At 68.6% G+C, this 113,283-nt stretch carries 107 protein-coding genes, 4 tRNA genes, 1 pseudogene and 1 riboswitch; of the genes and pseudogenes, 34 read left to right on the forward strand and 78 right to left on the reverse strand.

The window, feature by feature from the left end:
• Positions 1-325: 325 nt before the first annotated feature.
• The 37 genes from rpsQ to glp form a co-directional block, all read right to left on the reverse strand.
• Entirely contained in the window at positions 326-613 is a 288-nt protein-coding gene (gene rpsQ, locus RF646_RS01335; protein ID WP_035959699.1) for a 30S ribosomal protein S17, read from the reverse strand.
• Complete coding sequence (gene rpmC, locus RF646_RS01340; protein WP_085106410.1) at positions 610-906, reverse strand: 50S ribosomal protein L29; 297 nt, start codon at positions 904-906, stop codon at positions 610-612. The genes rpsQ and rpmC overlap by 4 nt, the downstream gene beginning before the upstream one ends.
• Before the next feature lie 3 nt (positions 907-909).
• Positions 910-1,326, reverse strand: coding sequence for a 50S ribosomal protein L16 (gene rplP, locus RF646_RS01345; protein WP_085106409.1), 417 nt, complete (start codon positions 1,324-1,326; stop codon positions 910-912).
• Positions 1,326-2,159: a 30S ribosomal protein S3 gene (gene rpsC, locus RF646_RS01350; RefSeq protein ID WP_085106408.1), complete on the reverse strand. Its 834-nt coding sequence runs from the start codon at positions 2,157-2,159 to the stop codon at positions 1,326-1,328. The genes rplP and rpsC overlap by 1 nt, the downstream gene beginning before the upstream one ends.
• The gene (gene rplV / locus RF646_RS01355) at positions 2,160-2,525 is read right to left on the reverse strand and encodes a 50S ribosomal protein L22 (RefSeq protein ID WP_368835007.1); all 366 of its coding nucleotides are present in this window, start codon (positions 2,523-2,525) and stop codon (positions 2,160-2,162) included. It abuts the gene before it with no gap.
• A 53-nt stretch (positions 2,526-2,578) separates the two neighbouring features.
• Positions 2,579-2,860: a 30S ribosomal protein S19 gene (rpsS, locus tag RF646_RS01360; protein WP_035959716.1), complete on the reverse strand. Its 282-nt coding sequence runs from the start codon at positions 2,858-2,860 to the stop codon at positions 2,579-2,581.
• 12 nt (positions 2,861-2,872) lie between these two features.
• Positions 2,873-3,712, reverse strand: a complete 840-nt coding sequence (gene rplB / locus RF646_RS01365; protein ID WP_035959718.1) for a 50S ribosomal protein L2 — start codon at positions 3,710-3,712, stop codon at positions 2,873-2,875.
• 31 nt (positions 3,713-3,743) lie between these two features.
• Positions 3,744-4,049 (reverse strand): 50S ribosomal protein L23, encoded by a 306-nt coding sequence (gene rplW, locus RF646_RS01370; protein WP_035959727.1) that lies wholly within the window; start codon positions 4,047-4,049, stop codon positions 3,744-3,746.
• Entirely contained in the window at positions 4,046-4,669 is a 624-nt protein-coding gene (gene rplD / locus RF646_RS01375) for a 50S ribosomal protein L4 (protein WP_368835008.1), read from the reverse strand. Before rplD ends, rplW begins: the two co-directional genes overlap by 4 nt.
• 5 nt (positions 4,670-4,674) lie before the next feature.
• On the reverse strand, positions 4,675-5,331 hold the full coding sequence (rplC, locus tag RF646_RS01380; RefSeq protein ID WP_035959743.1) for a 50S ribosomal protein L3: 657 nt from the start codon (positions 5,329-5,331) through the stop codon (positions 4,675-4,677).
• Positions 5,332-5,347: 16 nt separating this feature from the next.
• A complete protein-coding gene (gene rpsJ / locus RF646_RS01385) occupies positions 5,348-5,656 on the reverse strand; it encodes a 30S ribosomal protein S10 (protein ID WP_003803825.1) in 309 nt (102 codons plus the stop codon).
• A 514-nt stretch (positions 5,657-6,170) separates the two neighbouring features.
• On the reverse strand, positions 6,171-7,361 hold the full coding sequence (gene tuf / locus RF646_RS01390) for an elongation factor Tu (RefSeq protein ID WP_064845211.1): 1,191 nt from the start codon (positions 7,359-7,361) through the stop codon (positions 6,171-6,173).
• Between the two features lie 160 nt (positions 7,362-7,521).
• Positions 7,522-9,636: an elongation factor G gene (gene fusA, locus RF646_RS01395; protein WP_270256455.1), complete on the reverse strand. Its 2,115-nt coding sequence runs from the start codon at positions 9,634-9,636 to the stop codon at positions 7,522-7,524.
• 79 nt (positions 9,637-9,715) lie between these two features.
• Positions 9,716-10,186 carry a 30S ribosomal protein S7 gene (gene rpsG, locus RF646_RS01400; RefSeq protein ID WP_064845213.1) on the reverse strand — a complete coding sequence of 157 codons (471 nt, stop codon included), beginning with the start codon at positions 10,184-10,186 and terminating at the stop codon, positions 9,716-9,718.
• Entirely contained in the window at positions 10,186-10,560 is a 375-nt protein-coding gene (gene rpsL / locus RF646_RS01405; protein WP_012397684.1) for a 30S ribosomal protein S12, read from the reverse strand. The genes rpsG and rpsL overlap by 1 nt, the downstream gene beginning before the upstream one ends.
• A 230-nt stretch (positions 10,561-10,790) precedes the next feature.
• Entirely contained in the window at positions 10,791-11,609 is an 819-nt protein-coding gene (locus RF646_RS01410; RefSeq protein ID WP_270258612.1) for an IclR family transcriptional regulator C-terminal domain-containing protein, read from the reverse strand.
• Between the two features lie 107 nt (positions 11,610-11,716).
• The gene (locus tag RF646_RS01415; RefSeq protein WP_085106405.1) at positions 11,717-12,376 is read right to left on the reverse strand and encodes a 3-oxoacid CoA-transferase subunit B; all 660 of its coding nucleotides are present in this window, start codon (positions 12,374-12,376) and stop codon (positions 11,717-11,719) included.
• Positions 12,373-13,071: a 3-oxoacid CoA-transferase subunit A gene (locus RF646_RS01420; RefSeq protein ID WP_368835009.1), complete on the reverse strand. Its 699-nt coding sequence runs from the start codon at positions 13,069-13,071 to the stop codon at positions 12,373-12,375. The genes RF646_RS01415 and RF646_RS01420 overlap by 4 nt, the downstream gene beginning before the upstream one ends.
• Positions 13,072-13,103: 32 nt before the next feature.
• Complete coding sequence (locus tag RF646_RS01425) at positions 13,104-14,315, reverse strand: acetyl-CoA C-acyltransferase (protein ID WP_368835010.1); 1,212 nt, start codon at positions 14,313-14,315, stop codon at positions 13,104-13,106.
• A 141-nt stretch (positions 14,316-14,456) separates the two neighbouring features.
• Complete coding sequence (locus tag RF646_RS01430) at positions 14,457-14,855, reverse strand: carboxymuconolactone decarboxylase family protein (RefSeq protein WP_064845218.1); 399 nt, start codon at positions 14,853-14,855, stop codon at positions 14,457-14,459.
• Between the two features lie 146 nt (positions 14,856-15,001).
• A complete protein-coding gene (locus RF646_RS01435; RefSeq protein ID WP_368835011.1) occupies positions 15,002-15,790 on the reverse strand; it encodes an alpha/beta fold hydrolase in 789 nt (262 codons plus the stop codon).
• Entirely contained in the window at positions 15,787-17,229 is a 1,443-nt protein-coding gene (locus RF646_RS01440) for a lyase family protein (protein ID WP_368835012.1), read from the reverse strand. The genes RF646_RS01435 and RF646_RS01440 overlap by 4 nt, the downstream gene beginning before the upstream one ends.
• Positions 17,229-17,801 carry a protocatechuate 3,4-dioxygenase subunit alpha gene (gene pcaG, locus RF646_RS01445; RefSeq protein ID WP_368835013.1) on the reverse strand — a complete coding sequence of 191 codons (573 nt, stop codon included), beginning with the start codon at positions 17,799-17,801 and terminating at the stop codon, positions 17,229-17,231. Before pcaG ends, RF646_RS01440 begins: the two co-directional genes overlap by 1 nt.
• A complete protein-coding gene (gene pcaH, locus RF646_RS01450; protein ID WP_085106480.1) occupies positions 17,794-18,606 on the reverse strand; it encodes a protocatechuate 3,4-dioxygenase subunit beta in 813 nt (270 codons plus the stop codon). The genes pcaG and pcaH overlap by 8 nt, the downstream gene beginning before the upstream one ends.
• Before the next feature lie 45 nt (positions 18,607-18,651).
• The gene (locus tag RF646_RS01455; protein WP_368835014.1) at positions 18,652-19,851 is read right to left on the reverse strand and encodes a 4-hydroxybenzoate 3-monooxygenase; all 1,200 of its coding nucleotides are present in this window, start codon (positions 19,849-19,851) and stop codon (positions 18,652-18,654) included.
• 188 nt (positions 19,852-20,039) lie between these two features.
• Positions 20,040-20,816: an IclR family transcriptional regulator gene (locus tag RF646_RS01460; RefSeq protein ID WP_368835015.1), complete on the reverse strand. Its 777-nt coding sequence runs from the start codon at positions 20,814-20,816 to the stop codon at positions 20,040-20,042.
• 268 nt (positions 20,817-21,084) lie between these two features.
• Complete coding sequence (locus RF646_RS01465; protein WP_064845224.1) at positions 21,085-24,975, reverse strand: DNA-directed RNA polymerase subunit beta'; 3,891 nt, start codon at positions 24,973-24,975, stop codon at positions 21,085-21,087.
• Between the two features lie 65 nt (positions 24,976-25,040).
• On the reverse strand, positions 25,041-28,550 hold the full coding sequence (gene rpoB, locus RF646_RS01470; RefSeq protein ID WP_131332461.1) for a DNA-directed RNA polymerase subunit beta: 3,510 nt from the start codon (positions 28,548-28,550) through the stop codon (positions 25,041-25,043).
• A gap of 239 nt (positions 28,551-28,789) precedes the next feature.
• Positions 28,790-29,533 (reverse strand): MBL fold metallo-hydrolase, encoded by a 744-nt coding sequence (locus tag RF646_RS01475; RefSeq protein WP_035959847.1) that lies wholly within the window; start codon positions 29,531-29,533, stop codon positions 28,790-28,792.
• Between the two features lie 134 nt (positions 29,534-29,667).
• Complete coding sequence (gene gcvT / locus RF646_RS01480; protein ID WP_368835016.1) at positions 29,668-30,813, reverse strand: glycine cleavage system aminomethyltransferase GcvT; 1,146 nt, start codon at positions 30,811-30,813, stop codon at positions 29,668-29,670.
• Entirely contained in the window at positions 30,810-33,713 is a 2,904-nt protein-coding gene (gene gcvP, locus RF646_RS01485) for an aminomethyl-transferring glycine dehydrogenase (protein ID WP_368835017.1), read from the reverse strand. Before gcvP ends, gcvT begins: the two co-directional genes overlap by 4 nt.
• Before the next feature lie 161 nt (positions 33,714-33,874).
• Positions 33,875-33,993: riboswitch (glycine riboswitch) on the reverse strand.
• Positions 33,994-34,151: 158 nt separating this feature from the next.
• Entirely contained in the window at positions 34,152-34,538 is a 387-nt protein-coding gene (rplL, locus tag RF646_RS01490) for a 50S ribosomal protein L7/L12 (RefSeq protein WP_131332458.1), read from the reverse strand.
• A gap of 122 nt (positions 34,539-34,660) precedes the next feature.
• Positions 34,661-35,194, reverse strand: a complete 534-nt coding sequence (gene rplJ / locus RF646_RS01495; RefSeq protein ID WP_035959878.1) for a 50S ribosomal protein L10 — start codon at positions 35,192-35,194, stop codon at positions 34,661-34,663.
• A 304-nt stretch (positions 35,195-35,498) separates the two neighbouring features.
• A complete protein-coding gene (fdhD, locus tag RF646_RS01500; protein ID WP_368835018.1) occupies positions 35,499-36,335 on the reverse strand; it encodes a formate dehydrogenase accessory sulfurtransferase FdhD in 837 nt (278 codons plus the stop codon).
• A gap of 1 nt (position 36,336) precedes the next feature.
• A complete protein-coding gene (locus RF646_RS01505) occupies positions 36,337-37,512 on the reverse strand; it encodes a molybdenum cofactor biosynthesis protein MoaE (RefSeq protein WP_368835019.1) in 1,176 nt (391 codons plus the stop codon).
• Positions 37,509-38,006 carry a cyclic pyranopterin monophosphate synthase MoaC gene (moaC, locus tag RF646_RS01510; protein ID WP_085106393.1) on the reverse strand — a complete coding sequence of 166 codons (498 nt, stop codon included), beginning with the start codon at positions 38,004-38,006 and terminating at the stop codon, positions 37,509-37,511. Before moaC ends, RF646_RS01505 begins: the two co-directional genes overlap by 4 nt.
• On the reverse strand, positions 38,003-39,352 hold the full coding sequence (gene glp / locus RF646_RS01515; protein ID WP_368835020.1) for a gephyrin-like molybdotransferase Glp: 1,350 nt from the start codon (positions 39,350-39,352) through the stop codon (positions 38,003-38,005). Before glp ends, moaC begins: the two co-directional genes overlap by 4 nt.
• Before the next feature lie 66 nt (positions 39,353-39,418).
• Between glp and moaA the strand changes: the two genes are divergently transcribed.
• The 3 genes from moaA to RF646_RS01530 are packed head-to-tail and all read left to right on the forward strand — an operon-like array spanning position 39,419 to position 42,072.
• Positions 39,419-40,495, forward strand: a complete 1,077-nt coding sequence (gene moaA / locus RF646_RS01520; RefSeq protein WP_167318177.1) for a GTP 3',8-cyclase MoaA — start codon at positions 39,419-39,421, stop codon at positions 40,493-40,495.
• A gap of 4 nt (positions 40,496-40,499) precedes the next feature.
• On the forward strand, positions 40,500-40,763 hold the full coding sequence (locus RF646_RS01525; protein ID WP_064845233.1) for a MoaD/ThiS family protein: 264 nt from the start codon (positions 40,500-40,502) through the stop codon (positions 40,761-40,763).
• 4 nt (positions 40,764-40,767) lie between these two features.
• Positions 40,768-42,072, forward strand: a complete 1,305-nt coding sequence (locus RF646_RS01530; RefSeq protein ID WP_167318176.1) for a molybdopterin molybdotransferase MoeA — start codon at positions 40,768-40,770, stop codon at positions 42,070-42,072.
• A gap of 16 nt (positions 42,073-42,088) precedes the next feature.
• On the opposite strand, the gene RF646_RS01535 is transcribed toward RF646_RS01530, so the two are convergent.
• From RF646_RS01535 to RF646_RS01560, 6 genes are all read right to left on the reverse strand, one after another.
• Positions 42,089-43,255, reverse strand: coding sequence for a GNAT family N-acetyltransferase (locus RF646_RS01535; RefSeq protein ID WP_144998298.1), 1,167 nt, complete (start codon positions 43,253-43,255; stop codon positions 42,089-42,091).
• Between the two features lie 196 nt (positions 43,256-43,451).
• Positions 43,452-44,162, reverse strand: coding sequence for a 50S ribosomal protein L1 (rplA, locus tag RF646_RS01540; protein ID WP_167318174.1), 711 nt, complete (start codon positions 44,160-44,162; stop codon positions 43,452-43,454).
• A gap of 86 nt (positions 44,163-44,248) precedes the next feature.
• On the reverse strand, positions 44,249-44,677 hold the full coding sequence (gene rplK / locus RF646_RS01545; protein ID WP_035959909.1) for a 50S ribosomal protein L11: 429 nt from the start codon (positions 44,675-44,677) through the stop codon (positions 44,249-44,251).
• A 136-nt stretch (positions 44,678-44,813) separates the two neighbouring features.
• The gene (gene nusG / locus RF646_RS01550) at positions 44,814-45,686 is read right to left on the reverse strand and encodes a transcription termination/antitermination protein NusG (protein WP_368835021.1); all 873 of its coding nucleotides are present in this window, start codon (positions 45,684-45,686) and stop codon (positions 44,814-44,816) included.
• 45 nt (positions 45,687-45,731) lie between these two features.
• Positions 45,732-45,998 carry a preprotein translocase subunit SecE gene (secE, locus tag RF646_RS01555; RefSeq protein ID WP_064845237.1) on the reverse strand — a complete coding sequence of 89 codons (267 nt, stop codon included), beginning with the start codon at positions 45,996-45,998 and terminating at the stop codon, positions 45,732-45,734.
• Positions 45,999-46,061: 63 nt separating this feature from the next.
• A tRNA-Trp gene (locus RF646_RS01560) sits at positions 46,062-46,134 on the reverse strand.
• Between the two features lie 323 nt (positions 46,135-46,457).
• On the opposite strand from RF646_RS01560, the gene RF646_RS01565 reads away from it, so the two are divergent.
• On the forward strand, positions 46,458-47,669 hold the full coding sequence (locus RF646_RS01565) for a pyridoxal phosphate-dependent aminotransferase (protein ID WP_368835022.1): 1,212 nt from the start codon (positions 46,458-46,460) through the stop codon (positions 47,667-47,669).
• On the forward strand, positions 47,666-48,034 hold the full coding sequence (locus RF646_RS01570) for a hypothetical protein (protein WP_368835023.1): 369 nt from the start codon (positions 47,666-47,668) through the stop codon (positions 48,032-48,034). The genes RF646_RS01565 and RF646_RS01570 overlap by 4 nt, the downstream gene beginning before the upstream one ends.
• Positions 48,035-48,128: 94 nt before the next feature.
• Here RF646_RS01570 and RF646_RS01575 read toward each other — a convergent pair whose 3' ends face one another.
• From RF646_RS01575 to ppk2, 3 genes are all read right to left on the reverse strand, one after another.
• Positions 48,129-48,956, reverse strand: a complete 828-nt coding sequence (locus RF646_RS01575) for a PepSY domain-containing protein (RefSeq protein WP_368835024.1) — start codon at positions 48,954-48,956, stop codon at positions 48,129-48,131.
• Positions 48,957-48,983: 27 nt separating this feature from the next.
• Complete coding sequence (locus RF646_RS01580; protein WP_368835025.1) at positions 48,984-49,328, reverse strand: hypothetical protein; 345 nt, start codon at positions 49,326-49,328, stop codon at positions 48,984-48,986.
• A 155-nt stretch (positions 49,329-49,483) separates the two neighbouring features.
• Positions 49,484-50,395, reverse strand: coding sequence for a polyphosphate kinase 2 (gene ppk2, locus RF646_RS01585; RefSeq protein WP_172644385.1), 912 nt, complete (start codon positions 50,393-50,395; stop codon positions 49,484-49,486).
• A 204-nt stretch (positions 50,396-50,599) separates the two neighbouring features.
• On the opposite strand from ppk2, the gene RF646_RS01590 reads away from it, so the two are divergent.
• A complete protein-coding gene (locus RF646_RS01590; protein ID WP_085108437.1) occupies positions 50,600-51,631 on the forward strand; it encodes a 6-phosphofructokinase in 1,032 nt (343 codons plus the stop codon).
• Positions 51,632-51,703: 72 nt separating this feature from the next.
• Here the strand turns inward: RF646_RS01590 and RF646_RS01595 are convergent, their stop codons facing one another.
• From RF646_RS01595 to RF646_RS01605, 3 genes are all read right to left on the reverse strand, one after another.
• On the reverse strand, positions 51,704-52,927 hold the full coding sequence (locus RF646_RS01595) for a folate-binding protein YgfZ (RefSeq protein WP_368835026.1): 1,224 nt from the start codon (positions 52,925-52,927) through the stop codon (positions 51,704-51,706).
• Positions 52,924-53,532 (reverse strand): FABP family protein, encoded by a 609-nt coding sequence (locus RF646_RS01600; RefSeq protein WP_035959982.1) that lies wholly within the window; start codon positions 53,530-53,532, stop codon positions 52,924-52,926. Before RF646_RS01600 ends, RF646_RS01595 begins: the two co-directional genes overlap by 4 nt.
• A gap of 115 nt (positions 53,533-53,647) precedes the next feature.
• Positions 53,648-54,256 (reverse strand): hypothetical protein, encoded by a 609-nt coding sequence (locus tag RF646_RS01605; RefSeq protein WP_270258562.1) that lies wholly within the window; start codon positions 54,254-54,256, stop codon positions 53,648-53,650.
• A 181-nt stretch (positions 54,257-54,437) separates the two neighbouring features.
• On the opposite strand from RF646_RS01605, the gene RF646_RS01610 reads away from it, so the two are divergent.
• The 7 genes from RF646_RS01610 (at position 54,438) to asd (ending at position 60,338) form a co-directional block, all read left to right on the forward strand.
• The gene (locus RF646_RS01610) at positions 54,438-55,127 is read left to right on the forward strand and encodes a response regulator transcription factor (protein WP_035960005.1); all 690 of its coding nucleotides are present in this window, start codon (positions 54,438-54,440) and stop codon (positions 55,125-55,127) included.
• Between the two features lie 32 nt (positions 55,128-55,159).
• Complete coding sequence (gene mshD / locus RF646_RS01615) at positions 55,160-56,071, forward strand: mycothiol synthase (RefSeq protein ID WP_085108431.1); 912 nt, start codon at positions 55,160-55,162, stop codon at positions 56,069-56,071.
• A gap of 75 nt (positions 56,072-56,146) precedes the next feature.
• Positions 56,147-57,097: an NUDIX hydrolase gene (locus RF646_RS01620; protein WP_064845244.1), complete on the forward strand. Its 951-nt coding sequence runs from the start codon at positions 56,147-56,149 to the stop codon at positions 57,095-57,097.
• Positions 57,098-57,234: 137 nt separating this feature from the next.
• Positions 57,235-58,053 carry a thymidylate synthase gene (locus RF646_RS01625; protein WP_098055932.1) on the forward strand — a complete coding sequence of 273 codons (819 nt, stop codon included), beginning with the start codon at positions 57,235-57,237 and terminating at the stop codon, positions 58,051-58,053.
• On the forward strand, positions 58,050-58,796 hold the full coding sequence (locus tag RF646_RS01630; protein ID WP_368835027.1) for a dihydrofolate reductase: 747 nt from the start codon (positions 58,050-58,052) through the stop codon (positions 58,794-58,796). The genes RF646_RS01625 and RF646_RS01630 overlap by 4 nt, the downstream gene beginning before the upstream one ends.
• Positions 58,797-58,829: 33 nt before the next feature.
• Positions 58,830-59,174, forward strand: coding sequence for a GNAT family N-acetyltransferase (locus RF646_RS01635; RefSeq protein ID WP_082943131.1), 345 nt, complete (start codon positions 58,830-58,832; stop codon positions 59,172-59,174).
• A 27-nt stretch (positions 59,175-59,201) separates the two neighbouring features.
• The gene (gene asd, locus RF646_RS01640; RefSeq protein WP_368835028.1) at positions 59,202-60,338 is read left to right on the forward strand and encodes an aspartate-semialdehyde dehydrogenase; all 1,137 of its coding nucleotides are present in this window, start codon (positions 59,202-59,204) and stop codon (positions 60,336-60,338) included.
• 67 nt (positions 60,339-60,405) lie between these two features.
• Here the strand turns inward: asd and RF646_RS01645 are convergent, their stop codons facing one another.
• The 6 genes from RF646_RS01645 to RF646_RS01670 form a co-directional block, all read right to left on the reverse strand.
• Positions 60,406-60,813, reverse strand: a complete 408-nt coding sequence (locus RF646_RS01645) for a PGPGW domain-containing protein (protein WP_368835029.1) — start codon at positions 60,811-60,813, stop codon at positions 60,406-60,408.
• Positions 60,814-60,991: 178 nt separating this feature from the next.
• On the reverse strand, positions 60,992-62,125 hold the full coding sequence (locus tag RF646_RS01650) for a UDP-N-acetylmuramate dehydrogenase (RefSeq protein ID WP_368835030.1): 1,134 nt from the start codon (positions 62,123-62,125) through the stop codon (positions 60,992-60,994).
• Positions 62,126-62,136: 11 nt separating this feature from the next.
• On the reverse strand, positions 62,137-62,619 hold the full coding sequence (locus tag RF646_RS01655; protein WP_098055971.1) for a MaoC family dehydratase: 483 nt from the start codon (positions 62,617-62,619) through the stop codon (positions 62,137-62,139).
• Complete coding sequence (locus tag RF646_RS01660) at positions 62,616-63,065, reverse strand: MaoC family dehydratase N-terminal domain-containing protein (protein ID WP_368835031.1); 450 nt, start codon at positions 63,063-63,065, stop codon at positions 62,616-62,618. The genes RF646_RS01655 and RF646_RS01660 overlap by 4 nt, the downstream gene beginning before the upstream one ends.
• A 422-nt stretch (positions 63,066-63,487) precedes the next feature.
• Positions 63,488-63,561 (reverse strand) — tRNA-Met (locus tag RF646_RS01665).
• 53 nt (positions 63,562-63,614) lie between these two features.
• Positions 63,615-63,686 (reverse strand) — tRNA-Thr (locus RF646_RS01670).
• An 85-nt stretch (positions 63,687-63,771) separates the two neighbouring features.
• On the opposite strand from RF646_RS01670, the gene RF646_RS01675 reads away from it, so the two are divergent.
• The 3 genes from RF646_RS01675 to RF646_RS01685 all read left to right on the forward strand — a co-directional run bounded on the left by RF646_RS01675 (position 63,772) and on the right by RF646_RS01685 (position 65,123).
• Complete coding sequence (locus tag RF646_RS01675) at positions 63,772-64,047, forward strand: hypothetical protein (RefSeq protein WP_368835032.1); 276 nt, start codon at positions 63,772-63,774, stop codon at positions 64,045-64,047.
• A 35-nt stretch (positions 64,048-64,082) separates the two neighbouring features.
• Positions 64,083-64,328, forward strand: a complete 246-nt coding sequence (locus RF646_RS01680) for a hypothetical protein (protein WP_368835033.1) — start codon at positions 64,083-64,085, stop codon at positions 64,326-64,328.
• Positions 64,329-64,481: 153 nt separating this feature from the next.
• Positions 64,482-65,123, forward strand: a complete 642-nt coding sequence (locus RF646_RS01685) for a hypothetical protein (RefSeq protein ID WP_368835034.1) — start codon at positions 64,482-64,484, stop codon at positions 65,121-65,123.
• A 241-nt stretch (positions 65,124-65,364) separates the two neighbouring features.
• On the opposite strand, the gene RF646_RS01690 is transcribed toward RF646_RS01685, so the two are convergent.
• Positions 65,365-67,299 carry a DEAD/DEAH box helicase gene (locus RF646_RS01690; protein WP_240505763.1) on the reverse strand — a complete coding sequence of 645 codons (1,935 nt, stop codon included), beginning with the start codon at positions 67,297-67,299 and terminating at the stop codon, positions 65,365-65,367.
• A 471-nt stretch (positions 67,300-67,770) separates the two neighbouring features.
• The gene (locus tag RF646_RS01695) at positions 67,771-69,513 is read right to left on the reverse strand and encodes a DUF2079 domain-containing protein (RefSeq protein WP_368835035.1); all 1,743 of its coding nucleotides are present in this window, start codon (positions 69,511-69,513) and stop codon (positions 67,771-67,773) included.
• A gap of 103 nt (positions 69,514-69,616) precedes the next feature.
• Here RF646_RS01695 and RF646_RS01700 point away from each other — a divergent pair, with 103 nt between their 5' ends.
• Positions 69,617-70,615, forward strand: coding sequence for a DNA-3-methyladenine glycosylase (locus RF646_RS01700; protein ID WP_144931511.1), 999 nt, complete (start codon positions 69,617-69,619; stop codon positions 70,613-70,615).
• 192 nt (positions 70,616-70,807) lie between these two features.
• A complete protein-coding gene (locus RF646_RS01705; protein ID WP_098055985.1) occupies positions 70,808-71,521 on the forward strand; it encodes a VIT family protein in 714 nt (237 codons plus the stop codon).
• 217 nt (positions 71,522-71,738) lie between these two features.
• Here RF646_RS01705 and RF646_RS01710 read toward each other — a convergent pair whose 3' ends face one another.
• On the reverse strand, positions 71,739-72,137 hold the full coding sequence (locus RF646_RS01710; RefSeq protein WP_064846723.1) for a co-chaperone YbbN: 399 nt from the start codon (positions 72,135-72,137) through the stop codon (positions 71,739-71,741).
• A 115-nt stretch (positions 72,138-72,252) separates the two neighbouring features.
• Here RF646_RS01710 and RF646_RS01715 point away from each other — a divergent pair, with 115 nt between their 5' ends.
• On the forward strand, positions 72,253-73,293 hold the full coding sequence (locus RF646_RS01715; protein ID WP_368835036.1) for an LLM class flavin-dependent oxidoreductase: 1,041 nt from the start codon (positions 72,253-72,255) through the stop codon (positions 73,291-73,293).
• A 298-nt stretch (positions 73,294-73,591) separates the two neighbouring features.
• On the opposite strand, the gene RF646_RS01720 is transcribed toward RF646_RS01715, so the two are convergent.
• Positions 73,592-73,673: transfer RNA gene (locus RF646_RS01720), tRNA-Tyr, on the reverse strand.
• Between the two features lie 268 nt (positions 73,674-73,941).
• On the opposite strand from RF646_RS01720, the gene RF646_RS01725 reads away from it, so the two are divergent.
• Positions 73,942-74,433: a YajQ family cyclic di-GMP-binding protein gene (locus RF646_RS01725; protein ID WP_035960096.1), complete on the forward strand. Its 492-nt coding sequence runs from the start codon at positions 73,942-73,944 to the stop codon at positions 74,431-74,433.
• Positions 74,434-74,665: 232 nt separating this feature from the next.
• On the opposite strand, the gene htpX is transcribed toward RF646_RS01725, so the two are convergent.
• Positions 74,666-75,565 (reverse strand): zinc metalloprotease HtpX, encoded by a 900-nt coding sequence (gene htpX / locus RF646_RS01730; RefSeq protein ID WP_368835037.1) that lies wholly within the window; start codon positions 75,563-75,565, stop codon positions 74,666-74,668.
• Complete coding sequence (locus tag RF646_RS01735; RefSeq protein ID WP_368835038.1) at positions 75,566-77,497, reverse strand: sigma-70 family RNA polymerase sigma factor; 1,932 nt, start codon at positions 77,495-77,497, stop codon at positions 75,566-75,568. It lies immediately after the preceding gene.
• Between the two features lie 610 nt (positions 77,498-78,107).
• Here RF646_RS01735 and RF646_RS01740 point away from each other — a divergent pair.
• Entirely contained in the window at positions 78,108-78,584 is a 477-nt protein-coding gene (locus RF646_RS01740; RefSeq protein WP_085108389.1) for a Fur family transcriptional regulator, read from the forward strand.
• 123 nt (positions 78,585-78,707) lie between these two features.
• Here RF646_RS01740 and RF646_RS01745 read toward each other — a convergent pair whose 3' ends face one another.
• On the reverse strand, positions 78,708-80,072 hold the full coding sequence (locus RF646_RS01745) for an SseB family protein (protein ID WP_167318157.1): 1,365 nt from the start codon (positions 80,070-80,072) through the stop codon (positions 78,708-78,710).
• 267 nt (positions 80,073-80,339) lie between these two features.
• Between RF646_RS01745 and RF646_RS01750 the strand changes: the two genes are divergently transcribed.
• Positions 80,340-81,773, forward strand: coding sequence for a DUF6882 domain-containing protein (locus RF646_RS01750; RefSeq protein WP_206398561.1), 1,434 nt, complete (start codon positions 80,340-80,342; stop codon positions 81,771-81,773).
• Between the two features lie 41 nt (positions 81,774-81,814).
• A complete protein-coding gene (gene rarD, locus RF646_RS01755; RefSeq protein WP_270257199.1) occupies positions 81,815-82,753 on the forward strand; it encodes an EamA family transporter RarD in 939 nt (312 codons plus the stop codon).
• 180 nt (positions 82,754-82,933) lie between these two features.
• On the opposite strand, the gene RF646_RS01760 is transcribed toward rarD, so the two are convergent.
• The 4 genes from RF646_RS01760 to RF646_RS01775 form a co-directional block, all read right to left on the reverse strand.
• Positions 82,934-83,152, reverse strand: coding sequence for a methionine/alanine import family NSS transporter small subunit (locus tag RF646_RS01760; RefSeq protein WP_270450114.1), 219 nt, complete (start codon positions 83,150-83,152; stop codon positions 82,934-82,936).
• A complete protein-coding gene (locus RF646_RS01765; protein ID WP_368835039.1) occupies positions 83,149-84,930 on the reverse strand; it encodes a sodium-dependent transporter in 1,782 nt (593 codons plus the stop codon). The genes RF646_RS01760 and RF646_RS01765 overlap by 4 nt, the downstream gene beginning before the upstream one ends.
• A gap of 95 nt (positions 84,931-85,025) precedes the next feature.
• A complete protein-coding gene (locus RF646_RS01770) occupies positions 85,026-85,988 on the reverse strand; it encodes a polyprenyl synthetase family protein (RefSeq protein WP_085108442.1) in 963 nt (320 codons plus the stop codon).
• A gap of 109 nt (positions 85,989-86,097) precedes the next feature.
• On the reverse strand, positions 86,098-87,369 hold the full coding sequence (locus RF646_RS01775; protein ID WP_368835040.1) for a geranylgeranyl reductase family protein: 1,272 nt from the start codon (positions 87,367-87,369) through the stop codon (positions 86,098-86,100).
• A gap of 274 nt (positions 87,370-87,643) precedes the next feature.
• Here RF646_RS01775 and RF646_RS01780 point away from each other — a divergent pair, with 274 nt between their 5' ends.
• The 4 genes from RF646_RS01780 to RF646_RS01795 all read left to right on the forward strand — a co-directional run bounded on the left by RF646_RS01780 (position 87,644) and on the right by RF646_RS01795 (position 91,787).
• A complete protein-coding gene (locus RF646_RS01780) occupies positions 87,644-89,068 on the forward strand; it encodes an isochorismate synthase MenF (protein WP_368835041.1) in 1,425 nt (474 codons plus the stop codon).
• Between the two features lie 84 nt (positions 89,069-89,152).
• Positions 89,153-89,920, forward strand: coding sequence for an ABC transporter substrate-binding protein (locus RF646_RS01785; protein ID WP_064846690.1), 768 nt, complete (start codon positions 89,153-89,155; stop codon positions 89,918-89,920).
• Positions 89,921-90,011: 91 nt separating this feature from the next.
• Positions 90,012-90,806, forward strand: coding sequence for an amino acid ABC transporter permease (locus RF646_RS01790; RefSeq protein WP_064846689.1), 795 nt, complete (start codon positions 90,012-90,014; stop codon positions 90,804-90,806).
• A 234-nt stretch (positions 90,807-91,040) separates the two neighbouring features.
• A complete protein-coding gene (locus RF646_RS01795; RefSeq protein ID WP_368835175.1) occupies positions 91,041-91,787 on the forward strand; it encodes an amino acid ABC transporter ATP-binding protein in 747 nt (248 codons plus the stop codon).
• A 171-nt stretch (positions 91,788-91,958) separates the two neighbouring features.
• Here RF646_RS01795 and RF646_RS01800 read toward each other — a convergent pair whose 3' ends face one another.
• From RF646_RS01800 to RF646_RS01840, 9 genes are all read right to left on the reverse strand, one after another.
• Positions 91,959-92,189, reverse strand: coding sequence for a hypothetical protein (locus RF646_RS01800; RefSeq protein WP_368835176.1), 231 nt, complete (start codon positions 92,187-92,189; stop codon positions 91,959-91,961).
• The gene (locus RF646_RS01805) at positions 92,078-92,473 is read right to left on the reverse strand and encodes a hypothetical protein (protein WP_368835185.1); all 396 of its coding nucleotides are present in this window, start codon (positions 92,471-92,473) and stop codon (positions 92,078-92,080) included. The genes RF646_RS01800 and RF646_RS01805 overlap by 112 nt, the downstream gene beginning before the upstream one ends.
• A gap of 266 nt (positions 92,474-92,739) precedes the next feature.
• Entirely contained in the window at positions 92,740-93,486 is a 747-nt protein-coding gene (locus tag RF646_RS01810) for an SDR family oxidoreductase (protein WP_368835042.1), read from the reverse strand.
• Between the two features lie 111 nt (positions 93,487-93,597).
• Complete coding sequence (gene menD / locus RF646_RS01815; protein WP_368835043.1) at positions 93,598-95,541, reverse strand: 2-succinyl-5-enolpyruvyl-6-hydroxy-3-cyclohexene-1-carboxylic-acid synthase; 1,944 nt, start codon at positions 95,539-95,541, stop codon at positions 93,598-93,600.
• 101 nt (positions 95,542-95,642) lie between these two features.
• Positions 95,643-96,983: a sulfate adenylyltransferase subunit 1 gene (locus RF646_RS01820; RefSeq protein WP_368835044.1), complete on the reverse strand. Its 1,341-nt coding sequence runs from the start codon at positions 96,981-96,983 to the stop codon at positions 95,643-95,645.
• 2 nt (positions 96,984-96,985) lie between these two features.
• Positions 96,986-97,903, reverse strand: a complete 918-nt coding sequence (gene cysD / locus RF646_RS01825; RefSeq protein WP_368835045.1) for a sulfate adenylyltransferase subunit CysD — start codon at positions 97,901-97,903, stop codon at positions 96,986-96,988.
• The gene (locus tag RF646_RS01830) at positions 97,900-98,709 is read right to left on the reverse strand and encodes a phosphoadenylyl-sulfate reductase (RefSeq protein ID WP_241180598.1); all 810 of its coding nucleotides are present in this window, start codon (positions 98,707-98,709) and stop codon (positions 97,900-97,902) included. The genes cysD and RF646_RS01830 overlap by 4 nt, the downstream gene beginning before the upstream one ends.
• Complete coding sequence (locus tag RF646_RS01835) at positions 98,706-100,418, reverse strand: nitrite/sulfite reductase (protein WP_368835046.1); 1,713 nt, start codon at positions 100,416-100,418, stop codon at positions 98,706-98,708. The genes RF646_RS01830 and RF646_RS01835 overlap by 4 nt, the downstream gene beginning before the upstream one ends.
• A gap of 240 nt (positions 100,419-100,658) precedes the next feature.
• Complete coding sequence (locus RF646_RS01840) at positions 100,659-102,884, reverse strand: PhoX family phosphatase (RefSeq protein WP_368835047.1); 2,226 nt, start codon at positions 102,882-102,884, stop codon at positions 100,659-100,661.
• Between the two features lie 380 nt (positions 102,885-103,264).
• Here RF646_RS01840 and RF646_RS01845 point away from each other — a divergent pair.
• From RF646_RS01845 to RF646_RS01855, 3 genes and pseudogenes are all read left to right on the forward strand, one after another.
• Positions 103,265-103,560: pseudogene (locus tag RF646_RS01845) on the forward strand (IS3 family transposase); the annotation flags it as partial.
• Positions 103,561-103,603: 43 nt separating this feature from the next.
• Complete coding sequence (locus RF646_RS01850) at positions 103,604-104,149, forward strand: flavin reductase family protein (protein WP_368835048.1); 546 nt, start codon at positions 103,604-103,606, stop codon at positions 104,147-104,149.
• A gap of 10 nt (positions 104,150-104,159) precedes the next feature.
• Positions 104,160-105,509, forward strand: a complete 1,350-nt coding sequence (locus RF646_RS01855) for an MFS transporter (protein WP_368835049.1) — start codon at positions 104,160-104,162, stop codon at positions 105,507-105,509.
• A 60-nt stretch (positions 105,510-105,569) separates the two neighbouring features.
• Here RF646_RS01855 and RF646_RS01860 read toward each other — a convergent pair whose 3' ends face one another.
• Positions 105,570-106,583 carry an o-succinylbenzoate synthase gene (locus RF646_RS01860; protein WP_186317192.1) on the reverse strand — a complete coding sequence of 338 codons (1,014 nt, stop codon included), beginning with the start codon at positions 106,581-106,583 and terminating at the stop codon, positions 105,570-105,572.
• A gap of 351 nt (positions 106,584-106,934) precedes the next feature.
• On the opposite strand from RF646_RS01860, the gene RF646_RS01865 reads away from it, so the two are divergent.
• Genes RF646_RS01865 through RF646_RS01880 form a run of 4 tightly spaced genes read left to right on the forward strand, consistent with a single transcriptional unit; the run spans position 106,935 to position 110,769 of the window.
• Positions 106,935-107,195 (forward strand): hypothetical protein, encoded by a 261-nt coding sequence (locus RF646_RS01865; RefSeq protein WP_143467430.1) that lies wholly within the window; start codon positions 106,935-106,937, stop codon positions 107,193-107,195.
• 3 nt (positions 107,196-107,198) lie between these two features.
• The gene (locus RF646_RS01870) at positions 107,199-108,539 is read left to right on the forward strand and encodes a glycosyltransferase family 2 protein (RefSeq protein ID WP_368835050.1); all 1,341 of its coding nucleotides are present in this window, start codon (positions 107,199-107,201) and stop codon (positions 108,537-108,539) included.
• Positions 108,536-109,186, forward strand: coding sequence for a family 16 glycoside hydrolase (locus RF646_RS01875; protein ID WP_064846679.1), 651 nt, complete (start codon positions 108,536-108,538; stop codon positions 109,184-109,186). The genes RF646_RS01870 and RF646_RS01875 overlap by 4 nt, the downstream gene beginning before the upstream one ends.
• A 50-nt stretch (positions 109,187-109,236) precedes the next feature.
• Positions 109,237-110,769, forward strand: a complete 1,533-nt coding sequence (locus RF646_RS01880) for a DUF2334 domain-containing protein (RefSeq protein ID WP_368835051.1) — start codon at positions 109,237-109,239, stop codon at positions 110,767-110,769.
• Positions 110,770-110,966: 197 nt separating this feature from the next.
• Here RF646_RS01880 and RF646_RS01885 read toward each other — a convergent pair whose 3' ends face one another.
• On the reverse strand, positions 110,967-112,493 hold the full coding sequence (locus RF646_RS01885) for a catalase (RefSeq protein WP_368835052.1): 1,527 nt from the start codon (positions 112,491-112,493) through the stop codon (positions 110,967-110,969).
• Between the two features lie 72 nt (positions 112,494-112,565).
• Entirely contained in the window at positions 112,566-113,069 is a 504-nt protein-coding gene (locus RF646_RS01890) for a Fur family transcriptional regulator (protein ID WP_368835053.1), read from the reverse strand.
• Positions 113,070-113,283 lie beyond the last annotated feature (214 nt).

The following is a 113,283-nucleotide window of genomic DNA, read 5'->3' on the forward strand; positions in this document are numbered from 1 at the left end:
GTTGTCGCAGCAACCGCGGCGTGCAATGCGCGGAGCCGCCCACGGACGCACCGTGGGGCTTGCCGCCGTCCCGGTACGGTGCGCACAGCGCACGTGGGGCGGACGTGGATTCTGACTCAGCAGGGTCGAAGTCAGAGTGGGCACACGTGTGTCGACACGCGTACCGGCCTACTCTACCGCGCCCCGGCGGGGAACGCCAATCGATGGACAGGCCGGCGGCCGGGGCGCGGGTGGACGCGGGAACGGCGCCGGGCAGCGCCGTCGTGCACGCGCAAGGGCCCCCGACCGCAACCGGTCGGGGGCCCTTGACGCTGTCGAGGAGGACTTACTTGGCCTTCTCGATGATCTCCACGATCCGCCAGTTCTTGGTGGCGGACAGCGGACGGGTCTCGGCGATGCGCACGAGGTCCCCGACGCCGCAGGTGTTCTGCTCGTCGTGGGCCTTCACACGCTTGGACTTGCGCAGCACCTTGCCGTACAGGGCGTGCTTGACGCGGTCCTCGACCTGGACGACCACGGTCTTGTCCATCTTGTCGGAGACCACGTAGCCCTGGCGGGTCTTGCGGTCACCGCGCTCGGCCGCGGCCGATTCGTTGTTAACCTGCTCGCTCACTTGGCATCATCCTCAGACTTGGCAGCCTTCTTCGAGGCCTTCTTCTCGGTCTTCTCAGCAGCCGGCGCCACGTCCTCGCGGATCCCGAGCTCGCGCTCACGCAGCACGGTGTAGATCCGGGCGATGTCGCGCTTGACGGACTTGAGACGGCCGTTGCTCTCGAGCTGACCGGTCGCGGCCTGGAAGCGCAGGTTGAACAGCTCTTCCTTGGACGTGCGCAGCTGGTCGGTGAGGGCACCGGTGTCGAGAGCCGCGAGGTTCTCCATGTTCAGATCCTTGGATCCAATAGCCATTGATCATTCACCGCCTTCGCGACGCACGATGCGTGCCTTCATCGGGAGCTTGTGGATTGCCAGGCGCAGGGCCTCACGGGCCACTTCCTCGCTCACGCCCGAGATCTCGAACATGACGCGTCCGGGCTTGACGTTGGCGATCCACCACTCGGGGGAACCCTTACCGGAACCCATGCGGGTCTCGGCGGGCTTCTTGGTCAGGGGACGGTCCGGGTAGATGTTGATCCAGACCTTGCCGCCACGCTTGATGTGACGGGTCATGGCAATACGCGCGGCCTCGATCTGACGGTTCGTGACGTACGCCGGGCTCATCGCCTGGATGCCCCACTCGCCGAACGTGACCTGGGTTCCGCCCTTGGCCTGACCCCGACGACGCGGGTGGTGCTGCTTACGGAACTTCACACGACGTGGGATGAGCATTACTTACCACCCTCTGCGTTGGTCGCCTCCGCAGCGGTGTTCTGCTGCGGGGCTGCGGCGGAGTCGCGCTCACGGCGCCCGCCACGGTCGTTACGGTCATTCGGGCGACGACGACGCTCGCCCCCGCCGCCACCGCGACGGTCGTTGCGACCCCGCGAGGAGGGAGCAGCGGCCTGCTGGGCAGCGAGTTCCTTGTCGGTCAGGTCGCCCTTGTAGATCCAGACCTTCACGCCGATGCGGCCGAAGGTGGTCTTGGCCTCGAAGAAGCCGTAGTCGATGTTCGCGCGCAGGGTGTGCAGGGGCACACGGCCTTCGCGGTAGAACTCCGAACGGGACATCTCCGCACCACCGAGGCGGCCGGCGCACTGGATCCGGATGCCCTTGGCACCGGCGCGCTGCGCGGACTGGATGGCCTTCTTCATGGCGCGACGGAACGCGACACGGGAGGCCAGCTGCTCGGCGACACCCTGAGCGACGAGCTGGGCATCGGTCTCCGGGTTCTTGACCTCGAGGATGTTGAGCTGGATCTGCTTGCCGGTGAGCTTCTCGAGCTCACCGCGGATCCGGTCCGCCTCGGCGCCGCGGCGGCCGATCACGATGCCCGGGCGCGCCGTGTGGATGTCCACGCGGACGCGGTCACGGGTGCGCTCGATCTCGACCTTGGCGATGCCGGCGCGCTCCATGCCCGTGGACATGAGCTCGCGGATCTTCACGTCCTCGCGGATGTAGTCCTTGTAGCGCTGACCCGGCTGGTTCGAGTCCGCGTACCAGTGCGAGACGTGGTCGGTGGTGATACCCAGACGGAATCCGTTGGGGTTGATTTTCTGTCCCACTTAGCGGACCTCCTCCTTCTCCGGGGTCGCCACGACCACGGTCACGTGGCTCGTGCGCTTGTTGATGCGGAACGCACGGCCCTGGGCACGCGGCTGGAACCGCTTCATGGTGGGTCCCTCGTCCACGAAGGCCGCGGAGACCACGAGGTCTTCCGGCTTGAACGCGAGACCCTCGCGGTCGGCCTTCTGCCGGGCGTTGGCCACGGCGGATTCGAGAACCTTGAACACCGGCTGTGAAGCTGCCTGCGGGGCAAACTTCAGAATCGCCAACGCCTCATTCGCCTGCTGGCCACGAATCAGGTTGACGACGCGCCGGGCCTTCATAGGCGTCACGCGGATGTAGCGCGCAGATGCCTTGGCTTCCATTGCTTTCCTTCTCTCGTCTTGTCGAAGAAGTGCAACGTGCTCACCCCGAGGGGTCAGCGACGCTTGCCCTTCTTGTCGTCCTTCACATGGCCGCGGAACGTGCGGGTGGGGGCGAATTCGCCGAGCTTGTGCCCGACCATCGACTCAGTGATGAACACCGGGACATGCTTGCGTCCATCGTGCACGGCAATCGTGTGTCCGAGCATGTCGGGCACGATCATCGAGCGGCGGGACCACGTCTTGATGACGTTCTTGGTGCCCTTCTCGTTCTCCTTGGCGACCTTCACGAAGAGGTGCTGATCAACGAAAGGGCCCTTCTTGAGGCTGCGTGGCATTAGTCAGGCTCCTTAGCGCTTGTTCTTGCCGGTACGACGACGACGCACGATGAGCTTGTCGCTTTCCTTGTTGGGGCGACGGGTGCGTCCCTCGGGCTTACCGTTGGGGTTGACCGGGTGACGACCACCGGAGGTCTTGCCCTCGCCACCACCGTGCGGGTGGTCCACGGGGTTCATGACCACACCGCGGACGGTCGGGCGGATGCCCTTCCAGCGGTTACGTCCGGCCTTGCCCCAGTTGATGTTGGACTGCTCGGCGTTGCCGACCTCGCCCACGGTCGCGCGGCAGCGCACGTCCACGTTGCGGATTTCACCGGAGGGCAGGCGCAGCTGACCGTACTTGCCCTCACGGGCGACCAGCTGCACGGATGCGCCGGCCGAACGGGCGAGCTTGGCTCCCCCACCCGGACGCAGCTCCACCGCGTGCAGCACGGTACCCACGGGGATGTTGCGCAGCGGCAGGTTGTTGCCCGGCTTGATGTCGGCGTTGGGGCCAGACTCCACGACGTCGCCCTGACGCAGGCGGTTCGGCGCGATGATGTAGCGCTTGGTGCCGTCCACGTAGTGCAGCAGCGCGATCCGAGCCGTACGGTTCGGGTCGTACTCGATGTGGGCGACCTTTGCGTCCACGCCGTCCTTGTCGTGACGACGGAAGTCAATCACGCGGTACTGGCGCTTGTGCCCGCCACCCTTGTGACGGGTGGTGATGCGGCCGGTGTTGTTACGACCGCCCTTCTTGGGCAGCGGACGCACCAGGGACTTCTCGGGCGTGGTGCGCGTGATTTCTACGAAGTCCGCAACCGACGAGCCACGACGGCCCGGGGTTGTCGGCTTGTGCTTACGGATAGCCATGTTTTGAGTTCCTCGTTAAAGTGGTCTCCGCTCAAGAGAGCGGACCGCCGAAGATGTCGATGGAGCCTTCCCGGAGGGACACGATGGCACGCTTGGTGGCCTTACGCTGTCCCCAGCCGAAGCGCGTGCGCTTACGCTTACCGGGACGGTTGAGGGTGTTCACGGACGCGACCTTGACACCGAAGATGTGCTCGATCGCGTACTTGATCTCGGTCTTGTTGGCGGAGGGGGCCACCTGGAAGGTGTACTTGCCCTCGTCGATCAGACCGTAGGACTTCTCGGAGACCACGGGACGGATGATGACGTCGCGCGGGTCCTTGTTGTAGATAACGCTCACTTGGCGTCCTCCTGCTTGCTACCGGACGCGGCTGCGACGAACGAGTCGTAAGCGGCCTTGGTGAAGACCACGTCGTCCGAGACGAGCACGTCGTACGTGTTGAGCTGATCGGCGTACACGGCGTGCACGTTGACCAGGTTGCGCACGGACAGCGCGGCGTTGTCCTCGCCACGGTTCAGCACCACGAGCAGGTTCTTGCGCTCGGTGAGCGAACGCAGCGCCTCCTTGGCGGCCTTCGTGGACGGCTGCTCGCCGCTCACCAGGTCCGCGACCACGTGGATGCGGCCGTTACGGGCCCTGTCCGAGAGGGCACCGCGCAGGGCGGCAACCTTCATCTTCTTGGGCGTGCGCTGGGAGTAGTCACGCGGCGTGGGGCCGTGCACCACGCCACCGCCGGTCATGTGCGGGGCACGGATGGAGCCCTGACGAGCCCGGCCGGTGCCCTTCTGCTTGAACGGCTTGCGACCGGCGCCGGAGACCTCCGCGCGGGTCTTGGTCTTGTGCGTGCCCTGACGGGCGGCGGCCAGCTGTGCGACGACGACCTGGTGCAGCAGCGCCACGTTGGTCTGGGCGTCGAAGATCTCAGCGGGCAGCTCGACGTTGACGGTTTCAGTTGCCATGAGTATCAGGCTCCCTTCACGGTGGAACGGACGAGGACGACCGATCCCTTGGGGCCCGGCAGGGCGCCCTTGATGAGCAGCAGGGAGTTCTCGGCGTCGACAGCGTGCACGGTCAGGTTCATGGTCGTGTGACGGGCGTTGCCCATCCGGCCGGCCATGCGCATGCCCTTGAACACGCGAGCGGGGTACGATGCGCCGCCGATGGAACCCGGCTTGCGGTGGTTCTTGTGTGCACCGTGGGAGGCGCCCACACCGGCGAAGCCGTGGCGCTTCATGACACCCGCGGTGCCCTTGCCCTTGGTGGTGCCGACGACGTCGACCTTGGCACCGGCCTCGAAGAGCTCGACGGACAGTTCCTGTCCCAGCTCGTACTCAGCGGCGTCGGAAGTACGAAGTTCGACGACATGACGACGGGGCGTCACGCCTGCAGCGGCGAAGTGGCCGGCCAGTGGCTTGGTCACCTTGCGGGGATCGATCGCACCGAAGCCGATCTGCACGGCGTTGTAGCCGTCCTTGTCCTCGTTGCGCAGCTGCGTCACGACGTTGGAGTCGGCCTTGACCACGGTCACCGGCACGAACTTCCCGTTCTCGTCCCAGACCTGGGTCATGCCGAGCTTCGTGCCCAGCAGGCCCTTCACCTGGCGTTCGAAAGTGGTAGTCATTGGGGTGCGATCCTTTTTACAGCTTGATTTCGATGTTCACGTCAGCGGGCAGGTCGAGACGCATGAGCGAGTCGACGGCCTTGGGCGTGGGGTCGATGATGTCGATCAGCCGCTTGTGGGTGCGCATCTCGAAATGCTCACGGCTGTCCTTGTACTTGTGCGGCGAGCGGATCACGCAGTACACATTCTTCTCGGTGGGCAGCGGGACGGGTCCCACCACCGTGGCGCCTGCGCGCGTCACCGTCTCAACGATCTTCCGGGCCGAGACGTCGATGACCTCGTGGTCATAGGACTTCAGCCGGATGCGGATTTTTTGTCCCGCCATGGCGTCGTGACTCTCTTTCTTCAAGTACTTCCCTGTATGGAGTCCGCGGACTCCTTGTGCTCGGCGATCGTGCTCGCCACCCCGCACAGACTGAATCCGGAAACTTCCGGGTTCCTCACCCTGTCGGGGCCCCGGCACCCGAACTCGGGCGTGTCGCGCGAGGAGCGCGCCGCCCGGTCCACACAATGATGCGGTGCCGGTTGAAAAATGGTTGTCCGCGGTGATATCCGCGTGGAAGTTCGCTGCATTGCGTTTGCTTCGGTTGCGCGACTGCTCCGCACCCGGTTCTCGCAATGGACTCCACGCGCTCGACCGGCGCACGGAATCCCGCGTCGCTGAGCGAACAACAGCGACCATTCTGCCAGAGATCCGGGGGAGCGCGCAAACCGGCCACGCCCCTACTCCCCCGGGCCGGCGGGCACGCCGCCGCCCGGACATGCGAGAACCCCGCGGTCCTGAACGGACCACGGGGTTCTCGAAGGTTCGACTCAGCGCCTCACCGGATCAACGGGTCTTACTTGTTGATCTTGGTCACACGACCGGAGCCCACGGTGCGGCCACCCTCACGGATGGCGAAGCCGAGGCCTTCCTCCATGGCGATCGGCTGGATCAGCTCGACCGTCATCTCGGTGTTGTCACCGGGCATGACCATCTCGGTGCCCTCGGGCAGGGTGATCACGCCGGTGACGTCCGTGGTGCGGAAGTAGAACTGCGGGCGGTAGTTCGAGTAGAACGGGTTGTGACGCCCGCCCTCTTCCTTGGACAGGATGTAGACGTTGGCCTCGAAGTCGGTGTGCGGGGTGATGGAACCCGGCTTGCACACGACCTGGCCACGCTCGACGTCGTCGCGCTTGAGACCGCGCAGCAGCAGACCGCAGTTCTCGCCGGCCATGGCCTCGTCCATCTGCTTGTGGAACATCTCGATACCGGTCACCGTGGTCTTCTGCACGGGGCGGATGCCCACGATCTCGACCTCGGAGTTGATCGGCAGGGTACCGCGCTCGGCGCGGCCGGTCACCACGGTGCCGCGACCGGTGATCGTGAAGACGTCCTCGATGGGCATCAGGAAGGGCTTGTCGGTGTCACGCACGGGGTCCGGGACGTTCTCGTCCACGGCCTCCATGAGGTCCTCGACGGACTTGACCCACTCGGCGTCGCCCTCGAGGGCCTTCAGGGCGGAGACGCGCACCACGGGGGCGTTGTCGCCGTCGAAGCCCTGGTCGGACAGCAGCTCGCGGACCTCCATCTCGACGAGGTCGAGCAGCTCTTCGTCGTCGACCATGTCGGACTTGTTCAGCGCCACCAGCAGGTAGGGCACGCCCACCTGGCGGGCGAGCAGGACGTGCTCGCGGGTCTGGGCCATGGGGCCGTCGGTCGCGGCGACCACGAGGATCGCGCCGTCCATCTGAGCAGCACCGGTGATCATGTTCTTCACGTAGTCGGCGTGACCGGGGGCGTCCACGTGGGCGTAGTGACGCTTGTCGGTCTGGTACTCGATGTGAGAGATGTTGATCGTGATGCCGCGCTGCTTCTCCTCCGGGGCGGAGTCGATCGCACCGAAGTCACGCTGCTCGTTGACGTCCGGGTACTTGTCGGCCAGTACCTTGGAGATCGCAGCGGTGAGCGTGGTCTTGCCGTGGTCAACGTGGCCGATGGTGCCAATGTTGAGGTGCGGCTTGGTGCGCTCGAACTTGGCCTTCGCCATGATGTGTTCCTCCTAGAACATTGAGGTGAGACTTGCTCGACTGCTCCGGACCACGGAGCGTGGGACCACAGCGCTTCAGACGCTGCGCGTGTCGAAACCTGTGCAAGTCTACTTCTGGATTACGAATTTACTGAAATCACGGGGCGTGGGCCCCGCCGGCTCACTCGCCGCGGTTCTTCTGGATGATCTCCTCAGCCACAGCCTTGGGGACCTCCGAGTAGCTGTCGAACTCCATCGAGTACACCGCGCGACCCTGGGTCTTGGACCGCAGGTCACCGATGTAGCCGAACATCTCCGACAAGGGCACCAGGGCCTTCACGAGCTTGACACCCGCGACGTCCTCCATGGACTGGATCTGGCCACGGCGGGAGTTCAGGTCACCGATGACGTCACCCATGTACTCTTCCGGGGTACGCACCTCCACGGCCATGAGCGGCTCGAGAAGGACCGGGTTGGCACGCCGGGCACCTTCTTTGAACACCATCGAGCCGGCGATCTTGAACGCCATTTCCGAGGAGTCCACGTCGTGGTAGGCACCGTCGATCAGGGTGGCCTTGACGCCCACCACCGGGTAGCCCGCGAGGATGCCCAACTGCATGGCGTCCTGGATACCGTGGTCCACCGAGGGGATGTACTCGCGCGGCACGCGACCACCGGTCACGGCATTGTCGAACTCGTACAGCTCCTCCGCGTCCAGCGGCAGCGGCTCGAAGGAAACCTGCACCTTGGCGAACTGGCCGGAACCACCGGTCTGCTTCTTGTGGGTGTAGTCGACCTTGTCCACGGCCTTCTTGATGGTCTCGCGGTAGGCCACCTGCGGCTTGCCCACGTTGGCCTCGACCTTGAACTCGCGCTTCATGCGGTCCACCAGGATGTCCAGGTGCAGCTCGCCCATGCCGCCGATCTCGGTCTGGCCGGTCTCGTCGTTGAGGGACACCGTGAAGGTGGGATCCTCCGCGGAGAGCTTCTGGATGGCGGTGGACAGCTTCTCCTGGTCACCCTTGGTCTTGGGCTCGATGGCCACGAAGATCACAGGCTGGGGGAAGCTCATGGACTCCAGCACGATCTGGTTGTTCGGGTCCGAGAGGGTGTCACCGGTGGTGGTGTCCTTCAGACCGATCGCGGCGTAGATGTGACCGGCGGAGATCTCGTCCACCGGGTTTTCCTTGTTGGAGTGCATCTGGAAGAGCTTGCCGATGCGCTCGCGCTTGCCCTTGGTGGAGTTCATGACCTGCTCGCCGGCCTTCGCCTTGCCGGAGTACACGCGGATATACGTGAGCTGGCCGTAGAACGGGTGCGAGGCGACCTTGAACGCCAGCGCCGCGAAGGGGCCGTTGGCGTCCGCGGTGCGGGTCATGACCTCTTCCTCGTCGTTGATGGCGTGGCCCTGCACGTCCTCCACATCGAGCGGGGAGGGCAGGTAGTCCACCACGGCATCGAGCATGGGCTGAACGCCGCGGTTCTTGAACGCCGAGCCACACAGCACGGGGTAGGCCTGGGAGGTGATCGTCAGCTTGCGGATGCCGGCCTTGATCTCGTCCTCGGTGAGCTCCTCGCCGCCGAGGTATTTCTCCATGAGTTCGTCGTCCGCCTCCGCGACGGCCTCGACGAGCTGGTTGCGGTAGTCATCCGCGCGGTCCTTCAGGTCCTCGGGGATCTCGCGCGTCTCGTACTTGGCGCCCAGGGAGACGTCACCCTTGGAGTCACCCTCCCACACGAGAGCCTTCATGGTCACCAGGTCGATGACGCCCACGAAGTCGTTCTCGGCACCGATCGGCAGCTGCAGCACGAGCGGGGTCGCGCCCAGGCGGGACTTGATGGTGTCCACGGTGAAGTAGAAGTCGGCGCCCAGCTTGTCCATCTTGTTGACGAAGCAGATGCGGGGCACTTCGTACTTATCGGCCTGGCGCCACACGGTCTCGGACTGGGGCTCCACGCCCTCCTTGCCGTCGAAGACGGCCACGGCGCCGTCGAGCACGCGCAGGGAGCGCTCGACCTCGACCGTGAAGTCCACGTGACCCGGGGTGTCGATGATGTTGATCTGGTAGTCGTGCCAGTAGCACGAGGTCGCGGCGGACGTGATGGTGATGCCGCGTTCCTGCTCCTGAGCCATCCAGTCCATCGTGGATGCACCGTCGTGCGTTTCGCCGAGCTTGTGGTTGATGCCCGTGTAGAACAGGATTCGTTCGGTGGTCGTGGTCTTACCGGCATCGATGTGAGCCATGATGCCGATATTGCGGACCTTCTTGAGGTCGGTAAGCACGTCGAGTGCCACGATGGTTCCCTTCGTAAAAGGTAGTGCCGGGCCCTGGTGTCGGCCCCGCGCAGGGCGGGGCCGACAGGACTACCGAATTTTACCAGCGGTAGTGGGCGAAGGCCTTGTTGGATTCGGCCATCTTGTGGGTGTCCTCGCGGCGCTTCACAGCGGCACCGAGGCCGTTGGAGGCGTCGAGGATCTCGTTCTGCAGACGCTCGGTCATGGTGTTCTCACGACGCGCCTTGGAGTAGCCCACGAGCCAGCGCAGGGACAGCGCCTGGGCGCGGCCTGCCTTGACCTCGACCGGCACCTGGTAGGTGGCGCCACCAACACGACGGGAGCGGACCTCGAGGGCCGGCTTGACGTTGTCGAGGGCCTTCTTCAGGGTGGCCACGGGATCGGAGTTGGTCTTGTTGCGCACACCCTCGAGGGCACCGTAGACGATGCGCTCGGCGGTGGACTTCTTGCCGTCCTGCAGGACCTTGTTGATCAGCTGCGTGACCACGGGCGAGCCGTAGACGGGATCGACGACGAGGGGGCGCTTGGGAGCGGGACCTTTACGAGGCATTACTTCTTCTCCTTCTTCGCGCCGTAGCGGGAGCGAGCCTGCTGACGGCCCTTGACACCCTGGGTGTCGAGCGCGCCGCGCACGATCTTGTAACGGACACCCGGCAGGTCCTTCACACGACCACCGCGCACGAGCACGATGGAGTGTTCCTGAAGGTTGTGACCCTCACCCGGGATGTAGGCGGTGACTTCCACGCCGCCGTTGAGCTTCACACGGGCCACCTTGCGCAGCGCCGAGTTCGGCTTCTTGGGGGTCGTGGTGAACACGCGGGTGCAGACGCCGCGCTTCATGGGGTTGCCCTTGAGCGCGGGGGCCTTGGTCTTCACGACCTTGGAGTGCCGGCCCTTGCGGACCAGTTGCTGGATAGTTGGCACAGTGCCTCCTGTTGGAACGGGACCGGCGGTGGCCGCCCCCCGTTGATGGCGGAATATTGATCCCGGGCCCGCCGGGACGGATCAGCAGTAGTGACTGCGACGAAACCGTGTCCGAGCATGACGAAAGATGGCATCTAGGTACAAGGTGCGTACCACAGGACGGTGTCCGATTTGCCATCTGAGGATTGCCCGGAATGGAGCAATTCTTCCTCAGCATAGCAGCTCGCGCCTCAGGAGGAAAAATCGCTTTTGCCGGAGGTCACGACGTCTGCCGACAGGGCGGCGGCGCACCGTTGCAGTGCGGGGACCACGCGGCGGTCCGGGTGTTCCACGTCCCCGGATCCGAGGCCCACGCGCATGGACACGTTGATCGCGGCCACCACCGCTCCCGTGCCGTCCGTCACCGGCACGGCCACGGAGCGCAGCCCGAGTTCGAGTTCCTGGTCCACCACGGCGTGGCCGGCACGACGCACGGCGGCGATCTGCGCCCGCAGCTGCGTGTGGTCCGTGAGTGTCAGCGGGGTCAGGCTGCGTGGTTGCGCCCGCTCGAGCAGTTCCGCGAGCTCCTCGGGGGGCAGTGCCGCGAGCAGGACCCGGCCCATGGAGGTTGCGTACGCCGGGAACCTCGTGCCGAGCGAGATGCTCACGCTCATGATCCGCTGGGTGGCCACGCGCGCGACGTAGACGATCTCCGCGCCGTCGAGCACGGACATGGATGTGGATTCCCCGAGCTCCTCCGACAACGAGCGCAGGTGGGGCTGGGCCAGTTGCGGCAGCGACAGCGCGGAGAGATAGGAGTAGCCCAGGCTCAGTACCTTGGGCGTGAGTTCGAAGCGCCGCCCGTCCGAGCGCACGTAACCCAGGGACTCGAGCGTGAGCAGGAACCGACGGGCGGTCGCGCGGGTCAGCTGGGTCTGCCGGGCCACCTCGGACAGGCTCATGGCGGGGCGTTCGGCGTCGAACGCCCCGATCACGGCGAGCCCGCGCGCGAGCGACTGCACGAAACCGTCCCCGGGGGCGGAGTCGTTGCTACCGGTCGTGGTGACCACCCTCTCTCCCCCACGACGCCGCGTGGGTCACTGATCGACACGGCGATGGCACCGCGAACGGTCCGCGCGACACCATCGGCACACTACCCGGCAGACTACCGCGCGGGTCACTGGGCGGGGGTCAGCTCCACCTCCACCTGCTGGGCGAGTTCGTCGAAGCCGACACCGAAGGTCTCGCGCACCGTGACCTTGCCGTCCTCGAGGAGGAACACGCCGAGGTCCGTGTAGATCCGGGACACGCAGCCCACGCCCGTGAGCGGCATGGTGCACTCCTTCACGAGCTTCGACTGACCCTTCTTGGTCTTCAGGGTCATCATCACGAAGGTCTGCTTGGCGCCGGTGGCGAGGTCCATGGCACCGCCCACGGCGGGGATCGCGTCCGGCTTACCGGTGTGCCAGTTGGCGAGGTTGCCTTGCTGGTCCACCTGGAACGCACCCAGCACGCAGCAGTCCAGGTGACCGCCGCGCATCATGGCGAACGAGTCTGCGTGGTGGAAGTACGAGCAGCCCTCGGTCTCGACCACGGGGATCTTGCCGGCGTTGATCAGGTCCGGGTCCACCTCGTCCCCGTGGGCCTCCGCACCCATCCCGAGCATCCCGTTCTCGGTGTGCAGGGTGACGTCGTCCTCGGCGCTGAGGTAGTTGGAGACCAGGGTGGGCTGGCCGATGCCCAGGTTCACGTACGCCCCGGCGGGGATGTCCCGCGCCACGACCTCCGCGAGTTCCTCCGGGCTCAACGGGTGATCACTGTTCTGCGGAACGCTCATGCCGCACCTTCCTCTCGCGGGTCCTGCTGCTGGGGCCGGTTGATCTGCACCACGGTGTCCACGTAGATCCCCGGGGTCACCACGACCTCGGGATCGATCTGCCCGCGCTCCACGATGTCGCTGACCTGCACGATGGAGTGCGTGGCCGCCGCAGCCATGATGGGGCCGAAGTTGCGCGCCGTCTTGCGGTACACGAGGTTGCCGGCCTTGTCCGCCCGATACGCCTTGGTCAGGGAGAAGTCCGCGTGGATGGGGTACTCGAGCACCTGGTGCTTGCCGTCCAGCTCGCGCACCTCCTTGCCCTCGGCCAGGGGCGTGCCGTAACCGGTGGGCGTGAAGAACGCCCCGATCCCGGCACCGGCGGCGCGGATCCGCTCGGCGAGATTGCCCTGCGGGACGACCTCGAGCTCGATCTCATCGGCGCGGTACTTCTCATCGAAGTGCCACGAGTCCGACTGGCGCGGGAACGAGCAGATGATCTTCTGCACGCGGCCCAGCTGGATCAGCTTGGCGAGACCCACGTCCCCGTTGCCGGCGTTGTTGTTCACGACCGTGAGGTCCTTGGCGCCGTGTTCGATCAGGGCGTCGATGAGTTCCACGGGCTGACCGGCCACACCGAAGCCGCCGATCATCACGCACGCACCGTCGTGGATGAGCTCCACGGCCGCCGCGGCGCTGTCTGCAATGTTGAGCATGGTGTGCCTTTCTCGAAAAGGTTGGAGGGGTCTCAGCCCTGGGCGTTTTCGTTCTCGAGCACCACCGCGAGGCCCTGCCCCACGCCGATGCACAGGCTGGCCACACCCCAGCGCTGCCCGCTCGCCTGCAACCGGCGGGCCAGGGTCCCCAACACGCGGGTCCCGGAGGCGCCGAGCGGGTGGCCGATCGCGATGGCCCCGCCCCACTGGTTGACGATGCTCTGGTCCACACCCCACTGGCGCAGGCACGCGAGCGACTGCACGGCGAAGGCCTCGTTGAGTTCCACGGCGGCGACGTCGTCCCACGTGATCCCCGCGCGGCGCACGGCGATGTTGGCCGCCTCCACGGGCGCCTCACCGAAGAACTGTGGTTCGTTGGCGGCGGCACCGCGGCCGGCGATACGGGCGATGGGCTCTCGACCGAGCAGCTGCGCACCGCGCTCGCTGCCGAGCCACACGGCGGACGCGCCGTCGTTCATGGGAGAGGAGTTACCGGCGGTGACGGTCGCGTTGTCACCGCTGCGGAACACGGTGCGCAGACCGGCGAGCGTCTCCGGGGTGGAGTCCCCGCGCACGGTTTCGTCCCGGGTGAGCTCCACGCCCTTCTTGGTGTTGGGTGCCACGCTGACCGTGATGTCGTCGTACTTGCCCTCGTCCCACGCCTTGGCCGCGAGCTGGTGGGAGGTGGCCGCGAACGCGTCCTGGTCCTCGCGCGAGATGCCGTGCTTCTCGCGCAACTGCTCGGTGGCCTCACCGAGGGACACCGTCCACTCGCTCGGCATGTCCGGGTTCACGAGGCGCCAGCCCAGGGTCGTGTTGGCGAGCTCGAGGTTCTGCATGGGGTAGGGCCGCTCGGTCTTGGGCAGCACCCACGGCGCGCGGGACATGGACTCGACGCCGCCCACGAGCAGCAAGTCCCCTTCCCCCACCTCGATCTGACGGGAGCCCATCATCGCGGCGTCCAGGGACGAACCGCACAACCGGTTGATCGTGGAGCCGGGAACGGACACGGGCAGACCCGCGAGCAGCGTGGCCATGCGCGCCACGTTGCGGTTCTCCTCACCGGCGCCGTTGGCGTTGCCTAAGTAGACCTCGTCGATCGTGGCGGGGTCCAGCTCGGGTGCGCGCTCCACGAGCGTGCGCACCACGAGGGCCGCGAGGTCGTCGGGACGGTGGCTCGCGAGCGCGCCACCCACCTTCCCGAACGGGGTACGGATGGCGTCGTAGACGTATGCGTGGTTCATGGGGATCCTCACCGTGGTAACTCACCCGGCCGCGGCCGGGGCGGCGCCGGGCTCGGGTGTCCGGTCACCGCGTTGCATGTGTTCAGTCTAGAGCGCAGTGATCGCCATGTGAACACTTGTTCGCATGACGAACAATTCCGGTCAGCCCGAGTACTCCGACAGCGCCTTCTGCGCGTGCTTGAACGCGTTATTGGCGGACGGGACGGAGAGGTAGATCGCGGACTGCAGCAGGATCTCCTTGATCTCGTCCGTGCTCAGCCCGTTGCGCAACGCCGCCTTGACGTGCATCTCGAACTCCTCCCAGTGACCGGCGGCGATCAGCGCGGTCAACACGCACGCGCTGCGCATCCGGCGGTCCAGGCCGGGCCGGGTCCAGATCTCACCCCACGCGTAGCGCGAGATGAAGTCCTGGAAGTCCTCCGTGAACTCGGTCTTGCCGGACTCCGCGCGGTCCACGTGGGCGTCCGAGAGCACCTCCCGGCGCACGGTCATCCCGTCCTGCAGGGCCTGTGCTTCGGTGCGTTGCGAGCGTGGGTTCATGTCTGTTCCTCGTTCCTGGTCTCGTGCTGGTTCGTGTCGTCGTTCCCGAGGTCGTGGCCCGTCATGCCGCGTCCCGTGAATCCGTGTCTCGTGCGCTTGCGGCTCCCCGCGGGTGCCGCGGATCGATCGAGCGCGCGTGGACCGCGTCAGCGCGCGGCCGCCACGAGCTCCGCGATCGTGTGGGCCACGAGCTCGGGTGCGGCCACAGGTACGAGGTGGGCGGCGTCGTCGACGACCTCACAGCGCGCGTGCAGCGCGTCCGCGAGACCCTGGGCGACGTCGGGCCCCACCATGGCGTCCTGCGCACCGGCCACGACTGCGGTGGGGACGGACGCGGGGCGCGTGCGCTCCCGCAGGTCGAAACCACCCAGCGCACGGCAGGCCGCGGCGTAACTGAACCGGTCCGTCCCCTGCAGGTCGTGCAGCAGCGGGGTCCCGCGTTCCGAGTGCTCGGCCAGGAAATCGGGGGCGAACCACGCCTTGGCACACCCGATCACCTGGGTGGGTGTGCCGGCACTCGCAACGAGCTCGGCGCGCTCGTGCCACATCCGCGGGTCCGGGAAGTAGTTGCTCGTGGCGATCAACGCCGCGGACGCCACCCGCTCAGGATCCTGGGCGAGCAATTGCTGCACCGCCGCTCCCCCGATCGAGGTCCCCGCCATGTGCCACGACCGCGCACCGGTGTGCTCGGTGACGGCGTCCGCCACGGCGCGGGCGAGTTCTCCGAGCGTGAATTCCTGCACGGGATCGCTGACCCCGTGGCCCGGAAGGTCCCAGCCGATCACGTGGAACCGCTCGGCCAGCAGCGGGGCCACGGCCGCGTAGAGATGGGTGACCGAGGTGCCCAGTGCGGGGCCGAGCACCACGAGGGGCGCACCCTCCGCGAGGTCCTGCGGTCGGGTGAATTCCACGAGTCCCGGTGCGGGAACCGTCATGCCGTCGTCCTTTCCTCGTGCCGGGCCACGGCCCGGTCACACAGTTCGCCCGACGCGCCCAGGTAACCGCGCGGGTCCAGCAGGCTCCGGACCCAGCGGGTCACGGACTGCGGATCCCCGACGGACATTCCCCCGGGCAGAGTCGGATCCTCTTCCGCCGCGATCTCCCGCGCCAGGGCGCTCGCGAGCGCGTCCGCGTCCCACGGCTCAGCGCGCACCGCGGCCTGCACGCGCTGCTTCGCGTTCTTGCCCTCGCGCTCGCTCAGCACCGGCGCGAGTGCCGCGCTCAGCCGTTCCGCCATCACGCCCGTTCCGGCGCGCTCGAGGTTCTGCGCCATGCGCTCGGTGTCCACCGTGAGCCCCCCGGCCAGCTCGGCAGCGTGCGACGACGCCGCGGTCGCCAGTACCGCGAGCTCGCGCAACGCGGCCCATTCGGCATGCCAGCCGCCGTCCGGGCGTTCGTCGTCCGCGGCGCTCGCACCCGCGAACACCTGGGACAGCAGCCCCGGGGCCGCGATGCCCGTGCGCTTGAGCAGCACGCTCAGCACGGGGTTCTGCTTCTGCGGCATGGCCGAGGAAACACCTCGCCCCTCCGCGGTGGGTTCGCGCAGCTCCCCCACCTCCGGCCGGGACATCATGAGGACGTCGTTGGCCATGCGGGCCAGTGCGGCGGTGGTCTGCGCGTAGCCGCTCGCGACCCGCAGCACCGGCACGCGGTCGGTGTGCCACACACCGTTCGGCAGCTCCAGGCCGAGCTCGTCCGCCCAGTGGCCCAGCAAATCGGTGACCCGCCCGAAGGTCTGCTCCGACGTTCCGCCGTCGGAGCAGCGGGCCATCGTGGCGGCCAGGCTCCCGGACGCCCCGCCGTACGACACGGGAAGCCGTGCGGCGAGTACGGCGTCCACGGCGTCGTCGACCGCTGCGAGCCACGAGGCGGCCTTGAGACCGAAAGAAATGGGGAGTGCGTGCTGGGTGAGGGTCCGTCCGACCATCACGGTGTCGCGGTGCTCAGCCACGATGCGAGCGAGAGCGTCCCCCGTGCGAGCGAGGTGCGCGAGGATGCTCGAGCGGACGTCACGCATCACCAGCGCGAGGGCCGTGTCCATGACGTCCTGGCTGGTCAACGAGGCGTGCACCGCACTAATCGGCGCGCCGTTCTCCTCGGTGACCGCTGCACGGTAGGCCGCGAGCAGGGGGATCACGGGATTGCCTCCGCCCTCGGACGCGACCGCGAGGTCGTTCAGGGCCGCTTCGTCGAGCGCCACGCTTTCAGCTGCGGCGTGGGCCGCCCGAGCGGCGCCGGGCACAACGAGCCCGGACCGCGACTGGGCCGCGACCCACGCGTCCTCCACACGGAGGATCGCGCGGGCCACGGCACGGTCGTCGGCGAGCTCTGCGGCTCGGTGGCTCCCCGGAGTGAGAAGACCGGTGAAGATCATCAGATCCCCGGGTAGGCCAGGAACACGGTCTCGCGTTCCCCCTGCAGGTGCACGTCGAAGTGCAACGAGCCGTCCGACTGACGCTCTGCGATCATCGTGGCGCGTTCGGCCTCGGACAGCGAGGACAGCAGCGGATCGTTGGTCAGTGCGTCCGTATCCTCGGGGAGGTACACGCGGGTGAACAGTCGGTTCAGCAGACCGCGCGCGAACACCGTGAGGCAGATGAACGGGGCCTTGCCGTCCTCGGTGGGGCCGGGGTTGACCGTGGTGAAGTCGTAGTGCCCCACGTTGTCCACCGCCACGCGGCCGAAACCGGTGAAGGTGTAGCCGTCCCGCTTGAGCGAACCGGGCTCCTGCGAGACCTGGCCGTTCTCGTCCGCCTGCCAGATCTCGAGCATGGAGTCCGGAACCGGCGTGCCGTGGCCGTCATACACCGTGCCGTGCAGGCGCACGGCGTTCGGGTGCGAACGGTCCACGAGGAACTCCCCGCCCTCGTAGGGCAGCGCGTAGCCGTAGAAGGGTCCGATGGTCTGGCCCGGGGTGGGCACCAGGCGCTCAGTGTTCTCAGACATTGCTGTCGTCCTCCGTCCAGGTTCGGTTCGAACCGCTCAGTACGATGTCCCAGCGGTAGCCGAGCAGCCATTCGTGCTCGGAGATGTCGTGGTCGTAGTCCGCCACGAGACGCTCGCGCGCCTTGGGGTCCACGATCGACTGGTAGATGGGGTCCAACGCGAACAGCGGGTCACCCGGGAAGTACATCTGGGTGATCATGCGCTGCGTGAAGTCCGTGCCGAACAGCGAGAAGTGCACGTGCGCGGGGCGCCACGCGTTGAGGTGGTTCTTCCACGGGTACGGGCCCGGCTTGATGGTGATGAACGAGTAGGAACCGTCGTCACCCGTCAGACAGCGGCCCACGCCCGTGAAGTTCGGGTCGATCGGGGCCGGGTGCTGATCGCGCTTGTGGATGTAGCGACCGGCGGCGTTGGCCTGCCAGATCTCCACGAGCTGGTTGCGCACGGGGCGGCCGTCGCCGTCCAGGATGCGCCCGGAGATCCGGATCCGCTCACCGATGGGCTCGCCGCCGTCCTGGATTGTCAGATCCGACTCCAGCGCGTGCACGTCCCGCTGGCCGAAGGCCGGCGCGTAGAGCTCGATGGTCTCCGGGTCCGCGTGACGGGGGTCCTTGGTGGGGTGACGCAGGATCGAGCTGCGGTACGGGGCGTAGTCCAGACGAGGCTGGGTCTCCTCCGTGCCAGCCTTCTCGTACTGCTTGCTGATGGCGGCCATCTCGTCGTTGAGTTGGTTCTGGGTGTCGGCGGCGTCGTCCGCGCCCTTGACGTACGGCGGGTCGAAGGTGTCGTCGTTCTCGGTGGTCATGATCATCTCCTTGGGTGAGTGGATCGGAGTCTGGGTCCGGTGTGCTCAGGTGCGGTCCTGCCAGCCGGTGTATGACTCGGCGAAGTAGCCCGAGCCGTACGTGGAGTTCGTGACGGTCTCGAACTCGCCCCGGCGGCGCTTCATGTTGAAGGGGTTCTCCCCCGGCTGGACGTGCATCAGGTTGGTGACCCAGTACGAGAAGTTCTGGGCCTTCCAGATCCGGTCCAGGGCCTTGGCGGAGTACCCGGCCAACCCGCGCTCGTCACCGGAACCGAAGAACTCAATGATCGCCGGCGCGAGCACCCGCACGTCGCAGAACGCGAGGTTCAGACCCTTGGCGCCCGTGGGCGGCACGGTGTGCCCGGCGTCCCCCACCAGGAACATGTTCCCGTAGCGCAGGGGCTCGCACACGTACGAGCGGAACGGCAGCACGGTTTTGTCGAAGATGGACCCGCGCTGCAGCTGCAACCCGTCCGGGCCGTCGATGCGCCGCTGCAACTCGGTCCAGATCCGCTCGTCGTCCCAGTCGTCCACGTTCTCGTTGGGGTCGCACTGGAAGTACATGCGCTGCACGGTGTCGCTGCGCTGCGAGATCAACGCGAAACCGTACTGCGAGTTCGCGTAGATCAGCTCGGGTGCCGACGGCGGCGCTTCGCACAGGATCCCGAACCACGCGAACGGGTACTCGATGAAATTGTCCGTGCGCACGTCCTGCGGGATCTGACGCTTGCAGATGCCCTTGGAACCGTCCGCGCCCACGAGCAGGCGGCTGCGGATCTCGAGCTTCTCGCCCTCCTTGGTGGTGCACAGCACCGTGGGCTGCTCCGTGGTCAGGTCCCGGACCTCGGTGTCCGTGACTTCCCAGCGCACGTCACCGCCGTCGCGCTCGCGCGCCGCCGCAAGATCCGCGAATACCTCGTTCTGGGGGTACAGCCACACGGACTGACCCACGAGCTTTTGGAAGTCGATGCGACGGCTCTCGCCCTCGAAGCGCAGCACGGTGCCCTCGTGCTCGTGGCCGTGCGACAGCACGCGCCCGTCCACGCCGGTCTCGGCGAGCATCTGCACGGTCCCCGCTTCGAGGATGCCCGCACGGTGGGTATTGGCGATCTCGTCGTGGCTGCGTTTCTCCACGACCACGTTGTCGATCCCGGCCCGGTACAACAGGTGGGAGAGCATCAGTCCGGCGGGCCCCGCCCCCACGATGGCCACCTGGGTGTCGATGATCGTTCGCTCCTCGAGCATGTGTCCTCCTTGCGCACGTCGTGGGTCACATTATGTTGGAGCCATATGGCGCGTATCTCATTGATTCCGTTCAATGGGACGGGGGCCGCGTCTGTGACGCGGGGTACGACATCGCTGCGGCCGGTACGCGGCTCCCCGTTGCGCCTTGGGCGGAGGTGTTTTCCGCGAAGATCACCCACACGGGGTTGTCAGAATGCCCCCAGGGCGCGGGAGATCCCGTGGCCAGCAACCCGTAACGTTTGCACGATGGCCGAGACATCTGGATCCCGCATGTCGCTCAGGGGCAGCACCGCTCCGAGGGCCGCTGCGCGGTGCCCCGGGGGGACCTTGAGCGGGACCGCCACTCCCCCACTGCCCTCGTCGATGCGTTCGCGCTGGATCGCATAACCGCGCTGCGCGAAGACCCCCAGGTCCGCCGCGAAGCGTTCCCTGCCCACGAGGGCACCGCCCGGTTCGTCCGCGACCGCCCGCGCCGCGGCGGCGTCATGGTACTGCGCGATGAACTCGTCCGAACAGTGGCACAACAGGGCGAGACCCGTGGCCGAGCGGTGCAGTGGAAGGCGTCCGGCGACGATCGAGCGCAGTGGGACCGCCGAGTCATTCGCGGCGATCCGCTCGGCGAACAGGACGTCGTGGCCCTCGATCACCCCCACGTGCACGTGTTGGCGCAACACCGCGTGCACGTCCGACATGAACGGGATCGCGACCGCCGCGAGGTTCTCGGCGGATGCCGCGCGGGACGCGAGCTCCCACAACCGGGTCCCCACCCGGTAGGTCTGCGCGGAACCGGACTCGAGCCACCTCGCGCGCTTCATGTCCCCCAGGATCCGGTGCACCGTGGAGGATGGCAACCCGGTGGCCGCGCAGATCTCGCGGAAGGTCAGCTCGGGACGCGCGGGGCCGAACGCGTTCAGGACGCGATCGAACCGGGTGATCAGTGATTCACCGGACGCCGAGTTGGCCATGCTTCGCCTCCGTTCATGGCTCCCGCGAAAGCCGAACCGCGGGATCCTTGCCCGCTCCAGCCTACGACCCCGCGGCCGTGCCTCTCCCGGCACGAGGCCGCGGCGAGGGTGGCCGCGACCGGGACGAACGCGTTCGGGTCGGTCGCAACCGGGGCGCGGTGGCCGGGTACCGCGCCGTCGTCCGGAACGGGTCCGGGTACGCGAGAGCCCGGGTGGCCCTCCCCGAAGGGAAGCCCACCCGGGCTCTCAGATCACACGCCTACTCGGCTCAGTGACCGCCGAAATCGTAGTCGTCCAGGGGGATCGCATGGAACTCGGAACCGAGCCCCCCGGCGTTCTCCTCGGCGTAGCTGAAATCGGTGAACGCGGAGGGATCCGTGAACATGGAGGCCTTGGCCTCCTCGGTGGGCTCCACGTCCACGCTGTTGTACCGCTCCAGACCGGTACCGGCGGGGATGAGCTTACCGATGATCACGTTCTCCTTCAGACCCAGAAGCGGATCCGACTTGCCCTCCATGGCGGCCTGCGTGAGCACACGGGTGGTCTCCTGGAAGGACGCGGCGGACAGCCACGAGTCCGTGGCCAGGGAGGCCTTGGTGATGCCCATGAGCTCCGGACGCCCGGCCGCGGGACGCTTGCCCTCCGCCACCGCGGCGCGGTTGGCCTCGAGGAAGCGCACGTTGTCCACCAGCTCACCCGGCAGCAACGAGGTGTCGCCGGACTCGATGATGGTCACGCGCCGCAGCATCTGGCGCACGATGACCTCCACGTGCTTGTCGTGGATGCCCACGCCCTGGGAGCGGTACACGCCCTGGACCTCATCCACGAGGTGCTTCTGCGCCTCACGAGGACCGCGGATACGCAGTACCTCCTTGGGGTCCACGGCACCGGTCACGAGCTGCTGACCGACCTCCACGTGATCGCCGTCCGCGACGAGCAGCTTGGCGCGGCGCAGCACCGGGTAGGCGAACTCCTCGTCACCGTTGTCCGGGACCACCACGATCTTCAGCGACTTGTCCGTGTCCTCGATGCGGATCCGGCCGGCCACCTCGGAGATGGGGGCCACGCCCTTGGGCGTGCGGGCCTCGAACAGCTCCTGGATACGGGGCAGACCCTGCGTGATGTCACCGTCCGAGGACGCCACACCACCGGTGTGGAACGTACGCATGGTCAGCTGGGTACCGGGCTCACCGATGGACTGGGCGGCCACGATGCCCACGGCCTCGCCGATGTCCACCAACTGGTTGGTGGCCAGCGAACGGCCGTAGCACGCGGCGCACACGCCCACGGCGGACTCGCACGTGAGGACCGAGCGCACGCGCACCTGGTCCACACCGGCGTTGTAGAGCTTGTTGATCATGGCGTCGGACATGTCCGCGCCCGCCTCGGCAAGCACTTCGCCGTTCTCGTCCGCCACGGCGCTGGCCAGCACGCGGCCGTGCACCGTGTTCTCGATGTCCTCGTGCAGCGTGCGCACACCGGTGTCGGTGATGTCCGCGAGCGGCAGGGTCAACCCGCGCACCGTCTGGCAATCGGACTCTCGCACGATCACGTCCTGCGAGACGTCCACCAGACGACGGGTCAGGTAACCCGAGTTGGCGGTACGCAGAGCGGTGTCCGCGAGGCCCTTACGCGCACCGTGGGTCGCGATGAAGTACTCCAACACGGACAGGCCCTCACGGTAGGAGGACTTGATCGGTCGGGGCATGATCTCGCCCTTGGGGTTCGCCACCAGACCACGGATACCCGCGATCTGACGCACCTGCATCCAGTTACCACGTGCACCGGAGGAGACCATCCGGTTGATCGTATTCCCGGCGGTCAGGTTGTTGCGCATGGCCTCGGCGACCTCGTCGGTGGCCTTGGACCAGATGTCGATGAGCTCGGAGCGGCGCTCGTCGTCGTCGATCAGACCCTTGTCGTACTGGCCCTGGATCCGCGCGGCCTGCGCCTCGTAGCCCTCCATGATGGCGGGCTTCTCCGGCGGGGTGGCGATGTCCGAGATGGCCACGGTGACACCCGAGCGGGAGGCCCAGTGGAAGCCGGCGTCCTTGAGGTTGTCCAAGGTCTTGGCCACCTGGGTCATGGGGTAACGCTCTGCGAGGTCGTTCACGAGCGCGGACAGGTGCTTCTTGTCCGCGACGTTCTCGTCCCACGGGTAGTCGGCAGGCAGCGTCTCGTTGAACAGCACGCGACCGAGCGTGGTCTCCACGACGGCGGGCTGACCTTGCTCCCAGCCCTCGGGCGCTTCCCACCCGGCGTACGGCACGAAGTCCTCGAGCTCGATCTTGCAGCGCGAGTTCAGGTGGAGCTCACCGGAGTCCGCGGCCATGATGGCCTCGGCCACGGAGGAGTAGCTGTTGCCCTCCCCGGCCCAACCCTCACGCACGGTGGTGAGGTGGTACAGGCCGATGATCATGTCCTGCGAGGGCAGGGCGATCGGCTTGCCGTCCGAGGGCTTGAGGATGTTGTTCGAGGACAGCATCAGCACACGCGCCTCGGCCTGCGCCTCCGGAGACAGCGGCAGGTGCACGGCCATCTGGTCACCGTCGAAGTCGGCGTTGAACGCGCCGCACACGAGCGGGTGCAGCTGGATGGCCTTGCCCTCCACGAGCTGCGGCTCGAACGCCTGGATGCCCAGACGGTGCAGGGTCGGTGCGCGGTTGAGCAGCACGGGGTGCTCCGTGATGACCTCTTCCAGCACGTCCCACACCTGCGGGCGGTAGCGCTCCACCATCCGCTTGGCGGACTTGATGTTCTGCGCGTGGTTGAGGTCCACGAGGCGCTTCATCACGAAGGGCTTGAACAGCTCCAACGCCATCTGCTTGGGCAGACCGCACTGGTGCAGCTTCAGCTGCGGGCCCACCACGATCACGGAACGACCGGAGTAGTCCACGCGCTTGCCCAGCAGGTTCTGACGGAAGCGGCCCTGCTTGCCCTTGAGCATGTCGGACAGCGACTTCAACGCACGGTTGCCGGGGCCCGTGACCGGGCGACCGCGGCGGCCGTTGTCGAACAGCGAGTCCACGGCCTCCTGGAGCATGCGCTTCTCGTTGTTCACGATGATCTCGGGCGCACCGAGGTCCAGCAGCCGCTTGAGTCGGTTGTTGCGGTTGATCACACGACGGTAGAGGTCGTTGAGATCGGACGTCGCGAACCGGCCACCGTCCAGCTGCACCATGGGGCGCAGTTCCGGCGGGATCACCGGGACGGCGTCCAGCACCATGCCGAGCGGCGAGTTGTCCGTGGTCAGGAACGCGTTGACCACCTTGAGGCGCTTGAGGGCGCGGGTCTTGCGCTGACCCTTGCCCGTGGCGATGGTCTCGCGCAGGGCCTCGGCCTCCGCGGCGAGATCGAAGGTCTCGAGGCGCTTCTTGATGGACTCGGCGCCCATGGAACCCTCGAAGTACATGCCGTAGCGGTCCACCATCTGGCGGTACAGGGCCTCGTCACCCTCGAGGTCGTTGACCTTGAGGTTCTTGAAACGGTCCCAGACCTTCTCGAGGTAGTCGATCTCACGATCGGCGCGCTTGCGCACGTTCGCCATCTGACGGTCCGCGGAGTCACGCAGCTTGCGCTTTTCGGCGGCCTTGCCGCCCTCCTCCTCGACGCGCGCGAGATCGTTCTCGAGGTCACGGGCGATCGCGTTGATGTCCGCGTCCCGGGTGTCCTCGAGCTGCTTCTTCTCACGGTCGATCGCGGCCTGCAGGTTGGGCAGGTCGTCGTGACGTGCCTGCTCGTCCACGGACGTGATCATGTACGCCGCGAAGTAGATGACCTTCTCGAGGTCCTTCGGGGCGAGGTCCAGCAGGTATCCCAAGCGCGAGGGCACGCCCTTGAAGTACCAGATGTGGGTCACGGGAGCGGCGAGCTCGATGTGACCCATCCGCTCACGACGCACCTTGGCGCGCGTGACCTCCACGCCGCAGCGCTCGCAGATGATGCCCTTGTAGCGCACACGCTTGTACTTACCGCAGTAGCACTCCCAGTCCCGGGTGGGGCCGAAGATCTTCTCGCAGAACAAGCCGTCCTTCTCAGGCTTGAGCGTGCGGTAGTTGATGGTCTCGGGCTTCTTGACCTCGCCGTAGGACCAGCCGCGGATCTGATCCGCGGTCGCGAGGCCGATACGCATGAGGCCCAGTGAAGAATCGTTGGACATAAGGTCCTGTCCCTCTTTCTAAAATCCTGAAGTGTGTTCGGGCTGATCGATGAACGAAAGGGGTCTCAGACCTCTTCGACCGAGCTGGGCTCGGAGTGGGAGAGGTCGATACCGAGTTCGTCCGCAGCCCGGAAGCTGTCGTCCTCGGAATCACGCATTTCCACCGCGTTACCGTCCGCGGAGAGGACCTCCACGTTCAGGCACAGGGACTGCATTTCCTTGATGAGCACCTTGAAGGATTCGGGCACACCCGGTTCAGGGATGTTCTCGCCCTTGACGATCGCCTCGTACACCTTGACGCGGCCGTGGACGTCGTCCGACTTGACGGTGAGCAGTTCCTGCAGGGTGTAGGCCGCGCCGTACGCCTCGAGCGCCCACACCTCCATCTCACCGAAACGCTGACCGCCGAACTGCGCCTTACCGCCCAGCGGCTGCTGGGTGATCATGGAGTACGGGCCGGTGGAGCGCGCGTGGATCTTGTCGTCCACCAGGTGGTGGAGCTTCAAGATGTACTGGTAGCCCACAGACACGGGGTCCGGGAACGGCTGACCGGAACGGCCGTCGTAGAGCTTGGCCTTGCCGGAACGCCCGATCAAGCGGTCACCGTCCCGCGTGGGGTTGGTGTGGTCCAGCAGGTCGAAGATCTCGTCCTCGCGAGCGCCGTCGAACACCGGGGTGGCCACGTTAGTGGGACCGGTGGACTTCGGGAAGTTGCTCAAACCGTGCAGCCACTCGGGGTCGCCCTCGATGTTCCAGCCCTGCTTGGCGAGCCAGCCGGTGTGGACCTCGAGCACCTGGCCCAGGTTCATACGACCGGGCACGCCCAGCGGGTTCAGGATCACGTCCACGGGGGTGCCGTCCTCCATGAACGGCATGTCCTCGATGGGCAGGATCTTGGAGATGACGCCCTTGTTGCCGTGACGACCGGCGAGCTTGTCGCCGTCCGTGATCTTACGCTTCTGCGCCACGTACACGCGCACGACCTGGTTGACGCCGGCCGGGAGGTCGTCGTCCTCGTCGTCGCGGTCGAACACGCGCACACCGATCACGGTGCCGGACTCGCCGTGGGGAACCTTGAGGGAGGTGTCACGGACCTCGCGGGACTTCTCACCGAAGATCGCGCGCAGCAGCCGCTCCTCCGGGGTCAGTTCGGTCTCGCCCTTGGGCGTGACCTTACCCACGAGGATGTCACCGGCCTGGACCTCGGCACCGATGTGGATGATGCCGCGCTCGTCCAGGGCGGAGAGCACCTCTTCCGACACGTTGGGGATGTCACGGGTGATCTCCTCGGCACCGAGCTTGGTGTCGCGGGCGTCGATCTCGTGCTCCTCGATGTGGATGGACGTCAGGACGTCCTCGGAGACCATGCGCTGGGACAGGATGATGGCGTCCTCGTAGTTGAGGCCTTCCCAGGACATGTACGCGATCAGCAGGTTCTTGCCCAGTGCGAGTTCACCGTGGTCGGTGGAGGGTCCGTCCGCGATCACGGTGCGGGGCTCCACGCGGTCGCCCTCGGAGACGATCACGCGCTGGTTGTACGTGTTGCCCGGGTTCGAGCGCACGAACTTGTTGATCGGGTAGAGCTTGGTGGTGCCGTCGTCGTTCAGGACGGTCACGAGGTCCGCGGAGACTTCCTCGACCACGCCGGACTTGGTGGCCAGCACCGAGTCGCCGGCGTCCAGGGCCGCGTAGCGCTCCATACCTGTGCCCACGAGCGGCGCCTCGGACGTGAGCAGCGGCACGGCCTGACGCTGCATGTTGGCGCCCATGAGCGCGCGGTTGGCGTCGTCGTGCTCGAGGTACGGGATCAGGGCGGTGGCCACCGACACCATCTGGCGCGGGGACACGTCCATGAACTCGATGTCCGTGGGGGCCACGAGCACCGCTTCACCCGAGCCGTCGGAGGCACGCGCGAGGACGGCATCCTCGGCGAAGCGACCGTCGTCGGTCAACGGGGCGTTGGCCTGCGCAATGGTGAGCCCGCGCTCGTCGTCCGCGGTGAGGTAGACGACGTCGTTGGTTACGGTGCCGTCCACGACGCGGCGGTAGGGCGTCTCGATGAAACCGAACGGGTTGATCCGCGCGTAGGTCGCGAGCGAACCGATCAGACCGATGTTCGAGCCTTCCGGCGTCTCGATCGGGCACATGCGGCCGTAGTGCGAGGGGTGCACGTCACGGACCTCCATGCCCGCGCGATCGCGGGAAAGGCCACCCGGACCCAGCGCGGATAGACGACGCTTGTGCGTGAGGCCCGCGAGCGGGTTGTTCTGGTCCATGAACTGCGACAGCTGGGAGGTCCCGAAGAACTCCTTGATCGCGGCCACGACCGGGCGGATGTTGATCAGGGTCTGCGGCGTGATCGCCTCGACGTCCTGGGTGGTCATCCGCTCGCGCACCACGCGCTCCATGCGGGACAGACCCGTGCGGATCTGGTTCTCGATCAGCTCGCCCACCGCGCGGATGCGACGGTTGCCGAAGTGGTCGATGTCGTCCACGTCCACGTGGATCTCACGGGCCTCGCCGTCACGCGTACCGGGCATGGTGGAGCCGCCGTCGTGCAGGGTCACGAGGTAGCGGATCATGGCGACGATGTCGTCGAGGGACAGCACCGAGGCGTCCGAGTCCGTGAACGGCTTGTCCAGACCGAGCTTGCGGTTGAGCTTGTAGCGGCCCACCTTGGCGAGGTCGTAGCGCTTGGGGTTGAAGTACATGTTGTCCAGCAGGGACTGGGCGGCGTCCACCGTGGGCGGCTCCCCCGGGCGCAACTTGCGGTAGATGTCCAGCAGCGCCTCCTCGCGGGTCTCCGTGGTGTCCTTCTCCAGCGTCGCGCGGATGGAGTCGAACTCGCCGAACTCCTCAAGGATCTTCGACTCGGTCCAGCCCAGCGCCTTGAGCAGCACGGTCACGGACTGCTTGCGCTTGCGGTCCAGGCGCACACCCACCTGATCGCGCTTGTCGATCTCGAGCTCGAACCACGCACCGCGGGACGGGATGATCTTGGCGGAGTAGATGTCCTTGTCGGACGTGCGGTCCTGGCCCTTCTCGAAGTAGGCACCCGGGGAACGCACGAGCTGGGAGACGACGACGCGCTCGGAGCCGTTGATCACGAACGTGCCCTTGTCGGTCATCAGGGGGAAGTCGCCCATGAACACGGTCTGCTGCTTGATCTCGCCCGTGTTGTTGTTCATGAACTCGGCCTTGACGTACAGCGGGGCCGAGAAGGTCGCGTCGCGGTCCTTGCACTCGACCATTGTGTACTTGGGGTCGTAGAACTCCGGCTCGGAGAAGGACAGGGACATGGTGCCCTGGAAGTCCTCGATCGGGGAGATCTCCTCGAAGATGTCGGACAGACCGGAGGTCGTAGGAACGCTGGTGTCACCCGTCTCCTGGGCTTCGACCACGCGTGCCTGCCAGCGCTCGTTGCCGACCAGCCGATCGAAGCTGTCGGTCTGCAGAGCAAGCAGGTTGGGGACGTCCAGCGGTTCGTGGATCTTCGCGAAGGAAACGCGGCGAGGAGTGTTATCACTCGTGGGGTGGTTGGCGGAGACGTTCGTATCGGTGCTCGAGGCGACCAAGATGTGATCCTTCCACAGACATGCAGTGAATACGCGAGGTTCCCGGGGAGAGAAAAAGGGGCCGGTTTTCGATGCTCGTCGACAACGGCCCCTGCGGCGCCCACCGCTATATGAAGGCACGCATGCATAAGGGACAACGCAAAGTACTAGCTTAGGCGAACTGCGCCCGTTTGTCCACACCGGTGCTGGACGAAATCCCGTCCGGGCCGTAAGATGCCCGCCCCTCGGGCGGCGCCCCCTCAGGCGACCCCGTTCTCCCGGGCCAGTTCGACGGCGCGTCCCACTCCTTCACGCCACGGGTCGCCGTGTCCGGGCAGCACCAGGGTGGCTCCCGTGACCTCGAGTGCGGCGAGGGATTCCACGGCCATCGCGCTGTCCGCGGTGGCGGCGCGAGCCACGATGCGGGGGCCCGTGAGACCCGAGTAGGGGTCCAGGGTCACGAGCGCGTCCCCCGATATCACGGCGTCCGCTGTGGGGACGTACAGCGCGCAGTGCCCGTACGTGTGGCCCGCAGTGAACACGACCCGCGGGCGGCCCGGGACGGGGACGGTCTCCCCCGCGGTCAGCTCGCGGGTCACGGTCACGCCCCGCACCATCGCGGCGCCACCGGCGATCATGGACGCGAGGATCGGCACGGCGCGCGGGTGACGCAGCGGGTAGACGGCCGTGGGGTTCTCGTGCGCGTAGCTGTAAGGGTGTGCCGCGAGGTGCTTGTCCCGCTGGTGGGCGTAAACGGGAATCCCGAGCCGGTCCACGAGTTTCGCGGCGACCCCCACGTGGTCGAAGTGCGCATGGGTCAACACGAGCGCTTTGATGTCCTCCGGGGCGTGGCCGAGTTCACGCACGGCCCACCCGAGTTCGTTCCACACCCTGGGCAGACCGGCGTCCACGACCGTGAGGCCGTCCGAGTCCTCCAGGACATAGCAGTTCACGTTGTGGTTCTGGATCATATGGATCCCGGGGGCGACGTCGCGCAGGAACACGGCGTTCTCCTTGTCCGTCCCGCCCCGATCACACGGGGCGGGACCCTCACCGGCCCGCGCGGTCCTCGGAACGTGCACGGCGGAGCGGGCCTGCCTAGAGACTACTCCGGGCGGCTCGCTCCCCACACCACCCTTCAGGACCGCTTGTAGAAGGGCAGCGCGGTGCGCGTGACCTCCACGGCGCGCCCGCGTGCGTCCTGGACGCTCACCTCACCGGCGTCGATCTCGTCGACGGCGTCCGTGGCCACGAGCGCCATGGCCACCGGCTTGCCCAGCGTGGGCGAGGGCAGCCCGCTCGTCACCTCACCCACGGTGCGCTCCCCCACATGCACGGTGTAGCCCGCGCGCACGGGTTTGCGACCCAGGCCCTCCAGACCGATTAGGGTGCGTTCGGGCGTGCCTTCCAGCATCGCCGCGAGCACGTCCCCGCCGACCGTGGTGGTGCCGGCCTCCGCCTTCTTGCGCAGGGCGATCTCCACGAGCTTGCCGAGTCCCGCTTCGACCGGGGTGATCTCCGTGGACAGTTCGTGACCGTACAGCGGCATCCCGGCCTCGAGCCGCAGGGAGTCGCGCGCCGCGAGACCCGCCGCTCCCACGGGGGCCTCCTCCGTGCCGAGCTCGGCCGCGGTCGCCAGGAGCGCGTCCCACAGCACGGGCGCGTCCTGGTTGTCGCAGTACAGTTCGAAACCGTCCTCGCCCGTGTACCCGGTGCGGGCCACGAGCACGGCCACGTCCGCGCAGCGTGCGCGCACGCACGCGTAGTACTTCAGCGCGGCGACGTCCTCGGCCGGTTCCAAGCGCGTGGCCTCGAGCACCTCGAGGGCGCGCGGACCCTGGACGGCGATCAGCGACGTCGCCGGACCGTTGTCCGTGACGCGCACGTCGAAGCCCTGGGCGCGCTCCTGGAGCGCACGCACGACCGTCTCCTGGTTGCCCGCGTTCGGCACCACGAGGTACTCGTCCTCGTCCGTACGGTAGGTAATGAGGTCGTCCAGGATCCTGCCCTGTTCGTCCACGATGATCGAGTACTTGGCGCGGCCCACCGTGAGCCCGGAGAGCACACCCACGAGGGCGTAGTCCAGGAACGCGCCGGCCTGCGGACCCGAGACCGAGACCTCCCCCATGTGGGACAGGTCGAAGATCCCGGCGCCGCGGCGCACCGCGTGGTGCTCGGCGGTGTCGCTCGCGTAGCGCACGGGCATGGTCCAGCCACCGAAGTCGGTGAACCGCGCCCCCAACCGCTCGTGGGCCTCGTACAGTGCGGTGTGCTGCTCGCTCATCGAGTCTCCTCCTGTGCTACTGCTGCGGTGTTGTACGCGGCGTCGAACGCCTCGATGGGCGGGCACTCGCACACGAGGTTGCGGTCCCCCGCGGCGTTGTCGATCCGGCCCACGGGGGGCCAGTACTTGACCCGGCGCAGGGACGCGACCGGGTAGGCGGCCTGCGAGCGCGGGTAGGCGCGCTGCCACTCGTCCGCGGTGAGCACTTGGGCGGTGTGCGGGGCGTTGCGGATCACGGAGTCCTCGAGGGACACGGTGCCGTCCGCGATCTCCTGCATCTCCGCGTGGATCGTGCGCATCGCGGCGATGAACCGGTCCTGCTCCTCGAGGCCCTCGGACTCGGTGGGCTCGACCATCAGGGTCCCGGCGACCGGGAACGCGAGCGTGGGCGCGTGGAATCCGAAGTCCACGAGGCGCTTGCACACGTCCTCGGCCGTGACGCCGGAGGCCTTGGTCATGGGGCGCAGGTCCAGGATGCACTCGTGGGCCACGAGCCCGCCGTCCCCGGTGTACAGCGTGGGGAACACGTCCGCGAGCGCGCGGGAGATGTAGTTGGCCCCGAGCACCGCGGTGCGCGTGGACTCGGTCAGCCCCTGCGCGCCCGTCATGGCGATGTACATCCACGTGATGGGCAGAACCCCCGCGGAACCGTAGGGAGCCTGCGCCACGGGGAAGCCCGCGCCGTGCTCGTCCAGGTCCGCGTCCGCCGGGTTGCCCGGCAGGTACGGCACGAGGTGTTCAGCCACGGCCACGGGACCCACACCGGGCCCGCCGCCGCCGTGCGGGATGCAGAAGGTCTTGTGCAGGTTCAGGTGGGAGACGTCCCCGCCGAAGCGGCCGGGCCGTGCCAGCCCCATGAGCGCGTTGAGGTTCGCGCCGTCCACGTAGACCTGACCACCGGCGTCGTGTACCGCGGCGCACACCTCGGTGATGTCCGTGTCGTAGACGCCGTGGGTCGAGGGGTAGGTGACCATGATGCCCGCGAGCTCGTCCCCCACCGCCTCGATCTTGGCCGCGAGGTCCGCCTGATCGATCGTGCCGTCCGCGGCGGTCGCCACGACCACGACCTTGAGGTCCGCGAGCACGGCCGACGCCGCGTTGGTCCCGTGCGCGGAGGACGGGATGAGGATCGTCTTGCGCTGGCCCTCGCCGCGGGCCAGCTGGTACCGCCGGATGGCCAGCAGACCCGCGAGTTCACCCTGCGAACCGGCGTTGGGCTGCACGGACACCGCCGCGTAGCCGGTGATCTCCGCGAGCCATGTCTGCAACTGCTCGATCAGTTCGGTCCAGCCCTGGGTCTGATCCGCAGGGGCCAACGGGTGGATACTCGCGAACTCGGGCCACGAGATGGGTTCCATCTCCGCCGCCGCGTTGAGCTTCATGGTGCACGAGCCCAGCGGGATCATGGTGCGGTCCAGCGCCAGGTCCTTGTCGGAGAGTTCGCGCAGCCACCGCATGAGCGAGGTCTCGGAGCGGTGCGTGTGGAAGACCGGGTGGGTCATGTACTCGTCCGTGCGCAGCCACTCGTCCGGCAGTGCGTCCACGCTCGCGGCTTCCCCGGAGTCCGAGGTGCGCGCGCCGCACGCCTCGGACACCGCGGTGAGCACGTCCTGGACGTCCCGCTGCGTATGGGGTTCACCGAAGCTCACGCCCACCGTGTCCTGGTCGATGCGGCGGAGGTTGATCCCGCGGTCCGCGGCCGCGGCCACGATGCCGTCCGCCCGGCCCGGCGCGGAGAAGGTCACGGTGTCGAAGAACCGCTCGTGGGCGACGTCGATCCCGCGCTCCCGCAACCCGGCGGCGAGCTCCGTGGCGAGACCGTGCAGCCGCTCGGCGAGGGCACGCAGTGCGACGGGACCGTGGTGCACCGCGTAGGCCGCGGCCACGATCGCGAGCAGGGCCTGTGCCGTGCAGATGTTGGAGGTCGCCTTCTCGCGTCGGATGTGCTGCTCACGTGTCTGCAGCGCGAGCCGGTACGCGGGTGCGCCCGAGGAGTCGGTGGACACCCCCACGATGCGCCCCGGCAGGGAGCGTTCGGTACCCTTGCGGGTCGCCATGAACGCGGCGTGCGGGCCCCCGAAGAACAGGGGCACCCCGAAGCGCTGGGCCGAACCGACCGCGATGTCCGCGCCCAGCTCACCCGGGCTGCGCAGCATGGTCAAGGCGAGCAGGTCGGTGCTCACGGTCACGAGCGCGCCCGCCTCGTGCGCGGCGTCGATCACCGCGGTGGGATCCGTGACGTCCCCGTCCGCACCGATCTGCGCGACGACGACGCCGAAGACGTCACCCTCCGAGACCGCCCGCGCGGCGGCGTCGGGATCACCGAGGTCCGCCGTGACAAGCTCGATACCCGCGGCACGGGTGCGGCCCGTGAGCACGGCGAGGGTCTGGGGCAGGCTGCGGCTGTCCACGAGCACGCGCAGGCTCTTGGATCGGCGGTTGGCGCGGCGCATCATGAGCACGGCCTCCGCCACGGCGGAGGACTCGTCCAGCAGGGACGCGTTGGCCACCTCGAGGCCGGTGAGGTCGATCACCGCGTTCTGGAACGTGAGCAGCAGCTCGAGCCGGCCTTGGGAGATCTCGGGCTGGTACGGCGTGTAGGACGTGTAGAACCCGGGGTTCTCCAGGATGTTGCGACGGACCGCTGCGGGCGTCACGGTGTCGTGGTAGCCCTGCCCGATCATCTGGCGCATCACGGTGTTGCGCGCGGCGATCGAGCGCAGGGCTGCGAGGGCCTCGGGCTCGTCGAGGGGTTCCGGCAGGTCCAGGGCGTCCCGGACACGGATGCTCTCGGGGACGGCGCGGTCGATCAGTTCGTCGAGACCGGCCACCCCCACGGTGCGGAGCATGACGGCCATGTCATCGGCGTCGGGGCCGATGTGGCGTGACAGGAAGGACATACGAGGGTCTCCTGGGCTGCTTGTGGGCGCGCGAGGGCCCGGTGAGTCCTCCCCGCTCTGTATCGCAACCTGAGAGATTTCGCCGGCGGGCGCAGCAGCTCGCGCCCGTCGACCTGCCCCGTCGGTGCTCTCCCCGTGACGGGGTGAGCTCTTCAGAGTGGCCTGGTGCGGCGGTACGGGTGCCTGAGAGATTCCCGGGGAGGGTTTGCTCCTTCGGCGATGGCGCGCTGCCCGCGGTACCGGCTCACGAGGATCCGCCATGCTCTCCCGCCGTACGGTGACGGCCAGATGGTCACACACAGCTTCGCACATCACACCGCGGCGGGGAATGCGCGAAACCCCGCACCGATGATCGGTGCGGGGTTTCGCGGTGATGTCGTGCCGAACGGACCCGGGGGTCACGTCACGGGACACGGCGGGCGCACGAGGCGCCGTGGATCACTTGACGGTGACGGTGGCGCCGGCGCCCTCGAGGGCTTCCTTCGCCTTGTCAGCGGCTTCCTTGGTCGCGCCTTCGAGGACGGCCTTGGGAGCGCTGTCCACGAGGTCCTTGGCTTCCTTCAGGCCCAGGGAGGTCAGGCCGCGAACTTCCTTGATGACCTGGATCTTCTTGTCACCGGCGGATTCGAGGATGACGTCGAACTCGGTCTTCTCCTCCTCGGCCGCACCGGCGTCGCCGCCGGCGGGAGCGGCACCGGCCACGGCCACGGGGGCGGCAGCGGTGACGTCGAAGGTCTCCTCGAACGCCTTCACGAACTCGGACAGCTCGATGAGGGACAGTTCCTTGAAGGCCTCGATGAGTTCTTCGGTGGTCAGCTTAGCCATGGTATTGGCTCCTTACTTGTACGTGGTGCCGGTGCTGGTGGCGCCGGCGAGGTGTGCGTGGGAAGAACACGGGTGTTTCCCGGGCACTCGCCCGGGACCCCGCAACCGGGTCCCCGAAGGGATCAGGCGGCGTTCTCGCCCTGTTCGTCCAGCTTGGCGCGCAGGGCCTCGGCGGTGCGCACGGTCTTGGACAGCGGGGCCTGGAACAGCGCAGCAGCCTTGGACATCGACGCCTTGGCGGCGCCGGCGACCTTAGCCAGCAGAACCTCGCGGGACTCGAGGTCCGCGAGCTTCTTGATCTCGGACTCGTCCATCGCGACGCCATCCAGGTAACCGCCCTTGACGACCAGCTGGGGGTTGTCCTTGGCGAAGTCACGCAGACTCTTGGCGGCCTCGACGGCGTCACCGGAGACGAACGCGATGGCCGAGGGGCCCGTGAGCTTGCCCTCGAACGCGTCGATACCGGACTCGCGAGCCGCGATGGCGGTGAGCGTGTTCTTCACCACGGCGTATTCGGCGTTCTCACCGAGGGAACGGCGCAGCGTCTTCAGCTGAGCCACGGTGAGACCGCGGTACTCCGTCAGGACGGCAGCGTGCGAGTTGGAGAAGAATTCCTTCAACTCCGCAACCGCGGCAGCCTTTTCAGGATTCGCCATGGTGCTCCTTCCTTACATGTGGGTGCCGGCCCGCGTCCCGTACGAGGACACGAAAAAAGCCCCGCGCAGATGCCCGGGGCTCGAGACCACGTCCTGATCACACGCATGAAGATGCGGTTTTGAGGAGCGGAATTCGTGCTGGTTCACCTGCGCTGGACGGTTCACGTTTCCGGGAACCTCTTAGATCGCGCGTACCGGGGCACGCGTGATGACCGGCGGTCTTTGGTACATCGATCGTACCCCAGGGCGCGGTGCCCACCAAATCAGCGGGGCGCGGGTGCCCATCAAATCGTCAGGGCCCGGTTCACTCCCCCGTGATGCGCTCCGGGTGGGTGTAGACGTTGCACCGACCCTTGCGGTTGAACCCCACGACCGTGACCCCGCGCTCCCGCCCGTGGGTCACGGCGAGTGCGGAGGGTGCGCTGACCGCGGAGAGCACGGGGATCCCGGCCATGGCGGCCTTGCTCACAAGCTCGAACGACGCCCGAGCGGAGACCTGCAGGACCGCTTCGTGCAGCGGCAGCAGTCCTCGCTGCACCGCCCACCCGATGACCTTGTCCACGGCGTTGTGCCGGCCCACGTCCTCCCGGGCCACGAGGGGTTCGTCCCGGCCCACGGGGAACAGCGCCGCCGCGTGCACCCCGCCCGTGGCGGAGAAGACCCGCTGGTGCTCCCGCAACTCATCCGGCAGGGACACGAGCCGCGCCGCGGTGACGAGTGGACGCGGGTGCGCCACGGGGTACGCGGAGGACTTGACCACCCCGTCCAACGACGGCGTGCCGCACACCCCGCACGACGAGGATGTGAACACCTGGCGCTGGGCGTCCGCGCGCGGCCCCGGGGCCGCCGGTGCGAGCCGGACGTCCACCACGTTGTACGTGCGGTGCCCGTCCTGGTCCACGCCCGAGCGGTAGTCCATCTTCACGATGTGCGAGACCTCCGTGATCACGGCCTCGCTCAGCAGCAGCCCCGTCACGAGTTCGAAGTCGTCCCCGGGCGTGCGCATGGTCACGGTGAACTGTTGCCCGTTCAGCCGGATCTCCAGGGGTTCCTCCCCCGCGAGCCGGTCCGGACCCGCGCGCACTTCTCCGTGGGCGTCGAACGTGCGCACGCGAGCGGGGACGATGATCCGAGCGGCCATCTCAGGCGTCCAGCCCCACCCAGTTGTGCTGCCCGTCCTCGAAGCTCTGCCGCTTCCAGATGGGCACGCGTTCCTTGATGAGGTCCACGAGCTGCGCGCACGCTTCGAACGCCTCGCGACGGTGTCCCGCGGCCACGGCCACCTCGAGCGCGCTGTCCCCCACGGCGAGCGCGCCGATCCGGTGCGCGGCCCACAAGCGCACGTCCGGGTGGGCGCTCGCGATCTCACCGACCACGTCCCGCATGACCTCGCCCGCGCTGGGGTGGGCGCTGTACTCAAGCGCCGTGACACCGTCCTTGCCGCCGTCGTGGTCGCGGATCACGCCGCTGAACCCGACGACCGCCCCGCACCGCGGATGCTGGACCGCACGCTGCGCCTCGGCCGCATCCAGGGGGTCGGTCGTGACGAGCGCCAGCAGCACCTCGCCCGCCGAGGGCTCGGCGCCCGGCGCGGCGTCGTCGTCGGACGACGACGACGCTGCGGGCACCTGCGCGCCGACCGTGCCCGCGGCGGGGGCGGCGTCATGGCCGGGCACGTCCGTGCGCTCGGCGTGGCCCGGGGAGTCCGGGACCGCCGCGGGGACGACCTCCCCCTGCGCGGAGCGCGTCACGGAGCGGTCCTCCCCGTGACCGTGCACGTCCTCGAGCTGTGCGCTGATGTGGTCCAGCAGGGGGTCCAGCACGGTCATCCCGTCCTTGATGCCCCCGCGCGAGCCCGGGAGGTTCACCATGAAGGTCTGGCCGGTGTGCCCCGCGACCCCGCGGCTCATCACGGCCGTGGGGGTCTTCTGCAGCCCCGCGCTCCACAGCGCGTGCATGATCCCCGGCGACTCGCGCTCCAGCACCCGGGCCGTGGACTCGGGCGTGACGTCGTCCGAGTTCAGTCCGGTGCCCCCGGTCGTGATCACGAACCGCGGGGCGGCAGGCCCGGACGCCGATGTGAGGTCGCGCAGCAGCTCGAGGACCTCGGGACCGTCCGGGATCACGCGCAGCGTCACGTCCAGGCCGCGGCCCCGCAACCAGTCCCGCAGTAGCGGCCCACAACGGTCCTCCGCCGCGCCCGACGCCGCCGAGCTGGACACCACGACCACCACGGCGCTGCGCCCCTCCAGGTGGGTGTCGCCCACCTCGTGTCGACGGAAGGGACGGCCGTGGGCCGGTTCCGCGTGCTCACTCATCGGGCGCTCCAATCGCCGCTCTTGCCGCCGGACTTGGCGAGCACGCGGGTGTCGGTGATCGTGGCGGCCTTGTCCACGGCCTTGATCATGTCGTACAGGGTCAGCGCGGCTACGCTCGCCGCCGTGAGGGCCTCCATCTCCACGCCGGTCACACCGCGGGTGCGCACGGTCGTCTCGATCACCACACGGTCCTCGCGCGGGGTGAGGTCCACGGTCACCTTGCTCAGGGGTAGCGGGTGGCACAGGGGCACGAGGTCCGGGGTGCGCTTGGCGGCCATGATCCCGGCCACGCGCGCCACGGCGAGCGCGTCCCCCTTGGGCAGCCCCCCCGAGGCCAGCAGGTCGATCACATCCGGGCGGGTCATGAGCACGGCCTGGGCGGTGGCCTCGCGCGAGGTCACCGCCTTCTCGCTCACGTCCACCATGTGCGCCGTGCCGTCCTCCCGCACGTGTGTCAGGTGCTGTTGTCCGGGCTCCGGCTCTCGTTCGCTCACGCTGGCTCTCCTGTTCGTTCCGTTCCGTCTGCTGCGCCCGCGGGCACCGGGTCGTCGTCCGCGGGCAGCACGCCGCCGTCCACCGGCAGTACCGCCACGGTCGTCCCGGCAGCGAGTTCGTGCTCCCCGGGCGGGATGCGCACCAGGACGTCCGCATGGGCGGCGGCGCTCAGCAGGTGCGACGACGCTCCCCCCACGAGACGCACGCGCGGGACCGTTCCGTCCCCCGGGTGTTCCATACTCCCGCGGCGCAGCTGGGTCCTGGTGTCCAGCGGTCGAACCGCCTCGCCCAATTCGGCCGTGAACCACCGCGGCGACGGGCAACACCCCCACGCGGCCGCGAGCGCGGGACGCACGAAGACCTCGCACGAGACCCACGTGCTCACGGGATTACCGGGCAGGCAGATCACGGGCACGCCACGGAACGTGCCGTGTCCCTGGGGGCCTCCCGGTTGCATGGCCACGTGGTCGAACCACGTGTCCCGGCCCTCCCGCTCGAGGCCCTGGCGCACGACCTCGAACGCGCCCGCGCTGATCCCGCCGCTCGTGATCACGAGGTGGGGTCGTGCCTCGGTGACAACGTGATCCAGGGCTCGCACGAAGGCGTCCGGGTCGTCGTCCACACGGACCCGGGTCACCGATTCGGCGCCCGCCTCGGACAACCACGCGGCCAGTAAGGGGCCGTTGGCGTCGTGGTACATCCCGGGGCGCAGCGCGTGCCCGTCGGGCGCGATCTCGTCCCCTCCGCTCACCACGACCACACGCGGTCCGGTGCGCACGGACATCTCGGTTCCCGGGCCCAGTCCGAGCGCGGCGCACGCACCGAGCGCCGCAGCCCCCAGCCGCGTTCCGGCGGGCAGCGCCACGGCGCCGCGGGCGACGTCGCTCCCGGCCGCTCGCACGAAGGTGCCCTCGGTGACGGACCGGGCGACGTCGGGGCTGATCGTCACGGCCGGGACGTCGAAGCGCGGGGGACGCACCCGTTCCACGGGGATCACCGCGTCCGCGCCCTCGGGGAGCACGGCCCCGGTCATCACGGCGGTCACAGTACCGGGTGTGTGCCGCGCCGGTTCGGCACCCGCGGGCCGCACGTCCGCGACGGGCAGTTCGATCCCTTCAGCATCCCCTGGCTGGGGCGGGACGGAGGGGGTCAGATCGGCCACGCGCACCGCGAACCCGTCCATCTGCGAGTTCGCCAACGGTGGCAGGTCCGCCTTCGCCACGAGGTCCCGAGCGAGCACGCGTCCCGCGGCGCGCGCGAGGGGCAGGAGTGCGGCGTCGTCGTGGGACGCCGAGTTGAGCAACTCGACCAGCGTGCGCTGGTGCGTTTCGATACAGCGGGACATGGCTCCAGGGTAGCCACCCCGACGGGGGTTCCGCCCGTGCTGGGGGCAGCACCTACACTGGACGGTATGTCCGTTTTCCTTGGTAATCCCCATGTCCTCCCCGTTCGCGGGGTGCCCACGCAGGGGCCGTTGACGGACCGCTTCGGACGTACCGCCACGGACCTGCGCATCTCCCTCACGGACAAGTGCAACCTCCGGTGCACGTACTGCATGCCCGCGGAGGGCATGCAGTGGCTGCCGCGTGAATCATTGCTGACGGTCCCGGAGATCGTGCGCTTGGCCGCCATCGCCGTCTCGGACTTCGGGGTGCGGGAGATCCGACTCACGGGCGGGGAACCGCTCATCCGCCCCGATCTCGAGGAACTCGTGGCCGCCCTGACCGAGCGCATGCCGGGGATCCCCGTGTCCATGACGAGCAACGGCATCGGACTCGCCGGGCGTGCCCAGGCCCTCGCGGACGGCGGGATGACCCGCGTGAATATCTCCCTGGACACCCTATGCGCGGACACCTACGAGAAGCTCGCCCGCCGCGGGCGGCTCACCCAAACGCTCGAGGGCGTGGCTGCCGCCCAGGACGCGGGCATGAGCCCGGTCAAGCTCAATGCCGTCCTGATGCGCGGGGTCAACGACCACGAGGCGCCCGCGCTGCTGCGCTGGGCCCTGGACCATGACTGCGCCCTGCGCTTCATCGAACAGATGCCCCTGGACGCGGACCACGGCTGGACCCGGAAGAACATGGTCACGGCCACCGAGATCCGCGAGTCCCTGTCCCGGGACTTCGACATCACCCCGGACACCGCACCCCGAGCGGGCGCCCCCGCGGAGAAGTACCTCGTGCGGGAACGCGGTCAGGACACCGTGCTGGGGACCGTGGGGATCATCGCGTCCGTCACGGAACCGTTCTGCGAGGACTGCACGCGCACTCGGATCACCGCGGACGGCCACGTGCGCTCGTGTCTGTTCTCCCACCACGAGACGGATCTGATGCACCTGTTGCGCTCGAACGCGACCGACCGGGACATCGCCCAACGCTGGCGCGATGCCATGTGGGTCAAGCCGCGCGCCCACGGGATGGACCACGCGGGCCTCGACTCCGGGGACTACGTCCAGCCCGACCGCAGCATGAGCGCGATCGGGGGCTGAGACCGTGCTCGTGCGTTATTTCGCGGCGGCCGCTGCCGCGGCCGGGACAGAGGAAGAGCACGTGGAGACCACCACGGCGCTGACCCGCTCCGAGCTGCAGCAACTGTTGGTCACCCTGCACCCCGTGGCCCCACCGGGCGAACGCACGTTGGCCCAGGTGTTGCCGCAATGCTCGTGGCTCGTGGACGGTGTGGCCGCCCGGGACCAGGAGTCCCCGCTGGCCCCGGCCGCCACGGTGGACGTCCTCCCGCCCTTCGCGGGGGGTTGATCGGATGCCTGGTCCTACCCCACCCGCGTGGAGCAGCGGTCTCGAACCCCTGCACCACGCGGCGCGTGACGCCGCCCGGACCCTCGCACACCGGGCCGGTTCGGCGCTCGCGGACTCCCGGCCCGGCGGCGCGATCGAGATCGTCCCCCTGGACCGGGCGGCGGGTCGCACCGCGGCCCACGACGTCCGCGCGGCATGTTCCGTCCCGCACTACGCCTCGAGCGCGATGGACGGGTACGCGGTCCACGGACCGGGACCGTGGCGCGTCGTCGCCCCGGGCTCCCGTGCGGGGGCATCCGACGGACGGCGACTGGATGATCACCTGGCCGACGGCGCTGCGCCGTCCGCGCCGCTGCCAAGTGCCGCGTCCGCGGTCACGCTTGCGCCCGGCACGGCCGTCCCCGTGGTCACGGGCGGCGTGATCCCGGACAGCACCACCACGGTCATCCGCGAGGAATTCGCAACCCGCCGCGGCGAGCTCCTTGAGCTGTCCCCCGACAGCCCGCGCACGGAACTCGCGGGCAGGCACATTCGCCCGGCCGGAACGGAATGCGCCGAGGGCGAGACCGTGGTGCGGGCGGGCGCCGTGCTCTCCCCCGCGCACGCGGCGTTCCTGGCCGTGGCCGGACGGGACGACGTGCCCGTGTGTACCGTCCCGCGCGTGGCCTTGCTGCTCACGGGTTCCGAGGTGCGCACCAGCGGGCTCCCGGCTCCCGGGTACGTGCGCGATGCGTTCAGCATGTCCCTGCCGCCCATGGTGAAGGCCTTCGGCGGGCGCACGGTCACGGTGCGCCGCGGTCCCGACGACGCCGCGGCGCTGCGTTCCCTGCTCCGCGAACTGAGTACCGAGCACGACCTCGTGGTCACCACGGGTGGCACGTCCCGCTCGCGCGCGGACTTCGTGCGCCCCCTGGTGCAGGACGAGTGCCATGTGCTCGTGGACCAGCTGGACCTCATGCCCGGTCACCCCACATTGTTCGCAGCCGCGCGGGACACTGCCGTGCTCGCGCTGCCCGGCAATCCCCTGGGTGCCATGGTGGCGTTCCTGCTGCTGGGTGGGGCGTTCCTGGCCGGCCACTTGGGCCGCGATGCCCAGCCTTTCGCCCCCGCGATTGCCGGGGAGGATCTGGCCGACGCCCGCTCCGAACGATTGCTACCGGCCCGGCGGCACGAGGACGGCTGGGTGCCGTGCCGCGCGGTGGGCTCCAACATGGTGCGCGGACTCGCCGCGGCGCAAGGGCTGCTGTCCGTGCCCCGGGATGGGCTGGCCCGCGGACAGGAGACCGTGGTGCTGCCCCTGCCGTGGTGAGTGACCGGCCCGGTGGTCAGTGGATGCTGAAGTCCTGCTCCCAGATCGCGGACTGACCGGCGTCCCGGAAGCCTAGCTGGGCGTTGACCCAGTTCATTCGGTCGTTGCCGCTGTGGGTCCACGAGTACACGGTCCGGACCTCGGGGGCCACGTTCGCGAGCTGCTCGAGGTTGGCGAGCTTGAGCCGCATCCCCAACCGGTGCCCGCGGTGGGTGCGCACCACGAGGGTCTCGTCCTGCAGGGCCAGGGCCGGGCGGTGCTGCGCGAGGATCAGTTCGGTCATCCCCACGAGCTCGCTCGTGCGCACGTCCTGGATCACGGCCATCAGGGACCGGTCGCCGTCCTCCTGACGCAGCTGTTCCGTGCGGCGCACCCGCGCGCCGTCCCACGGGTCCGGGTCCGCCACGATCGGTCGCACGAACGAGTCCGTGGGGATCTTGGCGTGCAGCTGCGCGAGCGGGGCCAGGAGCTCGTCCGGGGCCTCCCCCACCCACGTGTGCAGGCGGTAGTGGTCCGCGAAGGGCACGGCCTCGAGGGATTCGTGGATGCGCGCGGTGCGCTGTTCGTCCAGCGGCACGGGCAGGAGCGCGAAACTGCTGACCGTGCGCAGGGTGTACCCGGCGTGCTGGGCGAAGCGGGTCTGGCGGTGGCTCGCGGGCAGGCGCCCGGAACCATCGGCGGCGTCGAGCCATGGGACGGGAGCCACGGGGCTCGCACCGCCGTCGGCCGTGCCGTCCGCGCTGCCGTCCCCGGGGCCGGAGGGATCGCGCGCCTCGGACGCGGGGTGCTCGGTCACGAGGCGGATGAACCGGCGGGACTCACCCCGCGCAAGTTGCTCCGCAGCACTCAGAAGAGCGCGCCCGATCCCCTCGGAGGTCTCGTCCGGGGCCACATCCACCGCGATCTGCGCCATGTCGGTGTCCGTGATCAGGGGCATCCGCACCTCGGCGCGCCCCACGAGGCGGTCGTCGAGGTACGCGCACAGGATGTTCACGCGCTCGTAGGGGTCGTGCAGGTCCCGGAAGATGTCGTGGGCGCCGTTGCTGAGCTGACCGGTGCCCCACACGTGTCGCCGGGAGGACTGCACGAGCGCGGCCACGCGCCCCAGGACCCGCTGCGCCTCGTCATCGAAGGTGTCGGGGATGCACAACAACTCGATGCGTACCGGTGACGGCTCCGTCACAGTGCTCTCCTTCCGCGCCGCCCGGCCGGGACGGCACCCGGGCGACGGGCCCCGTCCACGGAACCCGGCCTCAAGTACATCAAGAATTCGTAACGGTGTTTCCATCGTCCCACGAAAGAAGGGTCCGGCCGGTGACGGCACGGACCCTTCCCTCGACGGTAGGGAATGCGAGCGTTCCCTCGTTACGTACCCGCGATCACGCCTGGGTGGTGACCTCGGTGGCGCTCGGGTCCACAGGGATGCCCGGGCCGAACGTGGTGGCCACGGTGGCCTTGGTGATGTAACGGCCCTTGGACGCAGCCGGCTTCAGACGAAGCACCTCTTCCAGCGCGGCACCGTAGTTCTCGGCGAGCTTCTGGGCGTCGAAGGACGCCTTGCCGATGATGAAGTGCAGGTTGGAGTGCTTATCCACGCGGAAGTCGATCTTACCGCCCTTGATGTCGGACACGGCCTTGGCCACGTCCATCGTCACGGTGCCGGTCTTGGGGTTCGGCATGAGGTTACGGGGACCCAGGATCTTGCCCAGGCGGCCCACCTTGCCCATCATGTCCGGGGTGGCCACGGCGGCGTCGAAGTCGGTCCAACCGCCCTGGACCTTGGCGATCAGGTCGTCGGAACCCACGAAGTCCGCCCCGGCGGCCTCGGCCGCGGCAGCCTTGTCACCGGTTGCGAACACGACCACGCGAGCGGTCTTGCCCGTGCCGTTGGGCAGGTTCACGGTGCCGCGGACCATCTGGTCCGCCTTGCGGGGATCCACACCGAGGCGCATGGACACCTCGACGGTGGAATCGGACTTGCTGTTCTCGGCCAGTTCCTTGGCCAGGGCGACCGCCTCGGCGGGAGCGTAGAACTTGCCCGCCTCGATCTTCTCGGCAGCTGCCCGGTATGCCTTGCTGCGCTTTGCCATCTGCTTGTTCTCCTTGTGCAGTTGTGGTCAGCGGGCCGCGCTCGGCCCTGCCACGATGGTTGTCTTCGGTACGAGCTCGGAAGAGCTCAGTTGACCTCGATGCCCATGGAACGGGCGGTGCCGGCGATGATCTTCGCGGCGGCCTCGACGTCGTTGGCGTTGAGGTCTTCCTTCTTGGTCTCGGCGATCTCACGGACCTGGTCCATGGTGATCTTCCCGACCTTATTGGTGTGGGGGACACCGGAGCCCTTGGCGACGCCGGCGGCCTTCTTGATCAGCTGCGCGGCCGGCGGGGTCTTGGTTACGAACGTGAACGAGCGGTCCTCGTACACGGTGATCTCGACCGGCACGATGTTGCCGCGCTGGGATTCCGTGGCCGCGTTATAGGCCTTGCAGAATTCCATGATGTTGACGCCGTGCTGACCCAGCGCGGGACCCACCGGGGGAGCCGGGTTGGCGGCGCCCGCCTGGATCTGCAGCTTGATCAGGCCTGCGACCTTCTTCTTGGGAGCCATGTGATGGTCCTTCTTCTAGCTGTGCGTACCGCCGCACAGGAGCGTACGACGGCGAGTGGTCGCCGTGGCGCGGCGACCGAACGGAAACACCCCGGACCAAAGCACATCCGAGGCCGGATTCCGAAACCTGATGGGACTAAATCTTGGTGACCTGGTCGAAACTGAGGGTCACGGGGGTCTCGCGTTCGAAGATGGACACCAGCACCACGAGCTGCTGGGATTCCACCTTGATCTCGGAGATCGTGGCCGGGAGGGTCTCGAAGGGGCCCTCCTTCACGATCACGGACTCGCCGACCTCGAAGTCCACGGTGACCTGCTGGGCGCCGCCCTGGGCACCCGCGCCGGAACCGGCGGTCTCGCCCAGGCCCTTCGCCTTTTCGGGGGTCTCGAACGTGGGGGCGAGCATGTCGAAGACCTCGTCCAGGCGCAGCGGCACCGGGTTGTAGGCGTCCTGGCCCACGAAGCCCGTGACACCCGGGGTGTGGCGCACAGCGCCCCAGGAGGCATCCGTGAGGTTCATGCGCACGAGCACGTACCCGGGGATCCGCACGCGGCGCACGGTCTTGCGCTGCGAGTTCTTGATCTCCACGACCTCTTCCATGGGCACCTCGATCTGGAAGATGTCCTCTTCCATGTTGAGGGACTGGATGCGGGTCTCGAGGTTGGTCTTCACACGGTTCTCGTACCCCGCGTACGTGTGGATCACGAACCAGTCGCCCTCTTGGCGGCGCAGCTTGGCCTTAAATTCCACCGCGGGGTCGACGTCGTCCTCGGCGGCTTCCGCCGTGGCCACGGCGTCCTCGGTGGGGACGGGCACGGCCTCGCCGTTACCCTCGGCGGCGTCGAGGTCGGCTTCCTGCACGGTGCGCTCGTCGGAGTCCTGCTGCGGATCCGTGGTCTCGGTGGTCTCGGACGTGCTCTGCGCCGACTCGTCCCGCGCAGCGTCCGCCATCAGGGAGTCGAACTGAGCGGGCTGGGTGTCGTCGTTATCGAGCTCGTGATCGGTCACCGGGGATTCCTGCTTTCTGTGGACGTCTGGAAGTGGTGGAAGGACTTACTGGGCCTGGTCGCCGTTCCCGAACAGCCAGATGGCCACCTGACCGAAGCCCAGGTCCAACAGGGAGATCAACACCATCATGAACGCCACGAACGCCAGCACGACCAGGACGAAGTTGACCAGTTCCCGGCGGGACGGGGCGACGACCTTCTTGAGTTCTCCCACGACCTGACGGATAAACAGCCAGATCCGGCCGAAGATCCCACGTTTGTGATCGGAACCGGCAGGTTGACCCGGGGTCTGTCCTGTGACGGTGTGCGACATCGGCTCTCCCCTGCGTGAAGCAACTTCTCGGCGGTGGTGTGCGTGCCGTTGTGGGTCCTGAGGCAGGGCAGACAGGACTCGAACCTGCAACCTGCGGTTTTGGAGACCGCTGCGCTACCAATTGCGCCACTGCCCTTCGACACCGCGCCGCAGCCGTGCGCGACACGAAATCCGGTGCCCGAGCCTATCATCGGCCCGTCATCCCGCCGTCGGGAGTCCATCCCGGGGCAGAGCGCACCGCACTGGTGGCGGCACCAACAGACCATGGTACGCGCCCGCCGCGTCCCGTGCAAAGCAAGGGTCCGGCCACCTAAGCTGGGAGTGGTGTCCGCGTCCCCGGTCGGACCCCGGGCCCGTCAGGTTCCCGTACGGATCCGTGCGCGGGCCAGTGAGAGGCCCGCCCGCCGGGACGACCCGGTCAGTCCAAGCAGCCCAGTCAGCCCAGGAGAAATGATCACCATGTCACCAGCGCAGCAGCGCATCTCGCATCGGATCTCGGCGATCGCGGAGTCCGCGACCCTCGCCGTGGACGCCAAGGCCAAGGCCCTCAAGGCCGAGGGGCGGCCGGTGATCGGCTTCGGCGCGGGTGAACCGGACTTCGCGACCCCCGACTACATCGTGGATGCCGCCGCCGAGGCCCTCCAGGACCCCAAGAACTTCCGCTACTCCCCCGCCGCGGGACTGCCCGAGCTGCGTTCAGCGATCGCGCAAGCCACGCAGCGCGACAGCGGATGGGCCGTGGAGCCCTCCCAGGTGCTCGTGACCAACGGCGGCAAGCAGGCCGTGTACCAGGCGTTCCAGACGGTCATGGACGACGGCGACGACGTCCTCCTACCCGCCCCATATTGGACCACCTACCCTGAAGCCATCCGACTGGCCGGCGGCAACCCCGTGGAGGTCTTCGCGGGTGCGGACCAGGAGTACAAGGTCACGCCCGAACAACTTGAGGCCGCATACACGGAGCACACCAAGGCCCTGTTGTTCTGCTCGCCCTCCAACCCCACGGGTGCGGTCTACACCGCCGAGGAGACCCGGGCCGTGGGTGAATGGGCCGCGGCCAAGGGCATCTTCGTAATCAGCGACGAGATTTACCAGCACCTCACGTACGACGACGTGGAGTTCACCTCCATGGCCCGCACCGTACCCGAGCTGCACGAGAACCTCATCCTGCTCAACGGCGTGGCCAAGACCTACGCGATGACCGGGTGGCGTGTGGGCTGGCTGGTCGGTCCCGCGGACGTCGTGAAGGCCGCGACCAACCTGCAGTCGCATCTGAGTTCCAATGTGAACAACGTGGCCCAGCGCGCGGCCCTGGCCGCCCTGAACGGGCCCATGGACCAGGTGGAGCGCATGCGCGAGGCCTTCGACCGGCGTCGTCGCACGATCGTGGACGGGCTCAACGCGATCGACGGCGTGGTGTGCCCCACCCCCACCGGTGCGTTCTACGCGTACCCAGACATCACGGCGCTGTTGGGCCGCGAGTTCGCGGGCGTCACGCCCACCACGAGCGCGGAGCTCGCGGAACTGATCCTCGAGAAGGCCGAGGTGGCAGTGGTCCCGGGTGAGGCCTTCGGCCCGTCCGGGTACCTGCGCCTGTCCTACGCCCTGGGCGACGACGATCTCGCCGAGGGCCTGTCCCGTCTGCAGAACTTCCTGGGAGGCACCGAATGAGCGTCAAAGAGACCTTGCACGAGCTGGACGAATTGCTGCCCTCTGCCGTGGCCCTGCCCAGCTCGGCTGTGGTGGCCGGCGGACTGATCGGCGGTTACGCGGTGGCCCGTTTCACGGGGGTGCGCGCCCTGGGCGGCGCGGTCCTGCTCGCGAAGGGCGTGGTCGCCGGGCGCACGTGGTACCGCTCCGCGGGACCCGCCACGACCGCGGGCCTGAGCGTGCTGTACCTCGCCGGGTTCGGACTGTCCCACCCGCTGGCCAAGAGGATCGGCGCGTGGCCCTCGGTGTTCACCGTGGCCGCTGTCAACGCCGCGGCGTCGTGGGCGCTCGTGGACCGGCACAACTTCCGGGGCGAGACCGCCTGAGGCCCCCGCGCGGACGCACCCTTCACCGCGCACGCACCCTCGACAGCGCACGCACCCCCGACGGCGGATGACCGCTGTCGGGGGTGCTGCTCGTTCAGGGGTGCTGTTCGTGCAGGGAGCGACATCCGTTCAGACGGCGCGGCCCGTTCGGGGAGCACCGTCCGCACGAATGATCAGTGCGCGGATTCCCGGGCCAAGCGGCGTTGTGGGACGACGGCGACCGCGAGATCCGCCGCGAGCAACGCCACGAGCGAGATGCCCAGCAGCGGCACGAACAACCCCACGCCGAGACCCACCACGAGCAGCAGCGCACCGCCGTGGGGGTACGGGGCCGAAACCCGCGCCCGCGGTGCTCGGCGTGTTCGTCCCCGACACCCTGCCGCTGTGCGGACCCCGGCAAGGCCGTGGACACCTTGGGGGCGGTCCAGTGCAATGCGCTGCGCAGTTGCGAGACGTTCTCCCCCGCGTGCGCGGACCACGTGAGTCCCGACGCCGCGAGAAACAGGAAATCGAGGGCCAGCCACACGCCCGTGGCCGTGTGGCACGACCGGGTCCGGCGATACGCATTGGCCTCCCCCGGGCGTGGGACCAGGGTGACCCGGGCGCAGCGGCCCCGCCCCACGCGGCGTCGGTGCAGCACCATGAGCACGATCCTGCTCACGGCCATGACACCCAGCCACGAGGCCGCGAGTTCGCTGTAGAGCCGCCCGGGCTCACCCAGCAGCAGGTGCCGGTGCAACCGGTCGATCGTGGTGCGCAGCGGCAGAGTGCAGTCTTTGCAGCAGGGCCATGAACCAGGCGTGGGAGGGGCGCGCACGGGTGACCACGCGCACGGGGGCAGGAGGTAGGCCAGGGGGACGGGGCGCGGTGCGTGACACGACACGAGCGCCGGGACCACGAGTGCGAGAACGTTGAAGAACACACGCGCGGCGGCGTGCGCGAGCCGCCGTCACCCGTCCCCCGCGTGCCGCACGAGCACGAAGGTGAGGGCGGCCGCGGCCACGTGGGCCCTCACCATGGGGTCGTGACCCATGGCCGCCGGATCGGGAGGCACGAGGGACTGGGCGTCCGTGAGGTGCGGGGACGGGGCGTGCAGGGCGTGACCCTGGGCGTGGGCCGTCCCGATCACGTGGGAGGACGGCCCCGCGGCATGACCGCCCAGCGAGAACGGCGCGTGGAAGGGCACCTGGCTCAGCGCCACGGCACACGCGGTTCGTACGGCGCCGAGACGCCGCCCGGCGAGAAGCACGCACACGAGCCCCGCGATCGACAGGGTCAACGCCAGGAGGGCCATGTTCGGCGGGTTCGGATCCACCGCGTAGTGGGACGTGGCCTCGCACAGGGTGGATACGCCAGCGGCCGCCCCGCCACGAATCAATCAGGCCGGGCGGCTCACGGGGGTGGAACCAACCATGGACGCTTCCGGGGGACGGCGGGAGGAGCCGGGTATCAGTCGTCCACGGCGTCGCGGCCGCGGCGCACAATCAGCGGGTCTGGCGGGTACACCACGGAGGTGTCCTTGTCCTCGTAGTCGAACTGGTTGAGGAAGAAGCGCATGGCGTTGAGGCGGGCGCGCTTCTTGTCGTTGGACTTGATGGTGATCCACGGGGCGTGGTCCGTGTCCGTGCGGCGGAAGGTCTCCTCCTTGGCCACAGTGTAGTCCTCCCAGCGGTCCAGGGACGCGAGGTCCATGGGCGAGAGCTTCCAGCGGCGCACCGGGTCGATCTGGCGGATCGCAAAGCGCGTGCGCTGCTCGTGCTGCGTCACCGAGAACCAGAACTTGGTCAGGTGGATCCCCGAGTCCACGAGCATCTTCTCGAACACGGGCGCCTGCAGCATGAAGCTCTCGTACTGCTCGTCCGTGCAGAAGCCCATCACGCGCTCCACGTTGCCGCGGTTGTACCACGAGCGGTCGAACAGCACGATCTCACCGTTGGTGGGCAGGTGCTGGATGTAGCGCTGGAAGTACCACTGGCCCTGCTCGCGGTCCGAGGGCTTGTTCAGGGCCACCACGCGGGCGGCGCGGGGGTTGAGGTGCTCGGTGAAACGCTTGATGGTCCCGCCCTTGCCCGCGGCGTCCCGACCCTCGAACACGATCACGTGTTTGAGGTCGTTGTCCTGACCCCAGTACTGGAACTTCAACAGTTCGATCTGCAATTGGTACTTCTCGAGCTCATAGTCCTCGCGGGACATCCGCTCGTCGTACGGGTACCCCTCACGCCACGTCTCCACCGCGCTTCCACCCGGGTCGATCAGATCGGGGTCCGGGGACTGCCCGTCCCGCACGGTGTAACCCTGGTCCACGAGCTTGTCGATGAACTCGCGCAGGTTCTCCCGGGCCGGTTCTTGCTGGGCGGTCATAACGTCCTCCTGGTGGCCTGACATCGCGAACGGCGTGTTCACAGATCCTCCCCCGATCTTAGTTGTCCACATTAACCACGGGTGGACGGGACCCACCATGTGCCGCGCATCCGTTTATCCGGTGTCCCGGGCAACGCCGAGCGCGCGTTACTAGGATGGAAGGGGAACAACGATACGACACGACAGAGGGGAACTGAGGCACACATGCGAATCGGGCTCATGACCAGCGGCGGGGACTGCCCCGGACTCAACGCGGTGATCCGCGGCGCGGTGTTACACGGCATCAAATCTTTCGATCACGAGTTCGTGGGCTTCCGGGACGGCTGGCGCGGCGTCGTCGAAGGGGACATCATCGACTTGCCGCGGCAGAGTGTACGCGGCCTCGCGCGCCAGGGCGGGACCATCCTGGGCACCTCGCGCACCAACCCCTTCGACGGCCCCCAGGGCGGTCCCGAGAACATCGCCAAGGTCCTGGAGCGTCACGGGATCGACGCCGTGGTCGCGATCGGCGGCGAAGGCACCCTGGCCGGCGCCAAGCGGCTCGCGGATGCGGGGCTGCCCGTGGTGGGCGTGCCCAAGACCATCGACAACGACCTGCAGGCCACCGACTTCACGTTCGGTTTCGACACCGCGGTCTCGATCGCAACGGATGCGATGGACCGGCTGCGCACCACCGGCGAATCGCATCACCGGTGCATGGTCGCGGAGGTCATGGGCCGCCACGTGGGCTGGATCGCGTTGCACTCCGGCATGGCCGCCGGCGCGCACGCCATCCTGATCCCCGAATTCCGGGAGTCCATGGAGCAGGTTTCCGAGTGGGTCCGTGAGGTCCACGAGCGTGGCCGCTCACCGCTCGTCGTCGTGGCGGAGGGCTTCATCCCCGACGACCGCGAGGAGGCCATCGCGGGCAAGGGCACCGAGGCGTCCGGGCGCCCGCGGCTGGGGGGCATCGGGGACTTCGTGACGCGGGAGATCGAGGAGAACACCGGCATCGAGACCCGCAACACGATCCTGGGTCACATCCAGCGCGGTGGCGCGCCCACCGGCTTCGACCGTGTCCTGGCCACGCGACTGGGGATCGCCGCCGTGGGGATGGCCACCGAGAAGCAGTGGGGCAAGATGTGCGCGCTGCGCGGCACGGACGTGGTGCGCGTGGACTTCTCCGAGGCGCTCGACGGGCTCAAGGTGGTACCGCAGGACCGCTACGACGAGGCCAAGGTGCTGTTCGGTCGCTGAGCCCCGACTCGTGGTGACGCCCCGTTCCCCTCCGAGGGGAACGGGGCGTCACCACATGTCAGTCGTGTTAGGTCAGAGCCGCATTCCACCGCCGCGCGGACCGCGCATGAGCCCCTGGGCCCGGCCCACCACGGACCCGGCATCCGGGGGGACCACCACGGTCTGGGCGGCGGCCCACTGTTCGGCGGGTGCGTCCGCGGACGTGCCGCCCGCGGCGTCGTCGGACGCGCCGTTGCCGTTCGATGCGGCCTCCTCCGAGCCCTGCACGACGGTGTCCCGCACGGTGAGCACCGCGTCCGGGGCGACCGAGCGTTTGAGCACGGCGAGCGCGATAGGGCCGGCCTCGTGGTGCAACTGGGCCGCGGTCACGCGACCCACGACCTTGCCGTTCAGCTCGACCGTGGCCCCGGGGCCCGGGAGCGTGTGCTGGGAACCGTCCAGGTCCAGGAACGTGAGCCGGCGCGGCGGGTGGCCCAAGTTGTGCACGCGGGCCACGGTCTCCTGGCCCTTGTAGCAGCCCTTGGCCAGGTGCACGGCGGTGCGCATCCAGTCCAGTTCATGCGGGATGGTCTTCTCGTCCGTGTCCGCGCCCCAGCGCGGCCGCCAGGCCTCGATCCGCAGGGCCTCCGCGGCCCACGAACCGGCGAGCGAGTACCCCTGTTCCTCGAGAGCCGCGACCGCGGTCTCCAACGACGCGAGCGGAATCAGGTGTTCATACCACGAGCGCGCGGCACCCGGGTGATCCTCGGTCACGGCGTAGGCGTGACCGCCCACGCCGACGCCCGGCCACGGGTCGTGCCACACCAGCACGGGGTTGGTCTGGGCGGGAAGCAGCTCACGAAGGTCCCGCGTGGCGACGAGCACCGCCCAGCGGTCACTGACGTCCTCGATCTCCACCCGCAGGGCGAAGCGCATGGTGGTCAGCCAGTCGGCGAGCCCTGCGGCCTCCCGGGCCTCGGTGATCAACCACGTGGTCCCGCCATCGTCGACCACGTGCGGAGCGAATTCCACGCGGCCCTGGATGCTCAGGAAGAGGGTTTCGGTACTGACCCCCGGGGTCAGTCCGGTGAGCACCTGCGACGACAAGGTGGTGAGCCAGCTCAGTCGATCGGGGCCACTCACGGTCACGACGCCGCGCTGGGACTGGTCCACCACGGCCCTCCCCCGGGCCAGGGCGCGCTGTTCGTGCACGGGGGCGCCGTAGTGCGCCGCGACCCCCTCGTCCAGCGCTTCCGCGGTCACGGCACCGTGGCGGTGCAACAGGACGGAGGAGTATGAGGGTGCGGTGTCAGTCACTTCTGGGGTTCGACCTTGCTCAGTTCGGCGGAAGCGTGCGTAGCGAGTTCGTGGCCCTGCGCGGCCATGTCCCACGCCCACATGAGGTGGTTGTTGACGAGCCCGTAGAGCCGGGTCCCGGAGACGTACTCCTTGGCACCGCGGGCGCGGATCACGGCGTCCGTGCTGAGGTCCACGCGCGGGCCCTTGATCTGGCCCAGGTACAGCTCGGCGACGCCGCCGGGCTGGGCGATCGTCACGGAGATGTCGAAGCCGCCGTCCGCGTTGCGCAGGTCCTCGACGTCCTGTGCGGACTTGAGCACGGGCACGGGGTCCGGCGGGAGCATCCCGGGTCCGATGTCGCCGTCCTCACGAGGACGGGCGAGCTCCCAGAACCCTTGTTCGTACGTGGCCTCGCGCTGGGGTTCGCCCTCTTCGTTGAGCAGCGTGGTCTGCGCGCGGTAGATCATGAACGGTAAGCCGGTCTGTTCGAACGTGACGCGTTGCCGGAAGGCACGTTGTTCGGCGTCGCCGTATCCCATGAAGCCGTTGCCCTCCCACGTGCCCAACAGCCATGCGAAGGGAACGAGTTCGGGGGTCAGGTCCGTGGGGATCTCGACGGGCACGAGTTACAGCTGGCCCTTGAAGAGGCTGAACACGACCTTCAAGGAGATTCCGAGGATGCACAGGCCCGCGAGGCCGAGCAGGACGAGGTAGAAGATTTCGAGAGCAAGCATGGCTTCACGCTACCACGGCGGCCAGTAGCTGGGTCGCGAAAACGGCCACCATACCGAACAGTGCCACGGGTGTGACACCGAGCGTGATCATGCCCCTGCGGCGCAGGTTTTCGGGGGCCGCGGAGATCACGCGGGCACCGGCGACCACCAGGATGATGGTCAGCGGGGCGCCCACGCCCGCGACGGTGAGCCACCTGCTCAGTCCCTGGTCGTGGGCCACGCGGGAGAACGCGATCCACCCCGAGGCGGCAACCGCGGCCAGGACCCCTGTCGCGGAGGCCAGCGCGGATTCCAGACGGTACTTGGCACCCTCCCCCCGCACGAGTTCGGCCACGCACACGACCATGAAGGACACACCGATGATCGCGGGCAACCACACGAGGCGCTGGGACGGGACGAGTTGTACGAGCAGGCACGCGAGGGTGCCGGCCACCGCGATGAGCACGTTGTGCCGGCGCCGCGCCTGGATCCCCGCGGCGGCGGGCCACCCCACACCGATCGTCACGGCCATGGCCACGGACACGAGCAGCGGCGCCCACGAGCCGATCACGCCCGCCGTGAGCGCGAGGACGAGCGCCACCACGGCGGCGACGATGATGCGCGCGTACTTCATGGCGGGGTTCCTTCGGGGCCGAGGGCGGGCGGTGTGGTGCGTACCCGTTTCAGCGTAACCGGCGCGGGCCTCGCGGCGGGTCACGTGTACCCCCGCACGTCCACGGGGCCCGCCTATACTGGCCCGGTCATTGGCCGTGCCCGCGCGGGAGCGGTCACCTCGCGTCCGAGCGGATCCCACAGTGACCCACATCGCCCTGCTCAGCACCGCATCCCCCGCCGTGGAGTCCGCGCTGCCCGCGCTCGAGCTGCTGCCGCACCGGGTGCGGGTGCACGCCCCGGACGAGAGCAGTGCACTGACCGGGTCCGCGCGCCCGGACGTGGTGATCGTGGACGGCACCCGCAACCTCGTGACGGCGCGCAACACGGCCGTCTCCCTGTCCGGGCTCGAACGCCCGCTGCCCGTGCTCGTGACGGTGACCGAAGGCGGGATGGCGGCCGTGGCGCCGTCATGGTGCGTGAGCGACGTCCTGCTGCACACCGCGGGACCCGCCGAGATCGAGGCGCGGTTGCGCCTCGCGCTCGCCGACGCCGGGACGAACGCGCTCGAGAACGACGACGCCGTGATCCGCGCCGGGGCCGTGGTGATCGACGAGAACTCCTACACCGTGAAACTGGGCGGGCGGGCCCTGAACCTCACGTTCAAGGAATTCGAGCTGTTGAAGTTCCTGGCCCAGCACGCGGGCAGGGTGTTCACGCGCCACCAGTTGCTCTCCGAGGTGTGGGGCTACGACTACTACGGCGGGACGCGCACGGTGGACGTCCACATCCGTCGGCTGCGAGCCAAACTGGGTGCGGATCACGAGCACCTGATCACCACGGTGCGTAACGTGGGGTACAGCTACACCGCGGGCAGGGACCAGACGCCCTGATCGCGCGCCATAACCCACCGAGGAGGCATCCCATGTCCGTGACCGTGACCGCCCACGACGACATCCCGTTCCCCGACGATCTCGTGGCGCTCGCCGAGCGCGCCCACGCCGCGGACGGCGAACCGCCGTTCTCCGACCAGACCCTCGTGGACGTGCGCTCCGGCCGTGCGGGGGTCACGTGCGTCGCGGCCACCGACGGCGAGCGCCTCGTGGGTGCCGCGGTGGTCGTGCCGCAGCCGGATCGCGCGTCCACGTACACGGTGGAGCTCGTGGTGGACCCCGAGCACCGCAACCGGGGTGTGGCCACGGCGATCGCGGGGCAGCTGCGCGCTCAGCTGGACGGCACCGTGGAGGCCTGGGCCCACGGCAACCACGTGGCCGCGCAACGCCTCGCCGAGCTCCACGGCCTCGAGGCCGTGCGGGACCTCTACCAGCTCAAGCGCGCCGTGGCCGGCGCCGAGGACGTCCCCCTGCCCGTGGACCTACCGGAACATCTCGAGATCCGGGCGTTCGAGGTGGGCCGGGACGAGCAGTCGTGGTTGCGGGTCAACGCCGCGGCGTTCGCCGAGCACCCCGAACAGGGCCGCATGACGCTCGCCGATCTGCAGGAACGCGAGAACGAGTCGTGGTTCGATCCCCGGGGTTTCCTGCTCGCGGTCGCCGCGGACGACCCGGACGACGTCGCGGGCTTCCACTGGACCAAGGTGCACCCGGCCTCGGGGGACGCCGCGGCCATCGGTGAGGTCTACGCCGTGGGGATCGCCCCGGACCACCAGGGCCACGGACTCGGCCGCGCCCTGACCGCGGCGGGCATCAACCACCTGGCCGAACAGGGGCTGGACGAGGTCATGCTGTACGTGGACGCGGACAACCCCGCGGCCGTGGCGCTGTACGAATCCCTGGGCTTCGAGCGCTGGCACGTGGACGTCATGTACCGCAGCTGACGACGGCTACGATCGTTACCGAACCCCGCCCGCGCCGCGCGGTCGAGTCGAGCGTCCGACTACGGAGAGCAGGTCATGGCGAAGAACAAGACCCTGAGCAAGTACGACATCCTCGCCGCCGGCTGTGTGTGCTGGCGGGTGGTGGACGGCGAACTCCAGGTGTTGGTCATCCACCGCCCCCGCTACGACGACTGGTCCTGGCCCAAGGGCAAGCAGGACGACGGCGAGACGCTGCCGGAGACGGCCGTGCGCGAGCTGCGCGAGGAGACGGGGTTGCACATCACCCTGGGGGTCCACCTCGCGGACACCGAGTACACCGTCCGCGGTCATGACAAGCTCGTGCGCTACTGGGCCGCGGAGGTCTCCCCCTTCGCCCACACGTCCCCGGAGGACGACGAGGTGGACCGGATGAGCTGGTTGCCCGTGGCCCGGGCCCGCTCGATCCTGACCAACGAGGACGACACCGCTCCCCTGGACGAACTCGCCCGCCTGTACGCGCGCGCCTCCCTGGCCACCCGCCCCGTGATCGTGATCCGCCACGCCAAGGCCAAGCCGCGTTCCTCCTGGCAGCGCGCCGAGGGGGACCGCCCGCTCGCCGCCACGGGCAAGCGTCAGGCGCTCGCCGTGACCCGGTTGCTCGCCGCGTGGCAACCGAAGCGCGTGGTGACGTCCCCGTGGTTGCGCTGCATCTCCACCGTGGTGCCCTACGCCAAGAAGTACGGGATCAAGGTCAAGGAGCGCTCACAGCTGACGGAGGCCGCCCACAAGCGCCATCCCAAGCGCGCGGCCCAGGTCACCGAGCAGCTCTTCGACACCGAGCGTCCCGTGGTGCTGTGCACCCACCGCCCCGTGCTGCCCACCGTGTTGAAGGTGCTCGCCAAGCACCTGCCGCCCGCGCTCGCAGCGCAACTGCCGGACGCGGACCCGTACCTGAGCCCCGGTCAGATGATCGTGCTGCACATGCCCCGGGCCTCGCAGAGCGCCCGCGCCGTGGGCTTCGAGATCATTTCCCCGTTCGACGACTGACACCACCCCGACCGCCGGGCCCCCGGCCCGCGTTCATGCCCACGCCGACGCCGCTGTCCCCACCCGGGCGCGCCCCGACCGTTCGTGAGGTGCGCGCCGCGCGGAGGCCGCCGCAGCGGCGTCGTGAGAGGAGACCCATGCCCATCCCCACTCCCTACGAGGACCTCCTGCGGGACGTGCTCGAGAACGGGACCCCCAAGACGGACCGCACCGGCACGGGGACGCTGTCGGTGTTCGGACGCCAGATCCGCTACGACCTGGGCGGCTCCTTCCCCCTGCTGACCACCAAGCGCGTGCACTTCCGCTCGGTGGCGCTCGAACTGCTGTGGTTCCTCTCTGGCTCCTCCAACGTGCGCTGGCTGCAGGAGCGCGGGGTGAGCATCTGGGACGAGTGGGCGGACGAGAACGGGGACCTGGGGCCCGTCTACGGCGTGCAGTGGCGCAGCTGGCCCGCCGGACACGGGGAGACGATCGACCAGATTGCCCGCGTGGTCGAGTCCATCCGCACCACTCCGGACTCGCGCCGGCACATGGTCACCGCGTGGAACCCCGCGGAGGTGGACCGGATGGCGCTACCCCCGTGCCACGCGCTATTCCAGTTCTACGTGCAGCCGCGCGAGGACGGTCCGGACGCCCTGAGCTGCCAGCTGTACCAGCGTTCGGCGGACCTGTTCCTGGGCGTGCCGTTCAACATCGCGTCCTACGCACTGCTCACCGTGATGGTCGCGCAGCAGTGCGATCTGGTCCCGGGTGAGTTCGTGTGGACCGGGGGTGACTGCCACATCTACTCCAACCATTTGGAGCAGGTGCGCACCCAGCTCGCGCGTGAGCCCTACCCGTACCCCCGGTTGCAGTTGCGCCGGCACCCGGAGTCGATCTTCGACTACGAGTTCGAGGACTTCGAGGTGCTCGACTACCAGCACCACCCCGGTATCAAGGCCCCGGTGGCGGTATGAACGGGGACGTCGTGAACGGGCAAGGCTCGGACGCACTCGCCGCGATCGTGGCTCCCGCAAAGGGTGAGCGGCGCCCGAACGGCGGGAGCAACGTCGCCGTGGGCGGGATCTGGGCGCAGTCCCCGGACGGCGTGATCGGGGCGGACGGCAGCATCCCGTGGCACGTGCCCGAGGACCTGAGGTTCTTCTCCCGCACCACCGTGGGGCACCCGGTGATCATGGGTCGGCGCACGTGGGAGTCCTTCCCGGAGCGTTTCCGGCCCCTGCCGGGGCGGCCCAACATCGTGATCACCTCCCGTCCGGACTCGGTGCCCGCGGACGGTTCGCGGGTGTGGGCCGTGGACTCATACGACGCCGCCGTGGCCCTCGCGCTGCGCCTGCTGCCCCCGGCCCCCGGCGCCGATGACGCCGCGCCCGCCGGGACCTCGTCGCGCACCGACGCTGCCTCCTCGGACGGGCCATCGCTCGTGCCGGGGACCGCGCGCGAGATCTGGGTGATCGGCGGCCCGGGGGTGTGGCGCGAGGCCGCGGCGTACGCTCCGCTGCCCCTGACCCGGGCGCTCGTGACCACCATCGAGCTGGACGTCACCGGCGACACCCACGCCCCACACCTCGACGACGAGTGGGCGCGGCGCGAGGTCGCGGACTGGGCCGAGTCCGCCCAGGGGGTCCGTTACCGGATCGACGAATACACGCGCGGTGCCGCGACCGGGACCGTGACCAGGGGCGATGGGATAGCGTGATGGGACACACAGCTCGAGATGGAGGTCCCCGCCGTGACGACTGAACCCACACCGCAGATCAACAACAGCCCGGACCTGAAGGTGGTCCCCAACCACGACGCTTCACGTTACGAATTGTGGGACGGGGAGCAGTACATCGGGTTCCTGGGCGTCGAGGTGCTCGAGGACGGCACCGTGGACCTGCAGCACACGATCATCTCGGAGGCCTTCGGCCGCCGCGGATACGCGCGGACACTGGTCACGCGCGTGCTGGACGACTACCGGCAGCGCGGCCTCAAGGTCCGGGTCACGTGCAGTTACATCCAGGACTACATGCGTCGCTTCCCGTCCTACCGGGAGCTGCTGGCCACCACCCCGGACCCGCGGACTCGGGGCTGAACACGGTGCCTCGTTAGACTGGGGTGCATGACTTCACAACCCGCCGCCGTAGGTTTCATCGGATGGCGCGGCATGGTGGGCTCCGTGCTCATGGACCGCCTGCGCGCCGAGAACGATTTCGCCCAGCTTGATCCCGTGTTCTTCTCCACCTCCAATGCGGGGGGTCCGGCCCCCTCGGTCGGGAGCGCCGGGGATCCTGGTGTGCTGCAGGACGCCCACGATCTCGAGGCACTCTCCAAGTTGCCTATCCTGGTCACGACCCAAGGCGGGGACTACACCAAGGCCGTGCACAGTGAGCTGCGCAAGAACGGCTGGGACGGCATCTGGATCGACGCCGCCTCCACGCTGCGCATGAAAGACGACGCCGTGATCGTGCTGGACCCCGTCAACCGGGACGTCATCGACGCCGCCCTGGACCGCGGCGTCAAGGACTTCGTGGGAGGCAACTGCACCGTCTCGTGCATGCTCATGGGGCTGGGCGGGCTGTTCCGCAACGAGCTCGTGGAATGGGCCACGTCCATGACGTACCAGGCCGCTTCCGGCGGCGGTGCGCGCCACATGCGCGAGGTCATCCAGCAGTTCGGGGACATCCACGCGAGCGTCGCCGACCCGTTGGCGGATCCCGCCTCCGCGATCCTGGAGATCGACCGCGCCGTGCTCGCCAAGCAGCGCGGCGGTGAGCTGGACACCACCCAGTTCGGGGTCCCGCTGTCCGGGTCCCTGATCCCCTGGATCGACGCCGATCTGGGTAACGGCCAGTCCCGCGAGGAGTGGAAGGCCGAGGCGGAGACCAACAAGATCCTGGGCCGCTCCGGGGACCGGACCATCCCGGTGGACGGGTTGTGCGTGCGGATCGCCGCGATGCGTTCCCACTCCCAGGCGCTGACCGTCAAGCTGCGCGAGGAGGTCCCCGTCGCGGAGATCGAGCGCTTGCTGGACGCGGACAACGAATGGGCCACCGTGGTGCCCAACACCAAGGAGGACTCCATGCGGGACCTCACGCCGGTGGCCGCCTCCGGGTCCCTGCAGATCCCGGTGGGTCGTATCCGCACCATGTCCATGGGTCCGCAGTACATCTCCGCGTTCACCGTGGGCGACCAGTTGCTGTGGGGCGCGGCGGAGCCCGTGCGGCGCATGCTCAAGATCGCCACGGGAACCCTCTGATCATGAGGTTCTGATCCGGGCGTTTCGGTGCGCGCGTTGATCCGCGCGTTCGGTGGGGTTCCCGGACCTAGCGAGGATCATCAGGGGTCGTGGCCCGCATGTGCCGCGGCCCCTGCACCATGGTGTGGGGCCTATCCCGGGCACGCCGGTAGCGCCACTGCGCCATGATGTTGGCCCACCACCGCCACGCACGCAGCGCGACTTGCTTGATCCGCTGATTCAGCCGGTGGGCCCATTCGAACTCGGTGCTCCAGATCCCCAGCCCCAGGAAGATCGCAAGCCACCCGGGCCCGGGCGTCACGAGCATCACAATCCCCGCGAGCACGAACACCCCGCCGAGCACGATCACGGTGGCCTTGTGCAGGACCCGCAGCACGGGGTGGCGCTCGGACAACGCGCGCAGCCGCAGCACCGCCCGGTGCACCCGGCCCCCGCGTTCGCCGCGCTCGATCTCCTCGTGCAACTCGGAACTCATGCGCGCGTCCCACTCAGGTGGTGCGACGCGCCGACGCAACCTGCCCCGCGTGTCCCGTTAGTGCGGGGCGTACTGCCGGCCCAGCTCAGCTCGCGCGTCCCGCACATGCGGTGCGCCGTGCCGACGCCGCTCGCCCCGATCATCACGACTGTTCCGTTCGTCCCATGGGTCGCGCTCGTCAGAGCGACAGCCCGATCAGCACGGGCTCGGGGGCCAGTCGTACGCCGAAGACCTGTTCCACGCCGCGCTGTACCGTGCTTGCGACGGCGGCGACGTCCTCCCCGGACGCGGTGCCCCGGTTCGTCATGGCCAGCGTGTGCTTGCCGGACAGCGCCGCGCGTCCTCCGGCGACCTCCCCGCCGTCCAGGTCCAACAGCTCGTTTCGGGTGCCCAGCAGCCCGAATCCCTTGCCGAAACCGGCGTGGTCGATCAACCATGCCGCGGAGAATTTCACCGCGCCGGGAACCTCCTGTCCCGTGGCGTCCAGGACCGGGTAGCGGGGGGCGTCCGCGGGGATCCGATCCGTGAGTTCGTCCTCCGGGACCACCGGATTGGTGAAGAAGGACCCAGTGCTGAACGTGTCCCTGTCCTCGGGGTCCAGGACCATGCCCTTGCCCGCTCGCAGTCGCAGCACGGTGTCCCTCACGGTCGCGAGCGGTGCGCTCTGGCCCGTCTCGACCCCGAGAGCGGCGGCCAACTGGGCGTAGCGCACGGGCATCGACTGCTCCTGCCTGCGCAGGCGGAACGTCACGGACAACACCACGTAGCGCGGTGAACCGTGAGTCATGCTGCGCTTGAGCAGGGAGTCACGGTAGGAGAATTCCAGGTCCGCGAAACCGAACGTGAGCTCCTTCCGGGCTTCCCGGTCCCACACCCGCACCCGCACGATGTACTGGGAGACCTCCGCGCCGTACGCGCCCACGTTCTGCACGGGCGTGGCACCCGTGGTGCCCGGGATCCCGGCCAGGGTCTCCAGACCGGCCAGCCCGCGCTGCACCGTCTCCCGAACGGTGTCCTCCCACGGCTCTCCCGCGGCGACGTCCACGAGCGCCGTCTCCGAGTCGCGGTCGGCCGAGCCGTCCTCGTCCGTGACCGTGATCCCGCGCGTGGCCACGTGCACCACGGTTCCTGCGAACGGCTCATCGGAGGCGAGGATGTTGGAGCCGCCGCCCACGATCAACACGCGCTCACCGGCGTCATCGGCGTGGGAGACCGCGTCGACGAGTTCCGCTTCCGTGGTCACCTCCAAGACCTTCTCGGCGGGGCCCCCCACGGCCGTGGTCGTGAGGTGGGACAGGCGTGCTGCGTTCATGAGGCACCACTCTAGTGCGGGAACTGCACAACCGCCTGAGCCTTGACGAGCACCTTGAGCTCCTTGGCCTCGGCCGGATCCGTGTCCGGTTCGGAGAGGTCCGGAGCGGTCACGGTCAGGTCCACGCGCACCGTACGCGCCTCGGGATCCACGACTCCGATCACCCCGCTCACGGTCAGCGCGGTGCCCGGGACCACGCGGTCCTCGAACGCGTTGGGGACCACCACGGGCTTGCTGAACCGGGTCTGGTAGTCCACCACGGCGCCGGGGTCGCCGGCCCACTCGGTCACCAGCGCCACGGCCGCACCCATGGTGAACATCCCGTGGGCGATCACGTTGGGCAAGCCCACGCCCTGCGCGAAGTCCTGGTTCCAGTGGATCGGGTTGAAGTCACCAGACGCGCCCGCATAACGCACCAGGTCCGCGCGCGAGACCTCCACGCGGCGCTCCCCGATGGATTGACCCTTCTCGAGCTCGTCGAACGTGATGTTCACTGGTCCTCCCCGCGTACCAACAACGACGACACGGTGGTCGCCACCTTCTCCCCCGACACCGTGGTGATCTCCACGCGAGAGGTCACCATGGCCCCGGATCCCAGGGGACGCACGTTGTCCACCGTGACCGCGGCGATCAGCTCGTCCCCGGCGACCACTGGGCGGTGATGCGTGAACCGCTGGTCCGCGTGCACTACGCGCGAGAAGTCGATCCCGGCCTCGGGATCGTTGACCAGGGCGGTGTCGGCCCGCTGGGACACAATGATCGCGAAGGTGGGCGGGGCCACGAGGTCCGCGTACCCGGCAGCGCGCGCCGCGGCGACGTCGTGGTGGGCGGCGTCCGTGGCGTGGACGGCGCTCGCGAACTCGCGGATCTTCTCGCGGCCCACGAGGTACGGGGGGATGGACGGGTAGGTCCTGCCCACCACGTCGGCGGATATGGCCATGACTCTCCTCGATCGCTGGGAAGAATTTCTCCCAGAGTACTGGGCGAGCGGGCCCGCACGAACTACCGGGGCCGTGCACGCGCTCGTCCAGCCGCGCCCTTCTCGGTGGGTCGCTGTGCCAGCGTTGATCCGCTACCCGACATGGTGCCTCGCCCCTCCGACGTCCGATTGTGCCCGCCCGCCCCGGAGGCTGCTCCGGAGTGCGGCGCCCTGTTCCTCGAGTGGAACAGGGCCAAACGGCCGCGAGGTGAATCGGGCTCCTCCGCGAGTCGACCTGACGGACGGGTGGCTCAGCAATCGGCGAGGAGGTCGCCCGTTCCCGGACTGCTCAGCAGCGGGTGGTGCGGGACCGGCTGTCCCGGAGCAATTGTGCCCGGGGATGACGAAGGCGCCGCTCCCCGAGGGGAACGGCGCCTGAACGGTAGCGGTGGACGGGCTCGATCCGTCGACCTCACGATTATGAGTCGTGCGCTCTAACCAGCTGAGCTACACCGCCACGTCATGGATGAAACCCACGGTTCACAAGGAGCCGCAGGTTCTCATCATGAGAGCCCCGACCGGGAATCGATCCCGGGACCTCCATCTTACCAAGATGGCGCTCTACCACTGAGCTATCGGGGCAACGCGGAATACTCTAACAGGAGATGAGCGGGTCGCAAAAACGAGCACCTCACCCCATAAGCCGCGCCGATTCACCCGCCACGGTGTGCTCCTTGATGAGCCAGCAGGCCTCGGGGGCATCCTCCCGACCGACCGCTTCCACGAGCTCATGGTCAGCAACGTGTGGGCCAGGTCCTTCGCGGGCACCGAGATCGCGCGCCGCAAGGCGTGGGGCGGGCGCGACGACCTGCGGGTCGCGTACGACACCGCGAGCCCCACGTCCATGTGCAACATCGGCCAGCACGATCCGGAACCCATCCTGCGGCCGCCGGCGAGCGGCACGGGGCGAGCATCCGGTTCGGCACCGAACTGCTCGAACTGACCCAGGACGGCCGCCGGGTTTCCACGATCGATCTGGTGGGCCGCGGGCGGTTCACCCTGCTGACCGGAATCGGCGGGGCGCCGTGGCGCGAGGCCGTTGTCGTCGGCGAGGAACTGGGTCTGCAGATCGCCGTCCACGGCATCGGTGCGGGACAGGACCTCGCGGATCCCACCGCCGAACTGCGCGCCGCGCTGCACAGCATCCTGGGCACCCCCGCAAGGGATGCACCCTACGCCCAGAACGCCCCCGCCCGGGGCGAACTGCTCACGGAAGGAGCCTGATCATGGCCCTGGGACTGTTGGTCATGAGCCCGACCCTGGGGCTGTAGCTCTTCGGCTGAGGCACGAGAACCACCACTGCAGCATCACCGAGGCGGAGCTCGCGCACCGCGTCACGAGTGACCCCGAGAAGTGGGGACCAAGGCGGGCCCGCCCATGGCTGCGGACCGCGCCGGGATCTCGTCCGCACCGATCGTGGACGGGCACACGTACCTGGTCGATTGCGGACGCGCCTGCGTGACCCAGTCCCACAAGGCCGGGCTGAGCTTCGCGTCCCTGCGGGGGATCTTCCTAACCCACCTGCATGCCGATCCCGTGGCCGACTACTTCAACTACTTCATGATGGCGTCCACGACGGGCCGAAAGAACGGGGACGTTATCCCCGGCCAGCTCGCGGTGTATGGTCCCGGGCCCGCGGGCGGTCTGCCGGAACCGTTCGGGGGTCGGCCGGTGGGGATCGTGAGCCCGGAGGAACCCACACCGGGCACCACGTCCATGACCGCGCACCTGCTGCGGGTGTTCGCCTACACGAACAACATCTTCATGCGGGGCGAGGACGTCCGGGACTACGACTCGCTCGTGGCCGTCAACGAGATCATGCCCCCGCACTCCGCCCACGTGATGGTTGAGGACATGGGACCCGTGGTGCAGGCCTCCCATGTGGACCACCTGGTGCTCTCGCACATCGAGAACACGGGCGGCACCATCGATCCCGTGGAGTGGCACCGGCTGGCCAGCCGCGGCTACGACGGCGCGGTGACCGTGGGGCAGGACCTGCAGATCATCACGGTGGCCTGAGCCGCACGCGTCAGCGCACCTCACACCTCACGGGAACATGAGAAGCAGAAAAGGGCCGTGGCCGGGACGATCGTCCCGGCCACGGCCCTTTGTGCTGTCACTCACCGGCCGCGCCGATGACCGACCACGTCAGCGACCATCCCGGCTGAGCCGGTCCTGCTCAGTCGGCCGGCTCAGTGGCTCGCAGCGAACCGGCGAATCCGCGAGTCAGCGGCTCACGGTGAGGCAGTGAACCGACGAATCAGCGACCCGAGTAGCCGCCGTTGTCCGGGCGGTTCTTCCGACGTGGCCGGTCCTGCTGGTAGGACCCGCCACGGGAACGGCCGCCGCCGCGATCATCGCGGTAACCGCCACGATCCTCGCGGTACCCACCGCGATCCTGGTAGCCGCCCCGGTCCTCACGGTATCCCCCGCGGTCACCACGGTCGCCGCGGTAGCCCCCGCGGTCGTTGCGCGGGCCCCGATCCTCGCGGTACCCGCCCCGGTCGTTGCGGGGTCCACGGTCACGGTCACCGCCGCGGAAGGGCTTGCCCCCGCGCGCGCCACCGGGTCCGCGATCCTCCTGGATCCGGATGGGCGAACCGTTGATCTGGGTGTTGGCCAGCTTGTCGAGGGTTCCCGCGGGGAGGTTCTCGGGCAGACCCACGAGCGTGAACGTGGGGCGGATGTCGATCGCACCGATCTGCGAACCGTTGAGACCGCCCTCGTGCGTGAGGGCACCCACCACGGCGCCGGGGACTACCCGATCGCGGTGCCCCACGGCCAGCTTGTAGGTCTTCATCCCGGCCTCGTCCCCCGGGGAACGGCGATTGCGGGGGCCGTCGCCGTCACGGCGCTCGCGGTCCCGCTTGCGCTGCGGCAGCTCGGGCAGGTCCTCCAGGAGGAACGGGCGGCCGTTCTGGGCGATCACGGCGAGCGCAGCGGCGACCTCGACGGCGTCGACGTCGTGCTCGGACTCGTATTGCTTCACGAGCTCACGGAACAGCGAGAGGTCCTCGGAGTCGATGGTCTCCTCGATCTGCTGCGCGAAGTTCTCCTTGCGGGTCTGGTTGACCTCGTCCGTGGAGGGCACGCGCATCTGTTCGACGGGTTGGCGGGTGGCCTTCTCGATCGCGCGCAGCAGGTACTTCTCGCGCGGGGTCATGAACAGGATGGCCTCACCCTTACGCCCCGCGCGGCCGGTGCGGCCGATGCGGTGCACGTAGGACTCGGTGTCGTGGGGGATGTCGTAGTTGACCACCAGGGAGATCCGCTCGACGTCCAGACCGCGGGCTGCAACGTCCGTGGCCACGAGGATGTCGATCTTGCCGTCGCGCAGCGAGTCCACGGTGCGCTCGCGCAGGTTCTGTGGGATGTCACCGTTGATCGCGGCGGCGGTGTAGCCGCGGGCCTTGAGCTTGTCCGCGATCTCCTCCGTGGCGGCCTTGGTACGCACGAAGACGATCACGCCGTCGTAGTCCTCGACCTCGAGCACGCGGGTCATGGCGTCCAGCTTGTGCGGGCCCATGACCTGCATGTACCGCTGCCGGGTGTTGCTGCCCGTGGTGGTCTTGGCCTTGACCGTGATCTCCTGGGGGTCGTGCAGGTACTGCTGCGCGATCCGGCGGATGGCCTTGGGCATAGTGGCGGAGAACAGAGCCACCTGCTTCTCCTTGGGGGTCTGCGCCAGGATCTTCTCGACGTCCTCGGAGAAGCCCATGCGCAGCATCTCGTCCGCCTCGTCCAACACCACGTACGCGATGTCGTCCAGGTTGAGCGAGCCCTTGGCCAGGTGGTCGATCACGCGCCCCGGGGTTCCCACGACCACCTGCGCGCCGCGCTTGAGGCCCGCGAGCTGCGGACCGTACGAGGAGCCGCCGTACACGGGCAGCACGGTGAAGTCGTCCAGGTGGGTCGCGTAGGAGCCGAAGGCCTCGGCGACCTGCAGCGCGAGTTCGCGGGTCGGCGCGAGCACCAGCACGCGCGTGCTGCGCTGCGGGCCGTGCAGGTCGGACAGCTCCGCGAGCTTGGACAGTGCGGGCACGGCGAACGCGGCGGTCTTGCCCGTACCGGTCTGCGCGAGCCCGACGACGTCGCGGCCGCTCAGCAGCGCGGGAATCGTCGCGGCCTGGATGGGCGAGGGGTACTCGTAGCCCACCTCGTCCAGTGCCGCCAGCACGCGCGCGTCCACGCCCAGTTCGGCGAACGTGGGCGGGTTCGGTTCGGACTTCTCAACGTCGGCGGGCTTCTCCGTGGAGCCGTTCTCGGCGCGCTTCTCGGCAGAGTCGTTCTCGACGGGCTGCTCGGCCGGCTCGGCGGCGTCGTCGTCCCGGGCGGTCTGCTCGGCTTCGGAAGGCTGGTCGGCGGGCTCGGTTGCCTCGCCGCTGTCGGTGCGCTGCGCGTCGACGACGACGTCGTGGTTGTCGGGGGCGTCGGTCACGGCGGGAGCGGCGTCGTGCTCGGGGGTCTCGTTGTGGGGATTTTCGTTCTGGGACAGGGAGTCAGTGGACACGGAAGAACCTCGCTTCGGTGGAATGGAGTGATTGTCACCGGTGCGCGCGGTACTACCGCTGAAGTCCTGGACCGACATGCCCGCTACGGCGAAACGGTTACGACAGACAAGAAACCGGGATGATAAACCACTAGCCTACCGCACGGCCGGGCCATGTCAGGCCGATCTGCGGGCCACCACGATGTTCGCCTCGTCACTCACGACCGTGTAGTCGACCCCGTACATGTCCCGCGCGTAGCCCGTGACGTCCGCTGGTGGCTCGCCGCTCCACGTCCCGCCGAGCCGGTCCACGACCACGTACTCGGGGGCGGGATCGTCCCCGTTGCCGATCCAGTGCACGCGGGTGGTGCTCACGAGCCCGTTCATGAGCGAGAGGTCCGTGGCCACGCTCGCCCCGTGCGGGATGCGCTCCACCGCGGCGGCCTTGGCGTCCTGACGCGGATCGGGTTGCCATGCCTCGGCGGTGGCCAGTTGCGCGAGCGGTTGCTGGGTGCCCACCGCGAGCGCGACGACCAGCGCCGCCCACGGGGCCGCGCGCGCCATGGTGCGCAGCACCGCACCCTCGCCGGGGAGGAACGGTAAGCGGTCACGGGTGAGGCGTCCGTTCGTAACCCCGCTCCCGGCATGATCCCCCGCGGTTCCTCGGCGCGCCGGGCCGTCTCGGACGACGACGTCGCTCCCCGCCTTCCGCGCGCGATCCGCATCGTTGCGGAGCCGATCGATGGCGTCCACGAGCGCCACGAAGACCACAGGCATCAACACCGCGCTGTAGTGCCACCCCGGCCCCCAGTAGCCGTGGTTGGGGGACAGCATGCGCCACGCGAGCGTGGGCAGCGCCACCAGCGCGAGGGGTGAGCGCACCGCCACCACGGCGCCGATCAGCAGCAGGAGCAGCCACGTGACAAGCTTCTCAACCGGGACGACCTGCAACACGACCACGGAGGTGGGATCGCGCAGCAGAAGTGCCAGGTCGATCTTGTCCGAGTACGCGAACTCCCCCGCGGGGTTGAGCGCGGGCAGGATCACCCCCACCGCGAGCGCGGAGGCCAGGATGCCCCACACCATGAGTGCTGCGCCCCACCGCGCGGCCGGATCCCGCAGGACCGCTCTCGCGGGATCCGCCGATGTCTGTGCGGCGCCGCGGTCCCCATCCTGGCGGGCATCCGCGGTGACACCATCCTCAGTCCCGTGCACGGCACTGCGCCCTGCGCCGCGGTGGGTGTAGGCGCGGAACTCGGCCCAGCGGCGTCGTACCGCACGGCTCCACCCACGCGCGAACGGGACCAGCGCGTGACCGAGCATGAGCGCCCCGATCACCGCGACCGTAACCCCCAGGTCTTCCTTGACGAGGGCCACGGGCACGCTCCACAGGGCGGCCGCGCGCCACCGCCGTTCCCGCAATGCGCATAAACCGAGCGCGAGCAGCGGCACGGCGAGCGCGATCTCGTGAAACTGCACCGCGACCGCGTTCTGCAGTCCGAAGCTCGCCGCGTACGCCACGCCGATCGCGACGGCCGGGGCGGGGCGCAGGACATGCAGGGCACACCGCGTGACGACGGCGGCGGAGCTCCCGAAGAGGACGTCCTGCAGGATCATGAGGGTGAGCGCGGAGGGGAGCACGGCGTAGATCGGTGCCAGGACGATCAGCAGCGGGTGGAAGTGATCCCCCAGGAGATTGAACCCGTGGCCCTTGATGTCCACGATCGGTGCGTGTCCGGAGGCGTACGCGGAGAGCAGCTGCGTGAAGATCGCGTTGTCCCACGAGGGGACGTCCCAGCGGATCCACTGGCTCCAGGAGAACGCGCAGTACACCGCGGTCGTGAACGCTCCCACGAGGACGGGTAGCAACCATGCGGGACGAGTCTGCCCGGGGTCGGCCGATGCGGGGGAACGGGCCACGGTCCTCCCTCCGGGGTGCCTGTGCCGGGCGGCGGGGTTGTCGGACCCAGTATGCCAGCCGGGTGCGCGCGAGGGTGTCGGAGACCCGTGGCATCATCTGCGCATGACCACCACGGTGCGGACAGCGCGAGTCACCGGTTCGGGGGACTCCCCCGCCCGGTTGCGCTGGACGCCACCCGGGCCCGTGCACCTGGGCCAGACCCTGCGGGTGCTCGGGCGCGGTGCGGACGATCCCACGGTGCGCATCCTGAACGAGGACTGCGTGTGGATCACCACGCGCTCGAGCGGGTTGCCGGTGAGTGCGCGGTTCTCCCGCCCACCTCGCGTCGCGGGTGAGAACCCCCTGGACCGGGACGTCGTCGTGGACGCGTGGGGTCCGGGCGCGCAGCAGTGGTTGCCGTCCGCGCCCCGGTGGGTGGGCCACGACGATTCGTGGGAGGAGTTCGAGTCCTCGGCGGGTTTTGCGCAGTTGCCGCACCGGCTCGTCAGGGCGCGCCACGACCACCCGGGGATGCGCTTGCCGGCCACGGGCACCGTCCTGGACCGCGCCGTCGTCTCCATCCTGGAACAGCGCGTCACGGCGATCGAGGCCGTGCGGGCGTACCGGGCGCTGCTGCGCTGGATCGGTGAGGAGGCACCCGGACCCGCTCCGCGCGGGATGCGGGTGCCGCCCACGGCCGAGCAGTGGCGCAGGGTGCCGTCCTGGCAGTGGCACCGGGCGGGCGTGGACCCCGCCCGTTCCGCGACGGTCATGCGCACGGTGCAGCGGGCGTCGGCCCTGGAGCGCCTTGGCCGGGAGCCGGATCCGGCGCGGGTGCGGGCCGCAGTGCAATCGATCAGCGGGATCGGTGTGTGGACGGCCGCGGAGATCACCCAGTGCACCCACGCAGACCCGGACGGCGTGAGCGTGCGGGACTTCCACCTGGCCGACTACGTGTGCTGGTTCTTCGACGGCGCCCCCGGATCGGACGAGCGCATGCTCGAACTGCTCGAACCGTGGCGAGGTCACCGGCAGCGGGTCGTGCGGCTCATCAAGGCCAGTGGGCACCGCAAACCCGCGTTCGGACCCCGCCTCACACCCCAGGATCATCGTCACCACTGACGGGGTTTGATGGGCCCGCCCCTGGATCGGCGCCGCCGCGGCGAACGGGCTACTCCAGAGCGGAGTCGCCCCAAAGAGCGGGCGGGGCATGATGTCGCGTGCCGCGCGTGCTGCTCTCCCGCGGATGACAGCCCGACTGAGGTTTGGCTTGCCTGCCTGGCGGGGTTTTCATTTGCGACGCAAACTATCTGCATGGCACAGCACACCGCGGTGGAACCGCACGCGACCAAGTCCGGGGAGAAAATGAACAAGCTGCGCGCCGGGGTCCTGGGCGCGAACGACGGCATCGTGTCCGTGGCCGCGACCGTCGTCGGCGTGGCCGGGGCCACCGCGGCCACGACGCCCGTGCTCGTGGCCGGTTCGGCCGCCGTGATCGGCGGCGCACTGTCCATGGCGCTGGGCGAGTACGTGTCCGTGTCGAGTCAGAAGGATTCGCAGGAAGCTCTCATCGAGAAGGAGAAGTGGGAGCTACAGGCCATGCCGGAGGCCGAGCTCGACGAACTCACGCAGATCTACCGGGATCGCGGGTTGAGCGAGACCACGGCCCGACAGGTCGCGGTGGAACTGTCCGAGAAGGACGTGTTGCGTGCCCACCTGGATGCCGAACTCGGGATTGACCCGGATGACATTCCCAGCCCGTGGGGTGCCGCGATCTCCTCCGCGGTGGCGTTCCTGCTGGGTTCATTGTTGCCGCTGCTGGCCATCCTGCTCCCGCCCGCCCCATGGCGGATCCCCGTCACGTTCGTGGCCGTGCTCGTGGCGCTCGCGCTCACAGGGACGCTCGGTGCCCGGTTGGGTGACACCCCGCACGTGGCCCGTGCCGCGACCCGCGTGGTGGTGGGCGGTGCGCTGGCCCTGGGTGCGACCTTCCTCATCGGTTCCCTGCTGGGGGTTTCCGCGGCGTGACGGGCCGCAGGAAGAACGACTGACGGGCGGCGGGGTCCCACATCCCGCCGGACAAGCGGCCCGGGCATTCAGACCGGATATACGGAGAGGGCGACTCCTTCGGGAGCCGCCCTCCGTGTTTCATGGGCGTGTGCCGTGTGGCGCGGGCATCACATCATCTGTGTATGACGAGAAGTGCGCGCCACTACCGGGTCTACATACGCCGTGGAACTCAGGATCAGTTCTGCTGATCCCCCGCGGCGCCGGTCTCCGCCTCGGCGGCCTGCTTCTCGACCTCCGCGCGGACCTCGTTCATGTCCAGGTTCTTGACGGCGTCGATGACCTGCTCGAGCGAGGATGCGGGAAGCGCGCCGGGCTGCGAGAACACCATGATGCCCTCGCGGAACGCCATGAGCGTGGGGATCGAGGAGATCTGGGCGGCGGCGGCCAGGCCCTGCTCGGCCTCGGTGTCCACCTTGCCGAATACGATCTCGGGGTTGTTCTCGGAGGCGGCCTCGTAGGTGGGTGCGAACTGCTTGCACGGTCCGCACCAGTCCGCCCACCAGTCCAGCAACACGATGTCGTTGTCAGAAATGGTCTGGCCCAGGGTGTCCTGGGTGATGTCTACAGTAGCCATGAAACCAGCGTAGGACTCCGTTCCGCCGGGCTCCAGAACGTTCACTGCGGGCTCAAGGAACGCCCTGGGCGCCGCGCCGTCGGCATTCCCGAGAATCACCCGTGAGGAGCCACCCGTGACCTTCAGACTCGGTATCGCCACGTGGGGGGAACGCGCTCCCCACCCCGACACGGGTGAGCTTCCCAGTCCGCGGGAGGGGTTCCTGCAGCTCATCGAGTTGGCCCGCACCGCGGACCGGGTGGGCCTGGACATCGTGGCCGTCGGTGAGGGCCACGGGGCGGAGCACGTCAACCCGGATCCGTTGCAGCTGCTGGCCGCCCTGAGCTCCCATGCCCCGCGCGTCACCCTGTGCGCTGCCGCCTCCGTCCTGACCACCGTGGATCCCGTGCGCGTGGCCGAGCAGTTGCGCAGCCTGGGCACGGTCTCCGGTGGCCGCGCCGAGCTCGTGGCCGGCCAGGGCGGGACCGACCGGGATCTGCGGCTGTTCGGTGTGGATCCGCTCGACCAGGAGCAGATCTTCGAGGAACGCCTGGACCAGCTGCTCGAGCTGCTCGCCCCCGGCCCCACCGATCTCGCGGGCGTCCACCGTCCCGAGGCCGCGGGCGTCACCCTGCCACCGCCCGTGGGCGGGACGCGCGAGACGGTGTGGGCGGCGTCGTCGGGCTCGCCGCGTTCGGTGCTGCGGGCCGCGGGACACGGGATCGGCGTGATGCTCAACGTCATGGAAGGCCGCTGGGACCAGCTCGTGCCGTACGTCAAGGCGTACCGGGAGGCGCTGCGCGGCTTCAGGCACTCCACGCGCGGCGCGGTGGGCCTGCTGCTGCCGGGCCTCGTGGTGTCCGACGACGACGACGCCCGCTCCCCCGACGCCCTCACCCTCGCCTATCCACACTTCGCCGCCAGCACGAGAACCTTCGGCGCCGCAAGCGCCGACGACCCCGCGTGGACACCGGAGGAGTTCCGCGAACAGTGCGGGCCGGAGGGTGCGCTGCTCGTGGGCGGTGTGAGCGACGTCGTCACCAAGCTGCGGGCCATGCGCGAGACGTTGGAGCTGGATCGGGTGCTCGTGCGCGTGGACGTGAACGGCCTGCCCCACGACGCGGCGCTGCGGACCGTGGAACTGCTCGGTCGAGAGGTCCTCCCGGCGCTGCGCTGAGCCCACCCGCGCTGCTCGGAACTCCCGCACCTGCCACCCACCCCGCTGCCCACATCCATGGGCTCCGCCCCGACACATCACGCCCCATCCTGCGGCTTTTACTGAGCTAAAGCAGAAATGGGCGCCCTCAGCTGCTTGTGCTCCACTAGGAATTCGATGCGGTCGGCACGGAGGGCGGATGAGCCGCGGAGCTTGGCAAGGAAGTCGCGACTGCAGCAGGGCCCTGGGACGAAAGAAGGGGCTCCCCGGATCATGTCATCCGGGGAGCCCCTTCGGGATGATCGCTCATCCCCGTGGGTGGCAGGTGAGGGATTCGAACCCCCGTAGGCAGTGCCAGCTGATTTACAGTCAGCCCCCTTTGGCCGCTCGGGTAACCTGCCGAGAGCGCACAGAGCGCATTGCACCCCCGCCGTGCGGGAGCACCTCAACATTACACAGCACACCCCCCGTCCCCCAAATCAGCGCGGGTGCCCCCCACAACCCCTGAACGGCCGGGAGCGTGACATCGGTGCCCCCACGCGGGTGATCGCGAACTGCGCGGGGAGCCCGATCACCACCGATCCGCCCGGTTCCGGCACGAATGCGCTCATCGCGGGCAATTAGGCTGGTGGGTGACATCACGCACCCAACACACCCAGGAGGACAACCGTGGCTTCGGAATCATCATTCGACGTGGTCAGCAAGGTCGACAAGCAGGAAGTGTCCAACGCCCTGAACCAGGCCCAGAAGGAAGTGGCCCAGCGCTACGACTTCCGCGGGGTGGGCGCGGATATCGACTTCTCCGGCGAGAAGATCCTGATCAAGGCTAATTCGGAGGAGCGTGCCCAGGCCGTCCTGGACGTCTTCCAGTCCAAGCTGGTCAAGCGCGGGATCTCCCTGAAGTCCCTGGACGACGGCGAGCCCTACGCCTCCGGCAAGGAGTACCGCATCGAGTGCTCTATCAAGGAGGGCATCGCCCAGGACCAGGCCAAGAAGATCACCAAGCTCATCCGTGACGAGGGCCCCAAGGGTGTCAAGGCCACCATCCAGGGTGATGAACTGCGCGTCTCGTCCAAGTCCCGTGACGACCTGCAGGACGTGATCGCGCTGCTCAAGGGATCGGACGTGGAGGTCGACCTGCAGTTCGTGAACTACCGCTGACGTGACCCGGCCCCGGCGCTGCGCCAGCACCGCGTCGGCCCCACGCCCGTCACACGCCGGTCCGCATCCGCAGACCAGGAAGCCGTGAGCCCCGAGCGGGGATCACGGCTTCTTCCGTACGGGGTTCGCCCCCCCCGGGCACGACGGCGGACACGCGGGCCGCAGTCGTGGGACGACGCGACGGGCCGGTCGCACGCGACGCCCACCACGACGTCGAAACCCGAACGCCGCGTCAGCGGCCGTAGAACCCGCCGTTGCGTGCCATGTTCTGCAGCCGCTGCACGCGGTCGTCGGTGGAGGGGTGGGTGCGGAACAGGCCGGAGACCGCACCGCCGCGGAACGGGTTGGCGATCATCAGGTGGGACGTGTTGACCACCTTCTGGTCCTCCGGGTTCATGGGCCGCTGGGACGCGCCGCCCTCGATCTTGCGCAGTGCCGAGGCGAGCGCAAGGGGGTCGCCGGTGAGCTTGGCGCCGTCCTCGTCGGCGTCGTACTCGCGCGTGCGGGAGATGGCGAGCTGGATCACGGTGGCCGCGACGGGTGCGAGGAACGCCATGAGCAACCCCACGAGCATGTTGCCACCGCGGTTGTCGTCACCGCGCCCGCCGCCGAAGATGGCCGCGAACTGCAGCACCTGCGCGGCGGACGTGATGAGTCCCGCCACCGCGGCCGCCACGGACGAGGTCAGGATGTCCCTGTTGTACACGTGCATGAGTTCGTGGGCGAGCACCGCGCGCAGCTCGCGTTCGTCGAGCATCTGCAGGATCCCCTCGGTGCAGCACACCGCGGCGTTGTCCGGGTTGCGTCCGGTGGCGAACGCATTGGGGCTCATGGTGGGCGCGATGTACAGCCGCGGCATGGGCTGCTCCGCCCGGCGGGAGAGCTCCTCCACGATCCGGTACATGGCCGGTGCCTGTTGCGGGCTCACGGGCACCGCCCGCATGGACCGGATGGCGAGCTTGTCCGAGTTCCAGTAGCTGTATGCGGTACCGATCAGCCCGATCACTGCGAACAAAATGATGAAGAACGAGCTGCGCGTGGCCCCGGCGATGATCCAGCCGATCGCCAGCAACACCACCCACATACCGCCCAACAGCAGCACGGTCTTCAGTCCGTTGTAATGGCGGTGCATTCAGTGTTCTCCTGTGGGGTCTAGCCGGGCAAGAAAATGTTGAGGGATACCGACGGTACCAATGCGGACGGCGGCAACGGCGGCGCGGGCAGTGGGGGAAATGTGGGCAGCGGGGGGCAGCCCGTCGAGGCAGATGATCTCCCACCCTCCCAGTCCGAACGACACCTCGCAGCCGGGGTCCGTGGTCGTCGGGGGCGGTGGTGCCACCCCCGTCGAGGGGGACGGGACCGGTGTTTGCGTAGCGTCCGACGGCGCGGGGGAGGTTCCCTCGCCCGGGTCCGCGGGGTTCCCTCCCGGGTCCGCGTCACCCGGGAACGGGCTCGGCGACGGCGTGGGCGGGACGTCCGGATCGGTGCCGAGGTCGGGGGCAGAGGACGACGTCGCACCGCCCGCTCCGTTGCCCGGCGCACCCGGGTCCCCGGGCAGTGGCGCACCGCCCGGCCAGCGACCTTGCGAGTCACCCTGATTGCGGCCGGCCTGGCCGTCCGGGCCTTGTCCCTGGGGGACGTCCTCGCGGGCCTGCTCGGGGCGGGACGCGTCGGAATCGCCGAGGGCCACGGACCCTCCACCGTCGGAACCGCCCGAGTCCCCCTGAGCCACGGACGCGGAATCTCCACCATCGGCGGCACCGCCGTCCGAGTCCCGACCGGCGGAATCCCCATCGCGGGAATCACTGCCGTCCGCATCGTCGTCGCGACCGGCTGCGGGTGTCTCGGAAGAACCGCGGGCGCCGGACGCAGCGGCGTCGCCGTCGGAAGAGTTCACATCCGGGGGGACGGCGACGGCGGGCGCACCGCCCGAGGGATCGTCCGGCGAGTTGGACACGGCCACGATCCCCACGGCCGCGGCGGCCGCAACCAGGACGCCGACCGCGGCGATCGCCAGGCCCGTACCGGACGATGCGAACGCAGCAATCCCCGTGGACTGCCCTGCGGCTGCAGCCCCGGACGAGGCGCCCGCGCCGGCCACGGAGCCGCCGGCACCCGGACCCCCGGAGGTTGCGATGGCGCTCCCCGCCGCGCCATCGAAAGCCGGGGTCCCCGCGACTCCCGGAGCCTGGGACGCGGCAGCCCCGAAGCCCGCCAGGGACGTGCCGGCGAGCGCGTCCACGAGCCGACCGCCCGCGCCGGCCCACAACGGAAGTCCGGCTAGGACGGGCAGGAGCCAACCGCGCATCCCGATCCCGAGGTCCTGGAGCTGCAGGTACTCGGCGGTGCAGCGGGGACACCGGTCCAGGTGTTCCTGCACGACCTTGGTGCGTGACGGGGTCAGGGAACCGCGCGCGAACGCACCGAGCTGTCGTGAGTACTCGCCGCAGTCCTCGAGTGCTCGCACCGAGACGTGTTCCTGCATGTAGGCGGTGCGGAGTCCCTCCCGTGCGCGTGTGCCCAGCGCGGAGACCGCGTTGGGTTGAATGCCCACGGCGGAGGCCACCTGACGCGGCTTGCGCCCCTCGATCTCGAGGTACCACAGCACTTCCTGCCAGCGCTCTGGCAGGGACGCGAACGCGCGGGCCACCACCACGGAGTCCACCTGGCGCACTACGGTGTCCTCGAACAGTTGCACACGGTCCAGCGGCCCGTCCGGCTGGGGGTCCACGGGACGCGTGCGGCTCAGCTCGTTGGCGCGGTCCGCAGCGAGCCGGGACACGGCCGTAACGAGGTAGGCGCGCAGGAACTCCCGGGGGCCCTTGCCCTCCTTGAGCAGCGCGAACACGCGCGTGAACGCCTCGGAGACGAGGTCCTCCGCTTCCGGCTCGTTGCGGGAATGCATGCGGGCCACGGCCAGCGCCGCCCCGCGGTGCCGTTCGTAGAGCGTGGCGAAGGCATGCGAGTCACCTTCGCGGACCGCGCGTAACAGGTGTTCGTCGCTGATGCGTTGGCCGCCCTGGCCCGGGTGGTCCCCGGTGCCGGGAACTGCTCTGTGTGACATGGCGCTCTCTGCCCACTGGAAGTAACTCGGTACCTCCATTGTGACAGCCGCGGGCGCTGCGCGGCACTCCGCGACCCCGCCCCTCCCCCCGCGTTCCCGCTGTCACCGCGCCGGCCCGGTCATGGCCGGGGGCGGGACCGGCGCCCCCACGCCGGTCCCACCCCCGTCTCCTAGTGCCATCTCCCTCCCCCGCGCCGGACAGCCCGTCCGGCAAAGAGACGCTCTCACCCGCCGCGTGCCGCGCGATGTGTCCCCGTGGTGATCGCGGCACCGGTTCGCCGGTCCCAGAGCGATCGGACCGTCCGGGATCCCGCGCAGCCCGCGCGGGATCCACTACGTAGACGCACGGGATCGGAAATCATGACGCGAGATCCGAAAACTTTTTTCGCGGGTCCCGTCACGGATGACGACGCCGCTGCGCGCGGCCTTCCGCGCGCCCGTCCCGGACCGCGACGGCCCCACGCGGCGGGCGGGCCGCGAGTGGACCACGGCGGTGCCCCGGGGCCGCGGGCGGGGACGGACATGTCGACGGGGACGGCGGCGTCGGCAGCGTGGGAGCGCCGTAACCGCGACTATTGTGAGTGGCTCAGAATAAGAATAGAATCATCCCATGGAGACCACCGTTCAGGCCGCGCCGCACCCGTCGCGGGATGCGTGGACCTCGCATCTGCGCTCGCACGGGCGCAGGGTCACCAAACAACGTCTTGCCGTGTTGGACGCCGTGTCTGCGGTCCCGCACGCCACCGCCGAGGACACCGTGCAGCAGGTCCGCTCCGTGCTGCCCAATATGTCCGTCCAGTCCGTCTACGTGGTCCTCGCGGACCTCGCGGCGATCGGGATGGTGTCCAAGTTCGAGCCGCCCGGATCCCCCGCGCGCTACGAGATCCGCACCGGGGACAACCACCACCATGCGTACTGCGTGCGCTGCGGAGTGGTCCAGGACGTGCCGTGCGCCGTGGGCCATGCCCCGTGCCTCACGCCGTCCCAGGACCACGGCTTCGAGCTGCTAGCCGCGGAGGTCGTCTACCGGGGTGTGTGCCCCCGCTGCCAGGAAGAGCTCGCGGCGAGCGCGACCGAGGCCCGCTGAGCCACGCTGACACCGGCTCCCTGACGCGCGGCCCTGGCATACAGCCCTGGCGCACCCCCGGACACGCCCCGCGGGTGTGGAAACTGCGGACGAGATGCGCCGCAATTCCGACCCACCGACCTCTCAGTCGCGAGGCTGCGAGGTACCGCCCTGTTCGCGCTGCGTGACGAGCTCCAGCATCTCCCGTAGCTGCGCCGTGGGCAGGGTGGCCACGGGGGCCATGGCATTGAGGCAGATGGCCGCCGCACCCGATTCGAGCGCGAACTCCAGGATCTTCCGGGACGGGGCCGAGCGCACCGTGAGCGCCGGGTCCAGGGCGGCCACCTCCGCCGCGGACGTGAAGACCAGCAGGGTATCCGGTGCGGCGCCCTCCTCGGAGGGTTGGACCATGACCGGGATCGCGTTCTCCCCCTCGTCCCGGGTGCCGAGCATGAGGTAACCGTTCGGGTTGAGCAGGGCCCCCAGGACGTCCGCCATGGCATTGTCCAGCAGCGCTTGCTTGAGTGCCTCGTTGTGGGGTGAGCGGCCCACCCACTCGATCTGCTGGCGGGGGATCCGCAGGGCGTGTTCGGACGCCGGGTCCACCACGATCTCGTCGTACTGGGTGTCCTGCGCGACCATCTCGATCATCGCGCTCGCGCGCTGGCGCAGCAGGACGGGTTCGGCCAGATCCGGGTTCTTGTTGCTGCGGGTGAACATCTCGCGGGCCTGCTCGGCGGTCGTATACACGGCCAGTGCGCGACCACCGTCGGGTTGGGCGACCGCCTGGACCCGGATGTGGGACTGCGGCCCCACGGGCTGACCGTCCTCCCCCGGGACCAGGTCCGATCCGGAGATGTCCAGCAGCACGGTCCCGGCCAACGCCTCGCGCAGGGCCCCGGCCAGGGTCCGCTCCCCGGGTTCGCGAGTGAACGCCTCGGCCGCCGCGCGCAACCGGGGGTGCACGTCCCCGTGGGAGTCGTCCTCGGAGGTCGGTGCGAACGGCAGCTCGACCCCGGCCTCATCGGCCAGTTCCAAGGCCCACAGCGGCGTGCGCTCCTGGGTACGCGGGAACTCAGTCAGCTGAGCCAGCACGTCCCGACCCGTGTAGGCGCCCTCGTCCGCGTAGGGGCGGGGCAGCTCCCGGAAATTGTAGGACGCGCTCGTGTGCAGCGTGGGCTCGGGCCACCCGCTCGCGGCGATGCTCACGGACGCGGTGAACCAGCTTCCCCGCCCGGGCACCGCGCAGCTGCGCTGCAGTTGCGCGATCGTCTCCAGCACCGGGCTGTCCTGCTTGATGGGCCCTGCCGCCCCGGGGATCACGGAGCCGTCCCTGTTCTCGACCACCCGCAGATGGACCCGCCCGCCCTGGGGCTTGAACTCCACGAGCATGGTGTCCCAGCCCGGTTCCGTGCGCAGGACGGACATCACCCATTCGCCCACCCGTGCCACGAGTTCACGCTCACTGGGTGCGGGGGTCGTCGATTCGGGCCGAGGCTCAGAGGTCATGGTGTGGTGTCCCTTCGACCCGTGAGCCACGGGTCCGCTCGCTATAAGTTCGCGCGATCTCCCCCGGTCGCTGCCGGGCGCCGCGCGCCCCCAGCCTAACGAACCGCTCGCGTGCGAGGTCCCAACACGGCCGCGGGGCGCGACGTCGCTCGGTGCGGCCGCGGCGTCGTCGTGGGGTACGTGCCGCGGGCAGATACAGGGGCCCCACAGGCACCGACGTGCCGTCCGGCGCGCGCTGGCGTCCGCGCCAGTTGTTAGCCTGGACCCATGACGAAAACTTTGCAGGAGTTGATCGACGCGTCGATCTTCCTTTCCACCGAATACCAGGCAGTGCTGGCGGAACTGTCCCAGGGCGCGGAGTGGGACGTGGACTTTTCCGCGCCGTCGTTCACCCTGCAAACCACGCCTCCCGTCACCCTGACCCCCTACCTGTTGGGCACCGAATCTGCGTCCCGCGGGTCCTTCGTGTGGTCGTGGCAGGAGCTTGGGCACTTCAACCCGCGCGTGGTCTCCGCCGCCGTGCAGGCCAAGCAGGCCGGTGAGCGTCACGAGGTCTCCGAGCTGACCACGGACGAGCTGCCCCTCGAGGACGGTCTGGCCCGCAGGCTGACCCTGGCCGCCAAGGCCGTCACGGGTCTCTACGCCCACTATCCCGCGCGCGCCGGTGGCAACATCACGGCGTGGTTGCTGCTGGACGGCCCCGAGTTCGAGCTGCCCCGACTCACGGAGCAGCGCATGATGCAGGTCATCGGGGAATCCCTGACCACGGACACCGCCGTGGACCACAACCTCGCCGTAGCCAGCTACGCCAAGCTGCGCGGCGCCCACGTGGAGTGGGACACGGACGCCACCTGTGTGGTCACCGTGCACGACGGCGCTCAGCGCTTCTGGTTCGACGACCACCAGATCACGGGCGTGGAACCCGCTGAGCCCTCCGTGGGCGAGGACGAACTGCGCGAGCTCGAACACCAGGCGCAGACCCACCGCGAGGCCCTGCTCGAGGACCGCCGTGCCGCGGTGGCCCAGGCCGAGCAGCTCGGTGAGCAGCAGCGCGTGGAGTCCGCCGAACGCAAGCGGCGCGAGCGTGAAGAAGCCGCCGCAGCGGCGTCGTCCGCGTCCGAGCAGGAGGAGCCGCTGCCCAGCGAGCTGTCCCGCGAGGAGATCGAGGCGCCCGAGCCCGAGCAGCCCGAGGGGGACGTGGCCGTCCCCGCGAGCGAGGTGCGGGACCCGGACCGCCCGTTCGACCAGGAACCCACCTCCGGACCCGCCGAGCCGGGTCGCGTGGAGACCACGGTGCTGCCCGGTCCCTCCGGGGACGCGGCCACCGCCGGCCCACAGGCCTCCCCGCACCCCAACACCACGGCCATGTCCCGGATCCCGGACCCCGAGTTCGCCGCGGCCCAGCCGGGGATGCAGGACGAGGACGCGGCGCGGGACACGCGCGAACCCACTGCGCCGGAACCGAGCGAACCCGCGACGGAGCAGCCAGTCCTGCGGGACGTTTCCGAGGACACCGTGGCCCGCGAGCGGGCCGAGCGGGAGACGGTGGTCGCCCGCGAGACCGTCGCCGGCCCCGGCGCTGCTGAGGACGACATCTCCGCCCCCGCCGTGGTGGACGGCCAGGAGGTCGAGACCAACGAGCAGGCGGAGAAGAAGGGCAAGAAGAAGCGCGGTTTCCTGAGCCGTTTCTTCGACCTCTGATCGCGAACCGACGCGGCGGTCACCGGGGATAGGATCGGACGGTGACTGACAACGCGACTTCCGGCCCGGGCCCTCACCAGCAGAAGAGGGCCCGGGCCGGTTTCGGCTACGGGTTCGCCGCGTACGGGATCTGGGGGTTGCTGCCCCTGTACTTCGTGGTCCTGGCCCCGGCCACGGCGTACGAGATCGTGGCCCTGCGCATCGTCTTCTCCCTGGTGGTCTGTCTGCTGATGCTGGCCGTAACCCGCTCCGTGGGCCGGTTCATCCGGTTGTTCCGGGACGGCTCGGCGGTGCTCGCGCTCACGGTGGCCGGTGTGCTGATCGCCGGCAACTGGTTGCTGTACACGGTCGCCACGACCACGGGGCACACCCTCGAGGCGTCCCTGGGGTACTTCATCAACCCGCTCGTGGCCATCCTGCTGGGTGTCCTGGTGCTGCACGAGAAGCTGCGCCCGCTGCAATGGACCGCGATCGCCGTGGGTGCGCTGGCCGTGGTGATCATGGCCGTGTTCTACGGCGCGGTGCCGTGGCTCTCGTTGGGCCTCGCGTTCACGTTCGGGTTCTACGGCCTGGTCAAGTCCCGAGTGGGCTCGCGCTACCCGGCGCTGATCACCCTCACCGGGGAGACCGCCATGATCACGCCGCTCGCGCTCGTGGCGGTCGCGCTGTTGGGCGCCCAGGGCCAGATCACCCTGGCCTCCGAGGGCACCGGCCATTTCCTGTTGCTGCTGTCCTCCGGTGTGATCACCGCGGTGCCCCTCCTGTTGTTCGGTGCCGCTGCCGCCCGGCTGCCACTGAGCACCGTGGGCATGCTGCAGTACATCGCGCCGATCGGCCAGTTCATCCTGGCCGTCCTGGTCTTCCACGAGGAGATGCCCCCGGAGCGCTGGGTCGGTTTCGGCCTCGTGTGGCTCGCCGTGGTGCTGCTCGTGCTCGACGCCGTCCGCGCACCCCGCGCGCCCCGTCTCCCCCGCCGCTGAACGCATCCGGTCCCACGCTACCGACGCCGCGCGGTCCGACCGCGGTCCGGGTCCGGGCATCGTTCTCGGTCCCGTGGCTTGGGTCCCGGGTCCCGTGTCCTGCCTCCCGGATCCGGGGTCCCGGTACGAGAGAAGGCCACCCCTGACCAGGGGTGGCCTTCTCTCATGGGACCGCGGGAATCAGATCCGCGACTCGGGAGCCGCGCCGGCGTTCACCCGGGATCCCGGGTCACCGTCGGTGGCGGCGCGGTGCCCGGCGTCCTCACGGGAGCCCTCCGACGGGGTGTCGAGCTCGTCGACCTCCTCGGGCGAGCGCTTGATGTTGATCAGGGCGAGCAGCAGGCCACCCCACACGGTGACCATGGCCACGATCATCATGACGACGGAAATGGTGCTCATGAGAGTTCTCCTTCCGAGCGGCGGGGCTGGACCTGCGCGGACGACCGGCCCGCGGCGTCGCCGGCAGGGTCGGTGTGACCCGTTCCGGCATGCGCCCACGGGGCCTGACGCTGCACCACGGTCCCGTCCTCGATGGCGCGCAGGGAGAAGTCCTGGCCCAGTGCGGGGGTGCGGGTCGCGGTGTCCTGGTAGTGGGACAGGGGCTTGTGGCGCGCGAGGGTGCCGCGGTCCACGTAGGCGTCCTGGATGGCGGGGGCGGGGCTCGTGAGGGCCTCCGCGGTGCGCCGGGACCAGGGCAGTCGGGACAGCAGGTAGGCAAAGACGATCAGGGCCACGGCCATCCCCCACCCGAACGTGTTCACGAACCACTGCGGCATGTCGTTGTAGCCCTGGGACACGGTCTCGGTGAGCTGGTCGATGAGGATGTAGCCCAGGATCACCGGGGTCACACCGCCCACCATGATCATCCACGTGCGCCCGAGCTTGAAGGACGAGACCGAGTTGATGTGGTCACGCAGCGTGGGCAGCGCCGAGAAGCCCGCGGTGAGCAACAGCACGGACACCAGGGCCGCGGCCACAATGCCGAAGTTGTTCACGAACGCGTCCACGACGTCCAACAGGTTCAGCCCCGTGGTCGTGGGGAAGAACAGCAGGGAGATCGCGGCGAGCGGGATGACCACGAGGGCCACGGCCGCGGGGCGCGAGAGCCCGAGCTTGTCGCGGAAACCGGCCACGATGACCTCCACGATGGAGATCAGGGACGTGAACCCGGCGAACGCCAGGGCACCGAAGAACAGCACACCGATCAGCGTGCCGAACGGGGCCTGGGAGATGATGGCCGGGAAGGCGATGAACGCGAGACCGATCCCGGACGTCGCGACGTCGGCGACTTCCGTCCCGGAGGCCGAGGCCATGAAGCCGAGTGCTGCGAACACGCCGATACCGGCGAGGATCTCGAAGGACGAGTTCGCGAAACCGACCACGAGCGCGGAGCCGGAGAGGTCCGAGCGGGGCTTGAGGTAGGACGCGTAGGTGACCATGATGCCGAAACCCACCGAGAGGGAGAAGAAGATCTGCCCGTAGGCCGCGACCCACACGGAGGAATCACCCAGTGCGGACCAGGACGGGGTGAACAGGGCATCCAGACCCGCGGCGGCACCCGGCAGCGTCAGGGCCATGCCCACCATGATCAAGAACATGACCACGAGCAGCGGGATCAACACCACGTTGATCTTCCCGATCCCGTTCTGCACGCCCATCATCAGCACGATCAGCAGCACGAGCCACGCGATGGCCGTGGCGATGAACACCGGCCAGATGAAGTCGAAGCCGATCGTGACCTCGTCCGAGACCTGCATGTAGTCGCTCATGAAGAAGGTCGCGGGATCGTCCCCCCACGCCTTGCTGAACGAGAACACGGTGTACTGCATGGCCCATCCGATGATCAGGGCGTAGTACACGGCGATCACCACGCAGATGGCCAGCTGCCACCACCCGATGGTCTCGAGTTTGGGGTGCAGCCGTCGGAAGGACAGCGGGGCGGACCCGCGGTAGCGGTGACCCACCGCGTAGTCGAGCATGAGCAGCGGGATACCGGCGGTCAGCAGGGCCACCAGGTAGGGGATGATGAAGGCGCCGCCGCCGTTGTCGAACGCGACGTACGGGAACCGCCAGATGTTGCCGAGCCCCACGGCGGAGCCGATGGCGGCGAAGATGAACATGGTGCGCCCGGAAAATGCTTCTTTCGCGGCGCGACCACGTGTCGTGTCTGTGGACATGGATGAACCTCACGCGGGACGAATCCCATCGGCGCGCACGCGGAAGCCCTCGTGGCGCGCAAGTGGATTACGGATGCGCCAAGCTTACTGAGAACTCAGCCCCTGCGATGCACCACGCCGTGCGCAAATTCGATCAGTGCCGCTTTGGCCACGGAATCGTCGAGCGGTTCGAGAGCCGCGATGGCCTCGTCCGCCCAGTCGTTGGCAATCTGCCACGCCTCCGCAGCCGCGGGGTGCTCGGACACGGCCTCGACGGCGCGGGCCAGGGCGGCGTCGTCGGACAGGTCCCCGTCCACGAGCTCGAGCAGCTCGCGCGCGGAGGCCGCGGCGGCCGGGTCGGAGCCGGCGGCGTCGCGGCGCAACAGCAGGACCGGGAGGGTGTCCACGCCCTCGCGCAGATCCGTACCGCGTATCTTGCCGGAGACGTCCGGGTGGCCGGTGAGGTCGATGATGTCGTCCGCGAGCTGGAACGCGAGTCCCACCTTCTCGCCGTAGACGACCATGAGATCCACCACGGAGCGGGGCCCCCCGCCCAGCAGGGCGCCGTACTGACCGCTCGCGGCGATCAACGAACCGGTCTTACCGGAGAGCACCTTGATGTAGTGGGCCACGGGATCCTCGTCCGGGGCGGGACCGGTGGTCTCCTGCAGCTGCCCGATCACCAGGCGCTCGAACGTGGTCGCCTGGATCATGAGGGGTTCCTGGCCCAGGGCGGAGACCATGGCGGAGGCACGTGCGAAGATCATGTCCCCGGTGAGGATGGCCACGGTGTTGCCCCACACCGTGTGCGCGGTCTGCACGCCCCGGCGCATGGGGGCGGAGTCCATGACGTCGTCGTGGTAGAGGGAGGCCAGGTGGGTCAGTTCCACGACCGCGGCGGCCTCGATGACCTCGTCCGTGACCTCACCGGCCACTTCCGCCGCGAGCAGCGTGAGGAGGGGCCGCACCCGTTTACCGCCGGCGTCGAGCAGGTGCCGGGCCGTGACGTCCGCGATCCGGTCCGCGGAGTGCACGGACTCTGCCAGCCGCTGCTCGATCCGATCGAGGCTGCGCAGCATGAGCGGGCCCAGGTGGGAGTCCTGGGCGATGAGCTCGAACCCTTCGGGCAAGCGCAGGGAGTCATTCGGGCGGCTGGGGTCAGTCACGATCCACCACTCTATCGACAATTCAGCTCGCGGGGGTCAGTGCGTCCAGCACCGCGATCGCGCGATCGGTCACAGTCCGGGCGGGCCGGTCCGACAGTTCCGTCATGACCCGCACCGCGAAGCGCATCATGGCCGGGACGCTCATCCCCGCCCGTAGGCCCGCGGTGAGGATCGCCGGGTGGCCGATGAGCTCGGCGAGCGCCCGGCCCTGCGTGAAATGGGCCCCCCATTCGGCGCGCACGAGCTGCGGGTAGCGGGCGAGCGCGTTCTCCCGTTGCTGGGGCCCGTTGGCCTCGGCGGCGTCCACGATGCACGACGCCGCGAACAGCGCGGACTCCATGGCGTTGGAGATCCCCTCTCCGTTGAACGGGGACACGAGCCCCGCGGAGTCCCCGAGCAGCATGAGCCCGGGAACGTAGTGCGGGGTGCGGTTGCCGGCCATGGGCAGCGCGGCCGAACCCACCCGGCCCACCTGGTGCTCCGGGTCAAAGGTCCACTCGGCGGGCATGGACGCGGCCCAGTCACGCAGCACCGCGCGGTAGTCGAGCTTACCGAACGCGGGCGAGGTGTCCAGGATGCCCAGGCCCACGTTCGCGGTGCCATCCCCCACGCCGAAGACCCAGCCGTAGCCGGGCAGCAGGGAGCGCTCGGGGTCCGTGCCGTCCGCGAGTTCGAGCCACCCCTCCATCCAGTCGAGCTCCGAGCGCGGGGAACGGTAGTACGTGCGCACGGCCACGCCCAGGGGCCGATCCGTGCGCCGGTGCAGACCCGCGGCCACGGCGGTGCGGGTCGAGTTGCCGTCCGCGGCGAGCACGAGGTCCGCGCGGTGCTCCTCCGTCTCGGAGGTGCGTCGCCCGGTCGCCGGGTCCATCACGGCTGCCTGCACGCCCACAATCCTCCCGGTGTCATCACGCAGCACGTCCCGCACCGTGCGGTGCTCGATCACGTGCGCACCGGCACGCCGGGCGTGCCGCACGAGGTCCTCGTCGAAACCCGCGCGCGTGCGCACGAGTCCGTAGGACGGGAAATCGGTCAGTTCGGGCCACGGGACCTCCACGGTGCGCCCGGACGCCACGAGTCGCAGTCCCTTGTTGGCCTTATAACCCTCCGCGGCGCCGTGCGGCAAGCCCATGAGCTGCATCTGGCGCACGGCCCGCGGCGTGAGCCCGTCCCCGCACACCTTCTCCCGCGGGTAGCCGCTCTTCTCGAGCACGGTCACCGCGATCCCCTGGCTCGCCAACCAGTACGCCGCCGTGGCACCGGCGGGGCCTCCCCCGCTGATCAAGACCTTCACTGCGCCGCGGCCCTCCGCTTCCTGTGTTCTTCCTTGTGATGTCGGCGCGCCCGCGTGCTGGACGGACCACCCGCCCATTGTGTCATCGCCCGCCGACGCCGCTGTCCCCGCCGTCGCCGCGACCGCCGCCATCCATGCGGTGGCGCGGGCCTCGCCACGTACGCCGTGCCCGCCGTCGTCGCTCCGCCCACGGACTCGGCAGGAAGCCGGGCCGGTCCCGGTCCCACCCGACCGACACCGCCGCGCCCACGCGCGCGTCCTATGCTTGAGGACGATGACACCCGAGTTCCCCGCGCCCCGCCTGAGTGCGCTCACCCTTCCCCTGTCCGAGGTTCCCGCGGCAGCAGAGTTCGCCCGCAACCCGGACGTCCGGCGGTTGCTGGGCAGCGCGGACCCGGCCACGTGGATCATGCGCGGCAAGGGAATCGTCGGCCTCGGTCGCGTGGCGGCCTACCGCGTGCGGGGCGGGACCCGGTTCACCTCCGCGCGCGTGTGGTGGGACGAGCTTCGCCAGGACGCGACCGTGCATGACTCCGTGCAGCGCCCCGGCACCGGTTTGCTGGCCTTCGGGGCGTTCGCGTTCGCGCCGTCCTCCACGGTGGACTCCGGGCTCATGGTCCCCGAGCTCGTGATCGGCACCGACGCCCATGGCGCGTGGCTCACCCTGATCTCCACCGGACCGTCCGAACCCACGGTCGAGGACGTCGGCGCCGCGTGGCGTCGCCTCGTGCGCGCCGCACCCGCGGTGGCGCGGCCCGAGGAACCGGACGCAGCGGCGTCGTCGTACCCCACGGCCGTGCCCGGGACCCTGGACGAACAGCGCTGGATGGAGGCCGTCGCGGACGGCGTGGGGATGATCCGCGCGGGGGAGCTCGACAAGCTCGTGCTCGCGCGGGACGTGGTCGTGGACACCGGGCAACCCATCGAACTCGGTGCGGTGCTGGGGCGGTTGAGCGAACGCTTCGCCACGTGCTGGACGTACTGCGTGCGCCTGGGCCCGGAGCAGGAAGGCTCCGAGCAGGAGGGCCCGGACGACGGGGAGGGTGCGGGCCGGTTGCTCGGCGCGACCCCCGAGATGCTCATCCGGGTGCATCGCGGCACCGCCACGGCCCGTGTGCTCGCCGGGACCCTGGACCGCCAGGACCTGCCGGACGGCGCCAACCCCGAGGACTTCGCCGGTACCGAGCTGGGCGGGTCCGAGAAGCAACAGCGCGAACACCGCTTCGCCGTGGACTCTCTGATCACGGGGCTGTCCCCGTACGCGGATGAGGTCTCCGGCGGCGAGCACCCCTTCATCCTGGCGCTGCCGAACGTGTGGCATCTCGCGTCGGACGTCACCGCGCAATTGCGTGCGGGCGTGGACGGGACCCTGCCCTCGGCCCTCGAACTCGCGGAGGCCGTCCACCCGACCGCCGCGGTGTGCGGGACGCCCACCGAGACCGCCGGGGCCGTGATCGAGGACCTCGAACGCATGGACCGTGGGCTCTACGCCGGCCCTGTGGGCTGGCTCGACGGCGCGGGTAACGGCGAGTGGGGCATCGCCCTGCGCGGCGCCGTGCAGCTGGACGCGCATCGGGCGCGCGTGAGCGCCGGCTGCGGGATCGTGGCCGAATCCGATCCGCGCGCCGAGCTCGCCGAGACCTGGGCGAAACTGCGCCCCATGCTCGAGTCCCTGCCCGCACGGTGGGACCGGGAGTAAAGGGATTCCGGGCCGATCCGGGCACCCCGTAGTAAAATCGCCACGAGTTTCACCCGGAACCCCACATCTCCCCGAGGAGCACACATGTCAACCCTGCGCCGACTCGTTCCCGCGCTCGCCGTCCTCTCCGCCGCAGGCTTGGCACTGACCGGTTGTGAATCGACCTCCGGGGGCGGCTCCCAGGCCGGTGGCTCCGACACGTTCACCGTGTGCACCAACTCTCCGTACCCGCCGTTCGAGTTCGAGAAGGACGGCAAGATCGTGGGCTTCGACATGTCCCTGGGGGACGAGATCGCCAAGGACCTGGGCCGGGAGAAGAACGTGGTGCAGGCGAACTTCGAGACCCTCGAGTCCGGAGCGGCGCTGGACACCGACCAGTGCGACGCCGCCATTTCCGGGATCACCATCACGGACGCCCGCAAGCAGTCCGTGGACTTCTCCAAGCCGTACTTCAACGATCAGATCGCCCTGCTGACCACCAAGGATTCCGGGATCCGCGACTTCGACTCCGTGGGGGACAAGACCGTGGGCGTACAGCAGGCCACCTCCGGTGAGCAGTTCGCCAAGGACAAGCACCTGAAGACCCAGCAGTTCGAGGACGTGGAGCTCATGTTCCAGTCCCTCGAGTCCGGTGGCGTGCAGGCCGTGTCCGGGAACATCTCCACGCTGTCCAAGCGCGCGAAGGACAACCCGGACCTCGAGGTCGTGCAGACCGTGGACACCAACGAGAACCTGGGCGTGGCCGTGAAGAAGGGCAACACCGAGATCCTCGACTCCGTGAACAAGACCCTGGACCGCATCACGAGCGACGGCACCATGGACAAGATGAAGAAGGAGTGGATGGGCCTGTAGGCTCCACTCCCCGAGAGCAGGACATCCGTGCCGGGCGGTGTGATACCGCCCGGCACGCATATGTGGGCAACCCACGGACAGGGAGACATCCATGGCCATGACCACCCGGCAGCGCGCCAAGCTGTCGCGGGGCATCCAGTACGCCGTACTCGTCGTCGTACTGGTAGCACTCGTGTTCCTCGCGGACTGGAACGTGCTCTACCAGCGCGTGTTCAACCCCGAGGTCGCACTGAACCAGTTCCCCGGGATCATCACCGTGGCGCTGAAGAACACCCTGATCTACACGGTCCTGGGCTTCGTGGTGGGCCTGACCCTGGGTGTGGTCCTCGCGCTCATGAAGCTCTCCTCCGTGGCGCCCTACCGGTGGATCGCGACCCTCTACATTGAGTTCTTCCGCGGCGTGCCCGCGCTGCTCGTGTTCCTGGCCCTGGGCTACGGCATCCCCCTGGCCTTCGGCTTCCGCTTCAACCACTACGTGACCGTGATGATCGCGCTCGGCGTGGTCGCCGCCGCGTACATCGCCGAGTCCCTCCGCGCAGGTCTGCAGGCCGTGCCCCCGGGGCAGTACGAGGCTGCCCGCTCCCTGGGCATGTCCCACACCCGCGCCATGGTCACGATCGTGATCCCCCAGGCCCTGCGCATCGTCCTGCCGCCGCTGACCAACGAGGTCATCCTGCTGACCAAGGACTCCTCCCTGGTCTATCTGCTGGGCATGGGCGTGCAGCAGTACGAACTCACCAAGTTCGGCCGCGAAGGCATCTCCGACGCCGGCGCCGGGCTGACCCCGCTCGTCGTGGCCGGCATCTGCTACCTGATCATCACCGTGCCGCTGGGGCTTCTGTCCCGCCACTTCGAAACCAAGACCGACCGGGTCAAGAAGTCCTAGGAGCTCCCAGTGTCCACTTCCGCAGCCTCCCCCGATCCCGCATCCTCCGACCCGTCGGCGACCCCCGGGGCGGATCCCGCCCGGGGTTCCCAGCACGACGCCGCCTCTACTGCAGGTCCCAGCGCTGCCGCGACCGGTCCGGGCCGTTCCGCTGCCCGGTCCCCGGGTGTATCTCGCGCGTCCTCCGACGACGCCGCTGCCGCGTCCGACCGGGGCCACTCCGGTTCCGCCGCGGTGCACGTGCGCGAGCTGCACAAGTCCTACGGGGACCTCGAGGTGCTGCGCGGGATCGATCTGGACGTGGCCACAGGTGAGGTCGTGTGTCTGATCGGGCCCTCCGGTTCCGGCAAGTCCACCCTGTTGCGCTGCCTCAACCTCCTGGAGTCCCCGCAGTCCGGGACCATTTCCGTGGGCGGGTTCACGGTCACGGACCCAGATCTGGACGTGGACGCCATGCGCCGCCGCGTGGGCATGGTGTTCCAGCAGTTCAACCTGTTCCCCCACCTGAGCGTGCTCGAGAACTGCACGGTGTCTCAGGTCAAGGTGCTCAAGCGCTCCAAGGAGGAGGCCAAGCGCATCGCCCTGGCGAACCTGGAACGCGTGGGTCTGGAGGCCAAGGCCGGCCAGCGGCCCACCCAGCTCTCCGGCGGTCAGCAGCAGCGCGTGGCGATCGCCCGGGCGCTGTCCATGGACCCCGATCTGATGTTGTTCGACGAGCCCACCTCCGCTCTCGATCCCGAGACCGTGGGCGACGTCCTCGCGATCATGCGCCAACTCGCGGATGACGGGATGACCATGCTCGTGGTGACCCACGAGATGTCCTTCGCACGCGACGTCGCCGACCGCGTGGTGTTCATGGACGGCGGCGTGGTCGTGGAACAGGGCCCCGCCCGCGAGATCATCGGCTCACCCCAGCACGAGCGCACCCGCACGTTCCTCTCCCGGGTCCTCAACCCCACCACGGTGGACACCCCGGAGTAATCCGCCCGTCGACTCCCGTGAAACGGGGCCCCGCCCCCGTGATCCCGCAGCAATGGGCGGGGCGCGACGCCGCGTGGAAGCACACGATGACGACGCCGCTGTTCGGGAAGAACAGCGGCGCCGTCGTGGTGGAACACGGGTGCCGAGCGGGTGCCCGACCGGATCGGTGGATCAGACGCGATCCGTGACAGGGATGTCGGTGGCGGACCCCGGGATGTCCTGGGTCTCGAGGATCTCCTCGGCCGTGGCCTTGGCCTGTTCCACCGTGCGCTGACGCGGCACGAGGATGGTCACGAGCGCACCGAACAGGGCCACGGCACCGAAGATGTAGAACGCGGTGGCACCTCCCAGGTTGGCGGCCAGGAGCCACCCGCCGATGAGTGGGCCGAAGATCCCGCCCAGGCGGACGGAGCCCCAGGCCACGCCGGCGGCACGTGCTTGGTCATGTAGTAGTTGGACGTGAAGCCGTAGATCAGCACCTGGGTACCCAGGGTGCCCACACCGGCGATCGCGATGACGATGAACAGCACCGGCAGCGGGAACGCGGAGGTCATAAGCGCCAGGGTGATGGCCGCGAGCACGAACGTGGTGGCCACGATGCGCTGCGGGCCCGAACGGTCCGCGAGCTTGGAGGCGAGCATGCCGCCGATCACCGCGCCCGAGTTGAGCACCGACGTGGCGCTCATGACTCGACCTCGATCCTGACCGAGAGTGTGACCCATGGCACTGGGAGCACCCCTGGGTTTTACCAGGGGTGCCTCTTTCCCGGATTGTGAATGAATCGGCGTGATTGAAACACGCACCCTATGGTGAGGACGCCTATTCACCGGCGTTCACGGTGGTCCCGGCGGGGTCGGCCGGCATCCCTCGGGGCGCGCATCCCGCGCCGATGCAGCGCGCCCACCCGATCACGACGTCATGAGCGGCCCCTGCGGGAGGCGATGAACCGCGGTCAGCCCCGGTTCACCATCCCGGAGGGCCGCACCGAGATCACCTCGACCTGAGAATCCCGCGTGGCGTCCACTGCCGTGCGCACCGCCGCGGCAATCTGCTCGGGGCGGATCCAGTCCTCGGGGTGGTACTCGTTGCCCATGTACGCCTGCAGTTCCTCTTGCATGTCCGTGGCCACGCGCCCCGGGTGCACCGAGCTCACGCGCACGCCGTTCTCGCGTTCCTCCTCACGCAGCGCGTCGGTCAGGGCGCGCAGGGCGAACTTGGTCCCGGAGTACAGCGCCGCCGACGGGCCCGAGGTGAACCCCGAGCCCGAGTTGATGGCCACGACGTCACCGCCAGCCACGCGCAGCTGGGGCAGGGTCAACCGGGTCAGCTGGGCCACGGAGATCACGTTGATGTCGAAGATCCGCTCCCACTGCTCCCGCGTGGCCTCCTCCACCCGCGCTTGCGGTGCGATCCCGGCCGAGTGGACCAGCACGTTGAGCCCCTCGAACTCGTCCCGCAGGGGTTCCCACGCCGCGGCGACCTGCTCGTCCGAGCTCACGTCCGCGGTGAACGCCCGGGTCCCCGGACCCAGCCCGGCGAGTTCGTCGCGGACCCGCTGGACGGCGTCGGCGGAACGTCCGCCTACGAAGACGATGTGGTCCCGTGCGAGGTCCTGCACGATGGCCCGGCCGATGCCGCGGGTGGCGCCCGTGACGAGCGCGGTGCGGACGGTGGTCGTGTGAGTGCTCTGCTCAGTCATGACGCCATGCTAACGAGCGCCCCGGACACCATGGGCGGCGCATACGGCCGCGGCCGGCCCGGGACGGTACGCACGGCGCACGGTGAAAAACATGTGAGCGCCGAGTGGCATTCACTCCCCCGCGCGATGCTCCCGTTCGGAGGGCTCGCCCTCAAGGTACTCCCGCACCGCTCGCGCACCGGCGTCCCTGGCGGCCACGTTGAAGTCCCGCAGGCTCTGCCGGTCCAGTGTGACCTCGATGACCCGCCGGCCGGCCACGGGTGCGGCGAGCGCGGCGGCAAGTTCGATCGCGGTGTCCGCGCTCACGTACTGGACCCCGTACGCCGCACACAGCTCCGCGATCCCCACCGTGTGGGGGGTTCCGAAGAAGCGCTCCACGGTCGCGGTGTAACGCGGGTCCCGGCCCAGGTCCCCGTGTTCCAGGGTCTGGAAGATCCCGCCGCCGGAGTCGTTGACCACGATCATGTGCAGGTCCGGAACGCGTTCGCCGGGTCCCAGGAGCAGTCCCCCGGCGTCGTGCAGGAACGTCAGGTCCCCCATGACGGCACGCACGGGCCGCCCCGTCCCCAGTCCCACGCCGTGCGCGGTGGCCACGGTCCCGTCGATCCCCGCGAGCCCGCGGTTGGCGATCACCGCCAAGGGCCCCCGGGCGCGGGCCACGAGATCCAGGTCCCGAACGATGTTGGAGGACCCCGCCACGAGTACCGACCCGTCCGCGCACGCTGCGTCCCACACTGCCCGCGCTACGTGCAGGCGCGTCAGCGAGGGTTGGTCGTCCGCGAACCGCAGCACCGCGGCGTCGGCGGCGGCTCCCGCCTCGCGCCACGCCTCGAGCCACCCGGGTTCCGCAGGTCCGACGGCGCTCGCCGCCTCCTCGAACGAGCCCACCGCGTCCTCGGGGCGCCTGCCGTGCTCGAACCACGGAGCGGGATCGGGTCGCACGGCGATCACCCGCACGTCGGGGCGCTTGAGCAGCGCCGAGACACGGCGACTCAGGGTCGGGCGGCCCACGAGGATCACCGAGTCCACGCGCTCACCGAGGGGTGAGTCCAGCACGCTCTCGTAGGACGCGATGGCGGCCTCTCCCGCGCGCGCCTGGGACGAGGGTTCGGCGAGCAGGGGCAACGAATGCTCCAGCGCGAAACGCTCGGTGGTAGGCCCCGCGCCGTCGCCGGCAAAGATGAGGGGATGCGCGGTGCCCGCGGTCGCCGAGGGTGCCGGGGGCGCCGAAGACTCAGAGTCGGAAGACACCCGCCGCGCGGCATTGGAACGCATATCCGCGCCGTCGGCCTCGGAAGTCACACGCACGGGCTCGTTCCATGGCGCCGACTCCGTGATTCGCACCGACTCGGCGGGCGGGAGGAACGGCTCCAGGAGCACCGACCACGGGTGCACCCGGATCCGCGCGGCACCCCCGGAACGCACGGGCCGCACCTCACTCGCGAGGTCGCGGGCCCAGCTGCGCAGGTGACGGTGGTCGTCGTCGCACACGGGGTACAGCGGATCGCGCAGGGCCACGTTCACATGCACGGGTCCGGGCGGATCCTGCTCATTGCCGGGAAGGGCGGCCAGGACGTGATCGAGCAACGATTCCACGTCCTCGCACTGCTGCGGCCATGACAACTGCGGATCGTCCGGGGGTAGCAGGTCCACGGCCGCGCGCACGAAGTTGGCGAACATCCCGGGTTGCTGCGTGGTCTGGTTCGCGCCGGTCCCGCGCAGTTCGGGCGGGCGGTCCGCGCTGAGCACCACCAGGGGGACCCCCGCGTGGGAGGCCTCCATGACCGCCGGGAGCAGCTCACCCACGGCCGTCCCGCTCGTGGTCACCACGGCGCACGGCAGGCCCGTGGAGCGGGCGATGCCGAGGGCGGTGAAGGCGGCGTCGCGCTCGTCGATCCGCACGTGTACCGACAGTGCACCGCTGGCCTGCGCTGCGGCCGCGGCATATGCCAGCGGCGCGGAACGCGACCCCGGGGACACCACGAGGTGTTCCATCCCGCGCATCGCGAGGGCGCGCAGGACGGCGGTGGCCGAGACGAGGCTGGGGCTGATCACGCTTCAGAGCGTATCGACCGGCACCGACACGCACAGCGGCCCCGGTGCCGCGCCGTCGTCGACGACGTGGACCGGGGCCGCAAAGGTCACTCAGGGACGGCTCAGATGGCCCACTCCCCCGCGTCCGCGCGGAGGTTACCCAGCACACCCGGGGTGTTGACGCTGTCGTCCTGCACCATGCCCGCGGCCTGCGTGCGACCGGACTGTGGGTCGATGAGCAGGAACGAGCCCAGCGCGTGCGACTGCGTGTACGCAGTGGTGAACAGCGGTTCGGCCACGCGTACGGTCACCCGGCCGATATCATTGAGCTCGAACGACTCCACCGATTCCGCGGCGAGGCTCTCGAGGTTCAGCCGCCCGTCGAGCGAACCCACGATCCCGCGCACCACGCGCGTGGTGTGCTTGAGCAGCACGCGCTGGCCCTCGCGCAGGGGCTTCTCGTCGTCGAGCCAGCACACCACGGCCTCCACCGACTTAGTGCCCGACGGCGCCCCGGCCGGTTCCGCGATCAGGTCACCGCGCGTGATGTCGATCTGGTCCGCGAGCGTGAGGGTCACGGACTGCCCGGCCACGGCGTACTCGGCGGGAGCCCCGGCCACGTCGATGCGCTCAACCGTGGTGGTGCGCCCGGCCGGTTGCACGGCGACCTTGTCCCCCACGGCCACCGAACCGGAGGCAATCTGGCCCGCGTAGCCGCGGTAGTCCACGAACTCCGGGGACAGTGCGGCGGCCTGCGGGCGGATGACGCACTGCACGGGCAGCGCGAACCGTTCCGCCTGGGTGAGCTCGGACGAGTCCGGGAGGTTCTCGAGCCAGCTCAGCAGGGACGGACCGTCGTACCACGGGGTGTCCTGGGAGGCCTCGACCACGTTGTCGCCGCGCAGCGCGGAGACCGGGATGATCCGCAGGTCCAGCACACCCAGGTCGTCCGCGAGTTCGTGCAACTGTCCGCTCAGTTCCCGGAACGCTTCTTCCGCATCGGGCAACAGGTCGATCTTGTTGACCGCGACGATCAGGTGCGGCACTCCCAGCAGGGCCCCGACAGCCAGGTGGCGCCGGGTCTGCTCCATGATCCCGTGGGTGATGTCCACGAGCACGATCAGCGCGTCCGCGGTGGAGGCACCCGTGACGGTGTTGCGCGTGTACTGCACGTGCCCCGGGCAGTCCGCGAGGATGAAGCTGCGCGCGGGCGTCGCGAAATAGCGGTAGGCCACGTCGATCGTGATGCCCTGCTCGCGTTCGGCCCGCAGCCCGTCCGTGAGCAGCGCGAGGTCCGCGGCGTCCAGGCCGCGGGACTGGCTGACCCGTTCGATCGCGTCGAGCTGGTCCACCAGGATGTTCTTGGTGTCGTGCAGCAAGCGGCCCACGAGCGTGGACTTGCCGTCGTCCACGCTGCCGGCCGTGGCGATCCGCAGCAGGCTTGCTCGGTTCTCGGTGCTCATCTCTAGAAGTAGCCCTCTCGTTTGCGGTCCTCCATGGCGGCCTCGGACACGCGGTCGTCCGCGCGGGTGGCCCCGCGTTCGGTGAGGGTGCTGGTCATGACCTCAGCCAGCACCTCCTCCGCGGTCGTGGCCGGGGACTCCACGGCACCCGTGCAGCTCATGTCACCCACGGTGCGGTAGCGCACGGTGCGCTGCTCCACGGTCTCGTTCTCCCGCGGGCTCACGTACTCACCCACGGCGAGCCACATCCCGTCGCGGCTGATCACGTCCCGCTCGTGGGCGTAGTACAGCGGGGGCAGGTCGATGCCCTGCTCGGTGATGTAGGACCAGATGTCCAACTCGGTCCAGTTGGACAGCGGGAACACCCGCACGTGCTCACCGGGGCGGTGGCGCGTGTTGTACAGGCTCCACAGTTCAGGGCGCTGGTTACGCGGATCCCACTGGCCGAACTCATCGCGCAGGCTGATGATGCGTTCCTTGGCGCGGGCTTTCTCCTCGTCACGCCGGGCGCCGCCGTAGACGACGTCGTGCTTGCCCTCCGCGATCGCCTCCAGCAGGGGAACGGTCTGCAACTGGTTGCGGGTACCGTCCGGGCGCTCGGCCAGGCGGCCGTCGTCGATGTAGTCCTGGACCTTGGCGACCTCCAGACGGATCTTCAACCGCTCCACGGTGCGATCCCGGAACTCCAGGACCTCCGGGAAGTTGTGCCCGGTGTCCACGTGCAGCACGGGGAACGGGATGGGGGCCGGCCAGAAGGCCTTGGCGGCCAGGTGAAGCATGACCACCGAGTCCTTGCCGCCGGAAAACAACAGCACGGGGCGCTCGCCCTCGGACGCGGTCTCGCGGAAGATGTGGATGGACTCGGCCTCGAGGCGCTGCAGCTGGGAGAGTGTCACGGATTCGGAGGTGGTCGTGGTCATAGATGGATCCCGCATTCTGTCTTGCCCACACCGGACCAACGACCGGCGCGGGGGTCTTCTCCGGGCGCGACCTTGCGCGTGCATGGTGCACACCCGATGGACGGGTAGCCCTGGCCCAGCAACGGGTTGACCACCACGAGGTTCTGCTCGGCGTAATCGACCACGTGGTCGAAGCTCCAATCCACCACGGGGTTGAGCTTGACCATCTGGTGGTGCTCGTCCCACTCCACAGGCGCGGCGTTCGCGCGGTGGGGTGTCTCCTCGCGCCGCAGCCCGGTCACCCAGGCCTCATAGCCGGCCAGGGCCTTGTCCAGCGGCGCAACCTTGCGCATCCCGCAGCACAGGCCCGGGTCACGGTCATGGAGCTTGGGACCGTACTTGGCGTCCTGCTCGGGCACGGTCAGCTCGGGCAGCAGGGTCCGCACGTTCACTGGCCAGTCCGAGGCGAAGCGATCGCGGGTCTCGAGGGTCTCCGGGAAGTGGTAGCCCGTCTCCAGGAAGAGCACGTCCACGTCCTTGACGTGATTGCTCACCAGGGCGGGGACCACGGTGTCGGAGGCCATGGAGCACGCGACCGCGAGCTTCTTCCCGAAGGTCTCGGCGGCCCACGCGAGCACCTCGTCCGGGTCCGCATCCCGCAGTCCGAAGCGCTGCTGCGCCTCCTCGACGAGCGCCTTGAGCTCCTCGACGGAGCGGGTGCGTCCGGGGGAAGCGGCCGCGGGGTCCTGCTCGATGGTCGTGGTGTGAGCGGACGACGACGCCGCGTCCGCCGCGCCGCTGTTGCCTGCGGTGTCGGTCCTGGTCATGTCAGTGAATCCTCCTGGGCGTTCAGGGCCCACTCGGCGAAGCTCTGGTGAGCCTCGCGCTCGTCGAGGAACGTGCGGGTGACACGCTCCACGTAGTCGGACAGGTCGTCGGCGGTGATCTTCAGCCCGCGCACGGTGCGGCCCAGGCCGCCCTCCTCGCGGTCCGGGGAGGCCAGGCCGCCGCCCAGGTGCACCTGGAACACGTACTCCTCACCGATGTACTGGCCCTTGAGGCCGATGTCCGCGGTCTGGATACGCGCGCACGAGTTGGGGCACCCGTTGATGTGCAGGGAAATGGGGGTGGGGATCTCCACATCCTGGAGGCGCTGCTCCATGTCGTCGATCACCCGCGCGGCAAGACCCTTGGTCTCCACGAACGCGAGCTTGCAGAACTCGATCCCGGTGCACGCGATCGTGGACCGGCGGAACGGGCTGGGCTTGGCGTGCATCCCCCACGGGCGCAGCGCCTCGATCAGGGGATCCACGTTCTCCGGGGCCACGTCCAGCACCAGGACCTTCTGGTGCGGGGTCAACCGGATCCGGCCGGAACCGGCGGCCTCGGCGGCGTCGGCGAGCGCCACGAGGGCGTCACCGCTCAGGCGACCCGCGGTCAGCGCGAAGCCCACGTACTTCTTGCCGTCGTTCTGCTCGTGGACCCCCACGTGATCCGCGTGACCCACGGCGCGCTCGGGGGCGGGACCGTCGGGCAGCTCGCGACCCAGGTACTCGTCCTGGAGCACCTGGCGGAACTTCTCCGGGCCCCACTCGGCGAGCAGGAACTTCAACCGGGCCTTGGTGCGCTGCTTGCGGTAGCCGTAGTCACGGAAGATCGCAGTGACCCCGGCCCACACGGGCACGACGTCCTCCGGCGCCACGAACGCACCCAGGCGCTCCCCCAACCGCGGGGACACGGACAGTGCACCGCCCACCCACAGGTCGTAACCGGGACCGAGTTCCGGGTGGTTGACCCCCACGAAGCTGACGTCGTTGATCTCGTGCACCACGTCCAGGGTGCGGCTGCCGGTGATCGCGGTCTTGAACTTGCGCGGCAGGTTCACGTAGTCCGGGTTGCCCACGAACTCTGTGCGCAGCGCCTCGAGCTCGGACGTGGGATCGATGATCGGATCCGCCTCGACGCCCGCCACGGGGCTGCCCAGGAACACGCGGGGGGTGTCACCGCACGCCTCGAGGGTCGTGAGCCCCACCGAGTCCAGGCGTTCCCACATCTCGGGGACGTCCTGGATGCGCAGCCAGTGCAGCTGGATGTTCTGCCGGTCGGACACGTCCGCGGTGCCGCGCGCGAAATCCCGGGAGATACCACCCAGCACGCGCGTCTGCTCCGTGGTCAGCTGTCCGCCGTCTAGGCGGATGCGCTGCATGAAGTACTCGTCCGAGAGCGATTCGGCGTCCAGCTTGGAGGTCGACGCACCGTCCACGCCCTGCTTGCGCTGCGTGTACAGGCCCAACCAGCGGAACCGCCCGTGGACGTCGTCCGCGGGGATCGAGGCGTACCCCGTCTTGGAGTACGTGTCGATGATCCGCTGCCGGACGTTGAGCGAGTTCTCCTCCGCCTTGAACTCCTCGTTGTGGTTCAGCGGCGTGCGGCCGCTGACCTTCCACTGGCCCAGATCGGTGCCCTTGCGGGGTCCGCGCACGCGGCCGGACGCCGCGGCGGGGGCCTGGTCCTGGGTGTCGACGGAGGGTGTCATGGGTGCTCCTTGGGTGAGGGGGAGGCAAGTCGCTCCAACGTACCGAGCGAGCCCTCAGTGCAGCGATTCACCGTCACAAACACGTCACATAGCCGGCATTCCCCCTGGTCACCCGCGAGTACAGGCCGACGTCGCTCGGCCGACACCGCGGCGTCGTCGCCCGCTGTTCCCGGGCACGACGACGCGGGCGGAACCGCGGTCCCCCGCGATCCCGCCCGCGCGTGCGGTGGTGCTACGAGCTCAGCCCTCGAAGGACTTGGGCGCCTGGCGAGCGCGGCGCTTGAGCTCGGCATTGCTCTTGCCCTGGTACCCGCGGTACTTGGGGCCGTTCTTGCCGTTCTTGCGGCGCTTGTCCTGGTTGCGGCCCTTACCCGGCTTGTCGCTCACGCCACCGGGGAACTCGGGCTGGTCCTCGCGGTTCTTGTGGAAGACCTGGACCACCGCGGGGCGCGGCATGGAGAACTCGCCGGCCCCGGCGCGCGTGGGCAGCACGTAGTCGGGGAAGTACGAGCGGGGCTGCTCGAACGTGCCGTCCTCACCGGGGTGCTGCACGGCCACGTAGACCATGCCCTCGATGTCGTGGATCACGGGACCGCACGTCTCCGCGTCCTGCGGCACGGCCAGGAACTGCTGCACGCGACCGCGATTGGCACCCTGGAGGTCCACCTTGAACAGACCGTCGTTGTAGCCGATCTTGGAGGGCGCACCGTCCGTGGAGATCCACAGGTTGCCCGCCTTGTCGAAGGCCACGTTGTCGGGGCACGAGATCGGGGAGACCTTCTCCTTGGGGAACCCGCCGAAGTACGTCCCCGAATCCTTGGTGGGGTCACCGCACACGAGCAACAGGTTCCAGTCGAAGCGCGTGGCCTGGGGCCGGTTATTGCGCTCGGTCAGTTCCAGGATGTACCCGTCACGGTTGCCGATGCGGGGATTGGCCTCGTCCACGTCCGCCTTGCCGGGCTTGCCGCGATCGGAGTTGTTGGTCAGCGCCGCGTACACCTTGCCGGTGTGGGGGTTGGGCTCCACATCCTCCGGGCGGTCCATCTTGGTGGCGCCAGCCTTGTCCGCGGCGAGGCGGGTGTAAACCAGGACCTCCTCCACGGACATGCCGCGGACCATGGACTTTCCACCCTTGAGCAGGGGCAGCCACTCGCCGGTGCCGTCGAACTCGCCGTCGCGGGGCAGCTGGCCCGTCCCAGTGATCTCGGGGGCCTGGGAGTTGCCGCGCAGCCGGGCCACGTAGAGGTCGCCCTCGGAGAGCAACTTCATATTGTGGGCCTTGTCGCCCTTGCGGTATTTGCGGGACGAGACGAACTTGTAGATGTACTCGAACTTCTCGTCGTCACCGGAGTACGCGACCACCGTGCCGTCGTCACCCACGCGCACGTTCGCGCCCTCGTGCTTGAAGCGGCCCAGCGCGGTGTGCTTGATGGGCGCGGAGTTGGGGTTCTGCGGGTCGATCTCCACGATCCAACCGAAGCGGTTGGGCTCGTTCTTGTACCCCTCGATCCGGGCGTCGAAGCGCTTCTCCACCTCGGGCCAGCGGCGGGACGGCATGGTCGTGGGGAAGCCGTAGCGCTTCTCCTCGGCGGTGCCGGAGGTGATGAAGTACTGGTGCACGTTCTCCTCACCGGAGAGCACCGTGCCCCACGGTGTCACACCGCCCGAGCAATTGTTCTGGGTGCCCAGCACGCGCTTGCCGGTGGGGTCGTCCTGCGTCTTGAGCAGATCGGACCCCGCGGCGGGCCCGTCCATCACGAACGTGGTGGTCAGCGTGATGCGACGGTTGCGAGCGCCACCGCGCACATAGGTCCACGGCTCCCCCACCTTGGTGCGGGAGATCTCCACGACCGACATGCCGTGCGCCTGGATCGCGGTCTTGACCATGTTGGTCAGGTTGGTCTTGTCGTAGCCCGCCGGGAACATGGTGTTCTCGTTGGTGTACTCGTGGTTGTTCACCAGCACGCCCGTGAGCCCGTTCGGGTCCGGGATGATGTCCAGATAGTCCGAGTTGAACCCGAACTGCTTGGCTTGCGCTTCGGGGGTCTGGTTCTTGGGGTCGAACTCCGGGGAGTCGTAGAACAGGGGGTCACCCCAGCGGATGATGGGCGACCAGTCGTAGCCCTTGGGCACCGAGAGGTCGTCCACGGTCATGTCCACGGGCTTGATGGGCGTGAAGTCCAGGCGGGCACGGCCCTGACCCCAGTAGGCGTAGGTGGCCTCGGCCGGCTGGGCGGTCGCGGCGACCACACCCACGGTCACGGCCCCGGCCATCCCCAGACCCAGGGCGGCACGGCGGCTGACAGCTGCGGAGATGACGTCGTGCACGTACTCGTTGCCGGATGTGTTCGCGTCCGGGGTCATGCACTGGCTACCGCACTTGAGTTCACACGTGAGCGGGCTTCGCTTGCCGTTGACGTGGCCCAGCATGGGCAACAGGCGACGGCGTTCGGGCGCTTGGGTCATGGCGTGGCTCCCTGGGTGGGACATGCGTTGATGCATGTCAGCGAGTGGTTCCGCTGCTCAGCCCACCATCACGGCGTGATCGCCAAGCAACCACCGGGCGAACGACGGGTTAATTGCGCGTCCGTCACGGACCACCTTCGGGGCCCCGCGCGCCGCGTGCCGCATTGTGGCGACTTTGGGTCCCGGGCTGCATACAGGGGCGGGTTTCAACCCCCGTTTACGCGCTGGGGCAAGTTCGAGCCACCTCGGCCCCTCATCATGGATCGGGACTGCTGTACGGGGGAGGTGACATCTGGTCTGGCTTGCCCGTCGGGCGGCCTGGAAGGATATGCACAAAGCCCGCTCCATATCCCCGAGAGTTCCGCGAAGACGTCGTTCGTAAGGACGCGTTCTGCGGGCGGATCGTGGGCTACTCCATGGATTCCCGAATGAAGGCCCGCCTCGCGGTGAACGCACTGGTCAATGCGGCCACGCGGCGCGGAAATCCTTCTTCGCGTTGCTGCAGAAGAACGTCCTCGATCGCCGTCGCTGGCGGACCCGTGACGAGCTGCGGATCGCGATTATCACCTGGATCGAACAGACCTACCACCGGCGCCGCCGACAGGTTCGCCTGGGCCGTTTGACCCCGATGGAATGCGAGACCATCATGAACCCAGCCGTGGACCTCGCGGCTTGACAATAGAACTGTCACCTCACCGTGCAGCAGTGCCCATGCCTACATGGAGGATTTGAAGGCGCTGCACGGCGACCGTATCGAGGTTCACCTGGATGATCGGGGGAGAACTCTGGATGTCGCTGATCTCGTGAGCAGCGTTGCCGATGGCACCGAGCTGTACATGTGCGGACCCATTCGCTTGATGGATGCTGTCCGCAGGGCGTGGTCCGATAACGGCCTGGACCCTACCAATTTGAGGTACGAGACGTTCGGGAACAGTGGATGGTACGAGGCCGAGCCCTTCGAAGTCCATATTCCCCGATTGAACTTCAGGACCACCGTGAATTCGGATGAGTCGATGCTCGAAGCGCTGGAACGCGGAGGTGTGGACACCATGTCGGATTGTCGCCGGGGAGAGTGTGGTGTCTGTCAGGTGAAGATTCTGGAGCTTTCCGGGGAAGTTGATCATCGAGACGTCTTCTATTCCGACCGCCAGAAGGCCCCGAACGCCACAATGTGCTGCTGCGTCTCCCGCGCAGTAGCAACTCGACCGGATTCAACTCCGGGAAACCCCGCACAGTCAGCCCTCGTAACCATCGACGTTCCCTGAAAGGCATGTTTTGGACATTCGCCGTAAGATCGACATTTCCAAGATGTCGGCATATCAATGGGTCATTGTTGCACTAGCCGCGTTTCTCAACGCCCTCGACGGGTACGACGTGTTGGCAATGGCCTTCACCGCGACCTCCGTCTCCAAGGAGTTCGAACTCACAGGAGCCCAGCTGGGCTGGCTGCTGAGTTCCGGTCTGATCGGCATGGCTGCTGGATCACTCTTGCTGGGCCCGTTCGCTGATCGCTTCGGACGTCGCAAGATCTTGTTGGTCGCGGTTGGCATCAATGCCGTAGGTTTGTTCCTTTCCGCCACGGCGAACTCCGCCCTTGAGCTGGGCGCATGGCGAGTCATCACCGGGCTGGGTGTGGGCGGCATCCTCGCAACGGTTACGGTCATCACCAGCGAGTACTCCAATGTGAAGAATCGCGGCATGGCCATCAGTATCTACACCGCTGGCTACGGGGTGGGTGCCACACTGGGTGGAATGGGCGCCACCCAGCTGATTCCCGCTTTCGGATGGCGCTCCGTGTTCCTTGCCGGCGGCCTTGTGACATTGTTCGCAGCCGTTTTGATCCTGGTGATCCTGCCAGAATCTGTTGATTACTACCGTGTCCGACGCCCCAAGAATGCCGAAGAGAAGTTGGCTGGAATTGCCCGACGGATCGGGCTCAAGGGAGACGTTTTCCTGGGGGATGCACCCACCACAACCAATTCGTCACAGGGTAGCGTGACGCAGCTGCTTGGTGGCCGGTACCGGATTTCGACCATCCTGCTATGGGTATCGTTCTTCGTCATCATGTTCGGCTTCTACTTCGCGAATTCGTGGACGCCGAGACTTCTGGTTGAATCCGGGATGACGGAGCAACAAGGCATCGTGGGGGGCCTGATGCTGACCATGGGTGGAACCTTCGGTTCGCTGATCTACGGTGTTCTGACCATTCGGCGTAACGCGCGCAACACGCTCGTGGTGTTCACTATTCTTGCGGCCGTGCTATTGGTGGCATTCATTACTACTACATCAATTCCGGCTCTCGCATTCCTAAGTGGTGTTGTCGTGGGAATGCTCATCAACGGCTGTGTTGCGGGACTCTACACCGTGGCGCCTCAGACGTATGCGCCGGAGGTGCGAGCAACCGGTGTCGGATGGGGTCTCGGAATTGGCCGGGTGGGAGCCATTCTGGCACCCATTCTGGTGGGCACCCTCCTCGACGGCGGCTGGTCACCGACCCAGCTCTACATCGGGGTTGCGGTCGTGGTAGCTCTAGCTGCCTTCGCGGCCTCGCGCTTGAAGCCCCATATCGATACTCCTTTGGTTGAATCCGCCACCGAGGAGCCCACTCCGGCTGCCCGTCGCTGAACCGGACTTGCCAAGAAGGGGCCGATCCTACCCATGCGTAGTGTCGGCCCCTTCCGCCGTCTAAATGTCCCCGCCCCGCAGCACCTCGTACGTGCGGGAGATCCGCTCGAGCCACCAGTCACGGCGCGGGCCCGTGACCGCGTGTTCCGTCAGCAGATCCTCGGAGACCGCCACGTCCCGCACCGGGAGGTAGCCGTCCACCGGGCGCAGGGGCTCGGCGGTGACGTCCGCGGTCATCAGGGACAGCGTCCCGAGCCCGCACGCGTACGGCAACTCCGGTAACGCCGCGGCGAGTGCCACGCCCGCCCGGATCCCCACCGAGCTGTCGATCGCGGAGCTGACGACGGCGGGCAGCCCGGCCTGCGCCACGATCTCCAGCGCCCGGCGTACCCCGCCCAGGGGTGCGACCTTGACCACGATCAGATCCGCCGCGTCGGCCCGAGCCACGGCCAGCGGGTCCTGCGCCTTGCGCACGGATTCGTCCGCGGCGATCAACAATTTGTTCCCCGCGTCCCGCAGCCGACGGCGCACGTTGGCCAGCCCCGGCACGGTGGCCACGGGTTGCTCGGCGTACGCGAGCTCGAACTCGCTCAGGGTGGTGAGTGCGCATACGGCGTCGTCCTCACTCCAGCCCATGTTCGCGTCCACGCGCAGTTGCGCGTCCGGGAGGGCGGCGCGCACGGCGGCGACGCGAGCGACGTCGTCCGCGAGGCTCTGTCCGCGTTCGGCGACCTTGATCTTCACGGCGTGCACCGCGCCGCCGTACCCCGCAAGGACCTCCGGGACGCGCTCGGCGGGGACGGCCGGGACCGTGGCGTTGACGGGCACCCGGGTGCGCACGGGGTCGGGGAACCCGGTCCATGCCACCTCGATGCCCGCGCGCAACCACGACGCCGCTTCGGCGTCCTCGTACTCGGTGAAGGGACCGAATTCACCCCAACCCGCCGGGCCGTGGAAGACCACCGTTTCCCGGGCGGTGACCCCCCGGAACCGCACGCGCATGGGCAGGGAGACCACCCGAGCGGTATCGAGCAGATCGGACAGTGGGGGTATGGGCGTGACCGAAGAGAGCATGGCCCTAGGGTACGTGTCCGCCTTGATCGCAACGCCGGTTACTGTCCCCTGTTTGGCGTTACTGCATAGAGTTTGAGCCCACAACTTTCTATATAAATGCATCTGTTTACATGCGAAACGCACCTTTTATGCCACTGCGCGCCGGAAGGCTTCCCCGGAGACCCCACACCTCCGTGGGCCGCTCGGCCCACAAAGCGTTCGCAGTCGCAATTACGTGCCACAACGCATAGTTGTGCCCGACGTATTCTGGATGGGTCACAGGTGTCGTGAGTCCGGGGGGATGATCGCGACACCACAGGGGGAATCGGGGGATTCGTGTTGCATGTCTTTGCGCTGTCCGAAATCGCGTCCGTGGGGGAAACGTTGCAGGCGTTCCTGCAGGGCGGCAGCCGCGTGCTGTTGATGATCGCCATGGTGCTGTTCCTGGCGTACCTGCTGTTCTTCCTCAGCACGGTGTCCATCGCGAGCGCCATCACCACGTGGCACCAGATCCGGCGCAGGCCCCGTCAGGCCGCGCACCCGCGCGAGATGGCGCCCGTGACCGCCGCCGAGGACCAGCCGTACCAGGAGCTGCCCGCGCACGGTCGGCACGCGCTGAAGGTGAAGGGCTGAACCGTGATCCTGGTCTTCGGTCATCGTATCGACCTCATCCTGGTGCTCGCCGTGGTCCTCGTGGCCCTGAGCGTCCTGTACGGCATGTTCATCCTGGTGCTCTCCCGCTTCGAACCGCAGCACTCTCAGCACCGTAGGGTGAAGATCGCCACCGTCCCCGGCCACCACAAGGTGGTCTTCGTGATCCCGTGCCTCAACGAGGAACGCGTCCTGCGGCCCAGCCTCGAGCGGCTCGTCGGCTTGGACCACCCGGACGTCCAGATCATGGTGATCGACGACGGTTCCGACGACGGCACGGCCGAGATCGTGCGCTCGTTCCCGGACCCGCGCGTGCACCTGTTCCAGCGCACCCTGCCCCACGCCCGCGAGGGGAAGGGCGAGGCGCTCAACGCCGCCATCCAGTACCTGCGCACGAGCGATCTGATCGCCGGGACGTCTCATGCTGACGTGGTCGTGTGCGTCATGGACGCGGACGGACGTCTGGACCCGCACGCCCTGGACGACGTCATGCCCCTGTTCAAAGACAACCGCCTGGGCGCGGTGCAGGTCGGCGTGCGGATCAACAACCGCCAGCAGAACCTCCTGGCCCGGATGCAGGACCTCGAGTTCGTGCTCTACACCCACGTGTTCCAACGGGGCCGCCGACACCTGGGCAGCGTGGGACTCGGCGGCAACGGCCAGTTCGTCCGGCTCTCCGCGCTCGACGGGCTGGGTGTGTCCCCGTGGTCGCGCAGCCTCACCGAGGACCTGGATTTGGGCGTGCGACTGCTCATGGACGGGTGGCAGACCGAGTTTGTCTCCACCGCGTCCGTGCACCAGCAAGGACTCGTGGACGTCAAGCGCTGGGTCAAGCAGCGCACCCGGTGGTTCCAGGGCCACCTGCAGTCCTGGAACCTGGTGCCGTGGGTGCTGCGGGACCTCACCGGCAGCCGCCGGGCGGATCTCTTGTACCACCTGACGAGCCCGTTCCTATTGCTGCTTACGTCCTTCCTGTCCCTGGCGTTCGCCTTCTGGGTGCTGGACCTCGCAGTCGGGATCGTCACGGGTCACGCCGTGGTTTCCGGGTGGTGGCTCTCGTCCTACCTGATCGCGTTCGGACCCGCGCTGCTCTACGGGCTGGTGTACTGGTCGCAGGAACGTCACAGCGGTCTGAACCCGGTCAAGGCCGTGGGCCTGGTCCACCTCTACGTGCTCTACGCCGTGCTGTGGTATGTGGCCGGCTGGAAGGCCGCGTGGCGCGCGGTGCGCGGCCACAACGGCTGGGCCAAGACGGAACGCGTGGTCGAGAACCAGGAGCAGGTGGACTCCTCGGCCCGGGAGCTCACGGTGGAGGCCCATGCATGAGGAAACGCGGCGTCGTCGTACTCGTCGCGACGATCGTGCTGGTGCTCGCGGTGATGGCCGTCATGAATAACCTGTGGCGCGTGCAGCCGTGGGCGGACGGGGAGGTGCACGGGCGCTGGCAGGTCATGTACACGGGCTACGGCACCGTGAAGGGCAACGACCGGCAGGTGCTGCTGGAACCCCACACGGCCGAGGCCGCCATCGTGACCCACGGGGCGCTCGTGCACACGGTGGAGAACTACGACGACGCCGACTTCGCCGTCACGGTGCGCACCGAGGAGCAACTGCGCCGCAATGACGAACCCAATGCGTGGGAAGTGGGCTGGGTGCAGTGGAACCTGCGCGACAACGACCACTTCTACGCGGTGGCGCTCAAACCCAACGGCTGGGAGATCTCCAAGCAGGACCCGGCCTATCCGGGGGCGCAGCGGTTCATCGCCTCCGGTGGGGACCGGACCTTCCCGGTGGGCAGGGACTACCGGGTGGAGATCACGCAGGACTGGCCCAGAATGACGGTCACAGTGGACGGAACCGAACTGGCCACCGTCACGGACGAGGAGACTCCCTACCGAGGTGGCGCGATCGGGTTGTACACGGAGGACGCCAAGGTCCTGTTCCACGATTTCGAGATCATGGGACAGGGCTGACGGGATCGTCCGCGCCGGGCTGGCGCGGACGGTTGCGGGGTACGCACGGCGTGCTCTACGACAACACCGGTGCCGCCGCGGACGCCAACGCCATGTACGCGATCGCCACGGGCAACCTGCTCACACACTTCGGGAAGACCGAACTCAAGCCGGTGGCCGACTACACGGACGCCATGGTCGAGAACTACGACGCCGCGGTGTACATCGGCGCAGACCACCGCGTCCCGCTCCCCCAGGCCTTCCTGGACGACGTCCGCTCCACCGACAAGCCCGTGATGTGGTTGGGCCGCAACATCGAGGCCCTCGCGGGTCCCGACGACGCGCAGAACGCCCAGTTCCGGGACAAGTACGGCTGGGACCCCCGCGCCGCGACCACGGTGGACAGTTCCAAGGTCACCTCGGTCGAGTACCAGGGCGAGAAGGTGCACCGGGAGACCCAGGGTGCCCCTGAGATCGTGGTCCCGTTCACGGGCACGAACGACAAGCTGGAGGTCCTGGCGACGTCGCAGTGCACCGAGCACGGTAAGCCCACCTCGTGCACGCCGAACGGTTCCCCGCAGGCCCCGTGGGCCATCCGCTCCGCGAACCTCACGTATTTGGCCGAGGTGCCCCTGGACTACATCGACGCGAACGACGTGTACCTGGTCTACACGGATCTCTTCTACGACCTCGTGGGTTCGGATGCCCCCGCGGTGAAGCAGGCCGCGGTGCGCCTGGAGGACGTGGGCCCGGAGTCCAACCCGAAGGACCTGCGCCGCGTGGCCGATTACCTCGCGTCCGAGAACGTTTCGTTCCAGGTGGCCGTGATCCCGATCCAGATCGGGCAGAACAAGGACGGCTCCGACTGGTACGGGCTCAGCCTCACCGACCGGCCCGAGGTCGTGGACGCCCTGAAGTACATGCAGAGCAAGGGTGGCACGCTCATCCAGCACGGCACCACGCACCAGATGGGCACCATGGACAACCCGTACAGCGGGCGTTCCGGTGAGGACTACGAGTTCTACCAGTTCGGGTGCACGTCCACCGATACCGCGCCCTACACGTTCGAGGAGTGCACCAACGACTCCTACATCACGCCCGCGGGCCGCGTGGCCCAGGACGACGTGGACGAGTGGAAGGACCGCCTGGACGCGGGACGCTCCGTGATGGAGCACGCCGGTCTGGGTGAGCCCACGATCTTCGAGACACCGCACTACGGCGGTTCCGTGAACTCGTACGTGGCCATGGCCCAGGAGTACGACGCGCGCTACGAACAGGGCGACTACTACGCGGGCATCCTCACGGGGCAACCCTCCGAAGCCGGTAAGTCCTACAGCCAGCAGCTCCCATTCACGGTGAGCGATATCTACGGCGGAACGGTGTACCCCGAGAACCTGGGCAACATCACCGAGGGCGAGCAGAACAACCATGCCGCCCGCACCCCGGAGTTCCTGGTCTCACGGGCCAATGCGAACCTGACCGTGCGCGAATCTACCGCGAGCTTCTTCTTCCACCCATACCTGGACATTGAGTACCTCAAGAAGACGGTCACCGGCATCAAGAAGCTGGGGTACGAGTTCCGACCGGTCACGGAGCTGAAGTAGCGTCCGGGTCGGCGCCCCCGGGCGGGCACCCTGGACCCAGAACGCGCGAACACCCGGCCAGGATCACTGACCGGGTGTTCGCACGCGTGTGAACGTCAGGGGTGGGTGGCCTTCGGCGGCCGGGAGCCCCGCACGGTCATCATCCCACCGCGCCCGGGCCCACCGAACTCACCCGGGGTCCGTTCACCCCCGGAGCGTTACTCGCTGATCTCGGAGTTGCTCGTGGGGTCCTCGTCCACGCCCATGCCCGGAACCTCGGGGTTGGCGGCGTTGGACTTGACGGTCTCCTCGATACGCTGACCGATGTTCTCGTCCACGTTCTTCCAGTACTGGAAGGCGTTGGAGAGCACCGGCTCCTCGACACCTTCGAGGGCGCCGGCCACGGTCTGCACGAACTGCGCGCGCTGCGCGTCGTTGAAGACCTCGCGGATCAGGGTGCCCGGCTGACCGAAGTCGTCGTCGTCCTGACGCAAGGTGTAGGCCTCGCGGACCAGAGCGCCGTCGTCCTCCCAGCCGTTGTCCACGGGACCGGTCTCGTCCGACCAGGAGTCACCGAAGGAGTTCGGGGCGTACACGCGACGAGCGCCGGAGTGGTTGTACCACATGTGGCCCTCGAAGTTGTAGGTGTGCACCTCGTTGATCGGGCGGTTGACCGGCAGCTGCTGGAAGTTGGTGCCGATGCGGTAGAGCTGGGCGTCCGCGTACGCGAAGTTGCGGCCCAGCAGCATCTTGTCCGGGGAGTTGCCGGTGCCGGGAACCATGTTCGCCGGGGAGAACGCGGCCTGCTCGATCTCCGCGAAGAAGTTCTCCGGGTTGCGGTTCAGGGTCATGGTGCCGACCTTGTGCCGCGGGTAGTCCTTCTGGGGCCAGACCTTAGTCAGGTCGAAGGGGTTGAAGCGGTAGGTCTTGGCCTCCTCGTACGGCATGATCTGCCAGTACAGGTCCCACTTGGGGAACTCGCCGTTCTTGATGGCGTCGAAGAGGTCGCGGCGGTGGATGTCACCGTCGGCACCGGCCAGGCGCTCGGCCTCCTCGTTGGAGAGGTTCTCTACACCCTGCTGGGAGATGAAGGCCCACTTGACCCAGAACTTCTCGCCCTGCTCGTTGACGAGCATGTAGGTGTGCGAGCTGTAACCGTTCATGTGACGCCAGGTCTTGGGCAGACCGCGCTCACCCATGAGGTAGGTGACCTGGTGTGCGGACTCGGGGTTGTTGGTCCAGAAGTCCCACTGCATGGTGCCGTCACGCAGGCCGGAGTCCGGCAGACGCTTCTGGGAGCGGATGAAGTGCGGGAACTTCATGGGGTCGCGTACGAAGAACACCGGGGTGTTGTTGCCCACGAGGTCGAAGTTGCCTTCTTCGGTGTAGAACTTCAGGGCGAAGCCACGGACGTCACGCCAGGTGTCCGGGGAGCCCAGCTCGCCAGCCACGGTGGAAAAGCGGGCCAGCATCTCGGTCTTCTTACCCCGCTGCAGGAAGTCCGCCTTGGTCCACTGCGAGACGTCCTCGGTGATCTCCAGGGTGCCGAACGCGCCCGCACCCTTGGCGTGGGGACGACGCTCGGGAACATTCATCCGGTTGAAGTGCTGCAGGGTCTCCACCAGGTGGTGGTCGTGCAGCACGATGGCTCCGTCGCGGCCCGTGGTCAGCGAGTTGCGGTCGCTGACCGCGGGGATGCCGGCCTGGGTCGTGGACCCGGTGGCGTGCGGGGTGGGTTCCGTCATCGCGTACTCCTTGATGGGGTTGGGATGGGTGGGTGAACCGGGGGCCCGGATGGGTTCCCGGAGCTCAGGGGTCTAGACGGGCAGCGCGGTCGCACCGGCCCGCTGGGCCGAGCAGTCGGAACACACGCCTTGGTAGACGACATCGGCCACGTGGATGCTCATCCCGTGGGTCTCGCTGGGGGTCAGGCACGGTGCATGCCCCACGGCACAGACCACGTCCTCGATGCGTCCACACACCGTGCACACGGCATGGTGGTGGTTGTCGTCGACCCGGGTTTCGTACCGTGCCGGGGAGTTCGCCAGGTCCAGCTGGCGCAGCAGTCCGGCGTCCGTGAGCGAGTGCAGCACCACGTAGATGGACTGCACCGTGATCTCCGGCAATGCCGTGCGCACGTCGGCGAGCACCTCGTCCGCGGTGGCGTGCTGGTGGCGCTCGAGCGCGTCCAACACCGCCAGTCGGGGCTTGGTGACCCGCAGTCCGGCCGCCCGGATCCGATCGGTCCACGGCACGGGCACGACGGCGCCGCCGCCGTTCTCCCGTCCCCCGGGCTGATCGGTCAGAGTGGTCGAGGTCATAGCTTCACTATGTCATGTTTTGAGTTACTCATCAAAAGGTTGCGGGGTGTGCCGGACGACGTAGGGGTGACGGGAGGGTGAACCCTCGGGGAGGTCGGCTTGCCCCTCCTCACCCTCTGGCGCCGCGGCAAACGCTCTCCACTACATCCATGCCGCGATCCGCACGGTTTTTCCTTGTTTTCTGGTCGTTCTGCACCACAGATGTTCCTGCCCG

The sequence above is a fragment of the Kocuria sp. CPCC 205261 genome (assembly GCF_040981025.1).
GTDB classification, from domain to species: Bacteria; Actinomycetota; Actinomycetes; order Actinomycetales; family Micrococcaceae; genus Kocuria; species Kocuria marina.

What these genes read in the sequence shown, in the direction of transcription:
- rpmC (WP_085106410.1), bottom strand. Translation starts at nt 906, where the DNA reads ATGGCTATTGGATCCAAGGATCTGAACATGGAGAACCTCGCGGCTCTC.
- rplP (WP_085106409.1), bottom strand. Translation starts at nt 1,326, where the DNA reads ATGCTCATCCCACGTCGTGTGAAGTTCCGTAAGCAGCACCACCCGCGT.
- rplV (WP_368835007.1), bottom strand. Translation starts at nt 2,525, where the DNA reads ATGGAAGCCAAGGCATCTGCGCGCTACATCCGCGTGACGCCTATGAAG.
- rpsS (WP_035959716.1), bottom strand. Translation starts at nt 2,860, where the DNA reads ATGCCACGCAGCCTCAAGAAGGGCCCTTTCGTTGATCAGCACCTCTTC.
- rplB (WP_035959718.1), bottom strand. Translation starts at nt 3,712, where the DNA reads ATGGCTATCCGTAAGCACAAGCCGACAACCCCGGGCCGTCGTGGCTCG.
- rplD (WP_368835008.1), bottom strand. Translation starts at nt 4,669, where the DNA reads ATGGCAACTGAAACCGTCAACGTCGAGCTGCCCGCTGAGATCTTCGAC.
- rplC (WP_035959743.1), bottom strand. Translation starts at nt 5,331, where the DNA reads ATGACTACCACTTTCGAACGCCAGGTGAAGGGCCTGCTGGGCACGAAG.
- rpsJ (WP_003803825.1), bottom strand. Translation starts at nt 5,656, where the DNA reads ATGGCGGGACAAAAAATCCGCATCCGGCTGAAGTCCTATGACCACGAG.
- tuf (WP_064845211.1), bottom strand. Translation starts at nt 7,361, where the DNA reads ATGGCGAAGGCCAAGTTCGAGCGCACCAAGCCGCACCTCAACATTGGC.
- rpsG (WP_064845213.1), bottom strand. Translation starts at nt 10,186, where the DNA reads ATGCCTCGTAAAGGTCCCGCTCCCAAGCGCCCCCTCGTCGTCGATCCC.
- RF646_RS01415 (WP_085106405.1), bottom strand. Translation starts at nt 12,376, where the DNA reads ATGAGCGTTCCGCAGAACAGTGATCACCCGTTGAGCCCGGAGGAACTC.
- RF646_RS01420 (WP_368835009.1), bottom strand. Translation starts at nt 13,071, where the DNA reads ATGCTCAACATTGCAGACAGCGCCGCGGCGGCCGTGGAGCTCATCCAC.
- RF646_RS01425 (WP_368835010.1), bottom strand. Translation starts at nt 14,315, where the DNA reads ATGAACCACGCATACGTCTACGACGCCATCCGTACCCCGTTCGGGAAG.
- RF646_RS01430 (WP_064845218.1), bottom strand. Translation starts at nt 14,855, where the DNA reads ATGAACCCACGCTCGCAACGCACCGAAGCACAGGCCCTGCAGGACGGG.
- RF646_RS01435 (WP_368835011.1), bottom strand. Translation starts at nt 15,790, where the DNA reads ATGACGGTTCCCGCACCGGGACTCGTGGAATTCACCCGACCGCAGGAC.
- RF646_RS01440 (WP_368835012.1), bottom strand. Translation starts at nt 17,229, where the DNA reads ATGATCTTCACCGGTCTTCTCACTCCGGGGAGCCACCGAGCCGCAGAG.
- pcaG (WP_368835013.1), bottom strand. Translation starts at nt 17,801, where the DNA reads ATGTCTGAGAACACTGAGCGCCTGGTGCCCACCCCGGGCCAGACCATC.
- pcaH (WP_085106480.1), bottom strand. Translation starts at nt 18,606, where the DNA reads ATGACCACCGAGAACGACGACACCTTCGACCCGCCGTACGTCAAGGGC.
- RF646_RS01455 (WP_368835014.1), bottom strand. Translation starts at nt 19,851, where the DNA reads ATGCTCGAGGAGCGAACGATCATCGACACCCAGGTGGCCATCGTGGGG.
- RF646_RS01460 (WP_368835015.1), bottom strand. Translation starts at nt 20,816, where the DNA reads ATGGCCAACTCGGCGTCCGGTGAATCACTGATCACCCGGTTCGATCGC.
- RF646_RS01465 (WP_064845224.1), bottom strand. Translation starts at nt 24,975, where the DNA reads ATGTCCAACGATTCTTCACTGGGCCTCATGCGTATCGGCCTCGCGACC.
- gcvT (WP_368835016.1), bottom strand. Translation starts at nt 30,813, where the DNA reads ATGAGCGAGCAGCACACCGCACTGTACGAGGCCCACGAGCGGTTGGGG.
- gcvP (WP_368835017.1), bottom strand. Translation starts at nt 33,713, where the DNA reads ATGTCCTTCCTGTCACGCCACATCGGCCCCGACGCCGATGACATGGCC.
- rplL (WP_131332458.1), bottom strand. Translation starts at nt 34,538, where the DNA reads ATGGCTAAGCTGACCACCGAAGAACTCATCGAGGCCTTCAAGGAACTG.
- rplJ (WP_035959878.1), bottom strand. Translation starts at nt 35,194, where the DNA reads ATGGCGAATCCTGAAAAGGCTGCCGCGGTTGCGGAGTTGAAGGAATTC.
- fdhD (WP_368835018.1), bottom strand. Translation starts at nt 36,335, where the DNA reads ATGGCCGCTCGGATCATCGTCCCCGCTCGCGTGCGCACGTTCGACGCC.
- RF646_RS01505 (WP_368835019.1), bottom strand. Translation starts at nt 37,512, where the DNA reads ATGAGTGAGCACGCGGAACCGGCCCACGGCCGTCCCTTCCGTCGACAC.
- glp (WP_368835020.1), bottom strand. Translation starts at nt 39,352, where the DNA reads ATGTCCCGCTGTATCGAAACGCACCAGCGCACGCTGGTCGAGTTGCTC.
- moaA (WP_167318177.1), top strand. Translation starts at nt 39,419, where the DNA reads ATGTCCGTTTTCCTTGGTAATCCCCATGTCCTCCCCGTTCGCGGGGTG.
- RF646_RS01530 (WP_167318176.1), top strand. Translation starts at nt 40,768, where the DNA reads ATGCCTGGTCCTACCCCACCCGCGTGGAGCAGCGGTCTCGAACCCCTG.
- rplA (WP_167318174.1), bottom strand. Translation starts at nt 44,162, where the DNA reads ATGGCAAAGCGCAGCAAGGCATACCGGGCAGCTGCCGAGAAGATCGAG.
- rplK (WP_035959909.1), bottom strand. Translation starts at nt 44,677, where the DNA reads ATGGCTCCCAAGAAGAAGGTCGCAGGCCTGATCAAGCTGCAGATCCAG.
- secE (WP_064845237.1), bottom strand. Translation starts at nt 45,998, where the DNA reads ATGTCGCACACCGTCACAGGACAGACCCCGGGTCAACCTGCCGGTTCC.
- RF646_RS01565 (WP_368835022.1), top strand. Translation starts at nt 46,458, where the DNA reads ATGTCACCAGCGCAGCAGCGCATCTCGCATCGGATCTCGGCGATCGCG.
- RF646_RS01570 (WP_368835023.1), top strand. Translation starts at nt 47,666, where the DNA reads ATGAGCGTCAAAGAGACCTTGCACGAGCTGGACGAATTGCTGCCCTCT.
- RF646_RS01580 (WP_368835025.1), bottom strand. Translation starts at nt 49,328, where the DNA reads ATGGCCCTCCTGGCGTTGACCCTGTCGATCGCGGGGCTCGTGTGCGTG.
- ppk2 (WP_172644385.1), bottom strand. Translation starts at nt 50,395, where the DNA reads ATGACCGCCCAGCAAGAACCGGCCCGGGAGAACCTGCGCGAGTTCATC.
- RF646_RS01590 (WP_085108437.1), top strand. Translation starts at nt 50,600, where the DNA reads ATGCGAATCGGGCTCATGACCAGCGGCGGGGACTGCCCCGGACTCAAC.
- RF646_RS01605 (WP_270258562.1), bottom strand. Translation starts at nt 54,256, where the DNA reads ATGAAGTACGCGCGCATCATCGTCGCCGCCGTGGTGGCGCTCGTCCTC.
- mshD (WP_085108431.1), top strand. Translation starts at nt 55,160, where the DNA reads ATGTCCGTGACCGTGACCGCCCACGACGACATCCCGTTCCCCGACGAT.
- RF646_RS01620 (WP_064845244.1), top strand. Translation starts at nt 56,147, where the DNA reads ATGGCGAAGAACAAGACCCTGAGCAAGTACGACATCCTCGCCGCCGGC.
- RF646_RS01625 (WP_098055932.1), top strand. Translation starts at nt 57,235, where the DNA reads ATGCCCATCCCCACTCCCTACGAGGACCTCCTGCGGGACGTGCTCGAG.
- RF646_RS01630 (WP_368835027.1), top strand. Translation starts at nt 58,050, where the DNA reads ATGAACGGGGACGTCGTGAACGGGCAAGGCTCGGACGCACTCGCCGCG.
- asd (WP_368835028.1), top strand. Translation starts at nt 59,202, where the DNA reads ATGACTTCACAACCCGCCGCCGTAGGTTTCATCGGATGGCGCGGCATG.
- RF646_RS01645 (WP_368835029.1), bottom strand. Translation starts at nt 60,813, where the DNA reads ATGAGTTCCGAGTTGCACGAGGAGATCGAGCGCGGCGAACGCGGGGGC.
- RF646_RS01650 (WP_368835030.1), bottom strand. Translation starts at nt 62,125, where the DNA reads ATGAACGCAGCACGCCTGTCCCACCTCACGACCACGGCCGTGGGGGGC.
- RF646_RS01660 (WP_368835031.1), bottom strand. Translation starts at nt 63,065, where the DNA reads ATGGCCATATCCGCCGACGTGGTGGGCAGGACCTACCCGTCCATCCCC.
- RF646_RS01685 (WP_368835034.1), top strand. Translation starts at nt 64,482, where the DNA reads ATGGCTGCGGACCGCGCCGGGATCTCGTCCGCACCGATCGTGGACGGG.
- RF646_RS01700 (WP_144931511.1), top strand. Translation starts at nt 69,617, where the DNA reads ATGACCACCACGGTGCGGACAGCGCGAGTCACCGGTTCGGGGGACTCC.
- RF646_RS01705 (WP_098055985.1), top strand. Translation starts at nt 70,808, where the DNA reads ATGGCACAGCACACCGCGGTGGAACCGCACGCGACCAAGTCCGGGGAG.
- RF646_RS01710 (WP_064846723.1), bottom strand. Translation starts at nt 72,137, where the DNA reads ATGGCTACTGTAGACATCACCCAGGACACCCTGGGCCAGACCATTTCT.
- htpX (WP_368835037.1), bottom strand. Translation starts at nt 75,565, where the DNA reads ATGCACCGCCATTACAACGGACTGAAGACCGTGCTGCTGTTGGGCGGT.
- RF646_RS01735 (WP_368835038.1), bottom strand. Translation starts at nt 77,497, where the DNA reads ATGTCACACAGAGCAGTTCCCGGCACCGGGGACCACCCGGGCCAGGGC.
- RF646_RS01740 (WP_085108389.1), top strand. Translation starts at nt 78,108, where the DNA reads ATGGAGACCACCGTTCAGGCCGCGCCGCACCCGTCGCGGGATGCGTGG.
- RF646_RS01745 (WP_167318157.1), bottom strand. Translation starts at nt 80,072, where the DNA reads ATGACCTCTGAGCCTCGGCCCGAATCGACGACCCCCGCACCCAGTGAG.
- RF646_RS01750 (WP_206398561.1), top strand. Translation starts at nt 80,340, where the DNA reads ATGACGAAAACTTTGCAGGAGTTGATCGACGCGTCGATCTTCCTTTCC.
- RF646_RS01760 (WP_270450114.1), bottom strand. Translation starts at nt 83,152, where the DNA reads ATGAGCACCATTTCCGTCGTCATGATGATCGTGGCCATGGTCACCGTG.
- RF646_RS01765 (WP_368835039.1), bottom strand. Translation starts at nt 84,930, where the DNA reads ATGTCCACAGACACGACACGTGGTCGCGCCGCGAAAGAAGCATTTTCC.
- RF646_RS01770 (WP_085108442.1), bottom strand. Translation starts at nt 85,988, where the DNA reads ATGCTGCGCAGCCTCGATCGGATCGAGCAGCGGCTGGCAGAGTCCGTG.
- RF646_RS01780 (WP_368835041.1), top strand. Translation starts at nt 87,644, where the DNA reads ATGACACCCGAGTTCCCCGCGCCCCGCCTGAGTGCGCTCACCCTTCCC.
- RF646_RS01785 (WP_064846690.1), top strand. Translation starts at nt 89,153, where the DNA reads ATGTCAACCCTGCGCCGACTCGTTCCCGCGCTCGCCGTCCTCTCCGCC.
- RF646_RS01790 (WP_064846689.1), top strand. Translation starts at nt 90,012, where the DNA reads ATGGCCATGACCACCCGGCAGCGCGCCAAGCTGTCGCGGGGCATCCAG.
- RF646_RS01805 (WP_368835185.1), bottom strand. Translation starts at nt 92,473, where the DNA reads ATGAGCGCCACGTCGGTGCTCAACTCGGGCGCGGTGATCGGCGGCATG.
- RF646_RS01810 (WP_368835042.1), bottom strand. Translation starts at nt 93,486, where the DNA reads ATGACTGAGCAGAGCACTCACACGACCACCGTCCGCACCGCGCTCGTC.
- RF646_RS01820 (WP_368835044.1), bottom strand. Translation starts at nt 96,983, where the DNA reads ATGAGCACCGAGAACCGAGCAAGCCTGCTGCGGATCGCCACGGCCGGC.
- cysD (WP_368835045.1), bottom strand. Translation starts at nt 97,903, where the DNA reads ATGACCACGACCACCTCCGAATCCGTGACACTCTCCCAGCTGCAGCGC.
- RF646_RS01830 (WP_241180598.1), bottom strand. Translation starts at nt 98,709, where the DNA reads ATGACCAGGACCGACACCGCAGGCAACAGCGGCGCGGCGGACGCGGCG.
- RF646_RS01835 (WP_368835046.1), bottom strand. Translation starts at nt 100,418, where the DNA reads ATGACACCCTCCGTCGACACCCAGGACCAGGCCCCCGCCGCGGCGTCC.
- RF646_RS01840 (WP_368835047.1), bottom strand. Translation starts at nt 102,884, where the DNA reads ATGACCCAAGCGCCCGAACGCCGTCGCCTGTTGCCCATGCTGGGCCAC.
- RF646_RS01850 (WP_368835048.1), top strand. Translation starts at nt 103,604, where the DNA reads ATGGAGGATTTGAAGGCGCTGCACGGCGACCGTATCGAGGTTCACCTG.
- RF646_RS01860 (WP_186317192.1), bottom strand. Translation starts at nt 106,583, where the DNA reads ATGCTCTCTTCGGTCACGCCCATACCCCCACTGTCCGATCTGCTCGAT.
- RF646_RS01875 (WP_064846679.1), top strand. Translation starts at nt 108,536, where the DNA reads ATGAGGAAACGCGGCGTCGTCGTACTCGTCGCGACGATCGTGCTGGTG.
- RF646_RS01885 (WP_368835052.1), bottom strand. Translation starts at nt 112,493, where the DNA reads ATGACGGAACCCACCCCGCACGCCACCGGGTCCACGACCCAGGCCGGC.
- RF646_RS01890 (WP_368835053.1), bottom strand. Translation starts at nt 113,069, where the DNA reads ATGACCTCGACCACTCTGACCGATCAGCCCGGGGGACGGGAGAACGGC.